The organism is Streptomyces sp. NBC_01689 (assembly GCF_036250675.1).
In the GTDB taxonomy this organism is placed as follows: Bacteria; Actinomycetota; Actinomycetes; order Streptomycetales; family Streptomycetaceae; genus Streptomyces.
Genome location: NZ_CP109592.1, coordinates 3,970,176 through 4,085,518, shown reverse-complemented (window position 1 = coordinate 4,085,518; position 115,343 = coordinate 3,970,176). Strand labels below are relative to the sequence as shown.

102 protein-coding genes and 1 pseudogene (2 of these 103 cut by a window edge) are annotated in these 115,343 nt (G+C 71.4%); 65 read left to right on the top strand and 38 right to left on the bottom strand.

Going from position 1 to position 115,343, the window contains the following annotated elements; all coding sequences use genetic code 11:
- From OG776_RS17220 to OG776_RS17140, 17 genes are all read left to right on the top strand, one after another.
- Positions 1 to 1,489, top strand: partial view of an AAA family ATPase gene (locus OG776_RS17220; protein WP_329321485.1) — the 3' portion only. It extends 128 nt beyond the left edge of the window; the window shows 1,489 of its 1,617 coding nt (coding positions 129-1,617); its start codon lies off the left edge, out of view; its stop codon occupies positions 1,487 to 1,489.
- 140 nt (positions 1,490 to 1,629) lie between these two features.
- Complete coding sequence (locus tag OG776_RS17215) at positions 1,630 to 1,941, top strand: TadE/TadG family type IV pilus assembly protein (RefSeq protein WP_148010230.1); 312 nt, start codon at positions 1,630 to 1,632, stop codon at positions 1,939 to 1,941.
- 30 nt (positions 1,942 to 1,971) lie between these two features.
- A complete protein-coding gene (locus tag OG776_RS17210) occupies positions 1,972 to 3,312 on the top strand; it encodes a CpaF family protein (RefSeq protein WP_148010231.1) in 1,341 nt (446 codons plus the stop codon).
- A gap of 25 nt (positions 3,313 to 3,337) precedes the next feature.
- The gene (locus OG776_RS17205; RefSeq protein ID WP_148010232.1) at positions 3,338 to 4,279 is read left to right on the top strand and encodes a type II secretion system F family protein; all 942 of its coding nucleotides are present in this window, start codon (positions 3,338 to 3,340) and stop codon (positions 4,277 to 4,279) included.
- Between the two features lie 16 nt (positions 4,280 to 4,295).
- A complete protein-coding gene (locus OG776_RS17200) occupies positions 4,296 to 5,186 on the top strand; it encodes a DUF5936 domain-containing protein (protein ID WP_148010233.1) in 891 nt (296 codons plus the stop codon).
- A gap of 173 nt (positions 5,187 to 5,359) precedes the next feature.
- On the top strand, positions 5,360 to 6,877 hold the full coding sequence (locus tag OG776_RS17195) for a sensor histidine kinase (protein WP_443077272.1): 1,518 nt from the start codon (positions 5,360 to 5,362) through the stop codon (positions 6,875 to 6,877).
- A complete protein-coding gene (locus OG776_RS17190; protein ID WP_148010235.1) occupies positions 6,870 to 7,601 on the top strand; it encodes a response regulator transcription factor in 732 nt (243 codons plus the stop codon). The genes OG776_RS17195 and OG776_RS17190 overlap by 8 nt, the downstream gene beginning before the upstream one ends.
- Positions 7,602 to 7,703: 102 nt before the next feature.
- Entirely contained in the window at positions 7,704 to 7,904 is a 201-nt protein-coding gene (locus OG776_RS17185) for a hypothetical protein (protein WP_148010236.1), read from the top strand.
- Positions 7,853 to 8,509, top strand: a complete 657-nt coding sequence (locus OG776_RS17180; RefSeq protein WP_329323718.1) for a pilus assembly protein TadG-related protein — start codon at positions 7,853 to 7,855, stop codon at positions 8,507 to 8,509. The genes OG776_RS17185 and OG776_RS17180 overlap by 52 nt, the downstream gene beginning before the upstream one ends.
- A 15-nt stretch (positions 8,510 to 8,524) precedes the next feature.
- Positions 8,525 to 9,121: a hypothetical protein gene (locus OG776_RS17175; RefSeq protein ID WP_329326456.1), complete on the top strand. Its 597-nt coding sequence runs from the start codon at positions 8,525 to 8,527 to the stop codon at positions 9,119 to 9,121.
- A gap of 2 nt (positions 9,122 to 9,123) precedes the next feature.
- Entirely contained in the window at positions 9,124 to 9,777 is a 654-nt protein-coding gene (locus OG776_RS17170; protein WP_329321479.1) for an OmpA family protein, read from the top strand.
- Between the two features lie 12 nt (positions 9,778 to 9,789).
- On the top strand, positions 9,790 to 10,365 hold the full coding sequence (locus OG776_RS17165; RefSeq protein WP_329321477.1) for a dihydrofolate reductase family protein: 576 nt from the start codon (positions 9,790 to 9,792) through the stop codon (positions 10,363 to 10,365).
- 155 nt (positions 10,366 to 10,520) lie between these two features.
- Positions 10,521 to 10,994 (top strand): hypothetical protein, encoded by a 474-nt coding sequence (locus OG776_RS17160; RefSeq protein ID WP_148010240.1) that lies wholly within the window; start codon positions 10,521 to 10,523, stop codon positions 10,992 to 10,994.
- Between the two features lie 9 nt (positions 10,995 to 11,003).
- On the top strand, positions 11,004 to 13,298 hold the full coding sequence (locus tag OG776_RS17155) for a hypothetical protein (RefSeq protein WP_329321475.1): 2,295 nt from the start codon (positions 11,004 to 11,006) through the stop codon (positions 13,296 to 13,298).
- Complete coding sequence (locus tag OG776_RS17150; protein ID WP_329321473.1) at positions 13,295 to 13,816, top strand: hypothetical protein; 522 nt, start codon at positions 13,295 to 13,297, stop codon at positions 13,814 to 13,816. Before OG776_RS17155 ends, OG776_RS17150 begins: the two co-directional genes overlap by 4 nt.
- Positions 13,817 to 13,858: 42 nt before the next feature.
- Complete coding sequence (locus tag OG776_RS17145) at positions 13,859 to 14,731, top strand: LLM class flavin-dependent oxidoreductase (protein ID WP_329321471.1); 873 nt, start codon at positions 13,859 to 13,861, stop codon at positions 14,729 to 14,731.
- Between the two features lie 58 nt (positions 14,732 to 14,789).
- Positions 14,790 to 15,290, top strand: coding sequence for a GNAT family N-acetyltransferase (locus tag OG776_RS17140; RefSeq protein WP_148010244.1), 501 nt, complete (start codon positions 14,790 to 14,792; stop codon positions 15,288 to 15,290).
- A 37-nt stretch (positions 15,291 to 15,327) separates the two neighbouring features.
- Here the strand turns inward: OG776_RS17140 and OG776_RS17135 are convergent, their stop codons facing one another.
- A complete protein-coding gene (locus OG776_RS17135; protein ID WP_329321469.1) occupies positions 15,328 to 15,840 on the bottom strand; it encodes a DinB family protein in 513 nt (170 codons plus the stop codon).
- Positions 15,841 to 15,960: 120 nt separating this feature from the next.
- On the opposite strand from OG776_RS17135, the gene OG776_RS17130 reads away from it, so the two are divergent.
- On the top strand, positions 15,961 to 16,737 hold the full coding sequence (locus OG776_RS17130; RefSeq protein ID WP_329321467.1) for a class I SAM-dependent methyltransferase: 777 nt from the start codon (positions 15,961 to 15,963) through the stop codon (positions 16,735 to 16,737).
- Between the two features lie 323 nt (positions 16,738 to 17,060).
- Here OG776_RS17130 and OG776_RS17125 read toward each other — a convergent pair whose 3' ends face one another.
- A complete protein-coding gene (locus OG776_RS17125) occupies positions 17,061 to 17,396 on the bottom strand; it encodes a DUF192 domain-containing protein (protein WP_148010247.1) in 336 nt (111 codons plus the stop codon).
- Between the two features lie 427 nt (positions 17,397 to 17,823).
- Positions 17,824 to 18,861, bottom strand: coding sequence for an L-glyceraldehyde 3-phosphate reductase (gene mgrA / locus OG776_RS17120; RefSeq protein ID WP_148010248.1), 1,038 nt, complete (start codon positions 18,859 to 18,861; stop codon positions 17,824 to 17,826).
- A 210-nt stretch (positions 18,862 to 19,071) separates the two neighbouring features.
- Here mgrA and OG776_RS17115 point away from each other — a divergent pair, with 210 nt between their 5' ends.
- From OG776_RS17115 to OG776_RS17100, 4 genes are all read left to right on the top strand, one after another.
- Complete coding sequence (locus OG776_RS17115) at positions 19,072 to 19,845, top strand: isoprenyl transferase (protein WP_148010249.1); 774 nt, start codon at positions 19,072 to 19,074, stop codon at positions 19,843 to 19,845.
- Between the two features lie 312 nt (positions 19,846 to 20,157).
- Positions 20,158 to 21,483, top strand: a complete 1,326-nt coding sequence (locus OG776_RS17110; RefSeq protein WP_148010251.1) for a PhoH family protein — start codon at positions 20,158 to 20,160, stop codon at positions 21,481 to 21,483.
- Positions 21,484 to 21,911: 428 nt separating this feature from the next.
- Complete coding sequence (locus OG776_RS17105; RefSeq protein WP_148010252.1) at positions 21,912 to 22,628, top strand: transglycosylase SLT domain-containing protein; 717 nt, start codon at positions 21,912 to 21,914, stop codon at positions 22,626 to 22,628.
- A 136-nt stretch (positions 22,629 to 22,764) separates the two neighbouring features.
- Positions 22,765 to 24,231, top strand: a complete 1,467-nt coding sequence (locus OG776_RS17100; protein ID WP_329326455.1) for an AI-2E family transporter — start codon at positions 22,765 to 22,767, stop codon at positions 24,229 to 24,231.
- Between the two features lie 208 nt (positions 24,232 to 24,439).
- Here the strand turns inward: OG776_RS17100 and OG776_RS17095 are convergent, their stop codons facing one another.
- The gene (locus tag OG776_RS17095) at positions 24,440 to 24,973 is read right to left on the bottom strand and encodes an alkyl hydroperoxide reductase (RefSeq protein WP_148010254.1); all 534 of its coding nucleotides are present in this window, start codon (positions 24,971 to 24,973) and stop codon (positions 24,440 to 24,442) included.
- A gap of 6 nt (positions 24,974 to 24,979) precedes the next feature.
- A complete protein-coding gene (locus OG776_RS17090; protein ID WP_148010255.1) occupies positions 24,980 to 25,534 on the bottom strand; it encodes a peroxiredoxin in 555 nt (184 codons plus the stop codon).
- Positions 25,535 to 25,693: 159 nt separating this feature from the next.
- On the opposite strand from OG776_RS17090, the gene OG776_RS17085 reads away from it, so the two are divergent.
- On the top strand, positions 25,694 to 26,677 hold the full coding sequence (locus tag OG776_RS17085; protein WP_329321459.1) for a LysR substrate-binding domain-containing protein: 984 nt from the start codon (positions 25,694 to 25,696) through the stop codon (positions 26,675 to 26,677).
- Positions 26,678 to 26,770: 93 nt separating this feature from the next.
- Here OG776_RS17085 and OG776_RS17080 read toward each other — a convergent pair whose 3' ends face one another.
- The 5 genes from OG776_RS17080 to OG776_RS17060 all read right to left on the bottom strand — a co-directional run bounded on the left by OG776_RS17080 (position 26,771) and on the right by OG776_RS17060 (position 31,949).
- Entirely contained in the window at positions 26,771 to 29,104 is a 2,334-nt protein-coding gene (locus OG776_RS17080; protein WP_329321457.1) for an ABC transporter permease, read from the bottom strand.
- Positions 29,101 to 29,790 (bottom strand): ABC transporter ATP-binding protein, encoded by a 690-nt coding sequence (locus OG776_RS17075; protein ID WP_329321455.1) that lies wholly within the window; start codon positions 29,788 to 29,790, stop codon positions 29,101 to 29,103. Before OG776_RS17075 ends, OG776_RS17080 begins: the two co-directional genes overlap by 4 nt.
- The gene (locus OG776_RS17070) at positions 29,787 to 30,314 is read right to left on the bottom strand and encodes a PadR family transcriptional regulator (RefSeq protein ID WP_148010258.1); all 528 of its coding nucleotides are present in this window, start codon (positions 30,312 to 30,314) and stop codon (positions 29,787 to 29,789) included. Before OG776_RS17070 ends, OG776_RS17075 begins: the two co-directional genes overlap by 4 nt.
- A 370-nt stretch (positions 30,315 to 30,684) precedes the next feature.
- Positions 30,685 to 30,936, bottom strand: coding sequence for a hypothetical protein (locus OG776_RS17065; RefSeq protein ID WP_329321452.1), 252 nt, complete (start codon positions 30,934 to 30,936; stop codon positions 30,685 to 30,687).
- Positions 30,933 to 31,949 (bottom strand): SPFH domain-containing protein, encoded by a 1,017-nt coding sequence (locus OG776_RS17060; protein ID WP_148010260.1) that lies wholly within the window; start codon positions 31,947 to 31,949, stop codon positions 30,933 to 30,935. Before OG776_RS17060 ends, OG776_RS17065 begins: the two co-directional genes overlap by 4 nt.
- 315 nt (positions 31,950 to 32,264) lie before the next feature.
- Between OG776_RS17060 and OG776_RS17055 the strand changes: the two genes are divergently transcribed.
- A complete protein-coding gene (locus OG776_RS17055) occupies positions 32,265 to 34,565 on the top strand; it encodes a transglycosylase domain-containing protein (RefSeq protein WP_329321450.1) in 2,301 nt (766 codons plus the stop codon).
- A gap of 69 nt (positions 34,566 to 34,634) precedes the next feature.
- On the opposite strand, the gene OG776_RS17050 is transcribed toward OG776_RS17055, so the two are convergent.
- From OG776_RS17050 to OG776_RS17020, 7 genes are all read right to left on the bottom strand, one after another.
- Positions 34,635 to 36,098: a catalase gene (locus tag OG776_RS17050; RefSeq protein ID WP_148010262.1), complete on the bottom strand. Its 1,464-nt coding sequence runs from the start codon at positions 36,096 to 36,098 to the stop codon at positions 34,635 to 34,637.
- A gap of 162 nt (positions 36,099 to 36,260) precedes the next feature.
- Positions 36,261 to 38,411, bottom strand: coding sequence for a SpoIIE family protein phosphatase (locus OG776_RS17045; RefSeq protein WP_329321448.1), 2,151 nt, complete (start codon positions 38,409 to 38,411; stop codon positions 36,261 to 36,263).
- Between the two features lie 316 nt (positions 38,412 to 38,727).
- Complete coding sequence (gene fomD, locus OG776_RS17040; protein ID WP_148010263.1) at positions 38,728 to 39,420, bottom strand: cytidylyl-2-hydroxypropylphosphonate hydrolase; 693 nt, start codon at positions 39,418 to 39,420, stop codon at positions 38,728 to 38,730.
- A gap of 116 nt (positions 39,421 to 39,536) precedes the next feature.
- A complete protein-coding gene (locus OG776_RS17035) occupies positions 39,537 to 40,940 on the bottom strand; it encodes a class II fumarate hydratase (RefSeq protein ID WP_148010264.1) in 1,404 nt (467 codons plus the stop codon).
- A gap of 86 nt (positions 40,941 to 41,026) precedes the next feature.
- Positions 41,027 to 41,872 carry a helix-turn-helix domain-containing protein gene (locus OG776_RS17030; RefSeq protein ID WP_329321446.1) on the bottom strand — a complete coding sequence of 282 codons (846 nt, stop codon included), beginning with the start codon at positions 41,870 to 41,872 and terminating at the stop codon, positions 41,027 to 41,029.
- Between the two features lie 245 nt (positions 41,873 to 42,117).
- Positions 42,118 to 42,477 carry an SH3 domain-containing protein gene (locus OG776_RS17025; protein ID WP_329321444.1) on the bottom strand — a complete coding sequence of 120 codons (360 nt, stop codon included), beginning with the start codon at positions 42,475 to 42,477 and terminating at the stop codon, positions 42,118 to 42,120.
- 297 nt (positions 42,478 to 42,774) lie between these two features.
- Complete coding sequence (locus OG776_RS17020) at positions 42,775 to 44,442, bottom strand: fumarate hydratase (protein WP_148010267.1); 1,668 nt, start codon at positions 44,440 to 44,442, stop codon at positions 42,775 to 42,777.
- A 231-nt stretch (positions 44,443 to 44,673) separates the two neighbouring features.
- Here OG776_RS17020 and OG776_RS17015 point away from each other — a divergent pair, with 231 nt between their 5' ends.
- A complete protein-coding gene (locus OG776_RS17015; protein ID WP_148010268.1) occupies positions 44,674 to 45,366 on the top strand; it encodes a DUF1707 SHOCT-like domain-containing protein in 693 nt (230 codons plus the stop codon).
- 200 nt (positions 45,367 to 45,566) lie between these two features.
- Positions 45,567 to 45,938 (top strand): WhiB family transcriptional regulator, encoded by a 372-nt coding sequence (locus OG776_RS17010; protein ID WP_148010269.1) that lies wholly within the window; start codon positions 45,567 to 45,569, stop codon positions 45,936 to 45,938.
- A 197-nt stretch (positions 45,939 to 46,135) separates the two neighbouring features.
- Here the strand turns inward: OG776_RS17010 and glpX are convergent, their stop codons facing one another.
- Positions 46,136 to 47,167, bottom strand: coding sequence for a class II fructose-bisphosphatase (gene glpX, locus OG776_RS17005; RefSeq protein WP_148010270.1), 1,032 nt, complete (start codon positions 47,165 to 47,167; stop codon positions 46,136 to 46,138).
- Positions 47,168 to 47,292: 125 nt separating this feature from the next.
- Here glpX and OG776_RS17000 point away from each other — a divergent pair, with 125 nt between their 5' ends.
- Positions 47,293 to 47,811, top strand: coding sequence for a DUF4245 domain-containing protein (locus OG776_RS17000; RefSeq protein ID WP_148010271.1), 519 nt, complete (start codon positions 47,293 to 47,295; stop codon positions 47,809 to 47,811).
- A 662-nt stretch (positions 47,812 to 48,473) separates the two neighbouring features.
- On the opposite strand, the gene OG776_RS16995 is transcribed toward OG776_RS17000, so the two are convergent.
- The 3 genes from OG776_RS16995 to xseA form a co-directional block, all read right to left on the bottom strand.
- A complete protein-coding gene (locus OG776_RS16995; RefSeq protein WP_148010272.1) occupies positions 48,474 to 49,064 on the bottom strand; it encodes a malonic semialdehyde reductase in 591 nt (196 codons plus the stop codon).
- A 147-nt stretch (positions 49,065 to 49,211) separates the two neighbouring features.
- Positions 49,212 to 49,445 (bottom strand): exodeoxyribonuclease VII small subunit, encoded by a 234-nt coding sequence (locus OG776_RS16990; RefSeq protein WP_329326454.1) that lies wholly within the window; start codon positions 49,443 to 49,445, stop codon positions 49,212 to 49,214.
- Between the two features lie 9 nt (positions 49,446 to 49,454).
- Positions 49,455 to 50,663, bottom strand: coding sequence for an exodeoxyribonuclease VII large subunit (gene xseA / locus OG776_RS16985; RefSeq protein WP_148010274.1), 1,209 nt, complete (start codon positions 50,661 to 50,663; stop codon positions 49,455 to 49,457).
- A 151-nt stretch (positions 50,664 to 50,814) separates the two neighbouring features.
- Between xseA and OG776_RS16980 the strand changes: the two genes are divergently transcribed.
- Together OG776_RS16980 and ppgK are read left to right on the top strand one after the other, a co-directional pair.
- Positions 50,815 to 51,864 carry a 4-hydroxy-3-methylbut-2-enyl diphosphate reductase gene (locus tag OG776_RS16980; RefSeq protein WP_148010275.1) on the top strand — a complete coding sequence of 350 codons (1,050 nt, stop codon included), beginning with the start codon at positions 50,815 to 50,817 and terminating at the stop codon, positions 51,862 to 51,864.
- Between the two features lie 29 nt (positions 51,865 to 51,893).
- Positions 51,894 to 52,643, top strand: coding sequence for a polyphosphate--glucose phosphotransferase (ppgK, locus tag OG776_RS16975; RefSeq protein WP_148010276.1), 750 nt, complete (start codon positions 51,894 to 51,896; stop codon positions 52,641 to 52,643).
- Positions 52,644 to 52,704: 61 nt separating this feature from the next.
- Here the strand turns inward: ppgK and OG776_RS16970 are convergent, their stop codons facing one another.
- Complete coding sequence (locus OG776_RS16970; protein ID WP_261994625.1) at positions 52,705 to 53,313, bottom strand: DUF6542 domain-containing protein; 609 nt, start codon at positions 53,311 to 53,313, stop codon at positions 52,705 to 52,707.
- A 176-nt stretch (positions 53,314 to 53,489) separates the two neighbouring features.
- Between OG776_RS16970 and ychF the strand changes: the two genes are divergently transcribed.
- Complete coding sequence (gene ychF, locus OG776_RS16965) at positions 53,490 to 54,578, top strand: redox-regulated ATPase YchF (protein WP_148010277.1); 1,089 nt, start codon at positions 53,490 to 53,492, stop codon at positions 54,576 to 54,578.
- A gap of 136 nt (positions 54,579 to 54,714) precedes the next feature.
- Here ychF and OG776_RS16960 read toward each other — a convergent pair.
- Positions 54,715 to 54,861 (bottom strand): annotated as a pseudogene (locus OG776_RS16960) (type II toxin-antitoxin system RelE family toxin); the annotation flags it as partial.
- Between the two features lie 144 nt (positions 54,862 to 55,005).
- Between OG776_RS16960 and OG776_RS16955 the strand changes: the two are divergent.
- A complete protein-coding gene (locus OG776_RS16955; RefSeq protein WP_187286102.1) occupies positions 55,006 to 57,186 on the top strand; it encodes a DEAD/DEAH box helicase in 2,181 nt (726 codons plus the stop codon).
- Positions 57,187 to 57,294: 108 nt separating this feature from the next.
- Here the strand turns inward: OG776_RS16955 and OG776_RS16950 are convergent, their stop codons facing one another.
- Together OG776_RS16950 and OG776_RS16945 are read right to left on the bottom strand one after the other, a co-directional pair.
- Positions 57,295 to 58,404: a pyridoxal-phosphate dependent enzyme gene (locus OG776_RS16950; protein WP_148014709.1), complete on the bottom strand. Its 1,110-nt coding sequence runs from the start codon at positions 58,402 to 58,404 to the stop codon at positions 57,295 to 57,297.
- 227 nt (positions 58,405 to 58,631) lie between these two features.
- A complete protein-coding gene (locus tag OG776_RS16945; RefSeq protein WP_329321433.1) occupies positions 58,632 to 59,888 on the bottom strand; it encodes a serpin family protein in 1,257 nt (418 codons plus the stop codon).
- A 236-nt stretch (positions 59,889 to 60,124) separates the two neighbouring features.
- Here OG776_RS16945 and OG776_RS16940 point away from each other — a divergent pair, with 236 nt between their 5' ends.
- From OG776_RS16940 to OG776_RS16915, 6 genes are all read left to right on the top strand, one after another.
- A complete protein-coding gene (locus tag OG776_RS16940; protein WP_329321431.1) occupies positions 60,125 to 61,345 on the top strand; it encodes a DUF4190 domain-containing protein in 1,221 nt (406 codons plus the stop codon).
- A gap of 147 nt (positions 61,346 to 61,492) precedes the next feature.
- Entirely contained in the window at positions 61,493 to 62,245 is a 753-nt protein-coding gene (locus OG776_RS16935) for a GntR family transcriptional regulator (protein WP_148010278.1), read from the top strand.
- A 493-nt stretch (positions 62,246 to 62,738) separates the two neighbouring features.
- Positions 62,739 to 62,921: an SPOR domain-containing protein gene (locus tag OG776_RS16930; RefSeq protein ID WP_148010279.1), complete on the top strand. Its 183-nt coding sequence runs from the start codon at positions 62,739 to 62,741 to the stop codon at positions 62,919 to 62,921.
- A 66-nt stretch (positions 62,922 to 62,987) separates the two neighbouring features.
- Complete coding sequence (locus tag OG776_RS16925; protein ID WP_148010280.1) at positions 62,988 to 63,425, top strand: (deoxy)nucleoside triphosphate pyrophosphohydrolase; 438 nt, start codon at positions 62,988 to 62,990, stop codon at positions 63,423 to 63,425.
- A gap of 216 nt (positions 63,426 to 63,641) precedes the next feature.
- On the top strand, positions 63,642 to 64,049 hold the full coding sequence (locus OG776_RS16920) for an ATP-binding protein (RefSeq protein ID WP_148011028.1): 408 nt from the start codon (positions 63,642 to 63,644) through the stop codon (positions 64,047 to 64,049).
- A gap of 500 nt (positions 64,050 to 64,549) precedes the next feature.
- Positions 64,550 to 67,330 carry a SpoIIE family protein phosphatase gene (locus OG776_RS16915; protein ID WP_329321428.1) on the top strand — a complete coding sequence of 927 codons (2,781 nt, stop codon included), beginning with the start codon at positions 64,550 to 64,552 and terminating at the stop codon, positions 67,328 to 67,330.
- Here the strand turns inward: OG776_RS16915 and OG776_RS16910 are convergent.
- Positions 67,293 to 69,101, bottom strand: a complete 1,809-nt coding sequence (locus OG776_RS16910; protein ID WP_329321426.1) for a hypothetical protein — start codon at positions 69,099 to 69,101, stop codon at positions 67,293 to 67,295. The genes OG776_RS16915 and OG776_RS16910 overlap by 38 nt on opposite strands.
- 321 nt (positions 69,102 to 69,422) lie before the next feature.
- On the opposite strand from OG776_RS16910, the gene OG776_RS16905 reads away from it, so the two are divergent.
- Entirely contained in the window at positions 69,423 to 70,571 is a 1,149-nt protein-coding gene (locus OG776_RS16905) for a glycosyl hydrolase family 18 protein (protein ID WP_261994628.1), read from the top strand.
- Positions 70,572 to 70,643: 72 nt separating this feature from the next.
- Here the strand turns inward: OG776_RS16905 and OG776_RS16900 are convergent, their stop codons facing one another.
- The 4 genes from OG776_RS16900 to OG776_RS16885 are packed head-to-tail and all read right to left on the bottom strand — an operon-like array spanning position 70,644 to position 74,482.
- Positions 70,644 to 71,414 (bottom strand): succinate dehydrogenase/fumarate reductase iron-sulfur subunit, encoded by a 771-nt coding sequence (locus OG776_RS16900; protein ID WP_148010282.1) that lies wholly within the window; start codon positions 71,412 to 71,414, stop codon positions 70,644 to 70,646.
- A complete protein-coding gene (locus tag OG776_RS16895; protein WP_148010283.1) occupies positions 71,411 to 73,354 on the bottom strand; it encodes a fumarate reductase/succinate dehydrogenase flavoprotein subunit in 1,944 nt (647 codons plus the stop codon). The genes OG776_RS16900 and OG776_RS16895 overlap by 4 nt, the downstream gene beginning before the upstream one ends.
- Positions 73,354 to 74,175 (bottom strand): hypothetical protein, encoded by an 822-nt coding sequence (locus OG776_RS16890; protein ID WP_148010284.1) that lies wholly within the window; start codon positions 74,173 to 74,175, stop codon positions 73,354 to 73,356. Before OG776_RS16890 ends, OG776_RS16895 begins: the two co-directional genes overlap by 1 nt.
- Positions 74,176 to 74,194: 19 nt before the next feature.
- Positions 74,195 to 74,482, bottom strand: a complete 288-nt coding sequence (locus OG776_RS16885; RefSeq protein WP_148010285.1) for a hypothetical protein — start codon at positions 74,480 to 74,482, stop codon at positions 74,195 to 74,197.
- Between the two features lie 449 nt (positions 74,483 to 74,931).
- Between OG776_RS16885 and OG776_RS16880 the strand changes: the two genes are divergently transcribed.
- The 12 genes from OG776_RS16880 (at position 74,932) to OG776_RS16825 (ending at position 91,951) form a co-directional block, all read left to right on the top strand.
- Positions 74,932 to 77,238, top strand: coding sequence for an ABC transporter substrate-binding protein (locus OG776_RS16880; RefSeq protein WP_148010286.1), 2,307 nt, complete (start codon positions 74,932 to 74,934; stop codon positions 77,236 to 77,238).
- A 204-nt stretch (positions 77,239 to 77,442) separates the two neighbouring features.
- Complete coding sequence (typA, locus tag OG776_RS16875; protein WP_148010287.1) at positions 77,443 to 79,350, top strand: translational GTPase TypA; 1,908 nt, start codon at positions 77,443 to 77,445, stop codon at positions 79,348 to 79,350.
- Positions 79,351 to 80,130: 780 nt separating this feature from the next.
- Positions 80,131 to 81,753, top strand: a complete 1,623-nt coding sequence (locus OG776_RS16870; protein WP_148010288.1) for a peptide ABC transporter substrate-binding protein — start codon at positions 80,131 to 80,133, stop codon at positions 81,751 to 81,753.
- Between the two features lie 150 nt (positions 81,754 to 81,903).
- A complete protein-coding gene (locus OG776_RS16865; RefSeq protein ID WP_148010289.1) occupies positions 81,904 to 82,830 on the top strand; it encodes an ABC transporter permease in 927 nt (308 codons plus the stop codon).
- Entirely contained in the window at positions 82,823 to 83,761 is a 939-nt protein-coding gene (locus tag OG776_RS16860) for an ABC transporter permease (RefSeq protein WP_148010290.1), read from the top strand. The genes OG776_RS16865 and OG776_RS16860 overlap by 8 nt, the downstream gene beginning before the upstream one ends.
- Before the next feature lie 11 nt (positions 83,762 to 83,772).
- The gene (locus OG776_RS16855; RefSeq protein ID WP_148010291.1) at positions 83,773 to 84,834 is read left to right on the top strand and encodes an ABC transporter ATP-binding protein; all 1,062 of its coding nucleotides are present in this window, start codon (positions 83,773 to 83,775) and stop codon (positions 84,832 to 84,834) included.
- Positions 84,827 to 85,975, top strand: coding sequence for an ABC transporter ATP-binding protein (locus OG776_RS16850; protein ID WP_148010292.1), 1,149 nt, complete (start codon positions 84,827 to 84,829; stop codon positions 85,973 to 85,975). Before OG776_RS16855 ends, OG776_RS16850 begins: the two co-directional genes overlap by 8 nt.
- Before the next feature lie 288 nt (positions 85,976 to 86,263).
- Positions 86,264 to 87,895 carry a peptide ABC transporter substrate-binding protein gene (locus tag OG776_RS16845; protein ID WP_148010293.1) on the top strand — a complete coding sequence of 544 codons (1,632 nt, stop codon included), beginning with the start codon at positions 86,264 to 86,266 and terminating at the stop codon, positions 87,893 to 87,895.
- A gap of 62 nt (positions 87,896 to 87,957) precedes the next feature.
- Positions 87,958 to 88,881, top strand: a complete 924-nt coding sequence (locus OG776_RS16840; RefSeq protein ID WP_148010294.1) for an ABC transporter permease — start codon at positions 87,958 to 87,960, stop codon at positions 88,879 to 88,881.
- Positions 88,874 to 89,857 (top strand): ABC transporter permease, encoded by a 984-nt coding sequence (locus OG776_RS16835; RefSeq protein WP_148010295.1) that lies wholly within the window; start codon positions 88,874 to 88,876, stop codon positions 89,855 to 89,857. Before OG776_RS16840 ends, OG776_RS16835 begins: the two co-directional genes overlap by 8 nt.
- A gap of 5 nt (positions 89,858 to 89,862) precedes the next feature.
- On the top strand, positions 89,863 to 90,873 hold the full coding sequence (locus OG776_RS16830) for an ABC transporter ATP-binding protein (protein ID WP_148010296.1): 1,011 nt from the start codon (positions 89,863 to 89,865) through the stop codon (positions 90,871 to 90,873).
- A complete protein-coding gene (locus OG776_RS16825) occupies positions 90,866 to 91,951 on the top strand; it encodes an ABC transporter ATP-binding protein (RefSeq protein WP_329321415.1) in 1,086 nt (361 codons plus the stop codon). The genes OG776_RS16830 and OG776_RS16825 overlap by 8 nt, the downstream gene beginning before the upstream one ends.
- Positions 91,952 to 92,119: 168 nt before the next feature.
- On the opposite strand, the gene OG776_RS16820 is transcribed toward OG776_RS16825, so the two are convergent.
- Positions 92,120 to 94,249: a prolyl oligopeptidase family serine peptidase gene (locus OG776_RS16820; RefSeq protein ID WP_148010298.1), complete on the bottom strand. Its 2,130-nt coding sequence runs from the start codon at positions 94,247 to 94,249 to the stop codon at positions 92,120 to 92,122.
- A gap of 176 nt (positions 94,250 to 94,425) precedes the next feature.
- Between OG776_RS16820 and OG776_RS16815 the strand changes: the two genes are divergently transcribed.
- The 8 genes from OG776_RS16815 to OG776_RS16780 all read left to right on the top strand — a co-directional run bounded on the left by OG776_RS16815 (position 94,426) and on the right by OG776_RS16780 (position 103,031).
- Positions 94,426 to 94,620, top strand: a complete 195-nt coding sequence (locus OG776_RS16815) for a hypothetical protein (RefSeq protein ID WP_148010299.1) — start codon at positions 94,426 to 94,428, stop codon at positions 94,618 to 94,620.
- A gap of 840 nt (positions 94,621 to 95,460) precedes the next feature.
- On the top strand, positions 95,461 to 96,375 hold the full coding sequence (mshB, locus tag OG776_RS16810) for an N-acetyl-1-D-myo-inositol-2-amino-2-deoxy-alpha-D-glucopyranoside deacetylase (RefSeq protein WP_148010300.1): 915 nt from the start codon (positions 95,461 to 95,463) through the stop codon (positions 96,373 to 96,375).
- A complete protein-coding gene (locus OG776_RS16805) occupies positions 96,372 to 96,791 on the top strand; it encodes a DUF6113 family protein (protein WP_148010301.1) in 420 nt (139 codons plus the stop codon). Before mshB ends, OG776_RS16805 begins: the two co-directional genes overlap by 4 nt.
- 160 nt (positions 96,792 to 96,951) lie before the next feature.
- Positions 96,952 to 99,294 (top strand): hypothetical protein, encoded by a 2,343-nt coding sequence (locus OG776_RS16800; RefSeq protein WP_148010302.1) that lies wholly within the window; start codon positions 96,952 to 96,954, stop codon positions 99,292 to 99,294.
- A 281-nt stretch (positions 99,295 to 99,575) separates the two neighbouring features.
- Positions 99,576 to 100,502 carry an ABC transporter ATP-binding protein gene (locus OG776_RS16795; RefSeq protein WP_329326453.1) on the top strand — a complete coding sequence of 309 codons (927 nt, stop codon included), beginning with the start codon at positions 99,576 to 99,578 and terminating at the stop codon, positions 100,500 to 100,502.
- Positions 100,499 to 101,239 (top strand): ABC transporter permease, encoded by a 741-nt coding sequence (locus tag OG776_RS16790; protein WP_148010304.1) that lies wholly within the window; start codon positions 100,499 to 100,501, stop codon positions 101,237 to 101,239. The genes OG776_RS16795 and OG776_RS16790 overlap by 4 nt, the downstream gene beginning before the upstream one ends.
- Entirely contained in the window at positions 101,236 to 102,420 is a 1,185-nt protein-coding gene (locus OG776_RS16785) for a sensor histidine kinase (protein WP_148010305.1), read from the top strand. The genes OG776_RS16790 and OG776_RS16785 overlap by 4 nt, the downstream gene beginning before the upstream one ends.
- Entirely contained in the window at positions 102,417 to 103,031 is a 615-nt protein-coding gene (locus OG776_RS16780; RefSeq protein WP_148010306.1) for a response regulator transcription factor, read from the top strand. The genes OG776_RS16785 and OG776_RS16780 overlap by 4 nt, the downstream gene beginning before the upstream one ends.
- Positions 103,032 to 103,204: 173 nt before the next feature.
- Here the strand turns inward: OG776_RS16780 and OG776_RS16775 are convergent, their stop codons facing one another.
- Positions 103,205 to 104,056 carry a transglutaminase-like domain-containing protein gene (locus tag OG776_RS16775; protein ID WP_148010307.1) on the bottom strand — a complete coding sequence of 284 codons (852 nt, stop codon included), beginning with the start codon at positions 104,054 to 104,056 and terminating at the stop codon, positions 103,205 to 103,207.
- Positions 104,057 to 104,073: 17 nt separating this feature from the next.
- The gene (locus OG776_RS16770; protein ID WP_148010308.1) at positions 104,074 to 105,171 is read right to left on the bottom strand and encodes a GNAT family N-acetyltransferase; all 1,098 of its coding nucleotides are present in this window, start codon (positions 105,169 to 105,171) and stop codon (positions 104,074 to 104,076) included.
- A gap of 141 nt (positions 105,172 to 105,312) precedes the next feature.
- On the opposite strand from OG776_RS16770, the gene fdxA reads away from it, so the two are divergent.
- Positions 105,313 to 105,633, top strand: coding sequence for a ferredoxin (gene fdxA / locus OG776_RS16765; RefSeq protein ID WP_019058397.1), 321 nt, complete (start codon positions 105,313 to 105,315; stop codon positions 105,631 to 105,633).
- 130 nt (positions 105,634 to 105,763) lie between these two features.
- Positions 105,764 to 106,855 carry a bifunctional succinyldiaminopimelate transaminase/glutamate-prephenate aminotransferase gene (locus OG776_RS16760; RefSeq protein ID WP_148010309.1) on the top strand — a complete coding sequence of 364 codons (1,092 nt, stop codon included), beginning with the start codon at positions 105,764 to 105,766 and terminating at the stop codon, positions 106,853 to 106,855.
- Between the two features lie 115 nt (positions 106,856 to 106,970).
- Here OG776_RS16760 and OG776_RS16755 read toward each other — a convergent pair whose 3' ends face one another.
- A complete protein-coding gene (locus OG776_RS16755) occupies positions 106,971 to 107,414 on the bottom strand; it encodes an ATP-binding protein (protein ID WP_329321406.1) in 444 nt (147 codons plus the stop codon).
- 381 nt (positions 107,415 to 107,795) lie between these two features.
- Positions 107,796 to 108,827, bottom strand: a complete 1,032-nt coding sequence (locus tag OG776_RS16750) for a heavy metal transporter (protein ID WP_148010311.1) — start codon at positions 108,825 to 108,827, stop codon at positions 107,796 to 107,798.
- 119 nt (positions 108,828 to 108,946) lie between these two features.
- On the opposite strand from OG776_RS16750, the gene dapE reads away from it, so the two are divergent.
- Both dapE and OG776_RS16740 read left to right on the top strand, forming a co-directional pair.
- Positions 108,947 to 110,026, top strand: a complete 1,080-nt coding sequence (gene dapE / locus OG776_RS16745) for a succinyl-diaminopimelate desuccinylase (protein WP_329321404.1) — start codon at positions 108,947 to 108,949, stop codon at positions 110,024 to 110,026.
- A gap of 110 nt (positions 110,027 to 110,136) precedes the next feature.
- Positions 110,137 to 110,895 carry a TIGR00730 family Rossman fold protein gene (locus OG776_RS16740; protein WP_329321402.1) on the top strand — a complete coding sequence of 253 codons (759 nt, stop codon included), beginning with the start codon at positions 110,137 to 110,139 and terminating at the stop codon, positions 110,893 to 110,895.
- A gap of 123 nt (positions 110,896 to 111,018) precedes the next feature.
- Here OG776_RS16740 and folP read toward each other — a convergent pair whose 3' ends face one another.
- On the bottom strand, positions 111,019 to 111,879 hold the full coding sequence (gene folP, locus OG776_RS16735; protein ID WP_329321400.1) for a dihydropteroate synthase: 861 nt from the start codon (positions 111,877 to 111,879) through the stop codon (positions 111,019 to 111,021).
- 162 nt (positions 111,880 to 112,041) lie between these two features.
- Here folP and OG776_RS16730 point away from each other — a divergent pair, with 162 nt between their 5' ends.
- Positions 112,042 to 112,398: a DivIVA domain-containing protein gene (locus OG776_RS16730; protein ID WP_148010314.1), complete on the top strand. Its 357-nt coding sequence runs from the start codon at positions 112,042 to 112,044 to the stop codon at positions 112,396 to 112,398.
- Positions 112,395 to 112,985: a DNA-3-methyladenine glycosylase I gene (locus OG776_RS16725; RefSeq protein ID WP_148010315.1), complete on the top strand. Its 591-nt coding sequence runs from the start codon at positions 112,395 to 112,397 to the stop codon at positions 112,983 to 112,985. The genes OG776_RS16730 and OG776_RS16725 overlap by 4 nt, the downstream gene beginning before the upstream one ends.
- Before the next feature lie 161 nt (positions 112,986 to 113,146).
- Here the strand turns inward: OG776_RS16725 and OG776_RS16720 are convergent, their stop codons facing one another.
- Positions 113,147 to 113,950 carry an enoyl-CoA hydratase/isomerase family protein gene (locus OG776_RS16720; RefSeq protein WP_148010316.1) on the bottom strand — a complete coding sequence of 268 codons (804 nt, stop codon included), beginning with the start codon at positions 113,948 to 113,950 and terminating at the stop codon, positions 113,147 to 113,149.
- Between the two features lie 379 nt (positions 113,951 to 114,329).
- On the opposite strand from OG776_RS16720, the gene OG776_RS16715 reads away from it, so the two are divergent.
- A complete protein-coding gene (locus OG776_RS16715) occupies positions 114,330 to 114,497 on the top strand; it encodes a DUF3117 domain-containing protein (protein WP_003966491.1) in 168 nt (55 codons plus the stop codon).
- A gap of 165 nt (positions 114,498 to 114,662) precedes the next feature.
- Here the strand turns inward: OG776_RS16715 and OG776_RS16710 are convergent, their stop codons facing one another.
- Positions 114,663 to 115,343, bottom strand: partial view of an O-methyltransferase gene (locus OG776_RS16710; protein ID WP_148010317.1) — the 3' portion only. The gene runs 18 nt beyond the window's last position; only the last 681 of its 699 coding nucleotides appear in the window; its start codon lies beyond the right edge, outside the window — the gene reads right to left on this strand; its stop codon occupies positions 114,663 to 114,665.

Genomic DNA, 115,343 nt, shown 5'->3' with positions numbered 1-115,343 from the left:
CCTCGCCCGGCTCGCGGCGGAGTCCCTCGACGAGCTGCCCGAAGTCGTCCTCGTGCATGAACGCATCGGCCCCGTAGCGGCGTTGGACCTGATCCGCGACCTGGTGCTGCGCTTCCCCGCCGTCGGCGTCGTCCTCATCACCGCCGACACCAGCGCCGGGGTGCTCACCTCCGCCATGGACTCCGGCGCCCGCGGCATCGTCGGCCTGCCGCTCGGCTACGACGCGCTCGCCGAGCGCGTCCAGGCCGCGGCCGGATGGTCGCTCGGCATGCGGCGCCACCTGGGCAGCGGCACGCCCGAGCTCTACACGGGCCCCGGCGGCACCGTCCTCACGGTCACCGGGGCGAAGGGCGGCGTCGGCACGACCGTCACGGCGGTCCAGATCGCCCTCGCGTCGAAGGCCTCCGGACGCGACGTGGCCCTCGTGGACCTCGACCTCCAGTCCGGCGACGTCGCCTCCTACCTGGACGTGCAGTTCCGCCGGTCGGTGGCCGACCTCGCCGGGATCAGCGACATCAACCCGCGGGTCCTCCAGGACGCCGTCTACCTCCACGACAGCGGCATCGGCCTGCTCCTCGCCCCCGCCGAGGGCGAACGCGGCGAGGAGGTCACGGACCGTGTCACCCGCCAGGTGCTGTCGGCCCTGCGCTCCCGCCACGACGTCGTGATCGTCGACTGCGGCTCCCAGATGAACTCCGCGACCGCCGCGGCCGTGGAGATGGCCGACCAGGCGCTGCTCCTCGTCACCCCGGACGTCGTCGCCGTCCGCGCCGCCAAACGCATGGTCCGCATGTGGGACCGTCTCCAGATCCGCAAGGCCGAGGAGACGACGACGGTCGTCAACCGCTTCGCCCGCGGTACGGAGATCTCGCCCTCCCTGGTCCAGCGCGTCACCGGCACCAAGGTCGCCGGCGCGGCGGTGCCCGCCGCCTACAAGGAGCTCCAGTCCGTCGTGGACGCGGGCCGCCTCCAGGACCTGGATTCCCGCTCCACCGTCAAACAGGCGCTGTGGGCGCTGGCGGCGGAACTGGGCCTGGTCGTCGCCCAGGAGGGCGGGGGCGGCGGCCGCCGCCGCAGGGCCACCCCGGACCGGGGGACGTCTGCGCTGCGCAGGCGAGGCGGCGACCGGGGAGCGGTGACCCTGGAGTTCGCCGGGATGTTCCCGATCCTGCTGGTGGTGATGACCATCCTGTGGCAGTGCGTGCTCTACGGCTACTCGTACTCACTGGCCGGGAACGCGGCGGACGAGGCGGCGCGCGCGGCGACGGCGGCGTACGCCGTCGACGGTGACGTCGGCGGCGCCTGCCGGACCGCCGGGACCCGGCACCTGCCCGGCTCCTGGCAGGACGCGGGCATCGGCTGCGCTCCGGCGGGCCCGGTGATGCGGGCCACCGTCGACGTGGACGTCCCGCTCTTCTTCCCGGGCTTCGACGCGGGGTGGCACGTGAGAGGGACGGCGGGCGCGGCACTGGAGGGGGACGACGGATGACGGCCCTTCGGGAACCGGCGCGGACACACCCACGGACACCTCGGCCGACACGCACGCGGACGCCGACGCGAGCACGGACGCGGCGGGCGGGGCCGGTGTTCCGGCCGTGGCGGCACCTCCGTGACGACCGGGGCGTCTCCATGCTGGAGTTCGCCGGGTTCCTGCCCATCCTCCTGGTCATCGGCATGGCCGCCATCCAGCTCGGCCTCATCGGCTACGGGATCAACCAGGCCGGCTCCGGCGCCCGGGCCGCCGCCCGGGTCGCCTCGCAGGGCGGCGACGGCGGGGCGGCCGGACAGGCCGCGGTGAGCGGCTGGCTGGACCCGCGGGTCGCGCCCGCGGCCGGCCCCGACCTCACCACGGCCACCGTCACGGTCCGGGTCCCCGGGGTCATCCCCCTCTTCGGCCCCTACACCGTCACCCGCCGCGCCACCATGCCCACCGACGACTGAACCCACGACCGACCGGGAGGAGCTGAACCCATGAGCCTGCGGTCCCGAATCGCCACCCCCGACGAGAGCGGCCCCGCCCGCGAGGACGGACACCTCGTCGCCGTCTACCGCGCCAAGCTCCTCGAGGAGATCGACCTCGCCGAGATGTCGAGCCTGGCGGCGGCCGAACGCCGGGTGCGCCTGGAGCGCGTACTCGGCCACATCATCAGCCGCGAAGGCCCCGTCCTCTCCTCCGCCGAACGCTCCCAGCTGATCCGCCGGGTCGTGGACGAGGCCCTCGGGCTCGGCGTCCTCGAACCCCTGCTCGCCGACGCGTCGATCACCGAGATCATGGTCAACGGACCGGACTCGATCTTCGTGGAGCGCTCCGGCCGGGTCGAACAGCTGCCCCTGCGCTTCGCCTCCACCGAACAGCTCATGCAGACCATCGAACGCATCGTCTCCACGGTCAACCGCCGGGTCGACGAGTCCAACCCCATGGTCGACGCCCGCCTCCCCACCGGCGAACGCGTCAACGTCATCATCCCGCCGCTCGCCCTCACCGGACCCACCCTCACCATCCGCCGCTTCCCCCGCGCCTACACCCTCCCCGAACTCATCGGCCTCGGCTCGCTCGACGAGCAGATGCTGATGCTGCTCGCGGCGTTCGTACGCGCCCGCTTCAACCTGATCGTCAGCGGCGGCACGGGCAGCGGGAAGACCACCCTCCTCAACGCGCTCTCCGGACTCATCCCGTCCCACGAACGCATCATCACCATCGAGGACTCGGCCGAACTCCAGCTCCAGCAGGAACACGTCATCCGCCTGGAGTCCCGGCCCCCCAACGTGGAGGGCAAGGGCCAGATCACCATCCGCGACCTGGTCCGCAACTCCCTGCGCATGCGCCCCGACCGCATCATCGTCGGTGAGGTCCGCGGCGGGGAGACCCTCGACATGCTCCAGGCCATGTCGACCGGCCACGACGGCTCGCTCGCCACGGTCCACGCGAACTCCGCCGAGGACGCGCTCATGCGGCTCCAGACCCTCGGCTCGATGTCCGAGGTCCTGATCCCCTTCGAGGCGCTGAAGGACCAGATCAACTCGGCCGTCGACGTCGTCGTCCAACTGGCCCGGCACGCCGACGGCTCCCGCCGGATCACCGAGATCGCCCTGCTGGTCTCGCACGGCCGCGAGCAGTTCCGGGTCGTCCCCGTCACCCGCTTCGTCCCCCGGCCCGTCGGACCCGACCGGGTCGTCCACGGCCGGTTCGAACACCTGCCGCTGCCCCGCCCGGTCGCCGAGAAGCTGTACGTCGCCAACGAGCCGCTGCCACCCGCCTTCGGCGTCGTCGAGGTCCTGGACGCGCTCGACACCCGGCAGGCCATCGGATGACCCCCACGACCGAGAGGAGCGAGCTGTGAACAACCCCGCCGTCCTGGCCCTCGGCGCCACCGTCCTGTGCGGCACCCTCGCCGTCGCGGGTGTGCACACGTACGCCTCCGGACGGGCCCAGCGCCAGGCCCTCGTGGACCGCCTCTCCGGCGGCGGCCCGCTGCGCACGGCCGCGGGCCGCGTACGCCGCTTCGCCGCCGTCGACCGCCGGCTGCGCCGCACCCGTATCGGCCGCGGGATCCACCTGCGGCTGTCGGCGACCGGACTCGACGTGACCGCAGGCGAGTTCGCCGTCTACGTCACCGCGGTCGTGGTCGCGCTCTGGCTGATCGCCGCCTCCGTCCTGGCCCCCTTCTTCGGCCCGATCGCCGCCCTGGTCGGCGTCTGGAGCGCGGCGATCTTCCTCAACTGGCAACGGCAGAAGCGCATCGAGGCCTTCATCGCCCAACTCCCCGACGTGGCGCGCCTCCTCGCCAACGCGACCGCCGCCGGCCTCGCCATGCGGACCGCCCTGGCGATGGCCGCCGAGGAGCTGGAGAACCCGGCGGGTGAGGAACTAGCGCACGTGGCAGACCAGTTGATGATGGGCCGCACCATCGACGACGCACTCGGCGAACTCGCGGAGCGCCTCCCGTCCCGCGAGCTGGTCGTCCTCGTCACCACCCTGGTCCTCGCCAACAAGGCCGGCGGGTCGGTCGTCAGTTCCCTGCGCAACCTCACCCAGACCCTGGAGGACCGCAAGGAGACCCGGCGCGAGGTCCGCACGATGCTCTCCGAGGTCAACGCGACGGCCTTCACCGTCCCGCTGCTCGGCCTCGGCTCCCTGCTCCTGATCAACTCCTCGAACGAGGGCGCGCTCGCCCGCGTCACCGGCTCCGGTCTCGGCCAGGCCCTGGTCCTGATCTCCCTGGGCCTCTACACCGTCGGCTTCTTCGTCATCCGACGCCTCGGCAAGATCGAAGTCTGAGGAAGGAGGGATCACGTTGCTCCCCCTGCTGCTCGCCCTCGTGACGGCCGCCGCCGTCGCGGGCGCCCTGCTGGGCATCCGCATGATCCGCGCCGACGCCAAGCTGCCCAGCGACCTCGCCCTCGCCCTGGAGGTCGGCGGGACCCGTGTCTCCAAGGCCGACTCCGCCGTCGACCGCCTCGGCATGCGCTTCGCGCCCACGGTGCTACGCCTGATGGGCCCCCGCCGCGTCGACGCCAAACGCCGGCGCATAGACATGGCGGGCAACCCCGGAGGTCTGACCCTCAACCGCTATGCCGCGCGCCGCGCGGTGTACGGGATCTTCGGTGTCCTGCTGGGCCTGATCTTCCTCTCCAACGGCCGCCTCCTGTTCGCCGTGCTCGCGCTGGCCTTCGGCCTGGTCGCCGCCGACGCCCTCATCTGGCAGGCCGTCCGCGAACGCAAGGAGGCCATCGACCGCATCCTTCCCGACTTCCTCGACGTCCTGGCCGTCGTGGTCTCGGCGGGGCTCGGCTTCCGCCAGGCCCTGGACCGGGTCGCGGAGAAGTACGAGGGTCCGTGGGCGGACGAACTGCGCATCACACTGCGGCAGATGGACATGGGCGTCAGCCGCCGCCAGGCCTTCGACGAACTCCGCCGGCGCAACTCCTCCGAACAGGTCGCCCAGTTCGTGTCGGCGCTGCAGCAGGGCGAGGAACTCGGCTCCCCGATCGCCGAGACCCTGATCCAGCTGGCCACGGACATGCGCCGCACGGACGCCCAGAACGCCCGCCGCCGCGCGGCCAAGACCATCCCCAAGGCCACGATGGTCACCCTCGTCTTCATGCTGCCGGCGACGATGATCCTGATCGCCACGGGAATGTTCCTCGGGTCGGGCACGAACTTCGGCTCGATCCTGGGCCGCTGATGAACGCCCGTCGCACACCGCCGCCCTGGCTGCCGCCCGCCACGCCCCGACTGCCCGGGCCGCGCACCGGCGGAGGCCGCCCGACGGCCTCCCGGAGCCGGCGGTGGGCCTCACCGGGCCGGCTGTGGTCGTCGGCGGGCCGACCGTCCGCCGGTCCGGGCCCCGTATGGGCCGTGCCGGCCCGACTGTGGCCCCGGCTGCCCCGGCTGTCGCGACTGGTCCGGCCGTGGGCGCCCGAGCACGCCGTGAGCGCCGCCGGCCGTCCGCGGACCGTCGGAGCGGACGGGGCGGGGCGGCCCCCGCGGGCCGCCACACCGGCCGCCGAGCCCGGGTCGCACGGACAGCACCCGTCACGGCGGCGGGAGGCCCCCCGGCCCGCTGCGGCCGGCTGGGCGGGTGACGCGGGCCCGGGCTATCTGGCCGACGACGTCCCCGCCCCCGGCAGCGTCCGCCTCCAGCTCAACGCTCTGCAAGCGCTGTGCCGCCAGGCCTTCGCCGTCCGCCTCGCCGCCATCGCGATCGGCGCGCCCTTCGCGATGACGAACGCGACCGACGGCCTGTCGCGCTACGCGGTCCTGGCCGCCGCCGTCCTCGGCGTCATGGGCTCGTACGCCATGCTCAGGGACTGGGACCGCTTCGGCCCCCGCCTCCTCGCCCACCCCACCCTGATGGCCGTGGACCTGGCCTTCGGTGCCGTGCTCCTCCTGACGGCGTCCCCCGCGTCGCCGCTCGCCTACGCGACGGTCTGCACCCCGCTGCTGGCGGGCCTGCTCTACGGCTGGCGCGGCTCGGGCGTCTTCACGGGGCTGCAGCTGATCGTCCTGGTGACGGTCTACCGGGCCTGGCAGCACCATCCGGGAGCGGGCGCCAACACCTTTTTGATCGCCGGATTCTGTGTCGGCGCGGGCATCATCGGCGTCACCCTGCGCAACCTGATGTTCCGCTTCGGCACGGCGAGCCAGGCACTGTCCGAGGCGACCTCCCGGCTCGCCGTCGCCGAGGCCGTCGAGTCCGAACGGGCGCGGCTGGCACGCGAGATGCACGACTCGGTGGCGAAGACCCTGCACGGACTGGCCCTGGCGGCGGAAGCCCTGGCCGTCTCGGCCTCGGCGGACGGCGCGGACCCGGCCACGCTGGGGCGGCAGGCGACAACCGTCGCCGGGGCGGCCCGCAGGGCGGCGGCGGAGTCCCGCGAACTGCTCTCGGACCTGCGCCGCCGTACGGACCTCACCACTCCCGAGACGGACGTGCTGCCCGAACTCGCCCACCGGGTGGCCGAGTTCAAGGCCCGCACGCACCTCGCCGCGGAGCTCCGCCACCGCGGCGAGCAGCCGGTCCTGCCGCACGCGACGGCCCGCCACGTCCTGGCGATCGTCTCCGAGGCACTGGAGAACGCCTACCGGCACGCACACGCGAACACGGTGACGGTCGACGTCGAACTGAACACCCGGGAAGACGAGTTCACGGTACGGGTGCGGGACGACGGGGTGGGGCCTCCTCCCGGCGCCACTCTCGGCGACCTGACCAGAACCGGCCACTTCGGGCTGCTCGGCATGGCGGAACGCGCCGCCTCCCTGGGGGGCCGCGTCGACCTGAACCGCTCCGAGCGAGGAGGAGCGGAGGTCCGTCTGACCCTTCCTCTCGCCCCCCTTCCTCCCCACACCCCCCAAGAGGAGGCCGCACATGCCTGACCAGGCACTCATCGGCCCGCCCCTCCGTGTACTGGTGGCCGACGACAACCCCGTCGTCCGGGCCGGACTGGCCGCGCTGCTCGGCGGCCATCCGGACATCGAGGTCGTCGCGCAGGCCGCGAACGGCGAGGACGCCGTGACCGCGGCGGCCGCCCATCCGCCGGACGTCGTCCTCCTCGACGTCCGCATGCCCGGCACGGACGGGCTCACCGCCCTGCCGCACCTGGCCCGGCTCGCCCCCGTGATGATGCTGACGTACAGCCGCGAACCCGAGGTCGTGGCCGAGGCGTCGCGCCGGGGAGCGGTCGCCTACCTCGTCCACGGCGAGTTCACGACCCCCGAACTGCTCACCGCGGTGCGGGAGGTGGGGCGCCGGCCGCGCACTGTCCCGGATTCGCTCGGTGTTTCGTACGAACCGAACGAAATCTCTTCGCAGATGCAATCGTTTGTGGGACAGTCGTCGAAGGCTCTCCCCGACCATGGGGCGAGGCTCCGCCGTCGTGTGCCCGACCGGCTCGACTTCGACCTGAGTGCGAGGGAGGTGGAGGTGATGGACCTCATCGCCGCCGGCATGAGCAACCGTCAGATCGCCGCCGCCTGCTTCATCAGTGAGAAGACCGTCAAGAACCACATCAACCGCATCTTCGCGAAGCTGCACAGTTCCTCGCGCAGCGAGGCGATCGCCCACTGGCTCGGAACGGCACGTGAGGGGTGGAGCCGGTGACCGCGGCGCACGGAAGTTGGGCCCCTGGGCCCACTCGGAGTAGGCGGGTTCTCACGTACGGTGCCCGAGTTGGCTTTGATGTCGCGCGGGAGGACAGTGACGATGGGCAAGTTCGACAGCTGGAAGCGGACTGTCGTCTCTCGAATGCGGGGCGAACGACGGGACGCGGGAGCGGGGTTCGTGGAGTACGCGGGGCTGATGATCATTATCGCGGGGATCTTCACGCTGATCGACCAGATCGGTCTGGACGGATTGATCTCGGGTGCGATCCGCAACGCCGTCACCCAGGTGACGGGCGGCTGAGCTGCTCCTTCCGCGGTGACCAAGGGCAGACGCTCCCCATCTACATCTGGCTCACGGGGGCTCTGCTCTTCGCCGCGTTCGCCTTCTTCGTGTTCGCCCAGGCAGCGTCCGTCCGCAATGGAGCTCAAACCGCGGCGGACGCTGCTGCGTTGGCGGCGGCACAGGACGCGCGTGACGAGCTGACGGACAAGCTCGGTTCGGTCATCGGCCGACAGGACGACTGGCTCGACTGGCTCGACGGCGTGCGGTCCCCGGAGGGCACGGGGGCCACGGCCGCGGCTCAACAGTTGGCCGCAGAGAACCGCTCGACCGTCCAAGGCGGCGCCCAACCCACCGATGTGGACGGTTATCCCGGATATCGGGTCGACATCGAGACCACGTACACGGTCGGGGCGTCGATCATCCCCGGGACGGAGAGCCGGCGCGCCAGGGCGCACGCCGTCGCCGTCATCCAGCCGCGCTGTGATTTCGATCCGGCGGCAGATCCGAAAAAGCCCGTCGAGCTGAACTGTGACGGCGACATCGTGAACATCGACCCCGGAGATTTCGATCCGGTCGACCTTCCGGACGCGTCCGTGCTGTTCTCCGTGCATCTGGCCGAGTGAGAGGAAGCCGTACCGATGGACTTTCGGCACACCATGATGGGCCGCAGGGCGCTGAGCGCGGTGGCGATCACGACTGGGCTGCTCCTCACGGTGGCCGGCTGCGGAGGCGGAGGCGACGGTAAGTCCGACAAGGGCTCATCGTCGACGTCGGCCTCCGCGACGAGTGGCAGCCACGGTGATACGCCGTCCGCCAAGGCGCCGGAAAGCGCACCGGCACTCGCCGAGGTGAAGGGCGGTGACATCACGCTCACCATCACGTCGGCGGTTCGTGACCAGGGTGACTTCGTGACCGTCAACGGAAAGGTGACCAACGGGGGCGGCCAGTTCTGGATCGCCTCGAACTGGCGCGGCGACGAGCGTGAACTGAGCGGTAACGGCGCGTCTTTGGCCGGTGCGGCGCTGGTCGACAGCAAGGGCAAGAAGAAGTACCTGGTCCTCCGGGACACCCAGGGGCGTTGTCTCTGCACGAAGTTCGAGGGAGGGGGCGTCGAGGCCGGTCAGTCTGCCGAATGGTTCGTTCAGTTCCCCGCACCGCCCGCAGGCAGTGACGATGTCGATTTCCAGGTCGGCTCCATGCCCCCCGCCTCCATCAAGATCTCCGAGGGCGAGTAGTCATGGCCCTCTCGCCCCGACCCGTCGCGACGACACTGACCGCGCTCGCCGTCCTGGTCGCCCTCGGTCTCCCCGGTCCCGCGTACGCCGACGGCACCGACCCCAGCGTGCCGCCGGGCAGCGTCACCACGTCGCCGCCACCCGAGGTGGACGCGACCAGCCCCGGTCTCAAACTCGCCGACGGCGCCACCCTCGCCCCCGCCAAGGTGCTGGACATCAAGTCGGTGGTGGAGGACCTCGGAGGGGAGGAGCGGCGTGAGGACACCAACTCGGACGTGACGTTCGCGCTCCAGGCCGAGGTCCTCTTCCCCAAGGACAGCTCGAAGCTGAACCCGGACGCCCGCGCCCGTATCGACGCGATCGCGAACGAGATCAAGGCGCAGAAGGCGACGACGGTCAGGGTCTTCGGCTTCACCGACAACCTCGGCTCGTACGCCCACGGCCTCACCCTCTCCAAGAAGCGCGCGGAGATAGTCCACGACGAACTCGCGGCCGCGCTCGGTTCGACGGACGTCACCTTCGAGGTGCGCGGCTACAGCGAGGACTACCCGATCGCCGACAACACCTCGGAACAGGGCCGCCGGAAGAACCGCCGCGTCGAGGTGACCTTCCCGCGCGGCGCGTCGAGCGGTACCTCGTCGGGGACCCAGAGCTGAGAGCGTGCTGCCATGAGGAAGATCGTGCTGATGATGTCGGTGTCCCTCGACGGGTACATCGAGGGACCCGACCGCGAGATCGGCTGGCACCGGGTCGACGAGGAGTTGCACCAGCACTTCAACGAGGAGATCAGCCGCTTCGGCGCGCTGCTGGACGGCCGGGTGACGCACGAACTGATGGCCGCGTACTGGCCGACCGCCGACCAGGACCCCGCCGCCACCCCCACCGAGGCCGAGTTCGCGAGGATCTGGCGGGACATCCCGAAGTTCGTGTACTCACGGTCACTCGAACGGTCCGACTGGAACACCACGGTGGTCCGGGAGGTCGTGCCGGAGGAGGTCCGCGCGCTCAAGGAGGAGCCCGGCGGGGACCTCGGACTGGGCGGCGCCGACCTGGCCGCCACGTTCCTGCGGCACGACCTGGTCGACGAGCTGCGGATCTACGTCCATCCGGTGCTGATCGGCGGCGGCACACCCCTGTTCCCGAAGACGGACACCCTGACCGCGCTCCGGCTCACCGGGACCCGCACCTTCGGCAACGGGGTCGTGCTCCTGAGGTACGAGCGAGACACCGGCGGGCAAGTGTGAAGCATTGATGTGAGGTGCCCTTCGAGTGATCGGCGCTCACGGCAGCATTGCTACGGTAAGGACGCGGTAAGGGCACGGGCGTTCGAGAGCCGCGCCCGGCTGCCGCACCAGAGGGACCACGGGGACCGTAGGGATCGCGGGAGGGCACTGGTCGCATGGCCTGGGACGAGTGGGAGAAGCTGAAGGCCGACGCGGCCCGGCGGAGCACGACGCACATGCGGCTGAACCAGGTGCCCGCCGATCCGGGCGGTGGTGGCGGTGCCGACCTGGTGGTGAACCAGGACGACCTGGGCGCGGTCGGCCACGAGGCGTTCGTCCTCTACGGAGAGCTGCACAGGACGACGGACATCGCGGGCGCGGGCGCGGACAAGGCGGGCGCCGGCTCGACCATGCAGTCGGCGGCCGCCCTGAAGGCGCACGGCTTCGAGACGGGCGCCGCCCTGGAGCTGACGGTCGAGGTGTGGACCTCCCAGGCCAAGTCGGTGCTCCAGGCGTGCGCACACATCTCCAACCATCTCGACTTCAGCAAGAAGCTGCACGCGGAGCAGGACGCCGAGATCGGGGCCGTGCTGCGGGGCCGCGACGGCTCGGCCGAGTCCGTGTCCGAACTCGACAAGTACTTCAAGTAGGGGCGTCGGATGGCTCTCACGTTCACGGATCTCGTCGAGGTCGACCTGGGCCGGCTCTCCACCGCCGTCACGGACTGGAAGAACACCGTCGACGGACTCAAGACCCAGGCGGAGAACGCCCGCAAGGGCATGCAGGCCAAGTCCGACGCCGCCCGCTGGGCCGGGGTGAACGCCACGGTCACCCGGGAGTTCGTGGCCAAGGCGGCCAAGGAGATAGCCGACCTCCACACCGAGGCGAACAGCATCTACCAGGTCCTCGACGACGCCCACACGGAACTCGCCGCCCTCCAGAAGCAGATCAGGACCGCGGTCCAGGCGGACGCGCCCGGTCTCGGTATCCGCGTCGAGGACATCGGCGACGGCAAGGTCCGCTGCTTCTTCCCGCACGTCCGGGGCGACACGGACGAACGGACCCAGGAACAGCTGGACGCCCGGCAGGAGTTGGAGGGCCGTATCAACGGACTCCTCGCCCACGCCGCGGAGATCGACGCGTCGGTGGCCCGCGCCCTGCGCAAGAGCCACGGCAGCGATCCGCACAACGCCGGCCACAGCGCGTACGAGTCCCTGAACGACGCCCAGGCCGAACGCGCGCTGGAACTCGCCCACAAGGGCGACAAGATGACCGACCAGGAGCTGGCCGAACTCAACCGGCTGATCCGCTTCAACGGACGTGAGAAGGACGGCGAGTTCGCCACCGAGTTCTACCAGGGGCTCGGCGGACCGGAGAAGACGCTCCAGTTCTACGCCGAGATGTCCATCGACGGCACCGACGCGCACGCGTCGAAGGTACGCCTGGACGGTGTCCGGGACCTCCAGAAGAACATGGGCTTCGCACTGGCCAACGCCACCGACCCGGACACCGCGCACCATCTGCCGGCGAGCTGGGGCTCCGACTTCCGCCGCCTCGGCACACAGGAGATCGGCTGGCAGCAGGGCCAGTGGAACAAGCCGTACGGGTACCAGGTCCTCGGCGGGCTCCTGCGCTACGGGAACTACGACGCGCGCTTCATCAACCCGATCGCGGAGCACATCACCCAGCTCCACAAGGAAGACCCGTACCGCTTCCTGAACAACAAGCCCATGGGCAGCGAGGACATCTACGGCTTCAACCCCTCCGGCCGGCTCGGCACCGGCAACGACCCGCTCAACAGCGTCCTCGAGGCGCTCGGTCACAGCCCCGAGGCGTCGGAGAAGTTCTTCACGGACCCGCCCACCGCGTACAACGAGGACGGCACGGTCAAGAAGGACGGCAAGGTCGACTTCAAGTCGTACCTGGATGTCTTCACGGACAAGGACTTCGATTGGACCGTCGACACGAACGACACCAACATCCTCGCAGACGAGGACAAGACGAAGACGGCACTCGGCTACGGCCCTGAGGCCCTCGGCCACGCCCTCGAATCGGCGACGACGGGACGCCCCTACGACAGCGACGACACCGCGGACGCGATCCGGCACACTCCGGAGCGCGCGCAACTCGTCAACGACATCGTCGAGAAGTTCGGCAACGACCCGGCGCTCATCCGGCACAACGAGAACGGGGACATCGACGAGGAGTCGGGCCCCCTCTACGCCATGCGAGGAAGCCTCGGGGACATCACCGCCGAGTACATGGGGGACTTCCAGAGCGCTCTGGCCGGAGGCGGGGACCAGTTCACGACGTTCGGTGAACCGGCTCAGCTGAACTCGTTGGCCGCGCACCGGTTCCTCGCGGAAGTCGGGCAGGACCCGGGTGCCTACGCGTCCATCACCAGCGCTCAGCAGGCCTACACGGCGGATGTCGTGAACGACGTGATCAACGGCGACAGCGACTCGTCCGTCTCGGATGCCGAGCGGCTGCGGAACGCCACGCGCGCGGGTGGAATCGTCGCGGGCGTCATGAGTGAATCGCGGGCCGACGCCGTGCTCGACTACCACACCGCATCGGACAAGGAGTTCAACGAAGCCGCCGCCGAGAAGCAGAAGTGGGCGGATCGTCTCCTCGGCATGGGAGTCGACAAGGCTGCTGAACGCGTGCCGATCCTCGGGGCTCCACTGGAGTGGGCTTCCGAGGACATCCAGGAATCCATCATGAAGAGCATCGAGAAGGACTCCTCGGACCAGGCCGAAGGGGACGCGACGCGCACCTACCACGAAGGGCGCTCGGCGGTGATGGACTCGGCGAGGACGGCTGTCGGCGCTGCCACTCGCAACAGTGGCTTCACCGCCGACACCATCAACGACCTCAAGAACTCGGCGGCGAACGGCGCGGACGACGGCCACACCGCCGGCGCCACGATGGAAAGCGCGGGAGACGCATCGTGATCAGACACAAAGCCGTCGGTGTGCTCGGCGCACTTGCCCTGCTGACGCTCGCCGGTTGCTCAGGCGGTGACGACAGGGCCTACTCGGTCCCGGACGAGCTGTGCGGTGTTCCCGCGAAACCAGAACTCACCAAGGACCTGCTGCCGGGTGGCGACAAGCTGAAGGTCGTCAAGTCTCAGGCGTCCGGCGCGGTGCCACGCCCGTACTGCGATGTGGTCGTCGACGGCGATACCGAGCTCTCGATCCAGGGCAACTGGCAACCCGCCGGAACCACCGCGGAACAGGCCGCGGAGAAAAGCCACTCCTTCAACCTGCGCCCGGCCGACGGGGGGCGCTTCGCGCTCTGGGACGACGAGGCGTTCACCGTGATCGACTGCAAGAACACCACGTACAAGGCGGAGCGTTTCTCCATCGAGGCCCGGCTGGTGCACGCCGACGGAGACATGAGCAAGAAACTCCAGCGCTTCCTCGACCCGTTCTCCGAGGCCTACCGCAAGTCGCTTCCCTGCGAGTCCTGAATCCGGCCGCCCGGCACCATCGCCTCCCGATACGGAGACCCCATGACCACCCTCGGCGCCGTCCTGCGGCCCCAGTTGCCGCCCGAACGCCTCCGCGGCATCGCCCGGCTCGCGGACGACGTCGGGCTGGAGGAGCTGTGGTTGTGGGAGGACTGCTTCCGGGAGGGCGGGATCTCGGCGGCCGCCGCCGCGCTCGCCTGGACCGAGCGCCTGCGCGTCGGCGTCGGCCTGCTGCCGGTCCCCCTGCGCAACGTGGCGCTCGTCGCGATGGAGGCAGCGACCCTGCACCGGATGTTCCCGGGCCGCGCGGTCCTCGGCGTCGGGCACGGCGTACAGGAGTGGATGGGGCAGGTCGGGGTGCGGCCCGGGTCCCCGCTGACGCTTCTGCGCGAGCACCTCGACGCCCTGCGCGCGCTGCTCCGGGGCGAACGCCTCACCACACACGGGCGCTACGTCACCCTGGAGGACGTCGCCCTCGACTGGCCGCCCGCCGCCCCCGTGCCCGTTCTCGCCGGCGCTTCCGGACCCCGTACGCTCCGGCTCTCCGGGGAGGCCGCCGACGGCACCGTCCTCACCTCGTCCACCTCGCCGGACGGCGTACGGCACGCGCGCCGGCTCATCGACGAGGGGCGCGCGTCCGCCGGCCGCAGCGACCCGCACCGCGTCGTCGTGTACCTGCTCGCCGCCACCGGCCCCGGCGCCGAGGCCCGGATCAGGGCCGAGTTCGAGGCGGAGGGCCTGGGTTCGGTGCCGGATCTCGGCGTCGCGGGGGACGCGGACGCGGTCGCCGCGGCCGTACGGCGGCTCGCCGAGGCCGGAGCGGACGCGGTGATCCTCCAGCCCACGGGCGACGAACCCGATCCCGAGGGGTTCGTGCGGTTCGCGGCCGAGGAGGTACGGGCGCTCGTCCCGTAGCGCGGGCCTCTGCCGGACGGCGGACCCGTTGTCAGTGCCGGGTGCCAGACTCGCGGGTATGACAGAGGACAGCGTGCGGTTGCGGGACGTCGTGGAAGCCGATCTGGAGGCCTTCCTCGCGTACGAGCACGAGCCCGAGGCCCTGCGGCGCTCGCGGTTCACGCCGCGCCCGCGGGACGCCTTCATGCGCCACTGGAAGGAGCGGGTCCTCGGCGACGCGACCTGTCTGGTGCGCACCGTCGTCGTGGACGGCGAGGTGGCGGGCAGCATCGTCGCCTGGTGGGAGGACGACCGGCGGTTCGTCGGCTACTGGCTGGGCCGCCCGTACTGGGGCCGTGGCATCGGAGGCAGAGCCCTCGGCCTCTTCCTCGCCGTCGAACGGAACCGTCCGCTGCACGCCGACCCCTTCACCGGCAACACCGCGTCGGTACGCCTGCTGGAGCAGCACGGCTTCCGGCACTCCGGCACCGTGCGCCACGGCGAGGACGAACACGCCCTGCTCGTCCTCCCGGAGACCACCGGGCCCGCGAGTGGGGAGGCGTCACCCGGTCGGAACTGACCGCCCCCGCCGCCCGGCCGGGGCGGCGGGCTCCGTCTCAGCCCGGACGGTGACCGCCCGTGCTCCCGTCGATCAGCTCCCGCACGATGTCCAGGTGCCCCGCGTGCCGGGCCGTCTCCTCGACCATGCGGATGAGGACCCACCGCAGCGAGACCGTCGTGCCGTTCCACGCCGTGCCCACGTCGTCGAGGGAGAGTTCGGCGATCGTACGGTCGGCGGCGGCGCGAGCGCGGCCGTAGAACTCCACGATCCGTTCCGTCGCCTCGCCCTGACCCGCGCTCATGTCCTCCTCGGAGGCAGGGTCGAACCAGAGCGGCTCCGTCGACCGCCCGAAGGTCGAGCAGAACCAGCCGTACTCGACGGAGGCGAGATGCTTCACCAGGCCCAGCAGATTCGTGCCGGACGGTGTCATCACCCGCCTCAGCTGCTCGTCGTCGAGTCCTTCCAGCTTCCAGAGCACAGCGTCCCGGTGCCGGTCGAGACTCGCGTGCAGACTTTCCTTCTCGCCGCCCGTGTAGGGCACGTGCCGGGCCCCGGTCCTCGTCGTCATGGCCGGAACGTAGCAGCGGCCACGGACATCGCCCCCGCCGCCCGGCCGTGCGGTGGGGCCCGCCGGCCGCCCGGCGGAAATCCGCTGGCTTCGTCGCGCGGCCGTTGGGAGGATCACCTCATGACCCGTACCGTTCCGCGCACCTTCGAGGATCTCGTCGCCGAGGCCGCGTCCGTGTCCGTCGAGGGCTGGGACTTCTCCTGGTTCGAGGGCCGCGCCACCGAGCAGCGGCCCTCCTGGGGATACGCGCGGGCGATGGGGGAGCGGCTGGCGGGGGCCGTCGCCGCCCTCGACATCCAGACCGGCGGCGGCGAAGTCCTCGCCTCCGCACCCCGGTTGCCCCCGGTCATGGCGGCCACCGAGGGCTGGCCGCCGAACATGGTCAAGGCGACCACCCTGTTGCGGCCCCGCGGTGTCGTGGTCGTCGCCGCACCCGAGGACGCGCCGCTGCCCTTCGCCGACGGTGCCTTCGACCTGGTCACCAGCCGGCATCCGGTCCGCGCCCACTGGACCGAGATCGCCCGTGTCCTGAGCCCCGGCGGCAGGTACTTCTCCCAGCAGATCGGGCCCGCGAGCGTCGTCGAACTGGTCGAGCACTTCGTCGGACGGCAGCCCGACTCGGTCCGCAACGCCCGGCACCCCGACCGGGCCCGCGCCGACGCGGCGGCCGCCGGACTCGACGTCGTGGACCTGCGCGCGGAGCGGCTGCGCGTCGAGTTCTTCGACATCGGGGCCGTCGTGCACTTCCTGCGCAAGGTGATCTGGATGGTCCCGGGCTTCACCGTCGACCGGTACCTGCCCCAACTCCGGTCGCTGCACGAGCGGATCGAGGCGGAGGGACCCTTCGTCGCGCACAGCACCCGCCTCCTGGTCGAGGCACGGAAGCCGCGGCCGTAGAAGCCGGAGGTACGGCAGCGCGGAAGGGGCGGTCCGGCGGCACGCCCGGCACCGCCCTCCCCGCCGCGCGAACGGGATGATCGGCGCATGCCCGGAAGATTGACCGAAAACGCCCTGACGCGGGCCGTCGAGCGGAAAGCGCTCCTCCGGACGGCGGGGCGGTCCGCGCGGTGTCCACATCGTTATCGGGAGCGACTCGCTCTCGTTGATCGCCTCACGTAAGTTCGGACCAAGGTAATTCGCGTGAGCAAAGCCGCGCGTGTCTGTGGCACCGCGCGGTGGAGGGGACCGCGCGGTGCCGCGCGCCATCGTCCGGTGCCGTGTCACCGGCCGTGCAGCGTCACCTGCGCCCCGCGCCGTACGCCCCACCGCTCCATCGCCCCGGCCTCCGCCTCCAGCACGTACCGGGAACGCGGTCGGGGAAGCCCCAGCCGCCCCGGCCGCATCCTCCGCACCGCCAGGACCCGCAGGCCCCGGTCCAGATAGGCGACGTCGATCGGGAAGCGCATGCCCAGGGTGTGCACCGCGCTCGCCGGACCGAGCAGCAGCGCACCCTCGATCCCGTCCCGTCCGAGCAGACCGCGGCGCCGGGCCCGCGCCGACTCGGCGAGTTCCAGCGGCACGGGTGCGGACGTCCGTTCCGTGGTGAACATGACCATGACGGCGAAGGTAGCGCCGTCGTCAAGCGGGCGACACGGAAGCGCGTCACTCTCCCGGAGTACGCGCCCTCGGGGCGACGCGGCGGGCGCCGGCAGGTGCGGACCCCATGGATCCCTCTGATTGCCTGTGGATTCACCCGAATAGCCGCCGATTCCCTTGGAATCCGCTGTGATCCAGCCAAGATCACGCCCTGAATGAGGGATTCCGCGCTCACCGCGCCGTCGCCGATCGGTTGCGGAGGGTAGTTGTGGCACGCCGATGCACGCAGCATCACTTACGAAGGGTTATGGTGGAAACCCCCCCTCGGGCCGGTCCGTCTCCCCCCCACGGACCGGCCCGTTTTTTTGTGCCCCGACGCGACGGCCCACCGGGCCGGTGTCTGCGCCCCCGTGCGCCCCCTGACCTCGGGAGCACGGGGGCGGTGACTCACTGCCGTCCGGCCCAGATGTTCGTCCCCGGCGTCGACACCGCGAAGGTGTCGATCTCCTTCAGTTCCTCGTCCGTGAGCGCCGGGCCGTCGAGCGCGGCCACGTTCTCCTCCAGCTGCGCCACGCTGGACGCCCCGATGAGGGCGGAGGTCATCCGCGGGTCCCGCAGCACCCAGGTGAGCGCGAGCTGGGCCAGGGACTGGCCGCGGCGGGCCGCGATGGCGTTCAGCCCCTTCAGCCGGCGCAGCACCTCGTCGCTCAGCAGCTGCGGGTCAAGCGACTTGCCCTGCGTGGCCCGCGAGCCCTCCGGGATGCCCTGGAGGTACTTGCCCGTCAGCAGACCCTGGGCGAGCGGCACGAAGGAGATGCAGCCCATGCCGGCCGCCTCCAGCGTGTCGAGCAGGCCGTCGTCCTCGGTCCAGCGGTTGATCATCGAGTACGAGGGCTGATGGATGAGCGGCCGTACACCCATTGAGGTGAGGATCCGGGCCGCCTCCGCGGTCTGCTCGCTGCTGTACGAGGAGACGCCGACGTACAGCGCCTTGCCCTGCTGGACGGCGGACGCGAGCGCGCCCATCGTCTCCTCCAGCGGGGTGTCCGGATCGAAGCGGTGCGAATAGAAGATGTCGACGTAGTCGACGCCCATCCGGCGCAGCGAGGCGTCCAGGGAGGACAGCAGGTACTTGCGGGAGCCCCACTCGCCGTACGGGCCGGGGTGCATCAGATATCCGGCCTTGGTGGAGAGCACCAGCTCGTCCCGGTACGGCGCGAAGTCCTGCTTGAGGAGCTTGCCGAAGTTGAGCTCCGCGGAGCCGGGCGGCGGGCCGTAGTTGTTCGCGAGGTCGAAGTGGGTCACGCCGAGGTCGAAGGCGCGACGCAGGATCGCGCGCTGCGAGTCCAGCGAGCGGTCGTCGCCGAAGTTGTGCCAGAGGCCGAGCGACACGGCCGGCAGCTTGAGACCGCTGTGCCCGGTGCGCCGGTATTCCATCGAGTCGTACCGCTGCGTGGAGGCGCGGTGAAGAGGCAGGTCGTTCATGGGTACGAACCTATGCCAGGGTGCCGGGGACCGTCGGGGGAGGCCCGTCGGAGGCCGGCCCGGGGCCCGCGGGGGCCGTGGGGGGTGGACTTCGCCGGGACATGGCCGGGGGTAGGCTTCGCCCCCGGGGACCGCCATCGGGACAGGGGTCGCGCCGGGCGAGGCCGCTCGGGTGCGCCGGACCGATCCGCACGGAGGGGCTGACTACACGTGAACCTGCGGGACAACCTGCGCCGTCTGCTGCTCAGGTTCTATACGCGCAGGGTGGAGGGCCACCTCGACCACGACCAGGTGCCCAAGCACATCGGGGTCATCATGGACGGCAACCGGCGCTGGGCGAAGGCGGCCGGCAACACCGCCGCCCAGGGTCACCGGGCCGGAGCCGACAAGATCGAGGAGTTCCTCGGCTGGTGCTCCGAGACGGACGTCGAGGTCGTCACGCTCTGGCTGCTGTCGACCGACAACTTCGACCGCCCCGCGGACGAGCTCGTCCCGCTGCTGGGCATCATCGAGGGCGTGGTGCGCACCCTGGCGGCCGACGGCCGCTGGCGCGTGCACCACGTGGGCACCCCGGACCTGCTGCCGTCCCCGATGCAGACGGCCCTCAAGGAGGCCGAGGAGGCCACCGCGCACGTCGACGGGATACTGGTCAACGTCGCCATCGGCTACGGGGGACGCCAGGAGATCGCCGACGCGGTCCGCTCGATGCTCCTCGACGCGGCGGACAAGGGCGCCTCGCTCACCGACGTCGCCGACTCCGTGGACGTCGACCTCATCGGCAAGCACCTGTACACGAGTGCCCAGCCCGATCCGGATCTGGTGATCCGCACCAGCGGCGAACAGCGTCTGTCCGGATTCATGCTCTGGCAGACCGCCCATTCGGAGTACTACTTCTGCGAAGTCTTCTGGCCGGCCTTCCGCAAGGTCGATTTCCTGCGCGCACTGCGTGACTACGCGGCGCGACACCGCCGCTACGGCGGCTGATCCACGGGCCCGGCCGGGAGGCCGCGAGGGGCGCACGTCATCCGGAGTTAACGCACGCGTGGTCACATGCTCTTGCATGGCCGTGCGCGTTCGAGGGCATAAGCCATGCAGGTCGACGCCCGAACCACGGGTGTCGTATCTCAGCGGACGGCACGGGGCCGTCCGCCCGGGAGGCCCTTTGCACCAGCCCGACCGTGCGGTCACAGCACGGACGAAGAGGAGGGCCGGTCCCCGGCCCGCGCAGCGTGGCCGTCGACCGGTCCAGATCTCCTTCGTCGCTCCCCGACCTCATCCGAGGGGGTACGTCCTTCCGTGGTGACCAGCACAAAGCGTCGTATGCCAGACCGGCGCACCTATGTTCTCGACACCAGCGTCCTGCTGGCCGATCCCAACGCCCTGAGCCGCTTCGACGAGCACGAGGTCGTGCTGCCGATCGTCGTGGTCACGGAGCTGGAGGCCAAGAGGCACCATCCCGAGCTCGGCTACTTCGCCCGGCAGGCCCTGCGCCTGCTCGACGAGTTCCGGGTGCGGTTCGGCCGCCTCGACGCCCCCATCCCGATCGGGGAGCTGGGCGGGACCGTACGTGTCGAGCTCAACCACTCGGACCCCAGCGTCCTGCCCAGCGGGTACCGCCTGGGGGACAACGACTCCCGCATCCTCGCGGTCGCCCGCAACCTGCAGGCCGAGGGGTACGACGTCACTGTCGTATCGAAGGATCTGCCGCTCAGGATCAAGGCCTCGTCCGTCGGTCTCCTCGCCGAGGAGTACCGCGCGGAACTGGCCATCACGGGCTCCTCCGGCTGGACCGGAATGTCCGAACTGACCCTGTCGGGCGAGCAGGTGGACCTTCTCTTCGAGGAGGGACACGTCTACGTCCCCGAGGCGTCCGACCTGCCGGTGCACACCGGTCTGACGATCCAGTCGGAGCGTGGCAAGGCCCTCGGCCGGGTCACGGCCGAGGGCAACGTCCGCCTGGTGCGCGGCGATCGGGAGGCCTTCGGCATCAAGGGCCGCAGCGCCGAGCAGCGCATCGCGCTCGACGTGCTGCTCGACCCCGACGTCGGGATCGTGTCGATGGGCGGCCGGGCCGGCACCGGCAAGTCCGCGCTCGCGCTCTGCGCGGGTCTGGAAGCCGTCCTGGAGCGGCGCCAGCACCAGAAGGTGATGGTCTTCCGGCCGCTGTACGCGGTGGGCGGGCAGGAGCTCGGGTATCTGCCCGGTTCCGAGTCCGAGAAGATGAGCCCCTGGGCGCAGGCGGTCTTCGACACCCTGTCGGCGGTCACCTCGCGGGAGGTCATCGAGGAGGTCACCGCGCGCGGCATGCTGGAGGTCCTGCCGCTCACGCACATCCGTGGCCGCTCGCTGCACGACGCCTTCGTGATCGTGGACGAGGCCCAGTCGCTGGAACGGAACGTGCTGCTCACCGTGTTGTCCCGGATCGGTGCCAATTCCCGGGTGGTTCTCACCCATGACGTGGCACAACGGGACAACCTGCGCGTGGGCCGGTACGACGGAGTGGTCGCCGTCGTCGAGAAGTTGAAGGGCCACCCGCTCTTCGCGCACGTCACGCTGAACCGCTCCGAGCGGTCCCAGATCGCGGCGCTCGTGACCGAAATGCTGGAGGACGGACAGATCTGACCGCACCTGGCGCCGCCTGTCCCTTCCTGACCGCACGTGGTCGAAGGGTGGCGGATACACGGTAGTTGACGCCGTCCGGCGGAAGGCGAAGAGCCTAGCCGGGCGGCGTCGGCGTGCGCGCCCGTTTCCGTAAAACCACTGGGGCAAACGGGGTGTGAGCTTTCACACGCAACTGAGAATTGCCTCGACGCGTCCGGTTGCGGCAGAGTCTCAGTCCTGTCAGGCCCCGCATACGACACACCTGTACCCCCAGCGGTACGGAATCACAGGAACCTCAGAACTCCATAGAGCCGTCGTATGCCGCCCGCGCACCATGCGGCGCTCCCCGAGCGGGAGTTGCCCACCGGGCCCGCGCCTCCCGTGACCATGCAGTGCGGAGGCCAGCGCCAGGGGCAAGATTGCGTCCGCGAGGGTCACCTAAGCGGGCGATGCTGGAAGGAAACCGTGTGAGCCGGATTTCGGTCCGGGGATTCGCAGTGGCTTCGGCCACCGCGGTCACCGCCGTCGGTGCCGTTACCGGTGTTGCCTCGGGCAGCACTGGACAGCCGTCGAACGACGCCGAGGCAACGGCGAGCGACTCGACCCTCCTCGCGGACATACCTGCGGGTCAGCAGGCCCAGGTGCAGACCGCGTCCCTGACGCAGCAGGCCGACGCACAGGCCATCGCCGCGGACGCGAGCGCCAAGAAGGACGCGGAGGAGGCCGCCCGTCTGCAGGCGGCCAAGGACGCCGTCGCCAAGCAGAAGGCTGCCGAAAAGGCGGAGAAGGAAGCCAAGGAGCGCAAGGAGGCCAAGGAGGCCGCCAGCCGTTCCGCGGCGCGTGACGCCTCCACCTTCTCGGTCCAGGCCTCGTACACCACCGCGCAGATCCAGGCGATGGCCGCTTCGATGGTCCCCAGCGGACAGTTCCAGTGCTTCAGCAACATCGTGAACCACGAGTCCAGCTGGAACTACCGCGCGGTCAACGCCTCTTCCGGTGCGTACGGTCTCTTCCAGGCCCTGCCCGGCTCGAAGATGTCGTCCGTCGGTTCCGACTGGCAGACGAACCCGATGACCCAGATCAAGTGGGGCCTCAACTACATGGACAGCCGCTACGGCAGCCCCTGCGAGGCCTGGTCCTTCTGGCAGGCCAACAGCTGGTACTGAGCCGCACGCCGCATCCCGGCCGCTCAACCTTCCGGAGCCCCTCCCCGTCCTACGGTGAGGGGCTTCGGCCATGTACGGTCGGAGCCGACGACTCCAGGGGGGAGTGGTGGGGCGGAGCGGGGGAAGAGGACCGATCATGTCGCGAGTGCCAGGGTGGCTCGGCCGGCTCGGCGCCGGACTGACCGAGCTCGGGGAACGGTTGGACGAACGCCGTGCCGAGGTGGAGAAGGAGTCCTCGGGCGCGCTCGACGTCGACGACACCTTCCGCACCCGGCCCGTACGGGACGCGGAGGAATCCGCCGGCACCGTCGCCCGCCACACCGGTGACCCCGGCCCGGACGACCCGGGCCGCACCCGGACGACCGCTCCGGACGCCGCGGACCCGCCCCCGCCCGCCACCGCTTCGGCCGCGTCCGTGGACGCGGCGCAGGCCGGGACCGTGACCACGGCTCCGGTCGACCAGGTGTACGAGCGGGCGGCCCGCCCCGATCCCGCCATGGCCGTGCCGTGGGGCGTGCGGGTCGCGGCCGAGGCCGGCTGGCGACTGCTCGTCCTCGCCGGCACCCTGTGGGTGCTGATGCGTGTCATCAGCGCCGTGCAACTGGTCGTCCTCGCCTTCGTGGCGGCGCTGCTCATCACCGCGCTGCTCCAGCCGACCGTGGCGCGCCTCAAGCGTGCCGGGTTCCCGAGAGGGCTCGCCACCGCGCTGACCGCGATCCTCGGCTTCGTCATCATGGGGCTGGTCGGCTGGTTCGTGGTCTGGCAGGTCCAGGAGAACATCGACAACCTGTCGGACCAGATCCAGGACGGCATCGACGAGTTGCGCAAGTGGCTCCTCAACAGCCCGTTCCATGTGACGGACAAACAGATCAACGAGATCGCGAAGAACCTGCGGGACGCGATCGGCGCGAACACCGACCAGATCACGTCGGCGGGGCTCGAAGGGGTCACGGTCATCGTGGAGGCGCTGACCGGCATCCTCCTCACGATGTTCTCGACGCTGTTCCTGCTCTACGACGGCAAGCGGATCTGGGAGTGGACGCTCAAGCTGGTGCCCGCGGCGGCACGGCCGGGAGTGGCGGGAGCGGGGCCGCGAGCGTGGCGGACCCTGACGGCGTACGTGCGCGGCACGGTGATAGTGGCTCTGATCGACGCCATCTTCATCGGCCTCGGAATCTACTTCCTGGACGTCCCGATGGCCGTTCCGCTGGCCGTCTTCATCTTCCTCTTCGCGTTCATCCCACTGGTCGGCGCGGTGGTGTCCGGGGCGCTGGCCGTCGTGGTCGCGGTGGTGACGCAGGGAGTGTTCACCGCGCTGATGACGCTGCTCGTGGTGCTCGCCGTGCAGCAGATCGAGGGCCACATCCTGCAGCCGTTCATCCTCGGCCGGGCGGTGCGGGTGCATCCGCTGGCGGTCGTGCTGTCCGTCGCGGCGGGCGGGCTGGTCGCGGGGATCGGGGGCGCGGTGGTGGCGGTGCCGCTGGTGGCGGTCACCAACACGGTGGTCGGGTATCTGCGGTCGTACGCGCGGGAGCCGGCGCAGCGGTACGCGCCGGGACCGCGGGGTGCCACGGCGTCGGAACAGCCGCCGCCCTCGCCCTGACCCGGGGGCTGCGCCCCGGACCCCGCCAGGGGCGCTGCGCCCCCTGGACCCCCGCCTTCGCCCGAAGGGCTCGTCCTCAAGCGCCGGACGGGCTTGAAATCACTCAGCCCGTCCGGCGTTCGAGGACGAGGCCGTCCAGGCCGACCCGGGGGCCCGACGGCGAAGGCCCCGCCCACCGGGGAGGTGAACGGGGCCTTCGACGGTGGGGCTACTGCGCGAGAACGGCCTCGGCGTCCAGCGTCGTCCCGACCGCCTGCACCACCGCGGCGATCTTGAACGCCTCCTGGATCGTCTCCCGGTCGACCCCCGCCTTGCGGAGCACCTGCTCGTGCGAGTCGAGGCACTGCCCGCACCCGTTGACCGCGGACACGGCCAGCGACCACAGCTCGAAGTCGACCTTCTCGACACCGGGGTTGCCGATGACGTTCATCCGCAGCCCGGCCCGCAGGGTGCCGTACTCGGGGTCCGACAGCAGGTGCCGCGTGCGGTAGAAGACGTTGTTCATCGCCATGACCGCGGCGGCCGACTTGGCGGCCGTGTACGCCTCGGGCGACAGGTTCGCCTTCGCCTCCGGCTCCAGCTCACGCAGCACCCGCGGCGAACGGGAGGCGATCGCGCACGCCAGCACCGTCCCCCACAGCTGCTGCTGCGGAAGGTCGGAGTTGCCGATGACGGAGCCCAGGTTGAGGCGCAGGTCCTTCGCGTAGTCCGGTACGGCGGACTTCAGTTCGTCGAGGGACATGGAGGGTCACTCACCCGCCAGGAGCGCCACCGGGTCGAGGGTGTTCTCGCCCTTGGTCCAGTTGCACGGGCACAGCTCGTCCGTCTGGAGGGCGTCCAGGACCCGCAGGACCTCCTTCGGGTTACGGCCGACGGAGCCGGCGGTCACCATGGAGAACTGGATCTCGTTGTTCTGGTCGACGATGAACACGGCGCGCTTGGCGAAGCCGTCCTCGCCCTCGATGCCGAGGTCCCGCATGAGCTCGTGCTTCGAGTCGGCCATCATCGGGAAGGGCAGGTCACGCAGGTCGTCGTGGTCCTTGCGCCAGGCGTGGTGCACGAACTCGGAGTCGCCGGAGAAGCCGAGCACCTGGGCGTCGCGGTCGGCGAACTCGTCGTTCAGCTTGCCGAAGGCGGCGATCTCGGTCGGGCACACGAAGGTGAAGTCCTTGGGCCACGCGAAGATGACCTTCCACTGACCCTCGTAGGTCTTGTGGTCGATCTGCTGGAACTCCTGACCCTTCTCCAGCGAGACACAGGCGGTCAGATCGAACTGGGGGAACTTGTCACCGACAGTGAGCACGAACTCTCCTTGCAGCGAGGAAACGCCCCTTTTGAGGACCTTTCCCTTGGGTTGGACGGTGCCGATCGTGGCACACGCTGCATTGATTAGGGAAATTGATACACTCTGTCGCGTTGATCGGGTGCAACTATCAGTGACGATGAGTGAGAGGCGGCCGCCATGGTGAGCCCCGTCGGCGGCAGAGCGAGCGGCAAGGGTGCGGGGCTCCCCAAGGGGAACGGGCGCCGGCAGCCCACCCTCGCCCAGTTGCGCGCCTTCGCCGCCGTCGCCGAACACCTGCACTTCCGGGACGCGGCCGCCGCGATCGGCATGAGCCAGCCCGCCCTGTCGGGCGCGGTCTCCGCCCTGGAGGAGACGCTCGGGGTGACGCTGCTGGAGCGTACGACCCGCAAGGTGCTGCTCTCCCCGGCGGGCGAGCGTCTCGCCGTACGCGCCAGGGCCGTACTGGACGAGGTCGGCGCCCTCCTGGAGGAGGCCGAGGCAGTGCGCGCGCCGTTCACCGGAGCGCTGCGGCTGGGCGTCATCCCGACCGTCGCGCCCTACCTCCTGCCCACGGTCATCGGGCTGGTCCACGACCGCTACCCGGACCTCGACCTCCAGGTCCACGAGGAGCAGACGGCCAGCCTGCTGGAGGGGCTGGCCGTCGGCAGGCTCGACCTGTTGCTCCTCGCGGTCCCGCTCGGCATGCCCGGAGTGGTCGAACTGCCGCTGTTCGACGAGGACTTCGTGCTGGTGACGCCGCTGGACCACGAGCTGGGCGGACGGCAGGGCATCTCTCGTGACGCCCTGCGGGAGCTCAACCTGCTGCTGCTCGACGAGGGGCACTGTCTGCGCGACCAGGCCCTGGACATCTGCCGGGAGGCAGGGCGCGCGGAAGCTCCCGTCACCACCACCGCCGCGGGGCTGTCCACCCTCGTGCAGCTCGTCGCCGGCGGACTCGGGGTGACCCTGCTGCCGCGCACGGCCGTCAGGGTCGAGACGACCCGCAGCGACCAGCTCCTCACCGGGTACTTCGCGGACCCGGCGCCGACCCGGCGGATCGCGCTGGTGATGCGCGGGGGAGCGGCCCGCGGGGCCGAGTACGAGGAACTGGCCGCGGCGCTCAGGGAAGCACTGCGGCCGCTGCCCGTACGGATCCTCTGACCGGCGCCGGTCCCGCGACCGGTAGGGGGTGCAGGACGGGGGAGCCGTACGGTTCCCCTTCCCGTACGGCTCCCCGACGTCACCGGCGCGTCATCACTCCGTGCGCAGGCCGTCCGGGCGCATCAGCCGCAGCAGGGCCGGCAGGCTGAGCAGCGTCACGGCGACGACCACTCCCGCGCCGATGCCGGTCATGGACAGCACACTCCACCAGTCCACGCTCACCGCCGTGGCGGTCATCTTCAGCAGGACCACGCCCAGGGTCAGACCGACCGCCGAGGCGAGCAGCAGGCCGAGCGCGATCGGGATCGCGGTCTGCCACAGCACCGAGAGGCTCAGGGTGCGGCGCCGGGTGCCGAAGGCGACCAGGGCCGACAGGAGCTTCTTACGCTCGCGCAACTGCTCCAGCTGGGACACCAGAAGGCTCGCCCCGATCAGGAAGAGCACGCAGGTCGCGCCCCCGAACAGGCCGGTGCGGATGGAGGTGAACTTCCGGGACTGCTCGCTGGCCGCCCACACCATCGGCTCCGAGAGCGGTGAGACGGTCGCCGCCGTGTTCCGTACGAACTCGCGTACGTCCGGCACCGATTCGTCGAGCTTCAGATAGAGCTGGCCCTCGACGACGGACAGGGCCTTGGCGGGCAGCGCGCTCGGCGTGATCAGGAAGCCGCCCCGCTTCACACCGGTCGGGTCGGTGCGCGACACGGCGTGCCGGAGGCCACCGGGGAGGGTCCAGGCGACTTCCGCGCTGGGCAGATCTCCGTACGAGGGATCGATGTAGAGCGTCCGGCCGGGCTTGTCCATCTTCGGGGTGTCCGTGTCGTACTCGCCGCCCCGCACGGCGAAGACGTCTCCCTCGTGGCACGAGGGCAGTGTGGCCACCTCGCGCAGGTAGGCGCAGTCCCCGACGGTGATCTGGGCCGAGTGCTCGGGATCCTTCCGGCGGTCCCCGGCGTAGCCCTCGGAGAACGCCGAGACCTGGCGTACGCCCTTGGTCTCGCGGAAGCTGCGGGCGGCCGGTTCGAGCGGAGTCCCGCTCGGCACGCGCACCTGCATCTGCGCCCGGGAGACGTCCTTGTGGGTCTCCCTCGTGTACGAGCTCTGCACGCCGGCGAACAGCAGCTGCAGCGCGATCGCCCCGGCCACCGCCACCGCAATGCCGTTGACCATGCGGGCCGCCGTGCCGCTGCTCAGCTGGAGTCGGCGCACGGCGAGCTGCCAGGCGACCGGTCCGGAGCCGAGCCGGGCCACGACGGCCTCGACGACCCAGGGCAGCAGCGCGGTCACGCCGACGAGCAGCAGGACGACGCCGCCGGTCACCAGGTACTGGTTGAAGTTCCCGTTGGAGTGCCCCTTCCCGACCATCGGGTAGAGCATCGCCAGTCCGCCCAGGGGCAGCAGCAGCCGCCACCACAGGCGGCGCCGCGCGGGCCGCGCCGTACGCACCACACCGAGCGGCTCGATGACCACCCCGCGCAGCGCGAGCAGGGTGACGAGCACCGCCGCGGCCGGGACCGCGACCGCGACCAGCACGGCGAGCACGGGCGAGGGGTTCATGTAGCTCGGGAACACGCTGATGTCGAGGACCTCGACGGAGCCCGCGAGCCGTCGGCCGATCAGGAAGAAGACGGTGCCGAAGACCAGTCCCAGCACGGCGCCCGAGAGCGCTTCGCCGGCGGCGATCCGCCGGGTCATCCGGCTGTCGGAGCCGACCAGCCGCAGCGCCGCGAGCCGTCGGTCGCGCCGCTCGCCGCCGAACCGTACGGCCGCCGCGATGAAGACACCGACCGGCATCAGCAGCACGACGAAGACGACGAGGACGAGCATGAGCAGGACGGGGTCGAGCGGTTCGCCGGAGGACTGGTCCGGTTCACCGAACCGGTCGATACGGGTCACGCCGGGGGTGTCCACATGCGACTCCAGCCCCTTGCCGCCCCGGTAGAAGGCGAGTTCGGCCGAGCCGATGAGACCGCTCTCGCCGATGGTGGCGGTGACGCGGTCCGGCAGGCGCTCCCGCAGGAGCTTCCCCTCGTCCGAGGCGAGCAGCTTCTTCAGCGCGGGGGAGACCACCATCTCGCCGGGGGCGGGGAACCTGTCCAGGCCCGGCGGCAGCGGGGCCCGGGCCCCCTCGGGCTCCAGTTCCCGGCCCCGGACGTCCTTCTCGCGGTAGGTGGTGTCGGCGTTCGCGACCAGGACGGTGTTGCCTGCCCTGGTCTTGTGGGACTCGGTGTAGTGGATGTCCGTACGGGCCCGCTCGCGGTCGTGCCGGACCGACAGGGCGTTGGGTATCGCGGTGGTCAGGAGCAGCAGCGCCACGCCGAGGCCGACGCCGACGGCCGTCAGCAGGACCCGGGTCCAGCCCTCGCGTCCGCCGACGAAGGCGAACCTGGCGCCCATGGCCAGGTCCCGGTACCACTGGCGCACGTTCATATGACGCGCTCCATGTCACGGGACTTGCCGTCACGTACGACGATCTCGCGGTCCGAGTAGGCGGCCACCCGCGCCTCGTGGGTGACCAGGACGACGGCGGCGTTGGTGGAGCGGGCGGCCTCGGTCAGCAGCTCCATCACGCGCTCGCCGTTGAGCGAGTCGAGCGCGCCGGTCGGTTCGTCCGCGAACAGCACGCGCGGGCCGGTGACCAGGGAGCGGGCCACGGCCACACGCTGGCCCTGGCCGCCGGAGACCTCGCCGGGGCGCTTGGCCCCGAGGTCGTCGACCTCCAGGCGCTCCATCCAGGTGAGGGCGGTGCGTTCGGCCTCCTTGCGGCCGGTGCCGTTCAGGCGCAGCGGCAGGGCGACGTTCTCGACACAGGTCAGTTCGGGCACGAGCTGGCCGAACTGGAAGACGAAGCCGAAATCGCTGCGGCGCAGGGCGCTGCGCTGCGCGTCGTTCATGGTGGCCATCTCCTGTCCGGCGTACATGATCGAGCCGGAGTCGGGCGGCACGATGCCGGCGAGGCAGTGCAGCAGCGTGGACTTGCCGGAGCCGGAGGGGCCCATCACGGCGACGACCTCACCGGGATGGATCGAGAACTCGGCGCCGTCCAGCGCCGTGGTGGGGCCGTAGCTCTTACGGAGTTCCGACGCGGTCAGCAGGGAGCCGGGGGGAGGGGTCATCGGGTCGTCACCGCCTCACGGAGTCTGTCGAGGCGGGCGGCGGTGAGTTCCAGCCACCGCAGGTCGGCCTCGAGGTGGAAGAGCGCGTGGTCGCAGATCAGCTGGTCGGCGAGGTCGCCGTGGCGCTTGCGGTCGGTCAGGATGCGCATCATGCGCAGGTGTTCCGAGCGCTGGGTGTCGAGGACGTCGGCGGCGTCGCGTCCGGTGAGGAGGGCGAGGACGACCTTGGTGTACAAGGTCGACTGGAGGTACGGCTCGGGCTTCTCGGGCGTGGCGAGCCACTGCTGCACGTCGGTGACACCGGCGTCGGTGATCGCGTACCGCTTGCGGTCGGGGCCGCCGCCCGCCTCTATCCCGTCGACCTCCACGAGGCCGTTCTTCAGCAGTCGCGACATCGTCGAGTAGACCTGGCCGTAGTGCAGCGGCCGGTCGTGACCGAACTTCTCGTCGAAGGCCCGCTTGAGGTCGTAGCCGTGGCGGGGGCCGGACTCCAGGAGTCCGAGGAGGGTGTGACCGATGGACATGCGGAGCACTCTACACACGGGGTATACACCCCGCGTATACATGCCGCGCATAGGTCGTGGCGGGGAGCGACGGTGTCCAGGTCAGGAGGCATTGTCACGGTTCTGTCACCGGGCCGGCGCCCGTCCGCTCCCGTCGCTGGGGGCTCCGCCCCCAGACCCTCGCATCGGCCTGGACGGCCTCGTCCTCAAGCGCCGGACGGGCTGATGGTGTCGGCCGGCGCTGAAAGGGTGGTGGCCACGTGGCCTCTTCGGCGCGGGCGCGCATCTTCAGCCCGTCCGGCGCTTGAGGACGAGCCCTTCGGGCGATACGGGGGTCCGGGGGCGGAGCCCCTGGCCCGGGAGCGGAGCCGGAGGCGAGGGCGGCGCCCGGTCACGGCTCCGGACGGTCGGTCGTCGGGGGCCGCCCCCGTCGGGGGATCGGCCCCGCGCCCCCCGGCAACCGCCCCGCCTCGGACAGCGCCCTGCGCAGCAGGAACTCGATCTGCGCGTTGGCGGAACGCAGTTCGTCCCCCGCCCACCGGGCCAACGCCTCGTACACGAGCGGATCCAGCCGCAACAGCACCTGCTTGCGCTGCTGCGGCCGCCGCCGCGGCGCCCCGTCCTCGCCGGATGGCTCCGTCACTGGTAGAGGGACCCCGCGTTCAGGACCGGCTGGGGTGTCCGGTCTCCGCACAGCACCACCATCAGATTCGACACCATCGCCGCCTTCCGCTCCGGATCCAGCTCCACGATGTCCCGCTCGGTGATCCGGGCGACCGCCGCCTCGACCATCCCGACCGCGCCGTCGACGATCTGCCGCCGTGCCGCCACGACCGCGCCGGCCTGCTGCCGCTGGAGCATCGCGGAGGCGATCTCGGGAGCGTACGCGAGATGCGTGAAGCGCGACTCGATGATGGAGACGCCGGCCGCGTCCACCCGCGCGCGCAGTTCGACGGCGAGCTTCTCGGTGATCTCCTCGGCGTTGCCGCGCAGCGAGAGGCCCTCCTCGTCGTGGGCGTCGTAGGGGTACTCGATCGCGATGTGCCGGACGGCCGCCTCGGTCTGGGTGGCGACGAACTCCAGGAAGTCGTCGACCTCGAAGCTGGCCTGCGCGGTGTCCTCGACCCGCCAGACCACGACCGCCGCGAGCTCGATCGGGTTGCCGTAGGCGTCGTTGACCTTGAGGACCGCGGTCTCGTGGTTGCGCACCCGGGTCGAGATCTTCACGCGGGAGGTGAAGGGGTTCACCCAGCGCAGACCGTCCTGGCGGATCGTCCCCCGGTACCGCCCGAAGAGCTGGACGACCCGCGCCTCGCCCGGCGCCACCGTGTTCAGGCCGCACATCGCGATGAACGCGGCGAGGCCGACAAGGATGCCGCCGACGATCAGCGCGGCCTTGCCGCCGGTCGCGGTGACCGCGGTGGCGGCCACGATCATCGCGGCCCCGAGCAGCAGTCCGACCAGTCCGAGCAGCAGGGCGAGCCCGCCGCCGATGCTGTGCGCGGCGAACTCCCGCACGCGGGGGGCGGGTATCGCCGGTGCTCCGGCGGCGGGGCCGGCGGGTGCGGGGCCGGTGGTGGCGCCGTGGCCGGAATCGTGCGTGGAGCCGTTCGCCGGATCGTTCGTCGAGTCGTGCCCGGAACCGTGCTCGGACATGGTGCGCCCCCGTCTCTGGTGACCTAGCGGGAAGTTATCTAAGTGATAGCACTTTACCCCGTGCGGCAACCTTCCACTCCTCTCGTACGTCGGATCTGGTGGGACTCATGCGCGTTGCGTGCTGATTGTCACGTCCGAGGAAGTACCCATCGGCGACGCTTTGTCCCGGCACGTGGTGTTAGTTTGCTGAGCTGACCTCAGCGGCGAACCTGTGTACGGCACCAGAACGAACACGGCACCGGCCGTGTGAGTGAACCCGGCAGGACGCGCGTACAAGAGAGCGCGACCCGAGACCGAAGCGGAGCGGACGGAGCCATGGGACGAGCGGACGAGAGACGAGCGCGGCAGCGCGGTGGCCGTCGCGCCGCGGCCGGGGGCTCCTCCGGGACCAAGCCCCGCCGCAGCGGCATACGCAGGATCCTGAACTGGAAGACGATCCTCGGCACGTTCCTGGGCTTCTGCCTGCTCGGCATGGGCGCCTTCCTCGTGCTCTACATGGTCGTGTCCATACCTCAGGGCAACGCGGCGGCGCGGCAGCAGAGCAACGTCTACAAGTACAGCGACGGTTCCACCCTGGCCCGTACCGGCAAGGTCAACCGCGAGATCGTGGGCCTGGACAAGGTGCCCAAGCCGGTCCAGCTGACCTTCGTCGCCGCCGAGAACAAGTCCTTCTACAAGGACTCCGGCGTCGACCTGCGGGGCACCGCCCGCGGTCTGCTCAACACCCTGTCGGGCAAGGGCAAGCAGGGCGGTTCGACGATCACCCAGCAGTACGTCAAGAACTACTACCTCAGCCAGGACCAGACCGTCACGCGCAAGCTGAAGGAACTGGTCATCGCGCTGAAGGTGGACCGTCAGCAGTCCAAGGACGACGTCCTCGCCGGCTACATCAACACCAGCTACTACGGCCGCAACTCGTACGGCATCCAGGCGGCGGCGCAGGCGTACTACGGCAAGGACGCGAGCGACCTCACGGTCGAGCAGGGCGCCTACCTCGCCTCGCTGCTGCAGGCCCCGAGCCAGTACGACTGGGGGGTCGCCACCGCCACCGGCAGGCGGCTGGTCACCGCCCGCTGGAACTACACCCTCGACAACATGGTCGAGGAGGGATGGCTGGACGCGGCCAAGCGCCAGACCATGAAGTTCCCGGTGCCGCAGGACCCCAAGGGCGTCCCCGGCATGGAGGGCCAGACCGGCTACCTCGTGGACGCGGCCAACAACGCCCTGGCCGACCAGCTCGTCAGCCAGGGTTCGGCCGGAAGCTACGAGGACGCCAAGGCGATCGTCGACGCGGGCGGCTGGACGATCACCCTCAACATCGACAAGAAGAAGCAGACCCAGCTGGAAGTCGCCGTCAAGACCAAGCTGAGCAGCAAGCTGGACGGGAAGAAGCGGCGGGTCGACGGTGACGTCGAGGCGGGCGCCGCGTCCGTCGACCCGAAGACGGGCAAGGTCGTCGCGATGTACGGCGGCGAGGACTACTTCAAGCACTACGTCAACAACGCGACCCGCCGGGACTACCAGCCCGCGTCCACCTTCAAGCCGCTGATCTTCGCCGCGGCCCTGGAGCAGGGGGCCAAGACGCAGGACGGCCAGGACATCACGGCCGACACGATGTACGACGGTACGAGCGGGCGGCCCGTCAAGGGCAGCACCATCCCCTTCGCGCCGCCCAACGAGGACGACCAGAGCTATGGGCCCGTCTCCGTCCAGACCGCGATGAACAAGTCCATCAACTCCGTCTTCGCGCAGATGGGCGTCGACGTCGGCATGGACAAGGTCCTCAAGGTCGCGGGCGATCTCGGGATGCACACGGAGAAGCTGCAGCCGGTGCCGGCGCAGACGCTCGGTTCCATGGGCGCGAGCCCGCTGGAGATGGCGGGCGCCTACGCCACCCTCGACAACCATGGACGCAAGGTCACCCCGGCCGTCGTGGCCAAGGCCGAGCACAAGGACCGCACCGTCCGTTTCGCGGACCCGATCGGGGACCAGGTCGTCACCCCGGAGGCGGCCGACACGGTCACCTCGGTGCTCACCGGCGTGGTCAACGACGGTACGGCCCAGGTGTCGGTGGCCCAGGCGTCCGACCGCAACGGACAGCAGGTCGCGGGCAAGACGGGTACGTCCGACAACAACAAGTCGGCCTGGTTCACCGGTTACACACCGAACCTGGTCACCTCGGTCGGCCTGTTCGGAGAGGTGCCCAAGGACCGCAAGGACTCCGCCGGCAAGAAGGTCAAGCAGGGTACCCAGGTGTCGTTGAAGGGCGCCGCGGGCGGCGGCCGTGTCAACGGCGGTGGCTTCCCCGCCCAGATCTGGGCCGCCTACACCTTCAACGCGATGGGCAGGGTCACCGCCTTCGACCTGGACACCACCCAGGGCGCGGCGATGGAGCCGACACCGAGCGACACGCCCAGCCGGACGCAGAGCGAGACGCCGTCGGAGACGCCGACCACCCAGAAGCCGACTACCCGGCCGCCGAAGACCAGCAGCCCCCCGACCGAGACGTCCGAGTCGCCCGTCGCGCCGACGACGACGCCACCGCTCACCCCGAGCCAGACCCCGACCGACGGGGACTCGACGGGCCCGTTCGAGCCGGACGACCAGCAGCAGTAGGGCGGAGCGGGACGTGCGAGGAGGGGCGCCCGGTGCACACCGGGCGCCCCTCCTGCGTGTCCGGACGGCTCAGCCGCCGTTGACCTCCTTGGCGATCCGGTCGCCGATCTCCTTGTCGACGTTGCGCCAGTACTGCACCGCGCGGTCCAGGACCGGGCGGGAGACGCCGGCCTTCAGATGGCCGGTGACGTTCGACACGAGACGGTCGCGGGCCGCCGCGTCGAGGACCTGGCGGACCATCGTGCCGGCCTGGCCCCAGTCGTCGTCCTCGCGGTGCAGCTTGTACGCCTCGCGCACCAGCTCACCGGCGGTCTGCCAGCTCGCCGGGTCGCCGAAGCGGGAGAAGTCGGCCGCGGGCCCGCCGTAGGAGTTGGGCGCGTACGGCCGGGCCGCGTTCGACGGCTCGTACCGCATCGGCCCGTCCTTTGCGTACGAGTTGACCGGGGAGTGCGGCCGGTTCGGCGGCAGCTGGGTGTAGTTCGGGCCGATCCGGTACCGGTGGGTGTCCGGGTACGAGAACAGCCGGCCCAGCAGCATCTTGTCCGGCGAGGGGCCGATGCCCGGCACCAGGTTGGACGGCTCGAAGGCGGCCTGCTCGATATGGATGAAGTAGTCCTCCGGATTCCTGTCCAGCGTCATCCGGCCGACGTCGATCAGCGGGTAGTCCGCGTGCGGCCAGACCTTGGTCAGGTCGAAGGGGTTGAAGCGGTAGTCCGCCGCGTCCTCGAACGGCATGATCTGGACCTTCAGGCTCCAGGTCGGCGCGTTCCCGGACTTGATCGACTCGAACAGGTCCCGGCGGTGCTTGTCCGCGTCCGTCCCGGCCAGCTCGTCGGCCTCGGACTGGGTGAGGAACTCGATCCCCTGATCGGTCTTGAAGTGGTACTTGACCCAGAACCGCTCACCGGCGGCGTTGATCCACATGTAGGTGTGCGAGCTGTACCCGTTCATGTGGCGGTAGGTCTTCGGGATGCCCCGGTCGCCCATGAGCCACGTCACCTGGTGAGCGGACTCGGGGGAGAGGGTCCAGAAGTCCCACTGCATGTCGTTGTCGCGCAGCCCGGTCACGGGGCTGCGCTTCTGCGAGCGGATGAAGTCCTGGAACTTGATCGTGTCACGGACGAAGAAGACCGGCGTGTTGTTGCCCACCATGTCGTAGTTGCCGTGCTCGGTGTAGAACTTCAGCGCGAAACCGCGCGGGTCGCGCCAGGTGTCGGGTGAGCCCTGCTCGCCGGCGACGGTGGAGAACCGCGCCAGCATCTCGGTGCGCTTGCCCGGCTGGAACAGGTCGGCCTTGGTGAACTGGCTGACGTCATTCGTTACTTCGAAGAATCCGTACGCGCCACTGCCCTTGGCGTGCACCACACGCTCGGGAACCCGCTCCCGGTTGAACTGGGCCATCTTCTCGATGAGGTAGTGGTCCTGGAGCAGGATCGGGCCATCGGGTCCGACGGTCAGCGAGTGTTCGTCGCTCTCCACCGGAATCCCGACGTTGTCCGTGGTGTACGGAACCTTCTGGGGTGCCTGCGTCACGAGCGTCCTCCCGTCGGAGAAGAGGGTGTTTAGGTCGCTTCGTCCACCCCAGCAGTCAACTCCGCCGACGGGATGTCGGCAACTTCTGGACACGGTCCAGCTCTGGTCCGGTTCCGGAACCCGTACGGGGCCGCTCCGGGGTGTGGCCGGTCGGGTACCCCGTCAGCCCCGGCCCAACTCGAACCAGACCACTTTTCCGGTGCTCAGCCGGGTCGCACCCCAGCGTCTGGCCAGCTTGTTGACCAGGTAGAGACCGCGTCCGTCCTCGTCCGTGGCGCGCGCCTGCCGCAGCCTCGGCAGCTGCGGCACGTCGTCGCCGACCTCGCAGCGCAGCACGTCCGTCCGCAGCAGCCGCAGCGTCACGGGGCGTGACGCGTAGCGCACGGCGTTCGTCACCACCTCGCTGACCAGCAGTTCCACGGAGTCGCTCAGGTCCTCCATGCCCCAGCGGGACAGCGCGCGGCGCGCGAGACGCCGGGCCCGCCCGGGGGCCGCGTCCTCCGGCTCCAGGTACCAGTACGCCACGTCACTCGGCGCGATCCCGTCGAAGCGGGCGGCGAGCAGCGCGATGTCGTCGTCCCGGTCGCCGGGACCGAGCATGTCGAGCACCTCGTCGCAGAGGGCTTCCAGCGGCGGCGAATGGTCGGGTCCGGTGAGCTGCGCGGTGGCGGCGAGCTTCTCGCGCAGCTGCTCTATCCCGGTCCAGACGTCCCTGAGCCGGGACTCGACCAGGCCGTCCGTGTAGAGCAGCAGCGTGGCACCGGCGGGCGCGTCCAGCTCGACCGCCTCGAAGTCCACCCCACCCACGCCGATGGGGGCGCCCGGCGGCACGCGCAGCACCTCGGCCCGGCCGCCCAGATGCAGCAGGACCGGTGGCGGATGGCCCGCGTTGGCGATGGTGATCCGGTGCGAGACCGGGTCGTAGACGGCGTAGAGGCAGGTCGCCATGCGGTCGGTCCCCAGCCGCTGCGCCTGCTCGTCCAGATGGTGCAGCACCTCCTGCGGCGGCAGGTCGAGGCCGGCCAGGGTCTGCGCGGTCGTCCGGAGCTGGCCCATGATCGCGGCCGAGGTCATCGAGTGGCCCATGACGTCCCCGACGACCAGGGCGACCCGGCTGCCCGGCAGCGGGATCGCGTCGTACCAGTCACCGCCGACCCGCGCGGTCTCCGCGGCCGGCAGATAGCGGGACGCGAGCCGCACGCCCGTGGGCCGCGGCAGGGTCTCGGGCAGCATGGTGCGCTGCAGCTCGTCGGCGATGTAGGCCTCACGGCCGTACAGCACCGCCTTGTCGATGCCGAGCGCGCTGTGCGTGGCGAGCTGGGCCGCGACCAGCAGGTCGTCGGACTCGAACGCCATCCGCTCGGGGCGGCGCACGAAGAGCGCGGCCCCGATCACCCGGCGCCGCCCCCGCAGCGGAGCCAGGATCGCGCGCTGGCCGCTGGGCACGGCCAGCTCGTCGCCCAGCAGCTCCGGCAGCGCGGCCCGGGCGGCGGGCGCGTCCGCGAAGACGGGCCGCACCCCGCGCAGCACCTCGGCGAGGGCGCCACCGGGACGCACCTCGCACAGCTCGGCCGTCATCGCCGACAGCTCGCTGGGCTCCGGCCGCAGCGCGGGCAGGAAGCCGTTCTCGGTGTCGCGTTCCTCCGGGATCCGGTCGGTGCGCCGCAGCCGCAGCACGAGGGGCCCGGTGGGCCGCTCGTCGCCGACCGGCAGCGGATCGCGCAGATAGACGAGGATCGCGTCCGAGAAGGTCGGCACGGTGGCGCGGCACAGACCCATCACGATCTCGTCGAGGTCGATACCGCGGGCGATCCGCCGGGTCGCCGCGCCCACGAAGCGCAGCCGGTCCCCGTCGCGCCGCATCGGCATCGGGCCCGTGTGCGGCACCGCCTGTCCGGTACGCCGGTCCTTGCCGCCGCTCGCCGGCGCGCGGTCCTGGTCGACCGGCTGGGCCGGGATGCCCTCGGGCGCGGGGCGCGGGCGGTGCGGATCGGGCTCCGCGGCCGACGGCTGCGAGTGCTCGGGACCGGGGGACGCGGGCGGTGTCGGCGCGCCGGTGCCGGAGGGAGACGGCGCGTCGGTGCTCGCGGAGGCCTGGGTGCCCGGCGTCCCGGGCCGGCCGTGGGGCGCGGCGGGTCCGGCCGGGGCGTCACCCGAACGGGCGGGCTGTGCGGGTAAACCGCCCGGCGCCCGCAGCACCTCGGGGGTATGCAGGAGCGCCCCGCGGGGGTCCGCGGGGGTGGAGGGCCGGCCGGCGCCGCTCTGGCGGCGCTCGTGCGAGGTGGGGTGCTCCGTCACGCGTGTCGAATCCATCCGTCCGGGGCTGCGCGCCGTGCGTGCAGTTCGTCCCGCAGCCCCGATACCCGGAATGTGTGCCCCAGGAACGGAATCTGCGCGTCGTGCGAGCCGGGCCCGGCGTGTGCCGACGGGAACGCCGTCGTCCCAGCGGGCCCGCGCGACCCGTCGGGCCGCCCGCCGACCGTACCGCCGTGGCCCTCGTACCCCTCGCTCACGTCCTGCCGCCCCTCGGTGACGTATGGTCAAGCCCAGCGCATGCCGCGGTAGTTGCTGCTGTGCGCCCTTGCGGAGGACGATCCTACGGTTGTACCACGGGGGCGCATCAAGGGTCTCATGAGGACACGTGCGCGGGCGTACGGTCCCAGTCATCGGGCAGGGCCGGAACCGGCCACGACGGATCCGGACGCCAGTGCTGCCAGCCGTCCGCGAACGGCGTGCCCCAGGCGCGGATCACCTCCACCGCGCGCAGACCCGCCTCCCTCACCTGCGCGGCCAGTCGAGTATCCATCAGTCCGGCCCGCTGCGCCTGCGCGAACTCGTCTTCGTCGAGCCAGCGCCAACTGTGGTCCGGGTGCACGGAGATGTCCAGGAAGTGGTCCTCGGAGTCGACGCCGCCCTCCCAACGGGTCAGCGGGGCCTCCAGGTTCACGTACCAGTTCTTGAAACGCCACCCCGGTTCCCAGAAGAGCCATACCGACCAGGGTTCGCCGGGACGCGCCAGCTTCAGCACCCCGGTGCCGAACCAGCGGTCCCGGCGCACCGAACGCGCCTTGGTGTAGCGGGACTCCAGCGGTTCTCCGTGCACCGGGGTGCCGTCGGCGAGCACGGGCTTGACGCATTCGGTGCCGGGCGCCATCCATACCGCGAGCAGGTCCGCGTCGTCCCGTACGACGGTCACGGGACGGCAGATGTGGAAGCGCTCACCGGCGTTCTCCCGGTACCGCCACAGGATGTGACTCCCGGGGGCCCAGTACGTCGCCGGGCCGCCCGTTGCCACTCGTCTCACCGCTCCACCCTCTGCCATGAACAGATATTAGGTGCCCCAGGCACGCGACGCTGCGGTGCGCGTCACGGTTCCCGGCATGGCGCGCAGGGCGTAACAGAGGTGTCATCCGGCGTTCGCCGGTGCGGGGGGTGGTGTCACGGATGCGTCATCCGCAGGACATCCAGCGCCTCGTCCAGCTGCTCCAGGGTGAGGTCGCCCCGCTCCACGTACCCGGAGTCGAGGACGACCTGGCGGATGGTCCTGCGCTCCGCCAGCGCCTTCTTGGCCACCTTGGCGGCCTCCTCGTACCCGATGTACTTGTTGAGCGGTGTCACGACGGACGGCGACGACTCGGCGTACTCGCGGGCCCGTTCGCGGTGCGCGACGATCCCGTCGACGGTCCGGTCGGCGAGCAGCCGGGAGACGGCCGCGAGCAGCCGGACGGACTCCAGGACGTTCTTCGCGATGACCGGGAGCATCACGTTGAGCTCGAAGTTGCCCGCGGCACCGGCGACCGCGACCGTCGCGTCGTTGCCCGTCACCTGGGCCGCGACCATCAGCACGGCCTCGGGGACGACGGGATTGACCTTGCCCGGCATGATCGAGGAACCCGGCTGCAGGTCGGGGAGGCTGATTTCGGCCAGGCCGGTGCGCGGTCCGGACGACATCCAGCGCAGGTCGTTGGCGATCTTCGTCAGTCCGACCGCGATGGTCCGCAGCTGTCCGCTCGTCTCGACGATGCCGTCCCGCGCGCCCTGCGCCTCGAAGTGGTCGCGGGCCTCGGTGAGCGGCAGTCCGGTGTCCCGCGCCACCTCCGCGATCACGGCGGCGGAGAACCCGGGCGGCGTGTTGATGCCGGTGCCCACGGCCGTCCCGCCCAGCGGCAGTTCCGCGAGCCGGGGCAGCGAGGCGTTCAGCCGTTCGATCCCGTAGCGCACCTGGGCCGCATATCCGCCGAACTCCTGTCCGAGAGTCACGGGGGTGGCGTCCATCAGGTGGGTGCGCCCCGACTTCACGACGTCGGCGAACTCCCGCGCCTTGCGTTCCAGGGCGGTGGCGAGGTGGTCGAGCGCGGGGACGAGGTCCCGGGTCACCGCCGCGGTGGCGGCGATGTGGATCGAGGAGGGGAAGACGTCGTTCGAGGACTGCGAGGCGTTCACGTGGTCGTTGGGGTGGACGTCCTGGCCGAGCCGCTCGGTGGCGAGCGTGGCGATGACCTCGTTGGCGTTCATGTTCGAGGACGTGCCGGAGCCCGTCTGGAAGACGTCCACCGGGAAGTGCGCGTCCCAGCGTCCCTCGGCGACCTCGGACGCGGCCTCCTGGACCGCCTCGGCCACGTCCTTGTCGAGCACCCCGAGCCGGGCGTTGACCTTGGCCGCCGCCGCCTTGATCCGGGCGAGCGCCTCGATGTGCGCGCGTTCGAGCCGCTGCCCCGAGACGGGGAAGTTCTCCACGGCCCGCTGGGTCTGGGCCCGCCACTTCGCGTCCGCGGGCACCCTGACCTCTCCCATCGAGTCGTGCTCGATCCGGTACGGGGCTGCTGCCTGTTCATCGGCCATTGCCGGTCACCTCCAGTGGGGACAGCATCGGGGACGGGTCCCGTGTTCCCGGACGCCGGTGCGGTGCTCCCGCGTCCCGGCGGGAGTCACCGCCGGACGGCGCCGAAGGGGGCCGCGCCGACGGGTGCGGTGCACGCGACGCGGCCGGCCACCTCGGCGCAGGCCTCCGCTCCGCGCGGGCTCGCCGCGGCCAGCATCGGGCTGCTGTAGCCGTCCGCCGGGTCGCCCGGATAGGTGGCGGACAGTTCGTCCCGGCCGGCCCGGACGGAGATCTCCCGCGCCCCGCCGGCTCGGGTGCGGACCTCGGACCAGACCGTGGAGCACGACGCGGAGAACCGCAGCAGCACGACCTCGCCCGCGCGCCGCACCGCGCTCTCCGTACGCGCGTCACGGCCACAGGTCTCGGAGGTGGGGAACAGTCCCTGGCAACCGTGGCCGCGGCAGGAGGCGGCGGCGGGCGCGGGATCGGTGTCGAGGACCTCGGCGGCGCCCGCGGTGACCGCCATCGTCGCGGCCGCCACCGCCGCGAGGGCGATGACGGCGCGGTGCGGCGACCGGACGCGCCGGCCCCGAACCGGCGCGTCCGGGGCCTGGCCCTGTGGTGACGGGACCCGTGGGGGCGGGGCCTGCGCGGGCAGGCCGACCGCTCCGCACCGGCTCCTGGACACGGCGTCCCACAGGGAGAGCAGGGGACCGGGATCGGTCTGCGCGAGCCGGCCGAGGGACTCGACCGCCGAGCGTGGCGGGAACTGATCGCCGTTCAGATAGCGGTGCCAGGTCGACTTGCTGAACGGGGTGACGGCGGCCAGCGCGGCCAGGCTCAGCCCGGTCCGCTGCCTGAGCCCCCGCAGCCGTTCCACCAGGAATTCCTCGTCGGGTCGTTCCGCGTCGTCCGAGGGGTCGGGCAGCAGCGGCTGTCTCTTGACCGTCACGTGGCTCTCCATCTCGCTCCCTCACCGTGCCGGGGTGGCCGCCTGATCCGTTCCCTCTTCGCGTGCCCGCGCACACCCGGGTCGCCCGAATGCGAACCGGATGATGAAGGGGAGTTGACCTGTGGTTCCGGCACCGGTGGGGTGGTCGGGTGGTCGGCTGATCGACTCGTAGGACCTCCTGACGGGGTGGACCCCCACCCCGTCAGGAGGCGTCGGAACTCAGGAGCCGGGCGCCGGCACGCCCGTCAGCACCAGCGGACGCCACCGCCGGTGCGGACGTAGTGCGCGGACACGTACCCCCGGTGGTGGGCCAGGCGGTACCAGCGGTGGTTGCCCCGGACGGCGGATCCCCGCTTCTTGCAGGACAGCGACACCACGTGTCCGTCCGGACGCGAACCGACGACCCGGTAGGCGGTGCCCGGTCCGGAGCGGACGAGCAGCCGCGTGTGGTGGGTCGTCACAAGGCCCCGTACGTGGTGGTGGGCGGCGTGCCGGACGGCGGTGGTCCGCGCGGCCGGGACGGTGGAGGCGACGGCGGTCGCCGGGAAGACGGCGGCGACCGCGACCGCGGCCACGAGCCCCTTGCGCACCATGCGACTGATCATGCTATTTCCCTCCGAGATGACCTGCGGACCACGGGTTGCGATCCGGTCATTGCGGAGTGTTCACGGCAAAGCGCGCAAAGATGCCGTCCCACTGTTCCTGGGACGAAATGGGACATCGTGCAGGTGTGTGACCTGCGCGGTCCGGGCGTCCCGGGACGGCCGCCGGGACCGCCGGGGTGCCGGAGGGAACGGCGGACGGAAGCCGGGACGGAGCGGAAAGGGAGCCGGAAGGGAGCGCGAAGGGGCGTGGTGGGGCGGCGCGGGGGTGGATCGACTCCCCGGCCGCCCCGAGAGGCGCTACGCGAGCCCGGGGCCCCGCACCGGGATGTGGGTGAACGTCGGCTCGGGGGCCGGGTTCTGGAAGAAGTCGTTGCCCTTGTCGTCGACCACGACGAACGCCGGGAAGTCCTCGACCTCGATCTTCCAGACGGCCTCCATGCCGAGCTCCTCGTACTCGACGACCTCGACCTTCTTGATGCAGTCCTGGGCGAGACGGGCGGCGGGTCCGCCGATCGAGCCGAGGTAGAAGCCGCCGTGCTTGTCGCACGCCTGGGTGACCTGCGCCGACCGGTTGCCCTTCGCGAGCATCACCTTGGAGCCGCCCGCCGCCTGGAACTGCTCCACGTAGGAGTCCATGCGGCCGGCCGTCGTCGGGCCGAAGGAGCCGGACGCGTAGCCCTCGGGGGTCTTGGCCGGACCGGCGTAGTACACCGGGTGGTCCTTCAGGTACTGCGGCATCTCCTCACCCGCGTCGAGCCGCTCCTTGATCTTGGCGTGCGCGATGTCGCGGGCCACGACCAGCGGGCCGGAGAGCGAGAGACGGGTCTTCACCGGGTACTTGGTCAGCTCGGCGAGGATGTCGTCCATCGGCTGGTTGAGGTCGATGCGCACGACGTCGCCCGACTCGTCGAGGTGCTCGTCGGTCGTCTCGGGCAGGAAGCGCGCCGGGTCCGTCTCCAGCTGCTCCAGGAAGACGCCCTCGGCGGTGATCTTCGCGACGGCCTGACGGTCCGCGGAGCACGACACGGCGATCGCCACCGGGCAGGACGCGCCGTGCCGGGGGAGGCGGACCACCCGCACGTCGTGGCAGAAGTACTTGCCGCCGAACTGCGCGCCGATGCCGATCTTCTGCGTCAGCTCGAAGACCTTCTGCTCCAGGTCCTTGTCCCGGAAGCCGTGGCCCAGCTCGGAGCCCTCGGCGGGGATCTCGTCCAGGTAGTGCGCGGAGGCGTACTTCGCCGTCTTCAGGGCGTACTCGGCGCTCGTCCCGCCGACCACGATGGCCAGGTGGTACGGCGGGCAGGCGGCCGTGCCGAGCGAACGGATCTTCTCCTCCAGGAACTTCATCATGGAGGACTCGTTCAGGACGGCCTTCGTCTCCTGGTACAGGAAGCTCTTGTTCGCGGAGCCGCCGCCCTTGGCCATGAAGAGGAACTTGTAGGCGCCGCCGTCGGTCGCGTACAGCTCGATCTGCGCCGGCAGGTTCGAGCCCGTGTTCTTCTCCTCCCACATGGTGAGCGGAGCCATCTGCGAATAGCGCAGATTGAGGTTCTTGTAGGCGTCGTAGATGCCGCGGCTCAGGGCCGACTCGTCGCCGCCCTCGGTGAGGACGTTCTGCCCCCGCTTGCCCATCACGATCGCCGTGCCGGTGTCCTGGCACATCGGCAGGACGCCCGCGGCCGCGATGTTCGCGTTCTTCAGCAGGTCCAGGGCGACGAACTTGTCGTTGGCCGACGCCTCGGGGTCGTCGATGATCCGGCGCAGCTGGGCCAGGTGGGCGGGCCGCAGATAGTGCTGGATGTCGTGGATCGCCTCGGCGGCGAGCGTGCGCAGCGCCTCCGGCTCGACCTTGAGGAACGTCCGCCCGTCGGCCTCGAAGGTGGAGACACCCTCGGAGGTCACCAGCCGGTACGGGGTGGTGTCCTCTCCCTGGGGGAGCAGATCGGTGTACGCGAACTCAGGCATCTTCGCCCATTCCTCACTTGATTTCTCGGTGCTCGGTTCGCCTCGGGGGCGCCGAGGCCCTTACCGGGAGCCCGACCACGCTCACTCGGCGGAGGCCGGCCTCCGTCAGCGGGCGTCCACCAGCCTAGAACCTGGTGCGGGCCGTGAGCCTGTGAGGTAAGGCTCAGTTCGGGACGACCTCTTCGCCCCCACCCCTAGTCGCGATCTATCGCGTTTGGGTACGCTGCTGCCGTGGACCTTCAGAAGCGCACCGAAACCCGTGCCGCCGACGCCGAACTGCGCGCCTCGGACGCCGACCGCGACCGGATCGCCGACATCCTGCGCGAGGCCCTCGCCGAGGGGCGCCTCACCTCCGACGAGCACGCGGAGCGGGTCGAAGGGGTGCTGGCCACCAAGACGGTCGGTGAGCTCGACCAGTTCGTCCGGGACCTGCCCGCCGCCCACACGGGCCGCGGCGCGGCGGCCTACGCGAGCGCGCCGAACCGCCCCCGGCTCGGCGCCGTCCCGGCGGAGCCCGACGAGAACGTGGTCGCGGTGTTCAGCACCGCGATGCGCAAGGGCCGCTGGCGCGCGGGCCGCCGTATCCACGCGTACGCCGTCTTCGGCAGCGTCGAGATCGACCTCAGCGAGGCGATCTTCGAGTACCAGCAGGTGGCGATCAAGGCGATCTCGGTCTTCGGCAACGTGGAGATCCGCGTCCCGGAGAACGTGTCGTTGCGCAGCAGCGGAGGCGGGGTCCTCGGCAACTTCGAGGCGGACACACTGGATTCGGGCGACCCCGACGCCCCCGTGATCTACGTCGAGGGCCTCGCGGTGCTGGGCAACGTCGAGGCGCGGCCCAAGCGCGGCAAGCTGGTCGCGGACATCCTCGACCGCGCGATGGACCGGGTGGACCGGAGTTTGCGCAAGCACCTGGACCGTTGACGCGAGTGAATCCCACGACGTGCGGGACGCGCCGGTCCGGTGCCGTGCGCGCCCCGTCGTGAACGCCGGACTCCGCTCTTGGGACTCAGTGCATAGGCGCGCGCACAGCGGGTAGGCCTTGCTGCATCGTCTCTTGGAGGGCGCCGCGGGAGTTCCCGCGGGGCCCGGCACGCTCGCGAAGCCGTCGTCAGGAGTAGACCGTGCTGCAACCGCCGCATCAGTCCCTGCAGGTAGCTGCCGTTCCGGCCCAGCGGGCGCCAGTGCGGGACAGGGATCAGGAAGCCCCATGGCACACGGAGGCGGTGTGCCGGCGGGACGAGGCCGGCCTGTTCTTCGCCCCTTCCAAGGAGCCCACGGCGTCCCGGCTGTCCCGCGAGGAGGCGGCCAAGCGCGTCTGCGCCCGCTGTCCCGTGATGGTCGAGTGCCGTGAACACGCGCTGCTGCAACCCGAGCCGTACGGGGTGTGGGGCGGCCTGACCGCCGCCGAGCGCCGGGTGGTGCTGGCCCGGCGCCGCCGCCGCGACCTGGAGCTGAAGAAGGCCGCGCGCGGCCCGATAGCGGCGGCCGGCTAGCCGGAACGCGACGGGAAAGGGGCGCCCCCTCCGCACAGGGGGCGCCCCTCATCTCTGTCTTCTCCGTACGCACGGGGTTCTCCGTACGCACGGGGTTCTCCGTACGCGCGGCTCCGGCCCCCGGACGCGCACCCCGGACGTACCGCCACGGACGTGGTGTCCGTACGCGGCCCGTCCGGGTCGTCCGGCCCGTCGGGCTACTTCGCGCGGTCGAAGTCGATCGCGCTGTACGCCCGCAGCTTGCTCAGCCGGTGCTGGGAGGTGATCTGGCGGACGGTGCCGGACTTGGAGCGCATGACGATCGACTCGGTCGTCGCCACCTCGGCGCGGTAGCGCACCCCGCGCAGCAGCTCGCCGTCGGTGATGCCGGTCGCGACGAAGAAGACGTTCTCGCCGGAGACCAGGTCGTCGGTGAACAGCACCCGGTCGAGGTCGTGACCCGCGTCGAGCGCGCGCTGCCGCTCGTCGTCGTCCTTGGGCCACAGCTTGCCCTGGATCGTGCCGCCCAGGCACTTCACCGCGCAGGCCGAGATGATGCCCTCGGGCGTCCCGCCGATGCCGAGCAGCAGGTCGATGCCGGTTCCCTCGCGGAGCGCGAGGATCGAGCCCGCGACGTCACCGTCGGAGATCAGCTTGATCCGGGCGCCGGTCTCGCGGATCTCCTTGATGATCCCCTCGTGGCGCGGCCGGTCGAGGATGACGACCGTGACGTCCTCGGGGGTGGAACGCTTGGCCTTGGCGACCCGGCGGATGTTCACCGACACGGGCGCGTTGATGTCGACGAAGTCGGCGGCCTCGGGGCCGGTGACCAGCTTGTCCATGTAGAAGACCGCGGACGGGTCGAACATGGTGCCGCGGTCCGCGGCTGCCAGCACGGCGATCGCGTTGGTCATGCCCTTGGCGGTCAGCGTGGTCCCGTCGATCGGGTCGACGGCGATGTCGCACTCGGGACCGGTGCCGTCGCCGACACGCTCCCCGTTGAAGAGCATCGGGGCCTCGTCCTTCTCACCTTCACCGATGACGACGACGCCGTTCATCGAGACGGTGGAGACGAGGGTCCGCATGGCGCGTACGGCGGCGCCGTCGGCGCCGATCTTGTCGCCGCGGCCGACCCAGCGGCCGGCGGCCATCGCGGCGGCCTCGGTGACCCGGACGAGTTCCAGGGCGAGATTTCGGTCGGGGGCCTCGGAGGGGACCTCGAGTTCGGACGGCAGATGATGCTCGGTCATCGGAGCGCACCTTTCTGATACGACGACGGCCGGATGAGGGTGTGTCCCGACTCTATCGCCAGGCCGACAGAATGAGCAGGGGGCCCCACGGATGAGCAGGCCAGGGCACCTGCGACGATAGGGGCGTGGCTGGTACGAAAGGCAAGCAGACGGTCCGGGACATGCTTCTCTCCCTGGGCCTGATCGGGATCATGGCGGGCGTCATCTACATCTTCATCCCGCACGACGACTCCGAGCCTCCCCTCAAGCGCGTCGACTACCGTGTCGAGCTGCTCACGGCGCGTCGCGCGGCGTCGTATCCGGTGGCGGCCCCCGAGGGGCTGCCCGGGACGTGGAAGGCGACGTCGGTGCGGTACGACGGCGCCGCGTTCGACGCCTGGCACCTGGGCTTCCACGATCCCGAAGGTCAGTACGTGGCGATCGAGCAGTCCACTCAGCGGGCGGCCGCGTTCATCGACTCGGCCAGCCAGGGCGCCGCGGCCACGAAGGCCACCGAGCGGATCGGCGACCGCACGTGGGAGCGGTACGAGGGCGACAAGTACGACGCCCTCGTGCTGCGGGGCAAGGGCTCGACGACGGTGGTGACCGGGACGGCGTCGTTCGGGCAGCTCGCCAGGATGGCCGGGGCGCTGAAGACGTCGTAGCCGGCCGCGTGCCCGGCTGCCGCGGACGAGGGTGCGCACGATCCGCACGGGCGTCTGCCGCGGGCGACCGTGCGTGTGCCGGGGTGCGTCGGCGCACCCCGGGAGAGCGTGTGCCCGGTCCGGCCGCGTGTTGCCGGTGGCAGACGGTGTGCCCGGTGGGCCGAGGGCCGCGGGCCGGGGTGCGTGCGGCCGCCGCGGCCGTGCGCCGCGGACATGGCACGCCTGATCCGGGCGGTGCGCCGCGGACGCGGACACGTCCGATCCGACCGCTGCGCCGCGCGCCGGGGCGCCGACGGGGCGCCCGCGCACTGACGGCCGGGCAAAGACGTTCCCCGGGTGGTGCGCCGGACCCGCCGACGCGACAGGCGCGTTCCCGCACACGGGAGCACCCTGGCGGACGTGCGGGGGCCGTCATCGTGCGGCCACCATCCTGGCGGCCTGCGGCCTGCGGCCTGCGGCCTGCGGCCTGCGGCCTGCGGCCTGCGGCCTGCGGCCTGCGGCCTGCGGCCTGCGGCCTGCGGCCTGCGGCCGAGCCGCCAGGTACCGTCGGCCGCCGATGGCCGACCGACGGAGAAAGGGCCCCCGGCGCCATTGACGGGGGCCCTTCTCGATGTCCGCGGGCGGACGGTCACCACGGTGCGGCCGTGGTGCCGCCGGCCGGGTCAGACGGTCGTGACGACCTGGTCGAAGTCCAGACGCGGGGAGCGCGGGAACCAGGCGTCCTCGCCCGGCTTGCCGATGTTGACGACCATCAGCGGGGTGTGGTCGTCGTCCAGGAACTCCTTCTGGACGCCCGCGAAGTCGAGGCCGGTCATCGGGCCGGCGGCGAGGCCGGCGGCGCGGATGCCGATGATGAAGTACGCGGCCTGCAGCGCGGCGTTCAGCGAGGCGGCACCCTCACGGGCCGGGCGCTCCGAGTAGAAGACGTCCTTGGCGGCCGGGAAGTGCGGGAAGAGGGTCGGGAGCTCCTCGTGGAACTCGTTGTCCGCGGAGAGGATCGCGACGAGGGGGGCGGTGGAGGTCTTCGGCTGGTTGCCCTCGGCCATGTGCTTCACGAGGCGCTCGCGCGCCTCGGTGGAGCGGACCAGGGTGATGCGCAGCGGCGACTGGTTGAAGGCGGTCGGGCCGTACTTGACCAGGTCGTAGATCGCCTGGACCTGCTCGTCGGTCACCGGCTCGTCGGTGAACGTGTTCGAGGTGCGGGCCTCACGGAACAGCAGGTCCTGGGCGGCGGGGTCAAGGACAAGAGACATGGGGGAAACCTTCTCGGGACGTGCGGTGGATCCATGGGATCGGTTGGCAGGAACGACAGTACCCGAGAAAATTTAAGCTTCAACCAAAAAATGCGCCGGGTGACCCGCTTCACAAGATCGGGAAACCCGGCGGACGGCCCGACGGCGTCACTCGGCGCCCGCGTCCACCTCCTTCGGACCCTCCTCCGCCAGGGCCGCGTCGAGCCGGGCCCTGGCGCCCTCCAGCCAGCGCCGGCACACCTTGGCCAGCTCCTCGCCGCGCTCCCAGAGGGCGAGCGACTCCTCCAGGGTCGTACCGCCCGCCTCCAGCCGGCGCACGACCTCGATCAGCTCGTCCCGCGCCTGCTCGTACCCGAGCGTTTCGTCCACCTTGCCGGTCATGCGCCCACCCTATGCATCCACTCGTACGGAGAATTCACCCTCGGCGACCCGCGCCCGCAGCGCCTCGCCCGCCGTCACCTCGTCCGGGTCCCGGACCACCTGCCCGTCGGCCCGCTGCAGCACCGCGTACCCCCGGTGGAGGGTCGCCGCCGGGGAGAGCGCCACCACGCGCGCGTGGGTGTGCGTCAGCTCGGAGTCCGCGCGGTCCAGGAGGTGGCGGAGCGTGCGCCGGCCGCGGTCGAGGAGCGACGCGACCTGCTCCGCGCGTTCGTCGACCATCCGGTGCGGGTCCTCTATCGAGGGCCGGGCCAGCGCGTGCGCGAGCCCGCGCTCCTCGCGCTCGACGAGGGAGCGGACGCTACGGCGCGCGCGGTCGCGCAGGAGCCGTACCCGCTCGTACTCCTCGCCCACGTCCGGTACGACCTTCTTGGCCGCGTCGGTCGGCGTGGAGGCCCGCAGGTCGGCCACCAGGTCCAGGAGAGGGGTGTCCGGCTCGTGCCCGATCGCCGAGACGACCGGCGTACGGCAGGCCGCGACCGCCCGGACGAGCTGCTCGTCCGAGAAGGGCAGCAGGTCCTCCACGCTGCCGCCGCCCCGCGCCACGACGATCACGTCCACGCCGTCGAGCGCGTCGAGCTCCTTCACGGCCTGCACGACCTGCGGCACCGCGTGCACCCCCTGGACGGGGACGTTGCGCACCTCGAAACGGACGGCGGGCCAGCGGTGCCGCGCGTTCTCCAGCACGTCCCGCTCGGCCGCGGAGGCCCGCCCGCACACCAGCCCGATGAGCTGGGGCAGGAACGGCAGCGGCTTCTTCCGCTCGGCCGCGAACAGCCCCTCCGCCGCCAAGGCCTTCTTCAACTGCTCAAGACGGGCCAGCAGTTCACCGACACCCACCGGCTTGATCTCGGTGGCGCGCAACGACAGCTGGCCGCGCGGCGCGTACCACTCCGGCCTGGCGAGGACGACGACGCGGGCGCCCTCGCTCACCACGTCCGACACGGCGTCGAACACCTGCCGGTAGCAGGTGACGCTCACCGAGATGTCGTGCGACGGGTCGCGCAGCGTCAGGAAGACGACACCCGCGCCGGGACGCCGCGACAACTGGGTGATCTGCCCCTCGACCCACACCGCGCCGAGCCGGTCGATCCATCCCCCGATGAGCCGGGACACCTCTCCGACGGGCAGCGGAGCGTCCGCGGACGTGTTCAGAGCCATGCGCCCGAGCGTAGTGGCAGGGTCCGACAACACGGCCGCGCGCACCGGAAGCCCTCGGTTCCGTCACCGGGGCCATCGGACCGACCGGCTCCATCGGCTCAACCGGCTCCACGGAGGAGGCGATCCACCGCCTGCCGGGTGCGGCCTTACGATGGGGTGCATGACTGCTTCGCCTGGCCGCCGTGTCCTGCTCGCCGCCCCCCGTGGCTACTGCGCGGGCGTGGACCGCGCCGTGATCGCCGTCGAGAAGGCCCTGGAGCAGTACGGGGCCCCGATCTACGTCCGCCACGAGATCGTCCACAACAAGTACGTCGTGCAGACCCTGGAGAAGAAGGGCGCGATCTTCGTCGAGCGGACGGCGGAGGTCCCCGAGGGGTCCATCGTCATGTTCTCCGCGCACGGCGTCGCCCCGGTCGTCCACGACGAGGCCGCCGCCGGCCGGCTCGCCACCATCGACGCGACCTGCCCCCTGGTCACCAAGGTGCACAAGGAAGCGGTCCGCTTCGCGAACGAGGACTTCGACATCCTGCTGATCGGGCACGAGGGCCACGAGGAGGTCATCGGCACCTCCGGCGAGGCCCCCGACCACATCACGCTCGTGGACGGCCCGGGCGACGTCGCCAAGGTCGAGGTCCGCGACCCGTCCAGGGTCGTCTGGCTCTCCCAGACCACGCTGTCGGTCGACGAGACCATGGAGACGGTCGACGCCCTCAAGGAGAAGTTCCCGCAGCTCATCTCCCCGCCCAGCGACGACATCTGCTACGCCACGCAGAACCGTCAGCTCGCCGTGAAGCAGATGGGCGAGGAGGCCGACCTCGTCATCGTGGTCGGCTCGAAGAACTCCTCGAACTCCGTCCGCCTCGTCGAGGTGGCCAAGCTGGCGGGTGCCCGCGACGCGCACCTCGTGGACTTCGCCGACGAGATCGACGAGGGCTGGCTGGACGGAGTGACGACCGTCGGTGTCACCTCCGGCGCCTCCGTCCCCGAGGTCCTGGTCGAGCAGGTCCTGGAATGGCTCTCCACCCGCGGTTTCGAGGACGTGGAGATCGTCAAGGCGGCCGAGGAGTCCATCACCTTCTCGCTGCCGAAGGAGCTCCGCCGCGACCTGCGCGCGGAGGCGGCGGCCCTGGTGGAGCAGCGGACGAGCGGCGTGTCCGGTTCCTCCGTGACGTCCGCTGCGTCCGGTACTTCCGAGAAGTGACTGTCAGTCGTACGACGTAACGTAGGGCCATGCAGATCTTCGGTGTGGACATCGGCGGATCCGGGATCAAGGGCGCCCCTGTGGACCTGGACCGCGGCGATTTGACGGAGGAGCGCCACAAAGTGCTCACTCCGCATCCGGCGACGCCCGACGCGGTGGCGGACGGCGTGAAAGAGGTCGTCGGGCACTTCGGCTGGACAGGGCCCGTCGGTATCACCTTCCCCGGCGTGGTCGCCGACGGCGCCACCATCCGCACGGCGGCGAACGTCGACAAGGCCTGGGTCGACACCGACGCGCGGGCCCTGCTGGGCGAGCGGCTGGGCGGCCTCCCGGTGACGGTGCTGAACGACGCCGACGCGGCGGGCGTCGCCGAGATGCAGTTCGGTGCCGGCCGCGACCGGCGGGGCACGGTCCTGCTGCTCACCTTCGGCACGGGTATCGGCAGCGCGCTCTTCATCGACGGCGAGCTGGTCCCCAACACGGAACTGGGCCACCTGGAGCTGGGTGGTCACGACGCGGAGAAGCGTGCCTCCACCAAGGCCAAGGAGGACCACGAGCTGACCTGGGAGCACTGGGCCCGGCGGGTCACGAAGTACCTCGCCCATGTGGAGATGCTGTTCTCCCCCGAGCTGTTCATCATCGGCGGCGGCGTCAGCCGCAAGGCGGACAGGTTCCTCCCCCTGATCGAGGGCATCAAGGCGGAGATCGTCCCGGCCCAGCTGCAGAACAACGCGGGAATCGTGGGCGCGGCGATGAGAGCGGCGAAGACGGCGTCGTAGGTCCGTGCGCCGGAGGCGGGGGACGGCGCCCTTCGGCGGGCCCGCCCTCCGCACCCGGCTCCTAGCCGAGCTGCCCGGCCGACCGCGCCGGAGGGGTGGTCGGTCCGCCGCCCCGAGGGGTCCCGGCGGCCTGGCTCCGCCGCTGCGCGGCCCGGCGGGTCATCTGCCGCGCTTTGCGGACGGTCGAGATGACACCGGCGATCAGCGTCCCCCCGTACAGCCAGCCCGCCTGTGTGGCCAGCGCGGTGACGAGCTCCATGAGGCGCCCGCTGAGCCCGCCGCCCCCGCCGGCGAGCGGCAGCAGCCCGAACGCGAACGCGATCGGCACCACCACGGGCGCGCTCACGAGGTCACCGCGTCGTACCCAGAGCGCGGTCAGCGCGGAGACGGGCAGGAACAGCACGCCGTACACGGCGGGCGACGCCCCGAACAGCAACTCGTCGAGACAGGCCAGGAGGAACATCGACGCACCGCAGAACAGCCCGCCGCCGAGTCCGGTCAGCCGGGGGTTCGGCAGCCGCCGCCCCCCGCGTGCGGGCAGCGGCGCGGGCCGTCGTGCGGGTGCCCCGCCCTTCTGTACGCCGACGGACGCGCCCCGCCCCGCCTGGGCGGGAAGAGGCGCGTCGCGTCGCGGCCGGTACTGGGGAGGACGCGTCCTGTGTTGCTCCACTGGACCAACTTAGGTCGGTTTATGTGTGGAACAGGTCCTCAGACACGCCGATGAACGGACCTTGGCCATGCGTTCGACAGGTCGCCGGTAGGGGAGCGGGCACGCCGTAGACTGGTGGATCGGCCCGAGCAGTCCAAGGGGCCCTTCGCCCATCCTCACGTACGGGAAGTCGCAACGTGTCGCTCACGATCGGAATCGTCGGTCTGCCCAATGTCGGCAAGTCGACCCTGTTCAACGCCCTGACCAAGAACGACGTGCTCGCGGCCAACTACCCGTTCGCCACGATCGAGCCCAACGTCGGCGTGGTCGGTGTCCCCGACGCCCGGCTGACCAGACTGGCCGAGATCTTCGCCTCGCAGCGCGTCCTGCCGGCCACGGTGGACTTCGTCGACATCGCGGGCATCGTGAAGGGCGCCTCCGAGGGTGAGGGCCTGGGCAACAAGTTCCTCGCGAACATCCGCGAGTCGGACGCCATCTGCCAGGTCATCCGTGCCTTCAAGGACGAGAACGTCGTGCACGTCGACGGCAAGGTCTCGCCCAAGGACGACATCGAGACGATCAACACCGAGCTGATCCTCGCGGACCTCCAGACGATCGAGAAGGTCCTGCCGCGCCTCCAGAAGGAGTCGCGCATCAAGAAGGACATCGCTCCCAAGGTCGCGGCGGTCGAGGCGGCGAAGGAGATCCTGGAGAAGGGCGACACCCTCTTCTCCCAGGGCATCGTCCAGGGCTCCGGCAACGAGGAGCTGCTGCACGACCTGCACCTGCTCACCACCAAGCCGTTCCTCTACGTCTTCAACGTCGACGAGGACGAGCTGGTCGACGAGGACTTCAAGACCGAGCAGCGGGCCCTGGTCGCCCCCGCCGAGGCGATCTTCCTCAACGCCAAGCTGGAGCAGGACCTCGCCGAGCTCGACGAGGAGGACGCGATGGAGCTCCTGGAGTCCGTCGGCGCCGAGGAGCCCGGCCTCGCCACCCTGGCCCGCGTCGGCTTCGACACCCTCGGCCTGCAGACCTACCTGACGGCAGGCCCCAAGGAATCCCGCGCCTGGACCATCAAGAAGGGCGCGACGGCCCCCGAGGCGGCCGGCGTGATCCACACGGACTTCCAGAAGGGCTTCATCAAGGCCGAGGTGATCTCCTTCGGAGACCTCGTCGAGACCGGCTCGGTCGCCGAGGCCCGCGCGAAGGGCAAGGCCCGCATGGAGGGCAAGGACTACGTGATGCAGGACGGGGACGTGGTGGAGTTCCGGTTCAACGTGTAGCCGTACACCTACTGCGTGTGAGGTATTGGGTCAAACGTACGTGTCGGAAGGGGTCGGGCTCTGACGAGCCCGACCCCTTCGTCGTCCCCGTGCTGGACGGGCGCTGGATGTTCTGACGTGTGGTCAGCGGGGGTCGGGTGCCGTGAACGGTGGACCGGTGCCCCACATGAACGACCCAGACCACCAGTTCCCCGTTGTCGATCGTGCAGACGACGCGGTGGTCGCCAACCCGTGCCGAGTGCCCCGTGTGTACACGACGGCTGGGGGAACGGCGGGCTGGCATCCTTCGTTTCGCCCCCGGTGAGATCGGCGAGTACCCGGAGCGGGCGGAGGGTTCTCGGTCCCGTCCGGTGCGTTCTCGGCGGGCTCGGCGGGGTCGGCGTCGGCGGTGGGAGGATGCGGGGAGGTCGTGAGAGGGGCGGGAGACGTGGGGCGTGGGGAGCGGGACACGGTCGCGAGGGGAGCGCGACTGTACGAGGCGGCGCAGGCGCTCGGCGCGGACCACGGGAAGGCCGTGGAGGCGGTACGCGCGGCGCTCGCGCCGATCCACGCCGCGGCGGTCAGGCGGGAGCTGGACGCCATCCCCGTCGCCCGGCTCCAGGACGTCACCGAAGGGCGGCTGCGGCTGGGCAGCGTCGAGAAGAGCGGACTGCGCACGCTCGGCAGCGTTCTGGATGCGGGCCCCTACCGGCTGCGGCAGATTCCCGGTGTCGGGCAGCGCACCGTCGACCAGATGCTCGCCGCGGCCCGCCGGCTCTCCGAGGCCGTCCACGAGACCGTGGCCGTCCACATCGACGTTGACCGGCCGGATCCGGCCACCACCGCGCTCGTCATGGCCCTGCACGTCCTGGTGGAGGCCGGACCGGACGCCCGGCGCGCGGTCGACCGGGCCGCCGCCCTGTCGCTACGGCTCGGTCCGTTGCTCGCGGAGGCCCGGCCCGCCGCGGGACGCATCCGGATGCTCCTGGCCGGCCGGGAGAAGAAGGCCCGCGCCGTGGCGGCCGTCACCGAGGTCCGGTCGCTGGTGGACGAGGCGGAACGGGCGGGCCTGCCCGAGCTGTTCGCGCAGGCGTCGGTGGACCTGCTCCGGGGGCCGTCGTCCGACCTCGCGGCCCGGGTGGACTTCGAGCTGAGGTCCGCCGAGTACTACAGCCTGCTCGCCGAGATCTCCGGACGGCTGCCCGACGCGGCCGCGTCCGAGGGCTTCCTGCCGGACGAGATCGCCGAGCGGGTACGGGCCCAGGACCTCGACGACACGCACCGGCGGGTCTCCCTGCGCGGGTACCAGGCGTTCGGCGCGCGGTTCGCGCTCGCGCAGCGCAAGGTGATACTCGGCGACGAGATGGGGCTGGGCAAGACCATCCAGGCGATCGCCGTGATGGCACACCTGGCCGCCGGGGGGCAGACCCATTTCATGGTCGTCTGCCCGGCGAGCGTCCTCGTCAACTGGACCCGGGAGATCGAGGCCCGCAGCGCCCTGCGGGTCACGGTGCTCCACGGCCCCGACCGGCACTACGCGTTCGCCGACTGGGAGGGGCGGGGCGGTGTCGTGGTGACCACGTTCGACGCACTGCGCGGATTTCCCGCGCCGGACGGCGGCCGGGTCGGGCTGCTCGTGGTCGACGAGGCGCACTCCGTGAAGAACCCGGCGGCCAAGCGGTCCCAGGCGGTCGCCCAGTGGGCGGACCGCTGCGAGCGCACCCTCTTCATGACCGGAACCCCGATGGAGAACAGGGTCGTCGAGTTCCGCAACCTGGTCCGGATGCTCGACGGCGGCATCGCCGAGTCCCTCGGCGAAAGGGACGCACTGGCCGGATCGGTCGCCTTCCGCAAGGCCGTGGCCCCGGTCTACCTGCGGCGCAACCAGGAGGACGTGCTGACGGAACTCCCGAGTCTCCAGCGGACCGACGAGTGGGAGGAGTTGAGCGCCTCGGACGAGGAGGCCTACCGCGAGGCCGTGGGCGCGGGCAATTTCATGGCGATGCGCAGGGCCGCGTACGCGCGTCCCGAGAAGTCGGCCAAGCTGGACCGGCTCCGGGAGATCGTCCGAGAGGCCGGCGAGAACGGGCAGAAGACGGTGGTCTTCTCCTACTTCAAGGACGTCCTGCGCGTGGTGGAGGAAGCGCTCGCGGCCATGGACAGCGACGGCATCGCCGTGTTCGGTCCGCTCACCGGAGGCGTCCCGGCGGGACGGCGGCAGCAGATCGTCGACGACTTCGCCGGAGCCCCGGGTCCCGCGGTGCTCCTGGCGCAGATCCAGGCCGCGGGCGTCGGCCTCAACATGCAGGCCGCCTCCGTGGTCGTCATCTGCGAACCCCAGATCAAGCCGACCATCGAACACCAGGCCGTGGCCCGGGCCCACCGGATGGGCCAGGTCAGACCGGTCCGCGTGTACCGCCTCCTGGCCACCGGCGGTGTGGACGAACGCCTGGTGCGGATGCTGGAGGCCAAGACCCGCCTGTTCGACGCCTACGCCCGCCGCAGCGCGGTGGCCGAAGCCACCCCGGACGCGGTCGACGTGTCGGACACCGAACTGGCACGGCGGATCGTCGAGGAGGAACAGGCACGCCTGGGCATGTCGGACGAGAGGCTCACGGCCGCCGAGTGAACGCCGGGGCGTACGGGGTGAGGGAGCGCGAGCCGGCCCCCTGCGGTCACCTGGACCCGAACCCCCGGTGGCCGTGACGGCCCCGACCGCCCGGTCACCACGCCCCGGTCACCACGCCCCTGCGAGCCCCGTCTTCGCCCCTGCCCCGCACAGCGGTACCACCGCCGACCGGGTGCCGAGGACGCCCTCGCGCACGGCCGCCCAGCAGGCCACGCCCGTCGACTCGACGTACAGGCCCTGCGACGCCAGGTCTCGTTGCGCGTGGCGGATGCTGTCCTCCGTCACGGTCAGGAAGGTGCCGCCGGAGTCGCGGACGGCACGCAGGATCTGACGGGCCCGCGGGGGACGCGGTACGGCGATGCCCTCGGCGACGGTGGGCGCCGTCGGGACGGCGTCCAGGAGGTCGTCCGCGCCCTCCTCCCAGGCGCGCGCCAGCGGGGCCACGGCGGCGGCCTGGACCGCGTACAGCGCGGGGCGCCGGTCGATGAGCCCCGCACCGTGCAGCTCGGCGACGGCGAGCGCGGCGCCGAGGAGCAGCGTCCCGTTGCCGACCGGGACGACGAGGACGTCGGGGAGGCGTCCGCCGAGGTCCTCCCAGAGCTCGTGCACATACGTCTTCGTACCGTGCAGGAAGTACGGGTTGTACACGTGCGAGGCGTAGAAGGTGCCGGGCTCGTCCGCGGCCTCGCGCGCCGCACGGGCCGCCGCCTCCCGGTCCCCGTCCACGATCCGCGGCCGCGCGCCGTGCGCCTCGATCTGCTCCAGCTTCTTCGGTGACGTGCCCGCGGGGACGTACACCGTGCAGGGCAGCCCCGCCCGCGCGCAGTAGGCGGCGATCGCCGTCCCCGCGTTGCCGCTGCTGTCCGCGAGCACCCGCCGGGGCTCCAGCCGCAGCGCCAGTTCGGCGAGCAGGACGGCGCCGCGGTCCTTGAACGACAGCGTCGGCATCAGGAAGTCCAGCTTCGCCGAGACGCCCTCGCGCAGCGTCACGAGGGGAGTGCGGCCCTCGCCCAGACTGACGGTGGGCGCGGCCAGCGGCAGGCACTCCGTGTACCGCCACAGCGAGTTCACCCGCCCGGTCAGGGACTTGAGCGACGCGGGGGTCGGGGAGAAGTCCAGGTCGAGCGGGCCGCGACAGACGGGGCAGCACCAGTCGAGCGAACCGCCGGGGACGCGCGTGCCGTCCGTCGGGCAGAAACAATCCGGCAGAGCTGTCATGTGCGCAGGTTATGCGCGCGGGACGGCCGGTCGCCGCAGGGCTCCCGCACCGTTCCGATTCCCGCCTTCGTGAGACCAGTCGGGAACGCGCCCCGGCCGGGATCGGGTTTCCGGCGGGGAAACGCGCCCCCTGCCGCGATGGGGTCCCTCGCCGCGATCGGGTCCCGGACGGCAACGGACGTGCGGGCGGCGACGGATCCCCGTCCGAGCCGGCCCGTGCGCCGGTGTCACCCTTCCGCCCGTCCCGCCTCCTCACCGAACCCGTCCTCTCCGAACCCGTCCTCCTCCCAGCCGTACCCGTCCCCCTCCGCGAACGGCTCCGGGTCGCCGACCCACCCGGCCGCGAGGACCAGGCGGGAGGTGCGGTGCAGGGCGAGGAAACCGAAGGGGCGGTCGAGAACGGCCTCGACGGTGGTGGTGACGTACCGCAGGTCGGGCAGGCCCGCCGCCATCATGGAGACCGCTGTCGCGGCGGCGGCGCGGAAGCCGAGGGCGCCGAAGGCCGCGGTGGCGGACTGCCGGGCCGACCCCACGGCCAGCGGTCCGCGGCTGATCCCCGGGAAGTGCCCGTGCCGGGAGTCGCTCGCCGAACCGAGCCCGAACAGCTCGGGCGAACGGAGGAGATCGTGGTCCGCGGCGAGGTCGAAGGCCACGGTCGTGACCTCCAGGGACGGCGGCCGCGGCACCGTGGACCGCTCGCGCACCACCCGTAGACCGGGGCCCGCCTCCCCGTACGGCAGCTCGTGCCCGGGAACGGTCCTGAACCGGCGCGCCAGGACGTCCACGCCCGCGCCGAGGACCTGACCCGGGCTCATCCGCTCCTCCCCGAGCAGGAGATGGACGTCGACGCCGGTGGTGCCGAGGACCTTCAGCTCGGTGACGGCGCCGTGCGGTGTGTCGGCCACACCGACCCGGTCCAGGAGCGCGGTGCCGCGGTACAGCCCCCGCAGCGTCCGGCCCTGCCACGGGCCGGTGTGGGGCTCCACGACGCCGTCGGTGAACGGCCGGAACCATTCGGTGCGCAGGGCGAACGCGCTCGCAAGTACCAGTTCGGTGTCCTTGGTGAGGCCGAGCGGCAGCCGGGGTATCCGCCCGTCCGTCCGCTTCCGCACCCAGGCGTCCAGCGCCGCCGTGTCCGTCTCGGGCTGTCCGGTGAGCGCGCCGTGCGCCTCCACCGGCAGGCCCGCCTCCCACTCCTCCCGCGGCTCCAGGGTCCGCGCGGTCCACAGCCCGAGCGCCGGGTCGAGGCCACGCGTCGCCCGCAGCGCGCCCAGCAACTCGCGTCCCGCGGCCGCCGCTTCACCGGCCGGCAGCCCCAGGGCGTCCGCCAGCTCCGTGCGGGCCGCGCCGCCCGCTCCGTCCGCGAGGAAGGCCAGCAGCGGCCAGACCCCGGCCGCCGAGAAGACCGTTCCGCCGGACATCGTCCCCGCCCAACGGGCCGTCAGCCCGTTGACCGCTCGGACCGTCGTGTTCGTGATCCGCATTCCGCCCCTGCCCCCGCCCCGCTTACGATGCGCCCAGCCGTACATCGGTCATGTGTTCCCCGGCGCCGGTGCCGGGACGGTCCGCGTCACCGGTGCCGTCGGTGACCACGGTGCCATCGGTGGCAGCGGCTGTTCACGCCATTTCCCGCGCCGGCGCCGCACGGCCTCCCCGGTCGGCCCCCCGACCCCGTCCCGCCCCGCCCCCGTCCCGTCCCGCACAAGGAGCGACACAACCCGTGGCCATACCCCCGCCGCCCGGGCCCCACCAGCCCGAGGGCCCCTACCCGCCGCCGGGTCAGGGCCCGTACCCACCGCCGGGCCAGGGGCCGTACCAGCAGTACCCGCCTCCCTTCCCCCAGGAGCCGTACCAGACCTGGGGCCAGGGCTACTCCCCGTACAACCGCCCCGCGCCGGTCAACGGGCTCGCGATCTCCGCCCTGGTGCTCGGCATCCTCTGCTTCCTGCCCGCCGTCGGTCTGGTCCTCGGGATCGTCGCCCTGGTGCAGATCAGGAAGCGGGGCGAGCGGGGCAGGGCGATGGCGGTGACCGGCATGGTGATGTCCGCGCTCGGCCTCGCGCTGCTCGTGCTCGCCCTCGCCACGGACGGCCCGCGCGACTTCTGGGACGGCGTCGAGCACGGCGCGGGCGGCTCGACGGGCAACGCCTTCTCCCTCAGGAAGGGCGACTGCTTCGACGCTCCGGGCGGCACCCTGGAAGGGGTGGCGTCCGACGTGGACAAGGTGCCGTGCGCCGGCCGGCACGACGCCGAGGTGTTCGCGGACTTCCGGATGAGCGGCCGGGAGTACCCGGGGGACAGCGCGGTCGTCGACGCAGCCGACACCAGGTGCTACGCGCTCCGGTCCTCGTACGCGATGGACGCCTGGGCCGTCCCGGACGACGTCGACGTGTACTACTTCACGCCCACCCGGGAGAGCTGGACCGTCGGCGACCGCACCGTCACCTGCATGTTCGGGAACACGGACGGCAAGAGCGGCCTGACGGGGTCGTTGCGCAAGGACGGCCTGACGATGAACGCCGATCAGACGGCGTATCTGCGCGCGGCCGACGTCCTGAACCGGGCGATGGACACGGCGCCGGACAAGGAGTATGTCGAGGACGACCTGCCCGGGCACAAGGCGTGGGCGGGCCGGGTCTCCGACGCGCTCGACAAACAGGCGCACCTGCTGCGCGGCCATGGCTGGTTCCCCGCCGCCGAGAAGCCCGTAGCGGCCCTCGTCGAGGACATCGAGGCGTCCCGCGAGGAGTGGACGAAGGCGGCTGCCGCGCCCGACGCGGGCACCTTCTACGCCCACTACGAGAAGGGCCTGAAACTCATCGACCCGACGAGGACGGTCACGGCACGCAAAGTTCTGGGGCTGGCCACCACTCCGCCGTCCGACGGTGCGAACGGGGGCGGACAGGGGGACGAGTCGGGCGGAGGCGGTGCCGAGGTGTGACACGGGCTACAACGGGGAGAAAGTGCCTGGGTAAAGCCCTCGGCAGTGATGAGTAATCACATCGAGTGATTCTCTGGCCTTCGCTTGCATGGCACAACCCACGGTTGCCAGGCTGTTGCTGTCTGTACAATCTGATGGGAGCGGCCAGTGACATTCGGTGAACAGCCGGCGTACCTGCGCGTCGCGGGTGATCTCCGCAAGAAGATCGTCGACGGTTCACTGCCACCGCACACCCGCCTCCCGTCGCAGGCCAGAATCCGCGAGGAGTACGGAGTCTCGGACACGGTCGCGCTGGAGGCGCGCAAGGTGCTGATGGCGGAGGGCCTGGTCGAGGGGCGCTCGGGCTCGGGGACGTACGTACGGGAGCGTCCGGTGCCGCGCCGGGTCTCCCGGTCCGGCTACCGGCCGGACAGCGGCGCCACCCCGTTCCGGCAGGAGCAGGCCGACATGGCCGTCCGCGGCACCTGGGAGTCGCGCAGCGAACAGGCCGAGGCGAGCGGGGCGATCGCGGAGCGGCTCGCGATCCCGCCCGGCGACCGCGTCATGTGCACGAAGTACGTGTTCCGGGACGCGGGCGAGGCCATGATGCTGTCCACGTCCTGGGAGCCCCTCGCGGTGACGGGCCGGACGCCGGTGATGCTCCCCGAGGAGGGCCCGCTCGGCGGCATGGGCGTCGTGGAGCGGATGGCGGCGATCGACGTGATCGTGGACAACGTCACGGAGGAAGTGGGCGCCCGCCCCGGTCTCGCCGAGGAACTCCTCGCGCTGGGCGGGGTGCCGGGGCATGTGGTCGTCGTCATCCAGCGCACGTACTTCGCCTCGGGGCGGCCGGTCGAGACGGCGGACATCGTCGTACCGGCGGACCGCTACCGCGTCGCGTACCACCTGCCGGTGAAGTAGCCGGGTCCGGGCCCGCGGTCCCCTCCGCCGGCCCGGTCACCGTCTCGGTCCCCGCGCCGGTCCGGCTCCCCCGGCAGCGGTCGCGGAAGCGGGTCGCGGCCCCGCCCTCGTCGTCCTCGTCGTCCTCCAGCCCTCGCCGCGCCCCCGTCGCCGCACCCGGCGCCGTCCTCCTCGCCGCCCTCGCCGCCCTCGCTGTCCCGTTCCCGCCGCCGTTCCCTTCGCCAAGTGGCCTGTGGACGGCGCCGGTTGGAATCTGGCCTTTCTCAAGTGCCGTACCCGGGGCGGCGTTCGCGCTGTCCGACGGGCGCGCGAAGGGCGGTCGACGGCGCACCCGCAGGCTCACGCCCCCTCCGTACTGGCCGGTTGCGTACCTCTTTGTGAAAAGCCGTATTCGCTGCGTGAAGGTTAGGCGTAGGCTCGGGCATATGCGGAGTGCGGTTTCGTTCGAGTGCGGATTATGGCGCCGGCCGGGGGCGAGAGGTGGAGGGGTTCGATGAACGACAGCACGATCACTCTTCCCTGGCTCGTCATACGGCAGGACGACAACGGCAACCGCTATCGCGTCGGTAGGTACGCGACCCGGGCCGAGGCCCAGAAGATCGCGGACAGCCTCGACGACCGCGGGCACAAACAGCTCTACTGGGTCGAGCGGATCGGGCAGAACGGGACCAGGTGACATCCCCCGTCCCGGCGGTGTTCCACGCCGCCCGGGGCCGGCGCGCGCTGCCGTAGGCTCCGGCGCATGGACGAGACGATCGTGGTCGTGGGGGCGGCCCTGCTGCGCGACGGACGCCTCCTCGCCGCCCGCCGCAGCGCGCCCCCCGAACTGGCCGGACGGTGGGAACTGCCCGGCGGCAAGGTCGAACCGGGCGAGGCTCCGGAGGCCGCGCTCGTGCGCGAACTGCGCGAGGAACTCGGCGTCGCGGCGGAGGCCGTGGAGCGCGTCCCGGGGGAGTGGCCCCTGCGGGCGCCGTACGTGCTCCGCGTGTGGACCGCGCGGCTGCTCCCCGGCTCCGGCGACCCCGAGCCCCTTGAGGACCACGACGCGCTGCGCTGGCTGACCCCGGACGAGATCTGGGACGTGGACTGGCTCGACCAGGACGTCCCCGCGGTGAAGGCCGCACTGCCCCACTGGATCACCCCCGCCGGGGGCGATCGCCGCGCCGGCCGCCGACGGTAGGTCCCCGTCCTCCCGGCGTCCTCCCGACGCCCGCCGCCGTGCGGCGGCGGGCGAGGGGCACGGGAGCCGGGGGCGCACGAGCCGCCTTGATCAGTTGGGGTTCCGTACGCCGTTTGTGCCACAGTGCTCCTGCCCGCGCGGTAAGCCACCGCGGATATCGGGTATGTGCCCATTAACCCCACGAAACCGGACAAGCGTGGGTTCCTGTCCTGGGAAGTGATCGGCGTGATCGACACCGTAGGCGACTGCGCCGAGTGGACCTTTCCCGCGGAGCCGGGTGCCGTCCGCACGGCCCGCGCGGTCGTCCGCGGACAGCTGCGCACGTGGGAGCTCGACGTCCTCGGTGATGTGACCGCGCTCCTGGTCAGCGAGCTGGTGACCAACTCCCTGCGCTACGCCACGGGACCCATCGGGGTTCGCCTCGTCAGACCCGCGGACGTGCCGGACGCCCTCGTGGTCGAGGTGTCCGACCCGCTGCCCGACCCGCCGCGGGAGCGCGCCGCCGGCGCCGACGACGAGAGCGGGCGCGGTCTGCAGCTGGTGGCCGGTTCCTCCCGCCGCTGGGGCACCCGCCCGGGAGGTACCGGCAAGACGGTCTGGTTCGAGCTCGCGGTCCCCGGCTGATCCCGCCCCCCGGTGGACGCTGCCGGGTGAACGCGGCCCCGGCGAACCGATCCCGGGGAACCGGCCCCGCACGCCGTGGCCTGCGCGCATGGGCCGCGGGCCGAGTGCCGCCGCCGTACCGCCGTACCCGCCTGCGGTCGTGCCCGGGAGGCCGTGCCCGGCTGAGGGGGCGTCGGAAACGCCGCGGGAGCCTGTCGGCCGTCCGTCCGAGCCGCCGTGCGCCGTCCGTCCGGGGCCCCGTCGGTCGTCCGTCTGAGGGTCCGTCGGACGGGGGACGCGGCAGCCGATCGATTCGCGCCACGCACCTTGTCCGGAGTCTTTGATTCGATGGGGCGCCACCTGGTTAGAAGACTGGGAGTATGTCGCGGCCGGTCCAAAAACCATCGGGACCGTGCTGTGATCGTGAACACCGTGTTGTGCGGCGCCGTAGTGCTGGATACTGCGGGCAGCCGCCCCCGGTGACCGGTGCCGGGCGCGGTGAGCTGGAGGGGACGGTTCGCGTGAGCGAGATACCAGCGAAGGCCACGGAGTCGGATGACCCGTCGGACGGCGCGAGGGCTGAGGCCGCGGGCGATTCCGCCATGGCCGGGGCCTCGCGCGACACGGGTGACGGCGGCCCGGGCGACGGCGTGACGGACGACACGGCGCGCGGTGCGTCGGGCGGCACCGCCGGTGCGGCCGCGGGCGACGCCCCGGCCGGGACACCCGTCCCGGCGACGTCCGGGACGTCCGTCGAGGTGCCGGTCGAGGCACCCGTCGAGCCCCCGGCCGAGGCGGCCGGCGACGTGGTGTGGCAGAGCAGTCCACCCGGCTCCATGTACGACTACATCAAGGTCGCCTCGTTCTCCATCGGTGCCGACGGACTGGTCGACCAGTGGAGTCTGCGCGCCGAGCAGCTCTTCGGGATATCCGCGGAACGCGCCGTGGGCATGGACCCCATCGAGGCCTTCGTCTCCGCCGACCGGCGCGAGTTCGGGCAGCGCAAGATGGCGGAGATCCTGGACGGCCGCGAGTGGACCGGCGTGGTCCCCTTCCGGCTGCCGCCCTCGGACACCGGCGACGAGGGCGCGGAAGGCCTCGCCGAGGTCTATGTGATGCCCACCACGACCGAGGACGGCGAACGGGCGGCCGTCTGCATCGTCGTGGACGTCCGGACCCTGCGCCGGATCGAGACGGACCTCGCCGCCTCGCAGGCGATTTTCGGTCAATCTCCGTTCGGGTTCCTCCTGATCGACAACGAGCTCCGGGTCCGCCGCGCCAACCAGCGGTTCGCCTCGGTGTTCGGCGGCGACGTCGACGCCCACCGGGGCCGCACCGTCCACGACTACCTCCCGCGCTCCGAGGCCGAGCGCGTCGCCGCGACCCTGCGGCGGGTCCTGGAGACCGGCGACTCCATCACGGACATGCACGTCGCCGGGTTCGTGCCCGGCTCCGAGGAACGCCGTCACTGGTCGGTCAACCTCTACCGCGTCCACAGCGGCAGCGGCCGCCCCATCGGCATCGCCTGGCTCGGAACCGACATCACCAGCCGTCGGGCCGCGGCACGTGAAGCCGCCGCCGCACGCCGCAACCTCGCCCTCCTGAACGAGGCGGGCGCCCGCATCGGCAACTCCCTCGACCTGGAGACCACCGCCCGCGAGCTGCTGGACGTCGTCGTGCCCGGCTTCTGCGACCTCGCGACCGTCGACCTCTACCAGGGACTGCTGGCCGGGGACGAGACCCCGCCCGGGTTCGCCGACGGCAGCGCGGAGCTGCGCCGGGTCGCCTTCGCCAGCGCCGTCTCCGACGCGCCGTTCGTCGGCGGACCCGCCCCGGTCGCCGTCGGGGCCGTCCACCACTTCCCGTTCAACTCGGCCTGCGCGGACGCCCTGCGCACCGCCCGCCCGCAGCACGTCCCCGCAGAGGAGGGCGGGCTCATCCAGTCCACGCTCGCCGTGCCGATGGTCGCGCACGACACCGTCGTGGGACTCGCGCAGTTCTCCCGCACGAAGGGCAGCGAGCCGTTCGGCGACCGCGACCGGTCCCTCGCGGTGGAGCTCGCGGCACGCGCCGCGGTCTGTATCGACAACGCCCGCCTGTACCGCCGCGAACACGAACGCGCCCTGATCCTGCAGCGCTCCCTGCTGCCGCCGGGCGACCCCGAGGCCTCCGGACTCGACATCGCCTGCCGCTATCTGCCCGGCAACGCGGCCACCGAGGTCGGCGGCGACTGGTTCGACGTCATCGAACTCCCCGGCCACCGGACCGCGTTGGTGGTCGGGGATGTGATGGGCCGCGGGCTGCGCGCCGCCGTCGCGATGGGTGAACTCCGCACGGCCGTCCGCACCCTGGCGCTCCTCGACCTCGAACCCGCCGAGGTCCTCTCGGCGTTGGACGAGATCGCCCGTGGGCTGGGCACCCCCGGCGGTGTCCAGCAGGCGACCCGCGCGGCCCGCCAGCCCCGCGACGCCGACCTCTCCGAGGTGTATCTCGCGACCTGTGTGTACGCGGTCTACGACTCCGTGACCCGCAGGATCACCTTCGCCAACGCCGGCCATCTGCCGCCCGTCCTGGTGGAGCCCGGCGAGAGCGCGCTGATGCTCGACGTGCCGCCGGGCATGCCGCTGGGCGTGGGCGGCGAGCCCTTCGAGGAGGTCGAGGTCGAACTGCCCGAAGGCGCCCTCCTCGCGCTCTACACGGATGGACTGGTCGAATCGCGCGACCATCCCCTCGACGAGGGTCTGCAGGCCTTCGTCGGGGCGCTGACCGACCCCGCCCGCCCCCTGGAGGACGTCTGCGACCACGTCCTCAACACCCTCGACACCCATCACGGCGAGGACGACATCGCGCTGCTGATGGCACGCGTCCAGGGGCTGCCCGCCGATTCCGTCGGCGACTGGACCCTGCCGCGTGAACCGCGCAGCGTCGGCCGGGCCCGCGAGTACGCCCGTACCCGGCTCACCGCCTGGAATCTCGAACCGCTCGTCGACACCACCGAGTTGCTGGTCAGCGAGCTGGTGACGAACGCCCTGCGCTACGGCGAGGGGGAGATCCGGCTGCGGCTGCTGCTCGACCGGACGCTCGTCTGCGAGGTGTGGGACGCGGGCCTCGTGCAGCCGCGCCGCCGCCGCGCCCGGGACACCGACGAGGGCGGCCGGGGACTGCAGCTCGTCGGCCTGCTCTCCGCAGCCTGGGGCTCACGACGCACACCGCGCGGCAAGACGGTCTGGTTCGAACTGCCCCTCCCGGACGGCGGGACGACGCTCACGGACCCGGCGGAGGCGTTGCTGAGCCTGTTCTGACCGCTGCCGGTACGGCCGCCGCCCGCCTGTAGCGGGTGCGCGGCCCTCCGAAGCTCGCGACACCGAGCGAATCCGCGGCCGCGGTACGGGACGCGCCGTCACCGGAGGCGCCCCCGCTGGACGCGGAGCCCGGCGCCGGACCCCCGTTCGCGACCGGTCGCACCTCCCGCGCCGGGCTTCCGTCCCCTACCGGGTCGCCGTCCGGCCGCGGGCCGCCGTCCGCCGCCGGGGTCCCCTCGGGGACCAGGCCCCCGCACAGGATGCCGCCGAGCACGGCGCCGCCGACCCCGTCGGCCTCCGGCCCGGCGTACGGGTTGCCGTACGTCCGTACGTCCCGCTCCGCGAGCTGCCGGGCCTCGCGGGCGAGGACGTCCGCGCGCTGCACGTCGGCGACGGTGGGCGGCGAGCCCGCGAGACGGCGCCGCGCCTCCGCCAGCAGGGCCCTGGCCCCGACGCCCACCACCGCACGGTGCGTCGTCACGAAGTCGTCCGCCGAAGTGACGGCACCGCGGGCCGGCACAAGCGCCTCGTCGCGCAGGAACGGGCCGTCCTCCTCGTCCCGGGCGAGGGCCGGGGTGCCGACGAGGGCGGCGGTGGCCCTCAGGACCCGGCGCAGGGCGTCGAGGGGGTCGTACGGGCCGTCCGCCGCGGACCGGCGCACGTCCGCGACCACCGAGGCGGTGTGCGCGACGCGGCCGGACAGCGCACCGCCGACGGCACCCGCCGGAACCGTCCGGGCCCGTGCGAGACAGGCGTCCGCGCGGGCCAGCGCGGCGGGCAACCGGTCCTCCGCGACGACGAGTTCGTCGGCCAGCCGGTCGACACCGGCCAGCAGGACGTCCACCTGGCCGATGGCCCCCTCGGCGGCTCGCAGACACGCGACGGCCCGCGCGGCCTCGGCCCGGTCGAGCGCCTGCCGGGCCCGGTTGAGGTGGGTCGTGGCGAACACGAGCCGGTCCTTCGCCTGTTCGACGTGTCCGGCCACGGGCAGGTACACCGACGGCGCGTACCGCTCGTGGAGTCCCGCGAGCGTCGTCCGCGTGGCGGGCGTGCGCCCGGCGAGCTCCCGGAACCGGGCCTCCGCCGACGCGAGCGCGGCGGGCGTGTCCCGCTCCAGGGCGCGCAGCAGGTCGAACCCCGGCGCCTCCGCGTCCAGCCGCCGCCCCGCCTCCGCGCAGCGGGCGCGGATCTCCTCCAGCGTGAGCCGGCGGGCCTCCTCGTCGTCCGGTGCGATGGCGTCCGATCGCTGCCACAGCCGGAAGGCCACCGCCAGTTCCGCGCGCGCGAACTCCACCGCCTCCGCGTAGGGTTCGGCCGCCTCCGGGCCGAACAGGGCCGCCACGGAGTCGAGTTCCTCGGCACTGGTGCGCACACAGTCGTCGGTGCCGACGAGCGACTGCCCGGCGAGCCGGTCGAGTTCGGCGAGCGGCACGGTTCCCGGGACTGCTCTGCCGGGGGTCGTACGGGTCCGCGCGCGCCGTGTCCGGCGTACGGACGCGTACGCGGCCAGCGAGCCCGCGACGAGCACCGCGGCGACGGGCAGCACCAGGTCGTCCGCGGAGGTGCCGCCCCGCTGCCCGGACGCCGCCGACACCTCCTCGACGGCCTGCCCCTTCCCCTGCCACTCCGGGGACCGTCCGTCCCCCGGCCGGGCGACGGGCAGCAGCAGCCACCCCAGCGCCATCAGCCCCCCGAGCACGGTGTGCGTCACCCGCACGGCTATGGAGGACGTGGCTCGGCGCGACCGGGTCCGGCTCAGGGGCGACGTCACATTTGGGAGCGTATGACCGCTCGCCCGAGGGCGCGACCGGGGTGCACCGAGCCGGGCGCGCCTAAGGTACGGGGGATACGGGGGCATACGGAGGGGGCGCGGGGGATGGACACGGAGCGGACGGAACCGGGGACGGGACGGCCCGGGGAACCGGGCACGAAGGCACCGGCACCGGCTCCGCCGCCGGCCGAACCGGACCGACCGGGGGCCCCGGACCCGCGGACCGGAGCCCCGGACACACGGACCGACGCGCCGGACGTGCCGCCGGGAGGGCCGGACCCGCGGACCGGAGCGCCGGGCGCGCCGACCGACGCGCCGGACGTGTCGCCGGGGGAGCCGGACGGCGGTGCGGACACGGCGGCCGGAACCCCGGACGCGCGGACCGCCTCACCGCCCACCGCCGCTCCGTCCACCACCCGCCGCGCCGCGTCGCCGCTCCGGCGTCTGGCCGGCGTCTGGCGGCGGCCCGCTCTGCGATGGCCCAAGCGCGTCGCGACGGCGGTGGTCCTCGTCGTCCTGCTCGCGCTCCTCGCGGCGGGCGTCTCGCTGCGCCTCAACTACGCCGGCGACCCGGCCGCCGGTACGTACACGCGGCACCGGGACGCCCTGTGGATGGGCCACGCGTGGGTCGACGGCCGGAAGAAGGACGCGGACGTCGGGGCGCTCGCTGCGCGGCTGCGCGGGACCGGTGTCCGGGACCTGTACGTGCACGCGGGCCCCCTGGAGCACGACGGGACGCTGCCCGTGTCGGCGTACCCGCAGGCGCGCCGGCTGATCGGGGCGATCCACCGGGAGCTGCCCGGCGTCCGCGTGCAGGCCTGGCTGGGCGACGAACTCGCGACCGAGGGACCGGTCGGCCTGCGCCTGGAGCGTGCCGCGACCCGGACCGCGGTGGTGCGCTCCGCGGGGCAGGTCCTCGACGCCGGCTTCGACGGCGTCCACTTCGACCTGGAACCCCTGCACTCGGGGGACGCCGACTACCTCTCCCTCCTCGGCGACCTGCGCCGCGTCACCCGCGCCCACGGCGCCCTGCTCTCCGTCGCCGCGCACCAGATCGACCCGCTGCCGTCGCTGCACTCCGTCGCGGGCGCGGTCACGGGACATCCCAAGTGGTGGTCCCAGGCGTTCTTCGGGCAGGTCGCCCGCCGGGTCGACCAGATCGCCGTGATGTCGTACGACACGGCGATGCCGCTGGAGAGCCTGTACGGCGGCTATGTCGCCCAGCAGACCTCGCTGGCGCTGGAGGTCACCCCGAGGACGACCGACCTGCTGATGGGCCTGCCGTTCTACTACGAGGACGACATGTCCCACCACGGTTCGGCGGAGACGGTCGAGGCGGCCGTCCGGGGTGTCCGCCTCGGCCTCTCCCGCACCGACCGCACGCGCCGGAACTTCGGTGTGGCCGCGTACGTGGACTTCGCCGCCCGGGAGAAGGACTGGACGCAGTACCGGCGGGGCTGGGTCCGCTGACCGCACGGCGGGACCCGCGCGGGGCCTCCCTCCGGCGGGCGGCGGGCGGCGGCCCGGTGTCCGGACCGCCCGTCACCCCTCCCGCCGTCTGATCTTCGAGCCCAGCCACACCAGCGGGTCGTACTTGCGGTCGACGGCGCGTTCCTTGAGGGGGATCAGGGCGTTGTCCGTGATCCTGATGCCCTCGGGGCAGACCTCCGTGCAGCACTTGGTGATGTTGCAGTAACCGAGGCCGTGTTCGTCCTGGGCGGTGCGTCCGCGGTCCAGGCCGGTGTCGGCCGCGGCGTCCAGCGGGTGCATGTCGAGCTCCGCCACCCGCATCAGGAAGCGCGGTCCCGCGAACGCCGGCTTGTTCTCCTCGTGGTCCCGCACGACATGGCAGGTGTCCTGGCACAGGAAGCACTCGATGCACTTGCGGAACTCCTGCGATCGGTCCACGTCCTCCTGCCGCATCCGGTACTCGCCGGGTGCCAGGCCGGCGGGCGGCACGAAGGCGGGCACCTCCCGGGCCTTCGCGTAGTTGAAGCCGACGTCCGTGACCAGGTCCCGGACGACGGGGAAGGCACGCAGCGGTGTGACGGTGACCGTCTCCTCCCGGGTGAACACCGACATCCGGGTCATGCACATCAGCCGGGGACGTCCGTTGATCTCCGCCGAGCACGAACCGCACTTGCCCGCCTTGCAGTTCCAGCGGACGGCCAGGTCCGGGACCTGGGTCGCCTGGAGGCGGTGGATGATGTCGAGCACCACCTCACCGTCGTTGACGTCGACCGTGAAGTCCTCCAGGCCACCGCCCTTCACGTCCCCGCGCCACACCTTGAAGCGGGCCTCGTAGCTGCTCACTCGTAGAGCTCCTCTTCGGCGAGGTACTTGACCAGCTCCTCCTTCTCGAAGAGGGCGAGCAGGTCGGGGCGGATGGGGTCGGTGTTCTCCCGGGTGAGGTCGATCTGGCCGCGCACCGGGTCGGTCGCCGCGAGACCGCCGGTGGGATCCGCCAGCCGGCACAGCAGGTTGACCCGGCGCCACACGCGTTCCATCGCCGGATGGTCCTCGCGGGTGTGGCCGCCCCGGGACTCCGTGCGCTCCAGGGCGGCGCGGGCCACGCATTCGCTGACGAGCAGCATGTTGCGCAGGTCGAGGGCGAGGTGCCAGCCGGGGTTGAACTGCCGGTGTCCCTCGACGCCCGCCCGGCGGGCCCGCACCCGCAGGTCGGCCAGCCTCTCCAGGGCCTGTTCCATCTCGGCCTCGCGCCGGATGATGCCGACCAGGTCGTTCATGGCCTGCTGGAGTTCCTGGTGCAGGGTGTACGGGTTCTCCGGCGGCCGGCCGTCCTCCTCGCCGGGGACCGGGCCCTCGGCGGAGAAGGGCCGCAGCGCCTCGGCGGCGGCCGCGTCGACCTGGGCGTCGTCGACGGCCGGGCGCTCCCCGGACCGGCCGGTGGCGTACTCGGCGGCGTGCAGACCCGCGCGACGTCCGAACACCAGGAGGTCGGACAGGGAGTTGCCGCCGAGCCGGTTGGAGCCGTGCATCCCGCCCGCGACCTCGCCGGCCGCGAACAGGCCGGGGACGCCACGGGCCGCCGCCGACTCGGAGTCGACCGCGATACCGCCCATCACGTAGTGGCAGGTGGGTCCGACCTCCATCGCCTCGGCGGTGATGTCGACGTCCGCCAGTTCCCTGAACTGGTGGTACATGGACGGGAGCCGGCGCCGGATGACCTCGGCGGGCATACGCGTCGACACGTCGAGGAAGACACCGCCGTGCGGTGATCCGCGGCCCGCCTTCACCTCGGAGTTGATGGCGCGCGCCACCTCGTCGCGGGGCAGCAGTTCGGGGGGACGCCGGTTGTGGTCCGGGTCCTCGTACCAGCGGTCGCCCTCCTCCTCGGACTGCGCGTACTTCTCCTTGAAGACGTCCGGGATGTAGTCGAACATGAACCGTCTGCCGTCGGAGTTGCGCAGTACCCCGCCGTCGCCGCGGACGGACTCGGTGACCAGGATGCCCTTCACCGAAGGGGGCCAGACCATGCCCGTCGGGTGGAACTGCACGAACTCCATGTTGAGCAGCGGAGCGCCCGCCAGCAGGGCGAGCGCGTGCCCGTCGCCGGTGTACTCCCACGAGTTGGACGTCACCTTGAAGGACTTGCCGATGCCGCCGGTGGCGATGACGACGGAGGGCGCCTCCAGGACGAAGAAGCGTCCGGACTCGCGTTCGTAGCAGAAGACCCCGCTGACGCGGTTGCCGTCCTTCAGGATCCGGGTGACCGTGCACTCCTGATAGACCTTCAGGCGGCTCTCGTAGTCACCCGTCTCCTTCATGTCCTCCTGCTGGAGGGAGACGATCTTCTGCTGCAGGGTGCGGATGAGTTCCAGTCCGGTCCGGTCGCCGACATGGGCGAGGCGGGGGTACTCGTGCCCGCCGAAGTTGCGCTGGGATATCCGCCCGTCCGCCGTGCGGTCGAAGAGGGCGCCCCAGGTCTCCAGCTCCCAGACCCGGTCGGGAGCCTCCGTGGCGTGCAGTTCGGCCATCCGCCACTGGTTGAGGAACTTCCCGCCGCGCATGGTGTCGCGGAAGTGGACCTGCCAGCCGTCACCGGAGTTGACGTTGCCCATCGCGGCCGCGATGCCGCCCTCGGCCATCACGGTGTGCGCCTTGCCGAACAGCGACTTGCAGATCACGGCCGTACGGGCGCCGCGCTCGCGTGCCTCGACGGCGGCTCGCAGTCCCGCGCCGCCGGCGCCGACCACGACGACGTCCCACTCCTGCCGGTCGACCACGGACATCAGAAGAACCTCGGATCGTCGAAGGCGCCGGACGCGACCAGGAACACGTAGAAGTCGGCGAGCGCCACGCTCACCAACGACGCCCAGGCGAGCAGCATGTGGCGGGCGTTCAACGTGCCGACCCACTGCCACAGCCGGTAGCGCACGGGATGCCTGGAGAAGTGCCTGAGCTTTCCGCCGACGATGTGCCGGCAGGAGTGACAGGACAGGGTGTACGCCCAGATCAGGGTGATGTTGAGCAGGAACACCAGGGTGCCGAGGCCCATGTGTCCCCAGTGGTGGTGCTCGTCGCGGAAGGAGAGCACGGTGTCGTACGTGAGGGTGCCGGCGACGAGGATCGCCGCGTAGAAGAAGTAGCGGTGGATGTTCTGCAGGATCAGCGGGAAGCGGGTCTCGCCGGTGTACTTCTTGTGCGGCTCCGCCACCGCGCAGGCCGGGGGAGACGCCCAGAAGCCCCGGTAGTAGGCCTTGCGGTAGTAGTAGCAGGTCAGCCGGAAGCCCAGCGGGAAGACCAGGATGATGATCGCGGGGGAGATGCCCCACCAACTGCCGAACAGGTCCGCGTTCGGCCCGGCGTCCATGCTCCGGCAGCGCTCCGCCAGGCACGGCGAGTAGAACGGCGAGACGTACGGCGCCGCGTAGTAGTCCGTGTCCGCGAAGGCCCGCCAGGTCGAGTACACGATGAAGGCCAGCAGCCCGGCCGCGGTCGCGGCGGGCGCCAGCCACCAGCGGTCGGTGCGCAGATGCGGGGCGGCGATCGCGGCGCGCGTACCGGTGCGTACGCCGCCGCTGTTCGGATGGGGTTCCGTACCAGTGGCCAACTTATGACTCTCCGGTCGGTCAGGGGGCGTGCCGGTCCCGGGCGCCGAGACCTTCGTCGTCCGAGTCCGTCCACAGGGAGTTGTCGTACGGGGTGTCGGGGATGGACACGAGGTCGGGGCGCAGGGGTTTCGTGAGCCCGGGTGCGGATTCGCGCAGCAGCGCGACGCTCTCCCGCAGGTGGTCGGCGTCGGCGCGGACGCGGCGCATGTCGAGGCCGCCGCCGATCTGCTGTTCCAGGCGCCCCATCGACCTCAGCAGGTCGTCGAGGCAGCGCTGGACCGACGTCAGTTCATCGTGCACGGACATGACTTGCCCTCACTTCCACGGGCTCGGTGGCCCAGGCGGCAACGTTCATGCGCCTGCGAGTGTTGCGCGTCACATGAGCCCGTGTGAAGGCGTATGCACGGATTCCCGGATCGAACCTTCCGGAACGCGCCCCCACACGCGCTGCCCGCGCCGCGGCACGGCTCCGCCCCGGGGGAACTCGCAGCCCATGCCGCCCGCGCCGTGCCCGCCTCTTCGGGATCCGTCCTTCCCGGTGTGGGGTGCGGGGGCGCGGCCCCGGTGAAAAGGGGGCGCGCCCCGCGGGCGAGCGCCCGTTCATTGCGCCGCACGGGTGGATTTCCGCCCGCCCCCGCCGTGTCGCCGCCCCCGCGCACTCTTTCTCCCCTTCAGTGGGGTGCATACATCTGATCAACCGCATATCCGAACAAAACGATCAGACCCGGTCTGTTCCCCCACCGGAGGTTGCAGTGATGTCCCACGACGGCGTCGGACTGCGCGCGGTGATGCGCTCGGTCGCGTTCCTGACCGCGGGCGCGCTCGCGGTGCCCGTCCTCACCGCGTGCAGCGCGGACGAGGAGGAGAAGGCCGGCCCCGTCGCCGCGCAGGACATCGCGCCCGCGGGCCGCAACCAGGTCACGGACGGCGGCACCCTGCGATGGGCCGTCGACTCCGTCCCGGCGACCCTGAACACCTTCCAGGCCGACGCCGACGCCACGACCTCGCGGGTCGCCGGCGCCGTGCTGCCCTCCCTGTACCGGCTCGACCGCAACGGCAGCCCGCAGCTCAACCCCGACTACCTGGAGTCGGCCAAGATCGTCGACGAGGAGCCCAAGCAGGTCGTCCTCTACAAGCTCAACCAGCAGGCGGTCTGGAGCGACGGCCGCGAGATCGGCGCCGACGACTTCGCGGCCCAGTGGCGTGCCCTGTCCGGCAAGGACAGCGCGTACTGGACCGCCCGCAACGCCGGGTACGACCGCATCGAGAAGATCGAGCGCGGCAAGAACAACCTGGAGGTGCGGGTCACCTTCAGCCGCCCGTACGCCGACTGGAAGTCGCTGTTCTCACCGCTGTACCCGAAGGACGTCATGGGCACCGCGGCCACCTTCAACGACGGCGCCCGCCGCAAGCTGAACGTCACCGCCGGTCCCTTCGCCCTGCAGAGCGTCGACAGCAAGTCCGGCGAGATCCACCTCACCCGCAATCCCCGCTGGTGGGGCCGGCCGGCGAAGCTCGCGGAGATCGCGCTGGTCGCCGTCCCGCGCGGCCAGCGCGCCACCGCACTCGCCGCGAACAAGATCGACATGGCCGACGTGGACGCCGAGGAGGCCGGCCGCATCACGCTCGCCGCCGGAGCCAAGGGCAGCGCCCCGCGGCAGGGCCCGGGCACCCCCGTCACCCCGGACAGCACACTCAGCCCGGCCAAGGCGCTGCACTCCTGGGCCGTCGCCCACGGCTCCGACGAGGCCGCCGCCCGCGACGAGGCCGGAGCCCGCGAGAAGCTGCGCCTGGCAGCGGCGCAGTACACGGCCGAGCAGAACGCCCTGAGCGGCTTCGTCGTCCGCAAGTCCCTCGAACCGGCCTACACCCAGCTCGCGCTGAACGGCTCCGAGGGCCCCCTCGCCGACGAACGCGTCCGCCGCGCCGTCGCCCGCGCCCTCAACCGCGACGAACTGGCGCAGGCCGTGCTCAAGCCGCTGGGCCTGCCCGCCGTACCGGTCGGCAGCCACCTCGCGCTCGCCGGCCAGCAAGCGTACGCCGACAACAGCGACGCCCTCGGCGGCCAGGACGCGAAGGAGGCGCAGGCGCTGCTCCTGGACGCCGGCTGGGTGCGCGGGGGGCCGGTCAAGGAGGAGAAGAAGGACGAGAAGAAGGACACGGAGAAGGGCAAGGCGGCCGGGCCCGAGGGCAGGAAGGCGGACCCCGGCGCGGAGCCGGACTCCGACGACGGGAACTACACCGTCGGCGAGGACAACAAGCCCGCCGGGATCGACCGGACGAAGGCGGACCCGGCGGAGCAGTCCGACGAGGGGGAGCAGGCCGAGCGTTCCGAGCAGGGGGAGCGGGCCGAGCAGGGCGAGCGGGCCGGACAGCACCGGACGCAGCGCTCGGAGGAGCAGACCCCCACGCGGTTCCGCCGGGGCGGAGCTCCCGGCGCCTACGCACCCAAGGGCACGGCGGCCCCGGCGGGAGTGGAGTCCGGGGTCCTCGCCAAGGACGGCAAGCCGCTCACGCTCCGTTTCGTGCTGCCCTCCGGCCCGGGATCGGAGTCCCTGAGCACCGTCGCCGACCGCATCTCGCGGATGCTGGAGCGCATCGGCATCCGTACGGAGACGACGAAGGTCGCGGGCGACAGCTACTTCAAGGACCACATCGCGGCCGGTCAGTACGACATGGCGCTGTACTCCTGGCCCGCCTCCGCCTTCCCGGCCACCGACGCCCGCCCGATCTTCGCGAAGCCGGTCCCGGCCGCCGACGGCTCGCTCTCCGTCGAGCAGAACTACACCCGGGTCGGCACCGACCAGGTCGACCAGCTGTTCGACCAGGCCATGAGCACGCTGGACGAGAGCGAGGAGAGGGCGCTGGTCCGCAAGGCCGACGCCCGGATCTGGGCCGCCGCAGGATCGATTCCTCTCTACCAGCGGCCCCAGCTCACCGCCGTCCGCCCGAACCTCGCCAACGCCGGGTCGTTCGGGTTCCAGACCCCTCTTTACGAGGACATGGGCTTTCTGAAGAAGGGCGCGAAAGCGCCGGCCGTTCCCAGCACCCCCGCGGGGTGAGGGACCCGGCGGAGGCGGCCGCCCGCGCACCCGCGCGCCGGGCCCCGCCGCCCGCGCCCGCAGGCCGCCCCCGCCGGGCCCGAACCCCCGGCGGGGGCGGCCTCCGTCAGGGCCACGTACCATGGGGTAAGGCCGTGGCGTGTTCAGCCCGGCAGGCCCCGCGCTGCGGAGGCCGTCCACTCACTCCGGGAGAAGCGCCTCAATATGGCCACGCGCCACGACATCCGCAACGTCGCCATCGTCGCCCACGTCGACCATGGCAAGACCACCCTGGTCGATGCCATGCTCAAGCAGGCCGGTGCCTTCGCCGCGCACGCCGCCGAGTCGCTTGACGACCGCATGATGGACTCGAACGACCTGGAGCGTGAGAAGGGCATCACGATCCTGGCCAAGAACACGGCCGTGAAGTACCACCCCAAGGACGGGGGCGAGGTCATCACGATCAACATCATCGACACCCCCGGCCACGCCGACTTCGGCGGTGAGGTCGAGCGCGGTCTGTCGATGGTGGACGCGGTCGTCCTCCTCGTCGACGCCTCCGAGGGCCCGCTGCCGCAGACCCGCTTCGTGCTGCGCAAGGCGCTGCAGGCCCGTCTGCCCGTCATCCTGTGCATCAACAAGACCGACCGGCCCGACTCGCGCATCGACGAGGTCGTGAACGAGGCGTACGACCTCTTCCTCGACCTCGACGCCGACGAGGACCAGATCGAGTTCCCGATCGTCTACGCGTGTGCGCGGGACGGCGTCGCCTCGCTGACCAAGCCGGAGGACGGCACGGTCCCGCAGGACAGCGACAGCCTGGAGCCGTTCTTCTCCACGATCCTCTCGCACGTCCCGGCCCCCGAATTCGACGAGGAGGCCCCGCTCCAGGCGCACGTCACCAACCTGGACGCGGACAACTTCCTCGGCCGTATCGCGCTCCTGCGTGTCGAGCAGGGCGAGCTGCGCAAGGGCCAGACCGTCACGTGGATCAAGCGCGACGGCACGATGTCCAACGTCCGCATCACCGAGCTGCTGATGACCGAGGCGCTCACCCGCAAGCCCGCCGAGAAGGCGGGCCCCGGTGACATCTGCGCCGTCGCCGGCATCCCGGACATCATGATCGGCGAGACCCTCGCCGACACCGAGAACCCCATCGCGCTGCCGCTCATCACGGTCGACGAGCCGGCGATCTCGATGACGATCGGTACCAACACCTCGCCGCTGGTCGGCCGTGGCGGCACCGGCAAGGGCGCCGACAACAAGGCCGCGGTCAAGGACCGCAAGGTCACCGCCCGCCAGGTCAAGGACCGCCTCGACCGCGAGCTGGTCGGCAACGTCTCGCTGCGGGTGCTCGACACCGAGCGCCCGGACGCCTGGGAGGTCCAGGGCCGTGGTGAGCTCGCGCTCGCCATCCTGGTCGAGCAGATGCGCCGCGAGGGCTTCGAGCTGACCATCGGCAAGCCGCAGGTGGTCACCCAGGAGATCGACGGCAAGGTCCACGAGCCCGTCGAGCGCATGACGATCGACGTGCCCGAGGAGCACATGGGCGCGGTCACGCAGCTCATGGGCGTCCGCAAGGGCCGGATGGACAACATGTCCAACCACGGCTCGGGCTGGGTCCGCATGGAGTTCGTCGTCCCCTCCCGCGGTCTCATCGGCTTCCGTACGGAGTTCCTGACCGGCACCCGCGGCACGGGCATCGCCCACTCCATCCACGAGGGCCACGAGCCCTGGTTCGGCGTGCTGGCCACCCGTAACAACGGCTCCCTGGTCGCCGACCGCGCCGGTGCCGTCACCGCCTTCGCGATGACGAACCTGCAGGAGCGCGGCGTGCTGTTCACCGACCCCGGCACCGAGGTGTACGAGGGCATGATCGTCGGCGAGAACTCGCGCGCCGACGACATGGACGTGAACATCACCAAGGAGAAGAAGCTCACGAACATGCGGTCGTCCTCGGCCGACTCGTTCGAGGCGATCGTGCCGCCGCGCAAGCTCTCCCTGGAGCAGTCCCTGGAGTTCTGCCGTGACGACGAGTGCGTCGAGGTGACCCCGGAGGCCGTGCGCATCCGCAAGGTCAACCTGGACGGCCGCGAGCGCGCCCGCGCCGCCAGCCGCGCCAAGAACAGCTGATCCGCCCTCCGGCGACGGCCGGCCCGAGGTCTCCAGGGACCCCGTGAGCCGGCCCACCGAGCCAGGGTGTCCCCGTCCCGGGGGCATCCTGGTTTTTTGCGTGGCCACGACGGCCCGGAAAGGGGGGCGAACCGGGCGGGGCGGGAGCCATCCGCCGGGCGCGCCCGCGAGGCGACCGGAAACGGTAGGGAAAACCCTCGAAGGGCAGGGGGAGACCCCATCGGATGGCTGATTCGCACTATTCTGCTGACCGGGCAGGTCATGGCCTCGGTCACTTGGTGCGACATCGTCCGCCGCGTCGTGTCACGGCACGGCGTGCGCGAGCTTGATCGCCGAACGGCCCTGGCGCGCGCACCTGTTGGGCCGCGCTATGCGCCGTCGCCCGCAGGTGGGGCAGTGTGCGAGCACGCCAAGCGGACCCCCGCACGGCGACCACGATAGTCGCAACTGGATTTCTCGCCCCATGCGTCCGGAATGCGGACAGTCGGAACCGATACATGTGTAACAAGTCCGTTTCGCAGGGATCTTTCGCCAAACCCTTTGTCCGGATTTTGGAAGATGTGAGCGCCAGGTGTGATCGAACCGAGACCTTGTGAGTGTGGTCGGGCACTGAGCCATGGCAGATAGTTAGGCGCGTAGAGCTCGGATCAACGGGTCATGCGCTGCTGGCGGCGACGACTCACGAGCGCGGGGGCACTTGACCGTTTCAGGCGCCGGTGACGGTGATGTGTCAGGTGCCCCTCCAAGTGGTGAACCAATGGACTCATGAGGAGGAGCCCCATGCGTGGTGCCAAGAGCGCCAAGTGGGTTGCGATAGCCGCAGTTGTGGCGCTGGGTGCGACGGCCTGTGGCGGTGGCGGGGGCGACAGCAGCTCGGGCGCGGGCAAGGGCAACGGCGTCGTGTCGGTGGAGATCGGCGAACCGCAGAACTCGCTGGTTCCCTCCAACACGTACGAGACCGAGGGCGGCCAGGTCATCAACGCCCTCTTCACGGGTCTGACCAAGCTTGACGCCAGCAACAAGGTCGTCAACGCCATGGCCGAGTCGATCGAGACCAAGGACAACAAGGTCTGGACGATCAAGCTCAAGTCGGGCTACACGTTCCACAACGGCGAGAAGGTCACCGCCCAGTCGTTCGTCGACGCCTGGAACTACGGCGCGAACCAGACGAACGCCCAGCAGACCAACCCGCTGTTCAGCCACATCCAGGGCTACAGCGACCTGAACCCGGGCGAGGGCAAGAAGCCGTCGACCGACCAGATGTCGGGCCTCAAGGCCGTCGACGACAGCACCCTGCAGGTCACCCTCAGCGGCGCGTTCTCGGCGTTCCCGTCCCAGCTGTCCTTCACGGCGTTCGTGCCGCTGCCCAAGGCGTTCTTCAAGGACCCGAAGGGCTTCGGCGAGGCCCCGATCGGCAACGGCCCCTTCAAGATGAAGGGCAAGTTCAAGCACAACGAGCAGATCGACACCACGAAGTACGACAAGTACCCGGACGCCTCGAAGATCGAGGTCAAGGGTGTCAACTTCAAGATCTACTCGAACCCGGACACCGCCTACAAGGACCTCGTCGCCGGCAACCTCGACAGCCTGCTGACGATCCCGACCTCGGGCCTGCCGACGTACAAGAAGGACCTGCCGAACCGTACGATCGACGAGGCCGACTCGGCCGTCGGTTACATCGGCTTCCCGATCAAGTACAACAAGGCCTTCCAGAACGCCGACCTGCGCAAGGCCATCTCCATGGCCATCGACCGGCAGACGATCGCCGACAAGGTCTTCCTCGGTGCGCGTACGCCCGCGGACGACTACATCAGCCCGATCATCGACGGCTACCGCAAGGGCGCGTGCGGTGACGGCTGCACCCTGAACGTCGCGAAGGCCAAGGAGCTCTACAAGAAGAGCGGCGGCCTGCCCGGCAACAAGCTGGAGCTCGGCTACAACGCCGACGGCGGCCACAAGGAGTGGATCGAGGCCGTCGCGAACCAGCTCCAGCAGAACCTGGGCCTGAAGGTGACGGCGAAGCCGTTCGAGCAGTTCCAGACCATCCTGAACGACCTGGACGCCAAGAAGTACCAGGGCGCGTTCCGTATGGCGTGGAGCATGGACTACCCGGACGCCGAGGACTACCTCCGCCCGGTCTTCTCCAAGGACGCCATCGCCAACGGCTCGAACTACTCGGGTTACGTCAACGAGGACTTCGAGAAGCTCCTCGTCAAGGGTGACCAGGCCCCGACGCACGAGGACGCGGTCAAGTTCTACCAGCAGGCCGACGACGTCCTGCTGAAGGACATGCCGTACATCCCGGTCTACTTCTACACCCTGAACGCGGGCTTCAGCGACAAGATCAAGTCGATGAAGGTCGCCGGTCACCAGATCCTGTGGGACACGGTCAAGCTCAGCTGACCCGTATCTGAGCAGGTCCGATACAGCGGACAGGGGGTGAGCAGGGGAGGAGCTCGAAGCCTTCCCCTGCTCACCCTTTCTGCCGTCTTCCGTCCGACAGTGCCGCCGCCCCGGCCACGGGCGGATCGAGCACCCCCCTCTGGAGTACCCATGGGCCGATACGTCGTGCGCCGTCTTCTGCAGGTGATCCCTGTGTTGATAGGCGTCACGTTCATCATCTTCTGCCTGGTCTTCGCGTTGCCCGGCGACCCGATCCAGGCACTGGCCGGCGACAAGCGCGCCGACCCCAACATCGCGGCGATCCTCCGCGCGCACTACCACCTGAACGAACCGCTCTACCAGCAGTACTGGCACTACATCAGCGGCGTCTTCACCGGTGACCTCGGTGAGACGTACAACGGCCGTGCCATCTCCGAGATCGTCTCCGAGCGGTTCCCGGTCACCCTGAAGCTGGGTCTGACCGCCTTCGCCATCGAGGCCGTCATCGGCGTCGTCGCGGGCATCCTCTCCGCTCTCAAGCGGGGCAAGTTCCTCGACAACGTCGTGCTCGTCGCCACGCTCGTGCTGATCTCGATCCCGGTCTTCGTCTTCGGCAGCGTGCTCCAGCTCGAGTTCGGCATGAGCCTCAAGCTCACCCCGGTCGCCGGTATCGAGAAGGGCTGGCCGCAGAGCTACATCCTTCCGGCCATCGTGCTGGCCGCGACCTCCATGGCGTACATCGCGCGACTGGTCCGGTCGAGCATGACGGAGTCCATCCGCGCCGACTACGTCCGCACCGCGATCGCCAAGGGCCTGCCCCGGCGCCGGGTCATCGGCGTGCACGCGCTGCGGAACTCCATGATTCCGGTCGTCACCTTCCTGGGCTTCGACCTCGGCGCCCTCATGGGCGGCGCCATCATCACCGAGCGCGTGTTCAACATGCCCGGTCTCGGTGGCCAGCTCGCCCAGTCCCTGTATCTGCGCGAACGACCCGTCGTGGTCGGTCTGGTGACCCTCCTGGTGCTCATCTACCTGGTCGCCAACCTCGTCGTGGACCTGCTGTACGCCGTGCTCGACCCGAGGATCCGTTATGAGTGAGAAGACGATAGAGAGGCCCACGACCGACGAGGCCGCCCTCGCCAAGGAGATCGAGGCCGAGGAGAAGGCGGCCGCCCGTCAGGCGAGCCTCCTCAAGGACGGCTGGGCGGACCTGCGCAAGCGGCCCATGTTCATCGTGACCGCCCTGGTCATCGTGTGCCTGCTCGCGCTGGCGATCGCGCCCAGCGTGTTCACGGCGCGCTCCCCGTTCTCGGACGGTTTCTGCCAGCTGCAGAACTCCATGAGCGGACCCTCGTCCGGGCACCTGTTCGGCTACGACGTACAGGGCTGCGACATCTACACCCGGGCCGTGTACGGCACGCGCAACTCGATCGTCGTCGGTGTGGTGACCACCATCGCCACCACCCTGATCGGCGGTCTGGTGGGCATGCTCGCCGGTCTGATCGGCGGCTGGGCGGACGCGCTGCTGTCCCGCATCACCGAGGTGTTCGCGGGTCTGCCGCTGCTCATCGGCGGTCTGCTGATCATGTCCGTCTGGGGCGGCGGTGACGTCTGGTCGGTGTCGTTCATCATGGCGATCCTCGGCTGGCCGCAGGTCTTCCGGATCATGCGCGGCGAGGTCATCGCGAACAAGTACAACGACTACGTGATGGCGGCCCGGGCCCTGGGCGCGGGTTCGTGGCGCATCGCGTTCCGGCACATCCTGCCGAACACGCTCGCCCCGGTCATCGTCATCACCACGATGAACCTCGGTGTCTACATCGGTGCCGAAGCCGCCCTGTCCTACCTGGGCATCGGCATCCAGTACCCGAACATCTCCTGGGGCGTGATGATCAGTGACGCCCAGGACCGGTTCCTGACCTCGCCGCACGCCCTGCTGTTCCCGGCCGGTGCCCTGAGCATCACCGTGCTGGCGTTCATCATGCTCGGCGACGTGGTCCGCGACGCCTTCGATCCCAAGATGCGCTGAGGGAGGCGTACGTGACCGACATCGACTCCAAGGACGCCGTCCCGGCTCCGCGAACCGGCGACGGCGGCAACACCGCCCCGCTGCTCGAAGTGCGTGACCTGCACGTCGAGTTCCAGACCCGTGAGGGCGTGGTCCGCGCCGTCAACGGCGTCAACTACTCCGTGAACTCCGGGGAGACGCTCGCCGTGCTCGGCGAGTCCGGCTCCGGCAAGTCCGTGACCGCGCAGGCGATCATGGGCATCCTCGACATGCCGCCGGCCCGGATCCCCCAGGGGGAGATCCGCTTCTACGGCCAGGACATGCTCACCATGTCCCACGAGGAGCGGCGCAAGCTGCGCGGCGCGCGGATCGCGATGATCTTCCAGGACGCGCTGTCCTCGCTGAACCCGGTGCTCAGCGTGGGCTACCAGCTCGGCGAGATGTTCCGTGTCCACCAGGGAATGTCGCGCAAGCAGGCCAGGGCCAAGGCCGTCGAGCTGATGGACCGGGTGAAGATCCCGGGCGCCGCGGCCCGGGTGAACGACTACCCCCACCAGTTCTCCGGCGGTATGCGCCAGCGCATCATGATCGCCATGGCGCTGGCCCTGGAACCGGACCTGATCATCGCAGACGAGCCGACCACGGCCCTCGACGTGACGGTCCAGGCCCAGGTGATGGACCTGCTCGCGGAGCTCCAGCGCGAGTACCAGATGGGTCTCATCCTCATCACCCACGACCTCGGTGTCGTCGCGGACGTCGCCGACAAGATCGCGGTGATGTACGCGGGCCGGATCGTCGAGACGGCGCCGGTGCACGAGCTGTACAAGCGCCCGGCCCACCCCTACACCAGCGGCCTGCTCGACTCGATCCCGCGCCTGGACCAGAAGGGCCAGGAGCTCTACGCGATCAAGGGCCTGCCGCCCAACCTGCTGAAGGTGCCGAGCGGCTGCGCCTTCAACCCCCGCTGCGACAGGGCTCAGGACATCTGCCGCACCGAGCGTCCCGCACTGGTCCAGGTGACCGAGCGGGACGGAACGGAACTGCAGGGCCGCGCCAGCGCGTGCCACTTCTGGAAGGAGACGATCCATGGCTGACCCGGCCAAGTCCGCCCAGCCGACGGACGCGACGCCGAACGTCTCCGAGGTGGAGGTCGCCGACACGCACTCCGTGGAGGAGGAGCTCGCCGCCCTGGACGCGCCGGTCGACCGTGGCGAACCGATCCTGCAGGTGCGCAACCTCGTCAAGCACTTCCCGCTGACGCAGGGCATCGTGGTCAAGCGGCAGATCGGCGCGGTGAAGGCCGTCGACGGTGTCTCCTTCGACCTGTACCAGGGCGAGACCCTGGGCATCGTGGGTGAGTCCGGCTGCGGCAAGTCGACGGTGGCCAAGCTCCTGATGAGCCTGGAGCAGGCGACCGCAGGCGAGGTCTTCTACAAGGGCCAGGACATCACCAAGCTGTCCGGCCGCGCCCTCAAGGCGGTCCGCCGGAACATCCAGATGATCTTCCAGGACCCGTACACCTCGCTCAACCCGCGTATGACGGTCGGCGACATCATCGGGGAACCCTTCGACATCCACCCCGAGGTGGCCCCGAAGGGCGACCGCCGCCGCAAGGTGATGGACCTCCTGGACGTCGTCGGTCTGAACCCCGAGTACATCAACCGCTACCCGCACCAGTTCTCCGGCGGTCAGCGGCAGCGCATCGGCATCGCCCGCGGTCTCGCGCTCAACCCCGAGATCATCATCTGCGACGAGCCGGTGTCGGCCCTCGACGTGTCGGTGCAGGCACAGGTCATCAACCTGATGGAGCGGCTGCAGGACGAGTTCAACCTGTCCTACATCTTCATCGCGCACGACCTGTCGATCGTCCGGCACATCTCGGACCGGGTCGGCGTGATGTACCTCGGCAAGATGGCGGAGATCGGCTCCGACGAGCAGATCTACGAGCACCCGACGCACCCCTACACGCAGGCGCTGCTGTCGGCCGTGCCCGTGCCGGACCCGGAGGCCCGTGAGCGTCGCGAGCGGATCATCCTGACCGGTGACGTGCCCTCTCCGGCCAACCCGCCGTCCGGCTGCAGCTTCCGTACCCGCTGCTGGAAGGCGCAGGACAAGTGCGCCGAGGAGGTGCCCCTGCTCGCGGTGCCCGAGGTCTTCAAGGGCCTGGACACCCCGGCGGCCCACGAGTCGGCGTGTCACTTCGCCGAGCAGAAGGACATCGTGCACGCGGCCTGAGCCGCGCGTCACCAGGTCCAGCCGGTTCCCGGCACCGCAGCGGCGGTGCCGGGAACCGGCTTTTCCGCGTCCGGACGGACCCTCGCCGTACGGAGGGGCCCTCGCCGGAAGAAGCGGCGCCCGGCCCCTCCGGCGGGGCCGGCCGCCGGACGCGGTGCTCTCCTCCAGGGGTGTTGTCCCACGTACGGGTGGGCTGAATGTGCGTGATGTCGGTTACCGGTTGATATTGACTGGTAAGAGAGCAGCGCCTCGGCGCTGGCGGCACAGCGCACACAGAGGAGGCACTCCATGCGTGGAGCCACGCACGCCAAATGGGCCGCCGGCGCGGCGGCGATCGCCCTCGCGGCGACCGCCTGCGGGAGCGGCGGTGGTGGGGGTGGCGGCGGAAGCGGCTCCGGAGTGGTGAGTTCCTCCTGGGGTGACCCGCAGAACCCGCTGGAGCCCGCCAACACCAACGAGGTGCAGGGCGGCAAGGTCCTCGACATGATCTTCCGGGGGCTGAAGCGGTACGACTCCAAGACCGGCGCGGCGCAGGACATGCTGGCGCAGAAGATCGAGACCACGGACTCGCAGAATTTCAAGATCACGGTCAAGAGCGGCTGGAAGTTCAGCAACGGCGAGGCCGTCACCGCCCAGTCCTTCGTGGACGCCTGGAACTACGGCGCGAGTCTGAAGAACAACCAGAAGAACGCGTACTTCTTCGGGTACATCGACGGGTACGACAAGGTCCACCCCGACACCGGCTCGCAGAGCGCGGACAAGCTGTCCGGGCTGAAGGTGACCGGCACCGACACCTTCACGGTGAAGCTCAACCAGAAGTTCTCGACGTTTCCCGACACCCTCGGATACGTCGCCTACGCCCCGCTGCCCAAGGCGTTCTTCGACGACCACGCGGCCTGGATCAAGAAGCCGGTCGGGAACGGGCCGTACTCGGTCGACTCGTACACCAAGGGCTCGACGATGTCGCTGCGGAAGTGGGACGGCTACCCCGGCAGCGACAAGGCGCAGAACGACGGGGTGGACCTGAAGGTCTACACCGACAACAGCACGGCCTACACGGACCTCCTGGCCGGCAACCTCGACCTCGTCGACGACGTCCCGGCCTCCCAGCTCAAGAACGTCAAGAGTGACCTCGGCGACCGGTACATCAACACGCCGGCCGGGATCATCCAGACGCTCGCCTTCCCGTTCTACGACAAGAACTGGGACAAGAGCGGCTCGGAGAAGGTCCGCAAGGGCCTGTCCATGGCGATCAACCGCGACCAGATCACGAACACGATCTTCCAGAAGACCCGCACCCCGGCCGGTGACTGGACCTCACCGGTGCTCGGCAAGGACGGCGGCTTCCAGGACGGACTGTGCGGCGCGTCCTGCACCTACAACCCGGCCGAGGCCAAGAAGCTGATCCAGGAGGGCGGCGGTCTGCCCGGCGGCCAGGTCAAGATCTCCTACAACGCCGACACCGGCTCCCACAAGGAGTGGATCGACGCCGTCTGCAACTCCATCAACAACGCGCTCGGCAACGACCGGGCCTGCGTCGGCAACCCGATCGGCACCTTCGCCGACTTCCGAAACAAGATCGGCCAGCACAAGATGCCCGGTCCCTTCCGGGCCGGCTGGCAGATGGACTACCCGCTGATCCAGAACTTCCTGCAGCCGCTGTACTACACCAACGCCTCCTCCAACGACGGCAAGTGGTCCAACAAGGACTTCGACAAGCTCGTGGACCGGGCGAACGCCGAGACCGACAGGGCCAAGGCGATCCAGCTCTTCCAGCAGGCCGAAGGCGTCGTGCGGGACAACATGGCCGCGATCCCGCTCTGGTACCAGAACGGCAGCGCGGGCTACTCGGCACGCGTCTCCAACGTGGCGCTCAACCAGTTCAGCGTCCCCGTGTACAACGAGATCAAGGTCAGCTGAGCCGAAGGGCGGGTGCCCCGGGCAGCCCGGGGCACCCGCCCGCACCTATCCCTGGAGCTCCCGTGGGACGGTACGTGATCCGGCGCCTGCTGCAGATGATCCCGGTCTTCATCGGCGCCACACTGTTGATCTTCCTGATGGTGAACGTGATGGGCGACCCCATCGCGGGTCTGTGCGGCGAGCGGCAGTGCGACCCCGCCACGGCCGCCCAGCTCAAGAGGGAGTACGGCCTCGACAAGGGAATCTTCACCCAGTACGGGACGTACATGAAGCACATCTTCACCGGCGACTTCGGCACCGCCTTCAACGGGCAGTCCGTCATCGATCTGATGGGCGCCGCCTTCCCGGTGACCATCCGGCTGACGATCGTCGCGATCGTCCTCGAGGTCGTCATCGGCATCACCCTCGGCGTCGTCACCGGTCTGCGCCGCGGGCGGCCCGTCGACTCGGGGGTCCTGCTGCTGACCCTCGTGGTCATCTCGGTGCCCACCTTCGTGACCGGTCTGCTGCTCCAGCTGCTGCTGGGCGTCCAGTGGGGCTGGATCAAGCCCTCGGTCTCACCGGAGGCGACCTTCGGCGAGCTGATCGTGCCCGGCCTGGTACTGGCTTCCGTGTCGCTCGCCTACGTGACCCGGCTGACCCGGACCTCCATCGCGGAGAACAGGCGGTCCGACTACGTCCGTACGGCCGTCGCCAAGGGCCTGCCCAGACGCCGGGTGATCACCAGGCACCTGCTGCGCAACTCGCTGATCCCCGTGGTCACCTTCATCGGCACGGACATCGGCGCGCTCATGGGCGGCGCGATCGTCACCGAGCGGATCTTCAACATCCACGGGGTCGGCTACCAGCTCTACCAGGGGATCGTGCGGCAGAACACCCAGACCGTGGTCGGCTTCGTGACCGTCCTCGTCCTGGTCTTCCTCGTCGCCAACCTGCTCGTGGACCTCCTCTACGCCGTACTCGACCCGAGGATCCGCTATGCCTGAGCAGCCGCCGTTCGACCAGCAGGGAGCCATCGCCGCGACCGGAATGGGCGGTGCCATGGACCTGGCCGCCAGCGAGGCCGAGACCCTGGAGAAGACGCCCGGCGGACCGCTGGGCACGGGCCCGCAGGAGAAGCCCAGGAGCCTGTGGTCCGACGCCTGGCGGGACCTGCGGCGCAATCCCGTCTTCATCATCGCCGGACTGGTCATCCTCTTCCTGGTCGTCATCTCCATCTGGCCGTCGCTCATCGCGAGCCAGAACCCCCTCAAGTGCGACCTCGCCAAGGCCCAGCAGGGCTCGCAGCCGGGGCATCCCTTCGGATTCGACGGACAGGGCTGCGACGTCTACACCCGGACGGTGTACGGGACCCGCGTCTCGATCAGCGTCGGCGTCTGCGCCACCCTCGGTGTCGCGATCCTGGGCTCGGTGCTCGGCGGGCTCGCCGGGTACTTCGGCGGGCTGGGCGACGCGATCCTGTCCCGGATCACCGACATCTTCTTCGCCATCCCCGTCGTCCTCGGCGGTCTGGTCCTCCTCTCCGTGGTGACCAGCAACACGATCTGGCCCGTCATCGGGTTCATGGTGCTGCTCGGGTGGCCGCAGATCTCCCGGATCGCGCGCGGTTCCGTCATCACGACCAAACAGAACGACTACGTCCAGGCGGCCCGCGCCCTCGGCGCCTCCAACTCCCGGATGCTGCTGCGGCACATCACGCCCAACGCCGTCGCCCCGGTGATCGTCGTGGCGACCATCGCGCTCGGCACGTACATCTCGCTGGAGGCGACGCTCTCCTACCTCGGCGTGGGCCTGAAGCCCCCGACGGTGTCCTGGGGCATCGACATCTCCGCGGCGTCCGCGTACATCCGCCAGGCCCCCCACATGCTGCTGTGGCCCGCCGGCGCCCTCGCGATCACCGTGCTCGCGTTCATCATGCTCGGCGACGCGGTGCGCGACGCCCTCGACCCGAAGCTGAGGTGACCGCCGTGCTGCTCGAAGTACGCGACCTGCACGTGGAGTTCAGAACCAGGGACGGGGTCGCCAAGGCCGTCAACGGGGTCACCTACGGAGTGGACGAGGGACAGACGCTCGCCGTCCTCGGCGAGTCCGGCTCGGGCAAGTCCGTGACCGCGCAGGCGATCATGGGCATCCTCGACATGCCGCCCGGCAGAATCACCGGGGGCGAGATCCTCTTCCAGGGCAGGGACCTGCTGAAGCTCAAGGAGGAGCAGCGGCGCAAGGTGCGCGGCGCCGAGATGGCGATGATCTTCCAGGACGCGCTGTCCTCGCTGAACCCGGTGCTCAGCGTCGGCGACCAGCTCGGCGAGATGTTCACCGTGCACCGCGGCATGTCCCGCAAGGACGCCCGGGCCAAGGCGGTCGAACTCATGGACCGGGTACGCATCCCGGCCGCCGCCCAGCGGGTGCGCGACTATCCGCACCAGTTCTCCGGCGGTATGCGCCAGCGCATCATGATCGCCATGGCGCTGGCCCTGGAACCCGCGCTGATCATCGCCGACGAACCCACCACCGCGCTCGACGTCACGGTCCAGGCCCAGGTCATGGATCTCCTCGCCGAGCTGCAGCGCGAGCTCAACATGGGGCTCATCCTCATCACCCACGATCTCGGCGTGGTCGCCGACGTCGCGGACCGGATCGCGGTGATGTACGCGGGCCGGATCGTCGAGTCGGCGCCGGTCCACGACATCTACAAGGCGCCGGCCCACCCGTACACGAAGGGCCTGCTGGAGTCGATCCCCCGGCTCGACCAGAAGGGCCACGAGCTCTACGCCATCAAGGGCCTGCCGCCGAACCTCATGCACATCCCGCCCGGCTGCGCCTTCAACCCGCGCTGCCCGATGGCCCAGGACATCTGCCGGAGCGAGGTGCCTCCGCTCGCCGCGGTGGACCAAGGGGGCGGGGAGCGAGCCAGCGCCTGCTTCTTCTGGCGGGAGACGCTCGACGCCGGGACCACCGGGGGAGGCTCCCGTGCCTGAGGCGCTGCTGGAGATCAGCGGACTGGTCAAGCACTACCCGCTCACCCGGGGCATCCTGTTCAAGAAGCAGATCGGCGCGGTCCGGGCCGTCGACGGGGTCGACTTCCATCTCGGCCGCGGCGAGACCCTCGGCATCGTCGGCGAGTCCGGCTGCGGCAAGTCCACGGTCGCGAAGATGCTGGTCAACCTGGAGCGGCCGACCGCCGGGGTGATCAAGTACAAGGGCGAGGACATCACCCGGCTGTCCGGCCGCGCCCTCAAGGCCGTCCGCCGCAACATCCAGATGGTGTTCCAGGACCCGTACACCTCGCTCAACCCCCGGATGACCGTCGGCGACATCATCGGGGAGCCGTACGAGATCCACCCCGAGGTCGCGCCGAAGGGCGACCGCGGAAAGCGCGTCCAGGACCTGCTGGACGTGGTCGGGCTCAACCCCGAGTACATCAACCGCTATCCGCACCAGTTCTCCGGCGGTCAGCGGCAGCGCATCGGCATCGCGCGGGGACTGGCGCTGCGCCCCGAGATCATCGTCGCGGACGAACCGGTCTCCGCGCTCGACGTCTCCGTGCAGGCCCAGGTCATCAACCTGATGGCGAGGCTCCAGGACGAGTTCGACCTCAGCTACGTGTTCATCGCCCACGACCTCTCCATCGTGCGGCACATCTCCGACCGGGTCGGCGTCATGTACCTCGGGCGGATCGTGGAGACGGGCAGGGACGCCGAGATCTACGACCATCCGACGCACCCCTACACCCAGGCACTGCTCTCCGCGGTGCCCGTGCCCGACCCGGAGGCCCGCGAGCACCGGGAGCGGATCATCCTCACCGGGGACGTGCCCTCCCCGGCGAACGTCCCCTCCGGCTGCCGTTTCCGCACCCGCTGCTGGAAGGCCCAGGAGCGGTGCGCGCTGGAGGTGCCGTTGCTCGCCGTGCCCGCGGAGTTCCGTCACTCGCAGGGGCCCGCCGCGCACGCCTCGGCCTGCCATTTCGCCGAGGAGAAGCAGGTCGTGCCGCCCGAGGGCGCGCTGGACGAGACGCCGCCCGGGACGCCGGACGAGCCGCCGAACGGGCGTGCATAAGCTGACAAATGCGCAGCAATTTCGTTAACACGCAGGCAACTCGGCCGTCGCGACACCGATATACGGACGCGTCACTCTGAGCGGCGTACGGCCGTGCGGGTGCCGTAGACCGGCCGGAGCGCGCCATGTCGCTCCGGCCGGTCGCACGAACGGCCCGGCCGCCGGCCGTCAGCGCATCCCGAGCGAGCGCTTCAGGAAGTCGACCTGGAGCAGCAGCAGGTTCTCCGCGACCTGCTCCTGCGGGGTCATGTGCGTCACGCCCGAGAGGGGCAGCACCTCGTGCGGGCGGCCCGCGGCCAGCAGCGCCGAGGACAGCCGCAGCGCGTGGGCCACCACCACGTTGTCGTCGGCCAGTCCGTGCACGATCATCAGCGGCCGGTGCGGCTCGGCGGGCGCGGACAGGCCCCCTTCGGCGATCAGCGAACTCCTCGCGTACGCGGGCGCCGCTGTCGCCGGGTCGCCGAGGTAGCGCTCCGTGTAGTGGGTGTCGTACAGGTGCCAGTCCGTGACCGGGGCGCCCGCGATGCCCGCGTGGAAGACGTCCGGGCGGCGCAGGACGGCCAGTCCGGCGAGCCAGCCGCCGAAGGACCAGCCGCGGATCGCCACCCGGGACAGGTCCAGCGGATACCTCTCGGCCAGTCCCTGCAGCGCGTCGATCTGGTCGTCGAGGGTGAGGGTGAAGTCGTCCCTGACCGCCTTCTCCCAGGCGGGGGAGCGGCCGGGGGTGCCGCGGCCGTCCGCGACGATCACCGCGAAGCCCTGGTCCGCGAACCACTGCGAGGTGAGGTGCGCGTTGTGCGCCGCGAGGACGCGGGGGCCGTGCGGACCGCCGTAGGGGTCCATCAGGACGGGCAGCGGAGCGTCACCGTCGTAGTCCGCGGGCATAAGCAGGGCGCATGGGATTTTGCGTGCGCCCCCCTCGGTGAGCGTCACGCGCGGGGACAGACCCGGGTGTTCGGCGTACGAGGCGACGGTCGCCGCACGCTTGCCCTCCCGGAGCACCTGCACCCGGGCCCCCGGCTTCCCGGGCACCGCGGAGACGAGCACGGTCACCCGTCCGGAACGCACCGCCGAGTGCACCCCGGGCTCCTGGGAGAGGCGCTCGACCCCCAGTTCGTTGACCCGGTAGACATGCACCTCGCCGGTCTCCGGGGAGGCCGCGGCCTCCCCCGCCGACGCCGTGACCAGCACGTCGTCGTCCGAGACGTCGAGCACCGCGCGCACGTGCAACTGCGGTCCGGTCAGGAGGCGTTCGCCGAACGCCAGCACCCGCGCCCCGCCCTCGTCGGCGATCCGCACGAGCTGTCCGCCGGGGCTCCAGCAGGGCACCCCATGGAAAAGATCAAGCCATTGTCGATCTTCGTCGGCATGCACCATCCGGGTCTTCCCGGTGTCCGGGTCGACGGCCAGGAACAGCTGGCTGCGCTGGTCCCGGGCCTGCACCAGGATCAGCGGCGCCCCCGCCGCTGACCAGTGCACACGCGCCAGGTACGGGTACTGGGCGCGGTTCCAGGAGACCTCCGTGCGGGTCCCGTCGAGGGCGATCACGAAGAGCCGTACGTCCGCGTTGTCCGTACCCGCCGACGGGTAGGCGACCTGCTGCGGAGCCTGTTCCGGCTGCGCGGGATCGGAGATCCACCAACGGCGTACGGGCGCGTCGTCGACCCGGGCGACGAGCAGCCGGTCCGACTCCGGCGACCACCAGAAGCCGCGGGAGCGGTCCATCTCCTCGGCCGCGATGAATTCTGCCAATCCGTAGGAGACCGACTCCGGCTCCGACCCGGGCTCCCGCCTCGCGAGCGCCCGGTCGTTCCCGCCCTCGGCGTCGACGACCCGCAGCGCCCCCTGGGAGACGTACGCGACCAGCCGACCGTCGGGCGACGGGCGCGGGTCGATCACCGCTCCGGGGACCCGGAGTTCACGGGCCGTGCCGGCCCTCAGCTCCGCCGTGAAAAGCCGCCCTGACAAGGCGAAAGAGGCGAGCTCGACCGCGTCGTCGGTGGCGTAGCCGACCACTCCCGCGCCGCCCTCACGGCTGCGTTCACGGCGTGCCCGCTCCGCGGCCGAGAGGTGCTCGCCGGCGCCTCCGAGCAGGGCCGCGGGGTCGGCCACGACACGTTCCCGGCCGTCCGCGACGTCGAGGACCCACAGCCGGTTCGCCCGGTCCGTACCGGACGGGGACCTCAGGAACACGACCCGGGAACCGTCCGGGGAGACGGTGAACGCGCGGGGTGCGCCCAGGGTGAACCGCTGCGTCCGGGCGTACCGGCGCGGGAAGGAAAGAGGCTCGGTCGTCATGCCCTGACCATATTGGCCATGCGCCCCCTTGTGCGGCCGTGCGCCGATCAATGCGCGCGTACGGATAGTTATGATCACTAGCGGTGTGTGGGTATGAACCTGCTGCCCGCTGTATGGAATGACCGACCCCCATGACCAACCCCCCATGTCCCTGGGATCTTTGGAGGTGATCCGCCGTGGCACTCTCGATTTCGGCGGTGGTGCTGCTGGCGATCATCGTCTTCATCCTGGTGAAGAAGTCAGGACTGAAGGCGGGTCACGCGGTCGTGTGCGTCCTGTTCGGCTTCTATCTCGCTTCCTCGACCGTCGCTCCCACCATCAGCGACCTCACGACCAACGTCGCGGACATGATCGGCAGCTTCAAGTTCTGACGCGCGAGGGGGCGGGCTCCGCGCGGCGAGCGCCCGGAGCCCGCGTCTCCCGGGCGGTCGGCCGAACCCCGGTTCCTCCGGGCGGGACCGCCCGCCCCGCCGTGCGCGACGCCGCCCCAGGCCGGGCTCGCCCGGACGGCGACGGCGAACACGCTGCGTCACGGAAGCCGGGGTCGGCCGCCGGGCCCAACACGTCACGCCCGTAACCGGCTTCGGGGATGCTCCCGCCGGCCCGACCGCGTGGCGCCCGCTCCGTCCCGCCGCCCGCGGTTCGGCAACTCGCCCCCGGCACACTCCTTTTGGCGCCGGCCGCACGTGTCGTCGCCGGGCCGGCCGCGGGCGCGGTGACATACGGACGGCACCCGGGAGGGGGCACCCGCCCCCGGCTCCGTGCCTTCGGAGGCCCCTCTCCGCGTCCTGGCGGCTGCCACGCGGGGTGACCGTACGGAGGGGGGCGTCGCCCCTCGCGCGGACGCCGGGTCGGACCGTGGTCCCGTCCTTGGCTGCCACGCGGGGCGACCGTGTGGAGGGGACGTCCCCCCGGCGGACGTCGGGTCGGGCCGTAGGGTCCCGTCCTCGCGGAGGGCGGAGGGCGGAGGGCGGAGGGCGCAGGGGGCAGAGCGCCGGGCGGCGGCCGGCGGCCGCCGCCCGAGGGCCGGGGACGGTTGCGCGGCTTCGCAGTCGCTATCCGGAGTCCGGTCCGCGCCGCGACGGGACCGCCGTCCATGGTCACCGCCCCGACCAGGGCGTCGCGGGCGGTGTCCTCCGGTCGGCCGGGCACACCCGCGACGGGGGCCCGGGGCGCGGCCGGGCAGGACGCGGGCTCGTAGGGTGGGTGCCATGACGGAACTGCCCGACCGGCGTCTGCTCCTGGTGCACGCGCACCCGGACGACGAGTCGATCAACAACGGCGCGACCATGGCCAGGTACGCGGCCGAGGGCGCCCTCGTGACGCTGGTGACCTGCACGCTCGGCGAGGAGGGCGAGGTCATCCCGCCCGGACTCGCGCACCTCGCCCCCGACCGCGACGGCGGCCTCGGCCCGCACCGGGTCGCCGAACTGGCCGCCGCCATGAAGGAACTCGGGGTCACCGACCACCGCTTCCTCGGGGGCCCCGGCCGCTTCCGCGACTCCGGGATGATGGGCGTCGAGCAGAACCACCGGCCGGGCGCCTTCTGGTCCGCCGACGTGGACGAGGCCGCCGCCCACCTCGTCGAGGTGATCCGTGAGGTCCGCCCCCAGGTGCTCGTCACCTACGACCCCGACGGGGGCTACGGGCACCCCGACCACATCCAGGCCCACCGGGTCGCCCTGCGCGCCACCGAGCTGGCCGCGGACCCCGCCGCCCACCCCGGCCTCGGCGCACCCTGGGAGATCGCCAAGGTCTACTGGAACCGCGTACCCCGCCCGGTCGTGGAGGACGGCTTCGCGCGTTTGCGCGCGGCACTGCCCGGGTCGCCCTTCGACGCGTCCGCCGCCGTGGACGACGTGCCGGGCGTCGTCGACGACGCGGTGATCACCACCGAGATCGACGGGACCGCGTACGCCGCCGCGAAGGCCGCCGCCATGCGGGCGCACGCCACCCAGATCGAGGTGGCCGAGCCGTGGTTCGCGCTGTCGAACGCGCTCGCCCAGCCACTTCTCACCACCGAGTACTACGAACTGGTGCGCGGCGAGCGCCCGGGGGCGGACCGGGAGACGGACCTGTTCGCCGGGATCGGCGACCGGACCGAGAGGGAGACGGAGACACGATGAGTACCAGCGGAGAGCGCGGGAGCGTGCTCGCCCAGCCCCTGCGGGCCCCCTCGGCCGTGCGCTCCGCCGCCTACGTGGGCCTGTTCGTGCTCGGCGCCGTGGTCGGGGCGGCCGGAACGCTGGTCCAGTCCGGCTGGTTCCCGGGGGGCCTGCTGCTGGCCCTGGCGGGCGCGGGCGGGCTCTTCCTCGGCGGCTCCCGGGCCACCGGTTCCCGGGCCGGAGCCGTCGCGCCCGCGGCGGGCTGGATGGTCGCGGTCGTCCTGCTCACCGCCACCCGCCCGGAAGGGGACTTCCTCTTCGGCGCCGGCCTCGGCTCGTACCTCTTCCTGCTGGGCGGGATGGCCGTCGCTGTGATCTGTGCCACGCTTGGGCTCGGGCGGCAACCGGGCGGCCGGCCCGTCCGACTTGGGAAGTGACGTACCACTTCGCCGTATCGGACCGGTGCGGGTCCTGTGGCAGTTTCCTCGGCGGGCGAGGTTTGCGGGCCGTACACGGCCAGTATGGTGGTGCGCGCCGCCGAGCTGCCCGAGATGAGGTCGAGTAAACGGGCGGCGGAGCCAACCGGGAGAACCTGCCTTGAGTCGTGAAACTGACAGTTCGTCCTCCGGGCCCAACGGGCGCGGTGGAGCCGCGTACCCGTCGGGGACGCCCCCGTACGGGACCCCCATGGCTTCCGAGACCGGTGCCGACGCGGGCCGTTCGGCCGGCGGCACCCCGCCGGAGGAGCGCAAGACCGAGACCACACTGACGACACGGATCCGGATCAACATCCCCGGATCGCGGCCCATCCCGCCGGTCGTCGTCCGCACACCGGTCGGGGACGCCGAGACGCCCGCCGAACCCGCGGCCCCCGCGGGACCGCCCGCGGAGACGCAGCGCGCCATGAGCCCGCCGCCGGCCGCGGCCCCCCCGGCCGACGGTCCGGCCGAAGCCGGGTCCGGATCCGGGCCCGGGGAGAAGTCCAGCGACTGGTTCGCCCCGCGCAAGTCCGGTGCGCCCAAGGGCGGTCCGGGCGGAGGGTCCACCAACGGTGCCGGTCTGCCCGGCGGTTCGGGTCCCGCGGGACCCGCCGCGCCGCAGGGCGCGGGCGCGCCGGGCGGCCCAGGAACCGGCGGTGCCCGGCCGGGTGGCAGCGGTGCCGCGGGCGGCCCCGGCGGTTCGCACGGCGCGGGTCCGCTGGGCATCACCGGCGGCGTCCGGCCCGGCGGACCGCAGGCGCCCCGTCCCGGCGGTGGCGGCACGAACGGCGCCGGACTGCCCGGCGCCACCGGCGCCGGCCCCGTGGCACCGGGGCACGGCGGCGGCACCGGTTCCTTCGACGTCTCCGCGGCACTGGGCAACACGGCCTCCTTCCCGGCCATCGGCACCGACGCTCCGGGCGGCCCGGGCGACACCGGTCCGGGCGGACCCGGTGGCAACGGCGGCCAGGGCGGCCCCGGCGGCGAACCCCGCCGCGACGCCCTCCCGTACTTCGCCGAGAACTTCTCCGACAACGGCGCGGGCGGCCCGGTGGGCCCGACCGGCGGTCCGGTCACCGGGGACGGCCCACTGGTGCCCCCGGCCGGTCCGGGCGCGGCGCCCGGAAGCCTGGCCGTGGGCGGCCCGAACGGCCAGGGCGGCCCCGGTGTTCCGCGTGGCCCCCGTGGGCAGGGCGGCCCGGGGGGACCCGGCGGCCAGGGCGGTCCCGGTGGACTCGCCGGCCCGAACACGGGAACCGGCTACTCCGGCGGCCTCAGCGACGACACCGCGATCCTCACCCCGCAGAAGCCCGCGCCCGACCCGGGCGGCCACGGCTACGGCGGCCCCGTGGACAACGTCTCCGGGCACACCCTTACCAGTGGCATCCCCGTCGTGCCGGCCGCCCCGAACTCGCCGTTCGGACCGGGCGCGCACACCGACGGCCCGCTGCCGCACACCCCGCCGAAGTCGTCCCAGCCGGCCCCGAAGGCCGCCGCGCCGTCCAAGCCGGCCAAGAAGAAGGGCCGCAACAAGCCGGCCCTGCTGGGCGTCCTCGTGGTGGTCCTCGCCGGCGGCGCCTACGGTGCCGGGTTGCTGATGAACCGCTCGGACGTGCCCAAGGGCACCACGGTGCTCGGCGTCGACATCGGCGGCGGCACCCGGGACGAGGCGGTCAACAAGCTCGACCAGGCCTTCCGGACCAACGCGACGAAGCCGCTCAAGCTGGCGGTGGACGGCACCACCGTCTCGCTCAAGCCGGACCAGGCCGGGCTCCAGCTGGACAGCCAGGCCACCGTCCGCGCCGCCGCGGGCAGCGACTACAACCCGGTCTCCGTGATCGGCTCGCTGTTCGGCCAGAAGCGCGTCGTCGAGCCGGAGATGCCCGTCGACAAGGAGAAGCTGCAGGCCGCCCTGGAGGGCGTCGGCGGCGGCTCCGGCTCGGCGAACGACGGCACGATCACGTTCCAGTCCGGCAAGGCCGTCGCCGTCTACGGCAAGGCGGGCAAGGGCGTCGACGTGGCCGGCTCCACGCAGGCCGTCGTGGACGCGTACCGCGCCCAGCTCGAGACCGGCACCGCCACCCCGGTGAAGGTCGCGACCACGACCCGTCAGCCGACCGTCTCGAACGCCGAGGTCGACCGGATGATGGCGAAGTTCGCGCAGCCCGCGATGTCGGCCCCGGTGACCGTGCAGACGGACGCGGCGCACTCGATCCCCTTGAGCCCGCAGAAGTCGCTGTGGAAGTTCCTCCGGGTGACGGCCACCGACGGCAAGCTGGTCGACAAGCCCGACCTGAACGCCCTGAAGGCGCTCTACGGCCAGACGTTCGACGGCGTGCTCATCACCCGGGGCAACGGCGAGAAGACGCCCGTCACCCCGCAGGACGTCTACGGCGCCCTGCGCCAGGCGCTGATGAGCAAGACCAACCGGATAGCGGTCATCGCCACGAACCCGAGCTAGGTCCTGTCCGCGAAGCCTCGTCCGCCCGGCGACGCGGACACGGGCCAGGGCTGTCACGGAGCGGCGGAGCACTGGAGGGGGGCGTCCACCGGGCGCCCCCCTCGCCGTGTCCCGGCCGGCCCGTCACACGCGCCGTCAGCCGGCCCGTCCCGTCCTCCTCCACTCGGCCGGTCCCGCCCCGGTCACCCGGTCCGTCACGCCCCCGGCATGACATCTGTCATCCGGCACCAGGGACCGCCGACACTGCCCGGCACCCGGCGTCCGCGGCCACCATGGTCACCATGACAACGACAGCGGCACCGCCCACCACCCCGGTGGTCGGGTTCGACCAGGTGACCAAGGTCTACGGCGACGTGCGCGCCGTGGACGGACTCACACTCGACCTGTACCCGGGGGAGACCGTCGCCCTGCTGGGTCCGAACGGCGCCGGCAAGTCGACCGCCCTGGACCTGCTCCTCGGCCTCAAGAACGCCGACAGCGGCACCGTCCGGGTGTTCGGCACCAGCCCCCGTGAGGCCATCGTCGGCGGCCGGGTGGGCGCCATGCTGCAGAGCGGCGGCCTGATGGACGAGGTGACGGTCCTCGAACTGGTCAAACTCGCTTGCCAGTTGCACCCCAAGCCGTTCCGGGTCACCGACGTCCTCGCCCGCGCGGGCATCTCGCAGATCGCCGACCGCAAGGTCAACAAGCTCTCCGGCGGTCAGGAACAGCGCGTCCGCTTCGCCCTCGCGACCGCCGGGGCCAACGACCTGATCGTGCTCGACGAACCCACCACGGGCATGGACGTCTCCGCCCGCCAGGCCTTCTGGGCCACCATGCGCGAACAGGCCGAACAGGGCCGGACCGTGCTGTTCGCCACGCACTACCTGGAGGAGGCCGACGCCATCGCCGACCGGGTGCTCGTGCTGCACCGGGGCCGGCTGCTGGCCGACGGCACCGCCGCCGAGATCAAGGCGAAGGCCGGCGCCCGCCGGATCGCCTTCGACCTGGAAGGCCCCATCGACGAGACCGCGCTGCGGGCCCTGCCCTTCCTGACCACGATCGACGTGTCCGGGCACACCGTCCGCGCCCAGTCCTCCGACGCCGACGCGACCGTGCACGCGCTCTACGGGCTCGGCCTCTACCCCCGCAACCTCGAAGTCGCCGGACTCGGCCTGGAACAGGCCTTCGTCGCCATCACCGCCGCCGAGGAGGCGAAGTCGCAGTGAACAGCCTCATCCGCCTGGAGATCACCCGGGCCCTGCGCAACAAGAAGTTCCTGTTCTTCTCGGTGGTCTACCCCTCGGCCCTGTTCCTGCTGATCGCGGGCAGCTCCGACAGCACCACCAAGGTCGACGGCACCGGACTCACCGTGCCGACCTTCTTCATGGTCTCCATGGCCTCCTTCGGCGCGCTGACGGCCGTCCTGATGGGCAACAGCGAGCGGATCGCCAAGGAGCGCGAGAGCGGCTGGGTGCGGCAGCTGCGGCTCACCACGCTGCCCGGCCGCGGCTATGTGCTGGCGAAGACCGCCAGCGCCGCCGTGATCAGCCTGCCGTCGATCGTGGTCGTCTTCGCGGTCGCCGCCGCCGTGAAACACGTACGGCTGGACGCCTGGCAGTGGCTCGCCCTCACCGGCGCGATCTGGGCCGGCAGCCTCGTCTTCGCGGCACTCGGGGTGGCGGTCGGCTATCTGGCCAGCGGTGATGCCGTCCGCCCGATCACGATGATCCTCTACTTCGGCCTTTCGGTGCTCGGCGGTCTGTGGATGCCCACGACCACGTTCCCCGACTGGCTGCGGAGGATCGCGTCCTGGCTGCCGACGCACGCGTACGCTGCCCTCGGGCAGTCGATCGAACTGGGCGACGCCCCGCACGCGAAGGACCTCGCCATCCTCGCCGTGTCCTTCCTCCTCTTCGCGGGCGGCGCGGCCTGGCTGTACCGGAAGGACACGCTGAAAGCGTGAGCAGCGTCGGCATCGGGCAACCCCCGCGGAACCACAGACAGCGGCTGGTCAAGGCCGTCTGGACGGGCATCTGGCTCGTCTATCTGAGCGCGCCCGTCAGCGATCTGGTGCACGGCGGCCACAGCACCGGTGTCGTCGTGCTCGGCTGGATCGGCCTGGCGGTCTTCGTCGGCTGGTACGGGGCACTGGTCTTCCGTACCGGCCGCGGCGACTCCACCTCCTGGATCCTGGGCTCGCTGGCGGTCCTCGCGGCCCAGTCCGGCCTCCTCGCCCTCACCCTGGGGCGGGAGTGGCTCGTCCTGTTCGTGTACGTCTCGATCGCGTCCGGCGCCGCGCTCCCGCTGCGGATGGCGCGCTGGGCCATCCCGGCCGTGTGCGTCCTGCTGACGGCGACCGCGCTGACGGCCCCGGGCGGCAGGTCGTATCTGGCCGGGCTTCTCATCCCGGCCCTCCTCGGCGGGTTCGCGATGACCGGCGTACGCGAACTGATCCGCACCACGATCGCGCTGCGCGAGGCCCGTGCGACGGTGGCCCAACTGGCCGCGAACGAGGAACGGCTGCGGCTGGCCCGGGACCTGCACGACCTGCTCGGCCACTCGCTGTCGCTGATCACGCTCAAGAGCGAACTGGCCGGACGGATGCTCCCGGACCGGCCCGAGGACGCGGCTCAGCAGGTCGCCGACATCGAACAGGTCAGCAGACAGGCGCTGGTCGACGTGCGCGAAGCCGTCACCGGCTACCGCAGGCCCCGGCTCTCCGGTGAACTGGCCGGTGCGCAGGTCGCGTTGACGGCGGCCGGAATCACCGCCGAGCTGCCGACCGAGCCGGACCTCGCCGGTCTCGCCGGGGTCGCCGAGGAGAGCGAGTCCGCGCTGGCCTGGGCGTTGCGCGAGGCGGTCACCAACGTCGTACGGCACAGCGGCGCCCGGCGCTGCGTGGTGGAGTGCGTCCGCCGCCAGACACTCGACGGGCCGGTGCTCGAACTGGTCGTGGAGGACGACGGTTCGGGCGGTTCCGGCGCCGGTCCCGGGAACGGCCTCACGGGACTGACCGAGCGCCTGGAGAAGGCCGGCGGGACGCTGGAGGCGGGCCGGGTGCGCAGGGGCTTCCGGCTGGTCGCCAGGGTGCCGGCCGAGGCCCCTCCCGAGGCCGCGGGACACCCCGTAGGATCCGGTGCATGAGCCGCACGATCAAGGTCCTGCTCGCCGAGGACCAGTCGATGGTCCGCGAGGCGCTGGCGGCGCTGCTGGGTCTCGAACCGGACATCGAGGTGGTCGCCCAGGTGGCCCGCGGCGACGAGGTGCTGGCCGCGGCCCGGTCGTACGAGGTCGACGTGGCGCTCCTCGACATCGAGATGCCGGGGATGACGGGCATCGAGGCCGCGGCCCAGGTCCACAAGGAACTCCCCGCCGTCAAGATCCTCATCCTCACCACCTTCGGACGCCCCGGCTATCTGCGCAGCGCCATGGAGTCCGGCGCCGACGCCTTCCTGGTCAAGGACGCCCCGGCGGCCCAACTCGCCGCGGCCGTACGCAAGGTGCTCGCCGGTGAGCGCGTCATCGACCCCGGCCTGGCGGCCGCGGCCCTCGCCGGGGGCGCCAATCCGCTGACCGACCGCGAGCGCGAGGTGCTGCGCGCGGCGGCCGACGGATCCACGAACGCGGAGCTCGCCAAGGCCCTGCACCTCTCCCAGGGCACGGTCCGCAACTATCTCTCCACGGCGATCCAGAAACTCGCGGTCCGCAACCGCGCGGAAGCGGTACGGATCGCACGGGAGAAGGGCTGGCTGTAGCGCGCCGACACTCGCGCCGGGCGGGCGGTGCCGGTTGCCGTCCGTGCCCGGTCTTCTTCCGGGCGGGCGGGGTGAGTTGCCGGGCGTCGCCGTCCTCCGTGCCGGGCGGGCGGCCTTCGCCGGTCCGGGCCGGCGGGTCCGGACGCCGTCCGTCGTTCCCGGGCCCGGCGCCCTCAGTTCAGCATCGCCCGCGCCGCCCGGGCCTGCCCCCGTACGCGTTCGGCCGTCGGCGGATCCACCGCGGTCACGACCTCCGCGTACGCGTCCAGTTCCACCGCGCCCGCGAGGAAATCGCCGCGCTGCACCAGGAGTTGAGCCCGCTCGTAGCGCAGCCGGGCGGGGTGCGAGGGCATCAGCAGACACAGCTCCAGGGCCCACAGGGCCACATCGGACCGCTCCGGCCGCACGGCCGCCCACGCCCGGACGTTGTTCAGCACCCGTACCACCACGTCCAGCGGATCGGCGGGACCCAGCATCGAGGGCCGCAGGGGCGCGCCGGTGGCCCCCTGGACGAGCAATTCGGCGTCGGGGCCGCTCAGCACCCGTCCGCCGTCGAACGGGTCGGCGAGCACCTGCTCCTCGGCCGGCCCGAAGCCCACCACGAAGTGCCCGGGCAGGGCGACGCCGTACACCGGCGCGCCGGCCCTCCTGGCCACCTCCACCCACACCACGGACAGCAGGATGGGCAGCCCCCGGCGCCGCCGCAGCACCTGGTGCAGCAGCGACGACTCGAGCCGCTGGTAGTCGCTCGGCGAGCCCCGGAACCCGCACCGCTCACCGAGCAGCGTGGCCAGCGCGGTCGCCCAGGACCGGGGGCCGCCGGCCCGGAACGGCAGCTCTCCGGCCAACCGGTCCAGCTCGATCTGCGCCGCGTCGATCCCCGCCTCGTCCAGCTCGCCGTCCGCCGCGGCCCCCACCAGCAGGCACAGCAGCGCCAGGTCGGGCCGCTCCGAGCGGGCCTCCTCGGCGAACAGCCGCCGCACCTCGGCGGCGCGCTCCGGCTCCGGGGGACGGGGGGAACCCATGGCGGCCTCGCCCCCCGTCACGCCGACGGGGAGCGGTCGTCGCCGCCGGCCACGGGCGGGCCGCCGAGCGCACCGCCGGCCGTGGGACCGGTGGGGCGACCGGGTCCGCCGGGTCCGTCCGGCGTCCGTGGCGCGCGGTAGTGGTGGTACGCGTGGTGCGGGGCGAAGCCCAGTCCCGCGTAGAGCGCCCGCGCCCCCGTGTTGTCGGACTCCACCTGGAGCCACGCCGCCGAGGCGCCCTCGTCCAGGGCCCGGCCGGCCAGCGCGGCCATCACGGCGGTGGCCAGACCGCGCCGACGCTGCGCCGGATCGACCTCGACCGCCGCGAAACCGGCCCACCGCCCGTCCACTACGCACCGCCCGATCGCGGCGGGTGCCGCACCGGCCGCGCCGGCGACCGTCGCGAACCACACCGAGGGCCCGCTCCCCAGCACCTTCAGGGCGACGTCGCTCAGCCCCTTGCGCTGATAGCGGCCCAGCCACGCGGCGTCCGCGGTGCGGGACAGGACGACGTCGCCGGCCGTGCGGTCGGCGAGGGGCGCGAGGGGGCCGGTCCACAGCTCGGCCGTCACCTCGCGGGTCCAGCCGCGCGCCTCCAGCCGCGCGCACAGCGTCTCCTGCGTCCCCTCGGCTCCGGTGGCGGTCTGCACGTAGGCGGGCAGCCCGCGGGCCGCGTACCAGTCGCGTACCCGGGTCAGCGCCTCGTCCACCGGCACGCCGGGGTCGCCGAGCGGCAGCACCGAGTTGGCGCGCCGGGTGAAGCCGGAGGCCGCCCGCAGCTCCCAGTCGCCGAGCCGCTCGCTCTCCACCGGCCGCCACGCCCGCGCGGCGACCCGCGCCAGCTCCTCGTACGAGGCCGCGGGCCCGCGGCGACGCGCCGGAGCGGCCGGCACGACCTTGCCCGCCACCAGCAGGGACTCCGGAATCCGGACACTCTCCCCGTCGCGTCGTGTGATCAGCAGCACGCCGCCGTCCCATGATGTGAGAACGCCTACCGTGTCGGTGAACTTCTCACCCGCACCACCATCTTCGATCAACTGCCGAACAGAGACGCGTTTGCCCACGTCAGCAGTGGTGATATGGACCTTGAGCCGTCCGGCCGCAGAGATTTCCACAGGTCAGTTCACCCCTCCTGTTCGGATCATGCCCCGGAACGGAGATACTAGGTGCGGGCATCGACGACGCCGCGCTCCCGCGCGCCAGGCGGCGGAGCCTACGACAGGCCCGCCAGCGCCCTATCGAGGAGGAACGACAGCGTGACCTACGTCATCGCGCAGCCTTGTGTCGACGTCAAGGACAAGGCGTGCATCGAGGAGTGCCCGGTCGACTGCATCTACGAGGGCTCCCGGTCCTTGTACATCCACCCGGACGAATGCGTCGACTGCGGAGCCTGTGAGCCGGTGTGCCCGGTCGAGGCGATCTTCTACGAAGACGACACTCCGGAAGAGTGGAAGGACTACTACAAGGCGAACGTCGAGTTCTTCGACGAGCTCGGCTCGCCCGGCGGCGCCAGCAAGCTCGGTCTGATCGAGCGCGACCACCCCTTCGTCGCAGCGCTGCCGCCGCAGAACCAGTAAAGCGGCCCGCACACGCGCCGCCTCGGTCCCGTACGGCACGCCGCCGTACGGGACCGAGGCGTTTGCCGTGGCAGTCCGTGACCGTGACACGTACGGGTGGCCGTCCGTACGAGAAAGTGAGCCCGATCCCGTGTCCGCAGTCTCCGACCGGCTTCCCACGTTTCCCTGGGACAAGCTGGAGCCCTACAAGGCGACCGCCGCCGCTCACCCGGGCGGCATCGTCGACCTCTCCGTCGGCACCCCGGTCGACCCGGTGCCCGAGCTGATCCAGAAGGCTCTGGTCGCCGCCGCGGACTCCCCGGGCTACCCCACGGTGTGGGGCACTCCCGAACTGCGGGACGCGCTCACGGGGTGGGTCGAGCGGCGGCTCGGGGCCCGCGGGGTCACCCACCACCACGTCCTGCCGATCGTCGGGTCCAAGGAACTGGTCGCCTGGCTCCCGACCCAGCTGGGACTCGGCCCCGGTGACAAGGTGGCCTACCCGCGTCTGGCGTACCCGACGTACGAGGTCGGCGCGCGCCTGGCCCGCGCGGACCATGTGGTCTACGAGGACCCCACCGAGCTGGACCCCGCCGGTCTCCGGCTCCTGTGGCTGAACTCCCCGTCCAACCCGACCGGCCGGGTGCTCTCCGCGGCGGAACTCACCCGGACCGTCGCCTGGGCCCGCGAGCACGGCGTCCTCGTCTTCTCCGACGAGTGCTACCTCGAACTGGGCTGGGAGGCCGACCCGGTCTCGGTCCTGCACCCGGACGTGTGCGGCGGCTCGTACGAGGGGATCGTCGCGGTCCACTCGCTCTCGAAGCGCTCGAACCTGGCCGGCTACCGCGCCGCGTTCCTCGCCGGTGACCCCGCCGTCCTCGGCGAGCTCCTGGAGATCCGCAAGCACGGCGGCATGATGACGTCCGCGCCGACCCAGGCGGCCGTGGTCGCCGCCCTCTCGGACGACACCCATGTGCGCGAACAGCGGGAACGCTACGCGGCCCGCCGCGCCGTCCTGCGCGAGGCCCTGCTGCGGCACGGTTTCCGCATCGAGCACAGCGAGGCGAGCCTGTACCTGTGGGCGACCCGCGACGAGTCCTGCTGGGACACCGTGGCCCGGCTGGCGCGCCTCGGCATCCTCGTCGCGCCGGGCGACTTCTACGGTCCGGCGGGCGACCGGTTCGTCCGCGTGGCGCTCACGGCGACGGACGAGCGGATCGCCGCGGCGGTGGAACGCCTCTAGAGGCACGCGCACACGGCGTACGGCCGCACACACGGCGGAGGGACCCGGGAGTCTTCCAGGGTCCCTCCGCCGTGTGCGTCGCACGGGAGCGTGCCGGTCGTACGGGACGGTGCCGTCAGCCGAGCGGCAGGCCCTTCAGGGGCAGCTGTCCCGTCGGCAGGCCGCCCTTGGTCACGGCGTCGGTCGGCAGGCCGCCGGTCGCCGTCCTCGCGGTGTCACCGAGCAGGCCCCCGGCCTGTCCCGCGGTGGTCCCGGCCACCTTCCGCGCGGCGGGCGCCGCCTTCTTGGCGACCTTGCCGCCGGTCCGGCCCGCGGCCGGCACGGCCTTCTTGACCGCCTTGCCCCCGGTCGTGTCCGCGAGCCCGGTGACGTGCTGCGTCGCGCCGTCGACCGTGCTGCCGACGTGCGCCCCGTCGAGGGCGGTCAGGCCGCCGAGGTCGGGGGTGGCGGGGAGCCCGGTCGCCGCGCCGGCGGAGCCGGCCGCACCGACCACGGGTGCCGCTCCCGCCGCGATGAGCAGCGCGGCACGGGCGATCCGGCGGGTCAGGGGGAGGGACATGATGCTCCTTGGACGAGAGGGAACGGTGGAATGTCCGATCGGGCCCGGAAGGCGACGGCCGGCCCGCGACCGGCCGGCTGCCGGTCGCGCCGTGACGGTTGATCGTTCCGGCCTCGGACGCAGTGACTACCGCTCGAAACCCGCGAAAGTTGCGGTGACCCGACGTAAAGAATGGGTAATGCGTCGCATAATCTGCTGTGGATAAAAAAGGGCAAAAGTAATCGCACGGACAGCCTGCCGAATCCTTACGGCCCTTTGTCCGCAAGGGATCCGGCGGATTCGCGGAGGCGCCTGCGAAAGGCATTCCTCCCGATGCGGGGCGCGGCCACACGTCCCCCTCGCGGGTGAGCGCCCGTACGGCTGCGCTACCGCGTCACCGCGCTACCGAGCGGTGACGATACGGACCTCGGTGGCCGATTCCTTCGCCGCGGGGGCGCCCTGGGTGCCGGATCCGGCCCACTCGCCCTCCCTGCGCCCGGCCGTCCACTCCCGGCCCGCGTAGGACACCCGCTCGATGTGCAGCGCCGAGGAGTTGGCGACGGCCCAGTGCGCCAGCTCCCAGCCGCGCACACCGGTACCGGAGGCGGCGTCCTCGCGCACCGGCACGGTGACCGTCCGCGCGGACACGGCCGCGGAAGGGGAACTCGCCACCGCTGTCGCCGTCGCCGACCCGGACGGCGGCCGCGACGCCGACGACGACGGCGTGCCGTCCGGCGCGGCGGAGTCGTCCTGGGCGGAGACGTCGGCCCCCGCCTCCTGGAGCACCTCGTGCCCGAAGTCGCGTACGAGAGCGGCCCGCACCGAGTCCGGGCCGCCGACCGGCGTCGCCCCGGGGCGCCCCTCACAGGTCAGGGTGGCCGCCGCGCGACCGGTCAGGGCAGCGGCGAGCAGGGTGGCGTCCGGTTCGTGCTTCGCGTACGCCTGCGGATAGCCGCTGCGCTGCACCCGCTGCGCGGCGACGGTGAGCGGTAGCCGTGTGTAGTCCGGCACCTTGGCCAGGTGCTCGTAGAACACCCCGGCCGCGTACGTCGGGTCCATGATCTGCTTCGTCGTGCCCCAGCCCTGCGAGGGCCGCTGCTGGAACAGGCCGAGCGAGTCCCGGTCGCCGTGCCGGATGTTGCGCAGCCCCGACTCCTGGAGCGAGGTCGCCAGGGCGATGGCCACGGCGCGCTCGGGCAGGCCGCGCGAGGTGCCGACCGCCGAGATCGTCGCCGCGTTCACCGCCTGCTCGGGGGTGAACTCGTACGACGCGTCGCCGCCCTTGCCCGAGACGACCCGGCAGCGCGGCACGCCGGCCCCTCCCGTGAGGTACTGCACGGCGAGATAGCCCGCGAGCGCGAACAGGACCGCGACGGCGGCTCCGAAACGGAGGAGGCGACCGCGCCGGGCTGGGGTGGGGGACGGCTCTGGCACGACGTACAAGGTACTGGAGGACGCTGTTGACGGGGTGTGAGGTTGTGGACAACCGTGATGCGGAACGCGACTCCTGGTGCCGATGGGGCTCGATGCGCCGGGACGCTAGGGTCGTGGACATGGCCGACACTCCACTTGACCTCACGCTGGACGCCGCCGAGCTCACCGCGCGGCTCGTCGACTTCCCCTCCGAGAGCGGAAGTGAGAAGCCTCTCGCGGACGCCGTCGAGGACGCCCTGCGGACCCTGCCGCACCTCACGGTCGACCGGTACGGCAACAACGTCGTGGCGCGGACGAACCTGGGGCGGCCCGAGCGGGTGATCCTGGCCGGCCACATCGACACCGTGCCCATCGCGGGCAACGTGCCCTCGCGGCTCGACGAGGACGGCGTCCTGTGGGGCTGCGGCACCTGCGACATGAAGTCGGGTGTGGCGGTGCAGCTGAGGATCGCGGCCACGGTCCCGGCCCCCAACCGCGACCTCACGTTCGTCTTCTACGACAACGAGGAGGTCGCCGCCCACCTGAACGGCCTCAAGCACGTGGCGGAGGCGCACCCCGACTGGCTGGAGGGCGACTTCGCGATCCTCCTGGAGCCCACGGACGGGGAGGTGGAGGGCGGCTGCCAGGGCACGCTCAGGATGTTCCTGAGGACCACGGGGGAGCGGGCGCACTCCGCGCGCGCGTGGATGGGCTCCAACGCGATCCACGCGGCGGCCCCGATCCTGGCGAAGCTCGCCGCGTACGAACCGCGCACACCGGTCGTAGACGGCCTCCGTTTCCACGAGGGACTCAACGCCGTCCGCATCGAGGGCGGAGTGGCCACCAACGTCATCCCCGACGCCTGCACCGTCGTCGTCAACTTCCGCTACGCCCCGGACCGCACCGAGGCGGAGGCCGAGGCCTTCGTCCGTGACTACTTCGCGGACTGCGGCGTGGACGAGTTCGTCGTCGACGACCACACGGGCGGGGCCCGCCCCGGCCTGACCCACCCGGCGGCGGCGGCCTTCATGGCGGCCGTCGGCGGCGAGGCCCGGCCCAAGTTCGGCTGGACGGACGTCGCCCGCTTCAGCGCGCTCGGGGTGCCCGCGGTGAACTACGGGCCCGGCGCCCCGCTGCTCGCGCACAAGGAGGACGAGCGGGTGCGGGCCTCGGCCGTGCCCGAGGCCGAGGAACGGCTGCGGGCCTGGCTGACGTCCTGACCCGGCCGCGCACCGCCGCCCCGGTGTGCGGCGGACATGCGCATGTCCCCCCTCCGTAACCCCCTGAGATCTACGCTGGGCCTGAACCATCGCAAGCGGAGGGAGCGCACATGGCTACTGGCAACCCCGAGGGCAAGAAGCGGCCACCGGAGGAGCAGCGGCTGGGTCCGGTGCTGCGGAGGCGGGGCCAGGTCCAGGCGAGCACCACGGACCAGCGGCTGCTGGACGCCGGCGGCCCCTCGGACTGGGTGCACACCGATCCCTGGCGGGTCCTGCGCATCCAGTCGGAATTCATCGAAGGCTTCGGCACGCTGGCCGAACTCCCGGCGGCGATCAGTGTGTTCGGGTCCGCGCGGACACCCGTGGACTCTCCCGAGTACGAGGCGGGGGTCGCGCTCGGGCGGGGGCTGGTCGAAGCGGGGTTCGCCGTCATCACCGGGGGCGGGCCCGGGGCGATGGAGGCGGCCAACAAGGGCGCGTGCGAGGCGAAGGGTGTCTCCGTCGGCCTGGGGATCGAGCTTCCCTTCGAGCAGGGGTTGAACCAGTACGTCGATATCGGGCTGAATTTCCGGTATTTCTTCGTCCGGAAAATGATGTTTGTGAAATACGCCCAGGGTTTCGTGGTGCTGCCGGGCGGGCTCGGGACCCTGGACGAACTCTTCGAGGCGCTCACCCTGGTCCAGACCCAGAAAGTGACCCGTTTCCCGATCGTCCTCTTCGGGACGGAGTACTGGGGCGGTCTCGTCGACTGGCTGAAGAACACCCTCATCGCCCAGGGCAAGGCCTCCGAGAAGGATCTCCTCCTCTTCCACCTCACGGACGACGTCGAGGAGGCGGTGGCCCTGGTGTCGAAGGAGGCGGGGCGCTGACGCGTCCCCCGGGCCCCCGCTCGGGCGACGAGCGGGGGCCCGGGGGCTGTGCAGCGCCGCCGGCGGGCGTCCGGGGGCGGAGCCCCCAGGGACGGGACGGGCCGGGCAGGGGCCGCGGAGAACCTACGCGAGCCCGCGGCGCGCGACCGCCGGCGGCCGGTGTCCCGCGATCGACGCCACCATGTCGAGCACCTGGCGCGTCTCCGCCACCTCGTGCACCCGGTAGACCCGCGCCCCCAGCCACGCCGAGACCGCGGTCGTCGCCAGCGTCCCCATCACCCGCTCCTTGACCGGCCGGTCGAGCGTCTCGCCGACGAAGTCCTTGTTGGAGAGCGAGACGAGCACCGGCCATCCCGTCTCCACCATCTCGCCCAGCCTCCGCGTCGCCTCCAGGCTGTGCCGCGTGTTCTTCCCGAAGTCGTGCCCCGGATCGATCAGCACGGACTCCCGCGCGACCCCGAGGGACACGGCTCGCTCGGCCAGGCCGACGGTCACCGCCAGAATGTCGGCCATGACGTCGTCGTACGCGATCCGGTGCGGACGCGTCCGCGGCATCGCACCCCCGGCATGGGTGCACACCAGCCCCACCCCGTACCGCGCCGCGACCTCCGCGAGCCGTGGATCCACCCCGCCCCACGCGTCGTTGAGCAGATCCGCGCCGGCCTCGCAGACCGCCTCGCCGACCTCGTGCCGCCAGGTGTCGACGCTGATGATCACGTCGGGGAAGCGGCGGCGGACCTCGGCGACGAAGCCGACCGTGCGACGCGCCTCCTCCTCGGCGGTGACCTCCTCGCCGGGACCGGCCTTGACCCCGCCGATGTCGATGATCGCGGCGCCCTCCGCGATCGCCTGTTCCACCCGGGCGAGCGCCGGCTCGTCGTGGAAGGTGGCTCCCTGGTCGTAGAAGGAGTCCGGGGTCCGGTTCACGATCGCCATGATCACCGGCTCGTGCGGGCCGAATTCGTGCTTCCCCAGCCTGAGCATCCCCTGCGACCTCTCCCTGTACGTCCCACTGCTTAGCCGCCTGCGACCTTAACTGTCAGACTCGCATGGCACGATCGGAGTCCGACGGTTCGGCCGTCGGCAGGCATCAGTACTTTCGCGCCGGCGCGACCGCGTCGGCACCAGAGCGTGGGGACCTCAGCGATGTTCATGTTCTTGTTCCTGGTCGTCGCGCTCGCCGTCGTGGTCGCCGCGGTCACCCTGGCCGTGGTCGGCGGCGGCGAGAGCGCACCCCTGCCCGAGGCGGCCCCCGACCGGCTGGACGATCCGCTGCCCGCCGCGCGGCCGGTGAACCGCGCGGACGTGGAGTCCCTGCGGTTCCCGCTCGCCGCCCGCGGCTACCGCATGTCGGACGTGGACGACGCCCTGGGCCGCCTCGGCGCGGAGCTCGCGGAGCGCGACGCCCGGATCGCCGACCTGGAGTCCGCGCTCGCCGGCGCCCGCGCGGACACCCACCGGTCCACCTCCCTGCACAAGCACCCCGAGGGCGAGGACAGGTGAGCGACGCGATCGCCGGTCCCGACGGCGCGCTGCGCTGCCCCTGGGCGCTGTCCACCGAGGACTACGTGTCGTACCACGACCAGGAGTGGGGCCGCCCGGTCCACGGGGACGACGCGCTGTACGAGCGGCTCTGCCTGGAGGCCTTCCAGTCGGGCCTGTCGTGGATCACCATCCTGCGCCGCAGGCCGGGCTTCCGGGCCGCCTTCGCCGGCTTCGAGATCGCCTCGGTGGCCGCCTTCACGGACGCCGACAAGGAGCGCCTCCTCGGTGACGCGGGCATCATCCGCAACCGCGCGAAGATCGAGGCGACCGTCGCCAACGCGCGCGTGCTGGCCGACTGGGCGCCCGGCGAGCTCGACGAGCTGATCTGGTCCTTCGCCCCCGACCCGGACACCCGCCCCGCCCCCGCGGTGCTGTCCGACGTCCCGGCCGTGACGGACGAATCGACGGCTCTCTCCAAGGCCCTCAAGAAGCGCGGCATCCGCTTCGTCGGCCCGACGACGGCGTACGCGCTGATGCAGGCGTGCGGACTGGTCGACGACCACCTGGTCGACTGCGTCGCGCGCAAGGGAGGACTGAAGGGGTAGCGGGGCACGGCATTCGTCCATAGGCGTCCGGGGGTCCGGGCGTCCGGGTACCCGGGACCAGGGATCGGACGGCCGGGACACCGGGCCGGAGGGGCGGTGGGGCGGTGGGGCAGGCCCGGTCGGTCCCGTCCTCCCGTTCCGCCGCCCCCTCCGGCCGTCCGTCACCGCCCCAAGTACTTGGGCTTCTCCTTGTCGACGAACGCACGCACCGCGATCAGATGGTCCTCGGAGGCCCCGGCCCGGGTCTGCAGCTCGTCCTCCTTCTCCAGCGTCTCGTCCAGCGAGTGGGTCAGGCCGTACGCGACGGCCTCCTTCAGCGCGGCGTACGCGACGGTCGGCCCCGCGGCGAGCGCCCGCGCCACGTTCTCCGCCTCGGCACGCAGCTCCCCGGCGGGTACCAGCCGGTTCGCGATGCCCAGGTCGTACGCCTCCTGCGCGGTGATACTGCGCGGGAAGAGCAGCAGGTCGGCGGCGCGGCCCGGTCCCACGACCCGCGGCAGGGTCCAGGAGATCCCGGAGTCGGCGGTCAGCGCGACCCCGGCGAACGAGGTGTTGAACGCGGCCGTGTCGGCGACGACGCGGTAGTCCGCGGCGAGCGCGAAACCGAGCCCCGCACCGGCCGCGACACCGTTGACCGCGGCCACCACGGGCTTCGCGGCGCCGGTCAGGGCGCGCACGATGGGGTTGTAGTGCTCGCGCACGGTGTTCATCGTGTGCCTCGACCCCGACTCCTTGTCGGCGGCCAGCAGCCCGATGTGCTCCTTGAGGTCCTGTCCGACGCAGAACGCCCGGTCGCCGGCCGCGGTGAGGAGGATCGCCCGCACCTCCGGGTCCGCCGCGGCCTCCTGCGCCGCGTCCCGCAGGGCGACCTTCGTGGCGGTGTCCATCGCGTTCATCGCCTCGGGGCGGTTCAGCGTGATCGTCGCGAGTCCGTCGCTCACCTCGTAGAGCACGGTGTCGGCCATGGTGGGTCCCCTCGGTTCGGTGTCGCGGCTCCGTCGTACCCGTCGGTACGCCCTGCGTCCGAGGACAGCATGCAGGACGCCGGAGCGGAGATCACGGTCCGAGGGACGGACAGGACATGTGACCTGCGTCAAAGAATTCCGGGCCGGGAATGTCCGTGCGGCGGCGCAGTATCGCAGCCACATCGCCGAATTGAGTGGTTTTGCTCAAGCGCGTTGCGCAAGCGATGCCGACTGATGTTGGTCATCGGGTCCTGAGATGCGGGATAATGGCCTGGAAGCAATGTGTTCGATGCCGGTGACGTGTGTCCTATGAGAGGACGTGCGTGCCCTCCAAGGGGCCGTCGGCGACGATGAGCTGGTTTCAGGAAGGGGAACGAGCATGGCGGCCATGAAGCCGCGGACGGGCGATGGCCCGCTCGAGGTGACCAAGGAGGGGCGGGGCATCGTCATGCGCGTTCCGCTCGAAGGCGGCGGTCGGCTCGTCGTCGAGCTGACGCCCGACGAGGCCGACGCGCTCGGCGACGCCCTCAAGAAGGTCGTCGGCTGACGCGGAAGCGACCATACCTTTTCACCTGCCCCGGCATCGTAGACGGTGCCGGGGCAGTGGTGTGTCAAGGGTGGCCCGGCGACTCGTCCATTTGGCGTCTGCGCAGGTCAGAGCGGTGCCCTCGGGAGGCGGGGCGGCGGGGCGGCGGGTGTCGGGCGGAGCGGATCAGCGCTTGACGGCGCAGAGCAAGCCGTCGCCGACCGGGAGCAGCGAGGGCACCAGGTCCTGGCTCTCGCGCACCGCGCGCAGCAGCTCGCGCAGTCGGCCGACCTCCGCCGGCTGCGGACCCGAGTCCATGGTGCGGCCGTCCGCGAAGACGCCCTCGAAGGCGACGAGCCCGCCCGGCCGCAGCAGGCGCAACGATTCAGCGAGGTAGTCCAGGCACTCCAGACGGTCGCCGTCACAGAAGACGAGGTCGTAGCCGGCGTCCGCGAGCCGGGGGAGCACGTCCAGCGCGCGGCCGGGGATGAAGCGCGCGCGGTTGCTCGCGAAGCCCGCCGCGCGGAAGGCCTGGCGGGCGAACTGCTGGCGGTCCGGCTCCGGGTCCACGGTGGTCAGTACTCCGTCCGGCCGCATGCCGTGCAGCAGATGAATCCCGGAGACGCCGGTCCCGGTCCCGATCTCCGCCACCGCTTTCGCGTCCACGGTGGCGGCGAGCAAGCGCAACGCGGCGCCCGTGCCGGGCGACACCGAGCGCAGGCCTGCCTCGCGGGCCCGGTCGCGGGCCCAGCGCAGCGCCTCGTCCTCGGCGACAAAGGCGTCGGCGAACGCCCAGCTCGTCTGCCGGTTGCCGGTAATGACCCTCTCCTGTCCCCGTGGTTGCCTGGGCGTGACTGTATCCGTTGG

What these genes read in the sequence shown, in the direction of transcription:
- OG776_RS17215 (WP_148010230.1), top strand. Translation starts at nt 1,630, where the DNA reads ATGCTGGAGTTCGCCGGGTTCCTGCCCATCCTCCTGGTCATCGGCATG.
- OG776_RS17210 (WP_148010231.1), top strand. Translation starts at nt 1,972, where the DNA reads ATGAGCCTGCGGTCCCGAATCGCCACCCCCGACGAGAGCGGCCCCGCC.
- OG776_RS17190 (WP_148010235.1), top strand. Translation starts at nt 6,870, where the DNA reads ATGCCTGACCAGGCACTCATCGGCCCGCCCCTCCGTGTACTGGTGGCC.
- OG776_RS17185 (WP_148010236.1), top strand. Translation starts at nt 7,704, where the DNA reads ATGGGCAAGTTCGACAGCTGGAAGCGGACTGTCGTCTCTCGAATGCGG.
- OG776_RS17175 (WP_329326456.1), top strand. Translation starts at nt 8,525, where the DNA reads ATGGACTTTCGGCACACCATGATGGGCCGCAGGGCGCTGAGCGCGGTG.
- OG776_RS17170 (WP_329321479.1), top strand. Translation starts at nt 9,124, where the DNA reads ATGGCCCTCTCGCCCCGACCCGTCGCGACGACACTGACCGCGCTCGCC.
- OG776_RS17165 (WP_329321477.1), top strand. Translation starts at nt 9,790, where the DNA reads ATGAGGAAGATCGTGCTGATGATGTCGGTGTCCCTCGACGGGTACATC.
- OG776_RS17160 (WP_148010240.1), top strand. Translation starts at nt 10,521, where the DNA reads ATGGCCTGGGACGAGTGGGAGAAGCTGAAGGCCGACGCGGCCCGGCGG.
- OG776_RS17155 (WP_329321475.1), top strand. Translation starts at nt 11,004, where the DNA reads ATGGCTCTCACGTTCACGGATCTCGTCGAGGTCGACCTGGGCCGGCTC.
- OG776_RS17145 (WP_329321471.1), top strand. Translation starts at nt 13,859, where the DNA reads ATGACCACCCTCGGCGCCGTCCTGCGGCCCCAGTTGCCGCCCGAACGC.
- OG776_RS17140 (WP_148010244.1), top strand. Translation starts at nt 14,790, where the DNA reads ATGACAGAGGACAGCGTGCGGTTGCGGGACGTCGTGGAAGCCGATCTG.
- OG776_RS17135 (WP_329321469.1), bottom strand. Translation starts at nt 15,840, where the DNA reads ATGACGACGAGGACCGGGGCCCGGCACGTGCCCTACACGGGCGGCGAG.
- OG776_RS17130 (WP_329321467.1), top strand. Translation starts at nt 15,961, where the DNA reads ATGACCCGTACCGTTCCGCGCACCTTCGAGGATCTCGTCGCCGAGGCC.
- OG776_RS17125 (WP_148010247.1), bottom strand. Translation starts at nt 17,396, where the DNA reads ATGGTCATGTTCACCACGGAACGGACGTCCGCACCCGTGCCGCTGGAA.
- mgrA (WP_148010248.1), bottom strand. Translation starts at nt 18,861, where the DNA reads ATGAACGACCTGCCTCTTCACCGCGCCTCCACGCAGCGGTACGACTCG.
- OG776_RS17105 (WP_148010252.1), top strand. Translation starts at nt 21,912, where the DNA reads ATGCTGGAAGGAAACCGTGTGAGCCGGATTTCGGTCCGGGGATTCGCA.
- OG776_RS17100 (WP_329326455.1), top strand. Translation starts at nt 22,765, where the DNA reads ATGTCGCGAGTGCCAGGGTGGCTCGGCCGGCTCGGCGCCGGACTGACC.
- OG776_RS17095 (WP_148010254.1), bottom strand. Translation starts at nt 24,973, where the DNA reads ATGTCCCTCGACGAACTGAAGTCCGCCGTACCGGACTACGCGAAGGAC.
- OG776_RS17085 (WP_329321459.1), top strand. Translation starts at nt 25,694, where the DNA reads ATGGTGAGCCCCGTCGGCGGCAGAGCGAGCGGCAAGGGTGCGGGGCTC.
- OG776_RS17080 (WP_329321457.1), bottom strand. Translation starts at nt 29,104, where the DNA reads ATGAACGTGCGCCAGTGGTACCGGGACCTGGCCATGGGCGCCAGGTTC.
- OG776_RS17075 (WP_329321455.1), bottom strand. Translation starts at nt 29,790, where the DNA reads ATGACCCCTCCCCCCGGCTCCCTGCTGACCGCGTCGGAACTCCGTAAG.
- OG776_RS17070 (WP_148010258.1), bottom strand. Translation starts at nt 30,314, where the DNA reads ATGTCCATCGGTCACACCCTCCTCGGACTCCTGGAGTCCGGCCCCCGC.
- OG776_RS17060 (WP_148010260.1), bottom strand. Translation starts at nt 31,949, where the DNA reads ATGTCCGAGCACGGTTCCGGGCACGACTCGACGAACGATCCGGCGAAC.
- OG776_RS17055 (WP_329321450.1), top strand. Translation starts at nt 32,265, where the DNA reads ATGGGACGAGCGGACGAGAGACGAGCGCGGCAGCGCGGTGGCCGTCGC.
- OG776_RS17045 (WP_329321448.1), bottom strand. Translation starts at nt 38,411, where the DNA reads ATGGATTCGACACGCGTGACGGAGCACCCCACCTCGCACGAGCGCCGC.
- fomD (WP_148010263.1), bottom strand. Translation starts at nt 39,420, where the DNA reads ATGGCAGAGGGTGGAGCGGTGAGACGAGTGGCAACGGGCGGCCCGGCG.
- OG776_RS17035 (WP_148010264.1), bottom strand. Translation starts at nt 40,940, where the DNA reads ATGGCCGATGAACAGGCAGCAGCCCCGTACCGGATCGAGCACGACTCG.
- OG776_RS17025 (WP_329321444.1), bottom strand. Translation starts at nt 42,477, where the DNA reads ATGATCAGTCGCATGGTGCGCAAGGGGCTCGTGGCCGCGGTCGCGGTC.
- OG776_RS17020 (WP_148010267.1), bottom strand. Translation starts at nt 44,442, where the DNA reads ATGCCTGAGTTCGCGTACACCGATCTGCTCCCCCAGGGAGAGGACACC.
- glpX (WP_148010270.1), bottom strand. Translation starts at nt 47,167, where the DNA reads ATGACCGAGCATCATCTGCCGTCCGAACTCGAGGTCCCCTCCGAGGCC.
- OG776_RS16995 (WP_148010272.1), bottom strand. Translation starts at nt 49,064, where the DNA reads ATGTCTCTTGTCCTTGACCCCGCCGCCCAGGACCTGCTGTTCCGTGAG.
- OG776_RS16990 (WP_329326454.1), bottom strand. Translation starts at nt 49,445, where the DNA reads ATGACCGGCAAGGTGGACGAAACGCTCGGGTACGAGCAGGCGCGGGAC.
- xseA (WP_148010274.1), bottom strand. Translation starts at nt 50,663, where the DNA reads ATGGCTCTGAACACGTCCGCGGACGCTCCGCTGCCCGTCGGAGAGGTG.
- OG776_RS16980 (WP_148010275.1), top strand. Translation starts at nt 50,815, where the DNA reads ATGGGGTGCATGACTGCTTCGCCTGGCCGCCGTGTCCTGCTCGCCGCC.
- ppgK (WP_148010276.1), top strand. Translation starts at nt 51,894, where the DNA reads ATGCAGATCTTCGGTGTGGACATCGGCGGATCCGGGATCAAGGGCGCC.
- OG776_RS16950 (WP_148014709.1), bottom strand. Translation starts at nt 58,404, where the DNA reads ATGACAGCTCTGCCGGATTGTTTCTGCCCGACGGACGGCACGCGCGTC.
- OG776_RS16945 (WP_329321433.1), bottom strand. Translation starts at nt 59,888, where the DNA reads ATGCGGATCACGAACACGACGGTCCGAGCGGTCAACGGGCTGACGGCC.
- OG776_RS16930 (WP_148010279.1), top strand. Translation starts at nt 62,739, where the DNA reads ATGAACGACAGCACGATCACTCTTCCCTGGCTCGTCATACGGCAGGAC.
- OG776_RS16925 (WP_148010280.1), top strand. Translation starts at nt 62,988, where the DNA reads ATGGACGAGACGATCGTGGTCGTGGGGGCGGCCCTGCTGCGCGACGGA.
- OG776_RS16895 (WP_148010283.1), bottom strand. Translation starts at nt 73,354, where the DNA reads ATGTCCGTGGTCGACCGGCAGGAGTGGGACGTCGTCGTGGTCGGCGCC.
- OG776_RS16885 (WP_148010285.1), bottom strand. Translation starts at nt 74,482, where the DNA reads ATGTCCGTGCACGATGAACTGACGTCGGTCCAGCGCTGCCTCGACGAC.
- OG776_RS16880 (WP_148010286.1), top strand. Translation starts at nt 74,932, where the DNA reads ATGTCCCACGACGGCGTCGGACTGCGCGCGGTGATGCGCTCGGTCGCG.
- typA (WP_148010287.1), top strand. Translation starts at nt 77,443, where the DNA reads ATGGCCACGCGCCACGACATCCGCAACGTCGCCATCGTCGCCCACGTC.
- OG776_RS16870 (WP_148010288.1), top strand. Translation starts at nt 80,131, where the DNA reads ATGCGTGGTGCCAAGAGCGCCAAGTGGGTTGCGATAGCCGCAGTTGTG.
- OG776_RS16865 (WP_148010289.1), top strand. Translation starts at nt 81,904, where the DNA reads ATGGGCCGATACGTCGTGCGCCGTCTTCTGCAGGTGATCCCTGTGTTG.
- OG776_RS16860 (WP_148010290.1), top strand. Translation starts at nt 82,823, where the DNA reads ATGAGTGAGAAGACGATAGAGAGGCCCACGACCGACGAGGCCGCCCTC.
- OG776_RS16850 (WP_148010292.1), top strand. Translation starts at nt 84,827, where the DNA reads ATGGCTGACCCGGCCAAGTCCGCCCAGCCGACGGACGCGACGCCGAAC.
- OG776_RS16845 (WP_148010293.1), top strand. Translation starts at nt 86,264, where the DNA reads ATGCGTGGAGCCACGCACGCCAAATGGGCCGCCGGCGCGGCGGCGATC.
- OG776_RS16835 (WP_148010295.1), top strand. Translation starts at nt 88,874, where the DNA reads ATGCCTGAGCAGCCGCCGTTCGACCAGCAGGGAGCCATCGCCGCGACC.
- OG776_RS16820 (WP_148010298.1), bottom strand. Translation starts at nt 94,249, where the DNA reads ATGACGACCGAGCCTCTTTCCTTCCCGCGCCGGTACGCCCGGACGCAG.
- mshB (WP_148010300.1), top strand. Translation starts at nt 95,461, where the DNA reads ATGACGGAACTGCCCGACCGGCGTCTGCTCCTGGTGCACGCGCACCCG.
- OG776_RS16805 (WP_148010301.1), top strand. Translation starts at nt 96,372, where the DNA reads ATGAGTACCAGCGGAGAGCGCGGGAGCGTGCTCGCCCAGCCCCTGCGG.
- OG776_RS16795 (WP_329326453.1), top strand. Translation starts at nt 99,576, where the DNA reads ATGACAACGACAGCGGCACCGCCCACCACCCCGGTGGTCGGGTTCGAC.
- OG776_RS16780 (WP_148010306.1), top strand. Translation starts at nt 102,417, where the DNA reads ATGAGCCGCACGATCAAGGTCCTGCTCGCCGAGGACCAGTCGATGGTC.
- OG776_RS16775 (WP_148010307.1), bottom strand. Translation starts at nt 104,056, where the DNA reads ATGGGTTCCCCCCGTCCCCCGGAGCCGGAGCGCGCCGCCGAGGTGCGG.
- OG776_RS16755 (WP_329321406.1), bottom strand. Translation starts at nt 107,414, where the DNA reads ATGTCCCTCCCCCTGACCCGCCGGATCGCCCGTGCCGCGCTGCTCATC.
- dapE (WP_329321404.1), top strand. Translation starts at nt 108,947, where the DNA reads ATGGCCGACACTCCACTTGACCTCACGCTGGACGCCGCCGAGCTCACC.
- OG776_RS16740 (WP_329321402.1), top strand. Translation starts at nt 110,137, where the DNA reads ATGGCTACTGGCAACCCCGAGGGCAAGAAGCGGCCACCGGAGGAGCAG.
- folP (WP_329321400.1), bottom strand. Translation starts at nt 111,879, where the DNA reads ATGCTCAGGCTGGGGAAGCACGAATTCGGCCCGCACGAGCCGGTGATC.
- OG776_RS16730 (WP_148010314.1), top strand. Translation starts at nt 112,042, where the DNA reads ATGTTCATGTTCTTGTTCCTGGTCGTCGCGCTCGCCGTCGTGGTCGCC.
- OG776_RS16720 (WP_148010316.1), bottom strand. Translation starts at nt 113,950, where the DNA reads ATGGCCGACACCGTGCTCTACGAGGTGAGCGACGGACTCGCGACGATC.
- OG776_RS16715 (WP_003966491.1), top strand. Translation starts at nt 114,330, where the DNA reads ATGGCGGCCATGAAGCCGCGGACGGGCGATGGCCCGCTCGAGGTGACC.